Raw genomic sequence first — 112,547 nt, forward strand, 5'->3', positions numbered from 1 at the left:
GAGGAGGATGCGGACGTCCGCCTGGTACAGCTCGGGGACCGTACGCAGGGTGCCCTCGTGGTAGGCGGTGGCTTCCGGCACCATCAGCCCCCACTGGGTGGCCTTGATGTAGCGGGTCATCGGGATGTCGATCTCGACGAGCTGTGCGCCGAGTGCCTCCAACTGCCCGATGGCGCGCCGGACGGCGGCCTCCACCTCCGCGTCGACGTGGTCGAAGTAGTAGCTGCGCGGCAGGCCGACGCGCAGCCCCGTGAGGTCCGTGTCCGCGCCCGGCCGGTAGTCCACGGCGGGGGCGGCCAGCGAGGCGGGGTCGCGCGGGTCGTGCCCGGTGAGGGCGGTCAGGACCAGGGCCGCGTCCTCGACGGTTCGGGTGATCGGGCCGACGTGGTCCAGCGACCAGGACAGGGACGTGACGCCGTGGCGGGGGACGAGGCCGTAGGTCGGCTTGAGGCCGACGACCCCGTTGAGTGCGGCGGGCACGCGGATCGATCCGCCGGTGTCGGTGCCCAGGGCGAAGGTCGCCGTGCCCGAGGCGACGGCGACGGCGGACCCGCCGCTGGACCCGCCGGCGACCCTGCCGCGGTCCCAGGCGTTGCTGGTCTGCGGGGTGGTCAGGCCGTAGGCGAACTCGTGGGTGTGCGTCTTGCCGAGCAGGACCGCGCCGGCGGCCCTCAGGCGCGCGGCGACCGTGCTGTCGGCCTGCGCGCGGTGGTCGGCGCGGACCCGGGAGCTGGCCGTGGTGGCCGATCCGGCGACGTCGATCAGGTCCTTGAGTCCCATCGGGATGCCGTGCAGCGGCCCCCGGTAGTAGCCCTGAGCCGCTTCGCGCTCGGCCTCGCGCGCCGCCCGGCGCGCCCGCTCCGCGGTGACCGTGACATAGGCCTCGAGGTGCGGCTCCACCTGCTCGATGCGGTCGAGGACGGAGTCCACCAGCTCGACGGGGGACAGTCGCCGGGCCCCGATCGCCTCCGCGGCGGCGGCGAGGGACAGCTCATACGGCTGCATCGTGCTCCTCCTCTCCCGCGCGGTAGGCGCCGGCGGGCGGGGTGTCCCCGAAGTCCAGTTCCCGCAGGACCGCGACGACGGAGTGGATGTGGTTGGCGGTGGCCGCGACCGCGGCATGGCGGTCGTCGGGCAGTGGAAGACCGGCACGGGTGGCCCAGCGGGCGGCCTCGGGCGGTGTGAGTTCAGCGGAGGACATGGATGTTCTCTCCTGCGTCAGGGGTGGAGCGGTGGAGCACCCCACGCCAAAAGCTAACGGTTTGCTTTAGATCGACTGTAGGTTCTACGGTGACTTAAAGCAAACATGTTGCGTTTGCCGGGAAGGAGTCAGAGCGGCCCCGTTCCACCCCGCAGACGAGCACCTCCGCTGAAGAGAACAGCTGAAGAGAACAGAGGAAGCAACCGACCATGCAGACCTCCCCCGCCAGCTCCGTCCCCTCCTGGACCGTGGGCGACGTCACCGTCCACCGCGTCGACGAGATCCTCCTGCCGCCCGCGACCGGACCGTGGCTGCTGCCCGACGCCACCCCCGAGGTGGTGACCGGCCAGGACTGGCTGCACCCCCACTTCGCCGACCACGAAGGCATCCTGCACCTCGACAGCCACAGCTTCGCGTTGGTCGTGGACGGGCTGCGCGTACTCGTCGACACCGGCATCGGCAACGGCAAGGAGCGGGCCAACCCGGCCTGGCACAACCTGCGGACCGACTTCCTGGAGCGTCTCACCGCCGCCGGTTTCCCCCCGGACTCCGTCGACCTGGTGATCCTCACCCACCTGCACGCCGACCACGTCGGCTGGAACACGCGGGAGGCGAACGGCGAATGGATCCCCACCTTCCCCAACGCCCGCTACCTCACCTCCCGCACCGAGCGGGAGTTCTGGGCCGGGTACGACATGGAGGAAGCGCGCAAGCAGATGTTCCGCGACTCCGTGATCCCCCTCGAGCAGGCGGGGCTGCTGGACGCGATCGACGTCCCGGTCGAGGGCCTAGAGATCGCCCGGGGCCTGCGCCTGATCCCCACGCCCGGCCACACCCCCGGCCACATCGCCGTCGAACTGACCAGCCGGGGTGAGACGGCACTGATCACCGGCGACTGCGTCCACCACCCGGTCCAGCTCGCCCACCCGGCCATCGGCGCCTGCGTCGACATCGACCCGCGGCAGTCCGAGGCCACGCGCCGTAAGCTGCTCGGCTCCCTCGCCGACACCGGCGCCCTCCTCCTCGGCACCCACTTCGCGCCGCCCACCGCCGGCCGTGTGATCACGCATGGGGACGCCTACCGGCTGCAGCCCGTCCCCGCGGCCTGACCGGCTGCCCTTCGCTCCCGCGCGGCCACCCGCCAGGCCGGCGCCGCCGAGCTGACGGCGAACGCGGCCCGTTTCCCTACCGGGAGCCGGATGCGTCTCGTACCGGGCCGTCGATGCGGTAGCCGTGGCCAGGCACCGTCTCGATGACCGGGGGCTCGCCGAGCTTGGCGCGGAGTTTGCTGAGGGCCACCCGTACGGCGTTGGTGCGGTAGCTGGTGTGTTCCTCCCATACCTGCTCGATCAGGTCGTCGCCGCTGACGACCGCGCCCTCGGCGCGCATCAGCACTTCCAGTACTCCGAACTCCTTGCGGGAGAGCGCGAGGTGGCGGCCGTCCCGGAAGGCCTGGCGGCGGGCCGTGTCCAGGGTGATGCCCGCACGTTCGAGCACCGGGGGCAGGGCCGGGTGGGCGCGGCGGCCCAGTGCCAGCACCCGGGCCAGCAGTTCCTCATAGGCGAACGGCTTGGTGAGGTAGTCGTCCGCGCCCAGGTCCAGGCCGTCGACGCGGTCGCGTACGGAACCCGCGGCGGTGAGCATCAGCACCCTGGTCAACAGCCGCTGTTCGACGACGCTGCGGCAGACCTCGTCCCCGTGCACACCGGGCAGGTCACGGTCGAGAACGAGCACCTCGTAGTCTCCGAGGCGCAGCCGATCCAGCGCGTCCTGGCCGTTGTGGACCACGTCGACGGCCAGGGCGTCGCGCCGCAGCCCCTCGGCGATCATCTCCGCCAGGAATTCCTCGTCCTCCACGATCAGTACACGCATGTCATCAGGTGTACCTGAAGACGACCTTTCGGCGTTGTAAAGGTCTGCGCTCACAGCAGCGGGACGGCGATGCGTGCCGGTCCCGGCGCGGTCAGGTACCGGGTACCGGACGGAAAGGATCGGCTCTCGCCCGGATCGGGCGGAGCGTTCCGTGGTTCGCCGGGGCCTGTGGTGTCAGCCCAGGTGTGCGAGGAGTAGTTCGGTGAGGCGCCCGGGAGTGCGCAGTGGCAGGTAGTGGTCGGCGTCCTGGACGGTTTCGTGGCGTGCGTCGGGGATGTCCTCGGCGAGTCGCCGGGCGATCGTGCCGATCTCCGGGTGGTCCCGGTCGCCGTGGACGACCAGTGTCGGCACCTTGATCCGGTCCAGGCGGGAAACGGCATCCTGTTCCGGGTAGAGCGCGAGGGATTCGCAGGCGACCCGTCGTTCGGCGTTCTGGTCCACCATGGCCGTGATCAGTCCGCCGCCGGGGGCCTGGGCACCCATGGCTGCCCAGATGGACAGTTCCAGCTCCGCCAGCCGTGTGGTGTCACGATCGCGGCGTGCCTTCGCGTAGGCCGACAGCTCAGGGCTGTCCGGCCAGGTGTGGCCACTGACCGATGCCCCGATCAGCGCCAGGGCGCTGACCCGCTCGGGGTAGGCCAGCGCGAAGTCCAGTACTGCCTCGCCGCCCATGCTCAGCCCGGCCATCGCGGCGACGTCGAGGCCGAAGTGGTCGAGGACGGCGCGCAGGTCCTCGACGTCCCAGAAGGAGGAGGTCGAGGGTGCCGACCGTCCCAGGCCCCGGGCGTCGTAGCGGATCACCGTGTGATGCCGGGCCAGTTCAGGGAACACGGCGTCCCACAGCCGGCTGTCATGACCGGCGCCGTGCAACAGGACGACAGGAGTGCCGGCGCCGGCCCGCTCGGCCCACAAGTCGCTGCCGCCGGTGACCGGGACGCGGGTCTGATAGGTGTTCAACTGCTCGCTCCTGTCGATATGACGCTTCGGGCCGCCTTCGTCCGATCGTAGTCACGGTCGCTCCGCGCAACCGCCCAGGCCCTCCAGTGCGTTCAGGCCCGGCTTCTGACACGCCGGCACGGCCTTCCAGGTGCTCCCGGTCCTCGCCGACACCCTCCCCGTTATGGCAGGCCCGTCCTGCCTGGTCTGCGTGGTCCGCCGGGTCGCGAGGGCTCATGTATCTAAGCTTGTATCTATGGTGTTACGGTTGATCCATGGCCGACACCCCGCCCCCCGCCCGGATCCCGGCAGCGGACCGCGCGTACGAGCTGACCAAAGACCTCATCCTCAGCGGCCGGCTCCCCGGCGGAAGTCTGATCAGCGAAGGTGAGATCGCCGAGCGCACCTCGCTCAGTCGCACCCCGGTCCGTGAGGCCTTCCTGCGGCTGCAGGCCGAGGGACTGCTCCAGCTCTTCCCCAAGCGCGGGGCCGTCGTCGTACCGGTGGGGCCGGGAGAGGCCGAGGACGTCCTGGAACTGCGCGAGGCGCTCGAAAGCACCGCCGTACGCCGGATCACCCGCCGCGCGGAGCCCCTCACCGAGCTGCTGCGGCGCCTGTCCGAACTGATCGACCTCCAGCGCGAGCCCGCCCTCCGGGCCGACGTCGCGGCCTTCGCGGAAGCGGACGAGGCGTTCCACCGGGGCATCGTGACGGCCTCCGGCAACGCGCTCGCCGAACGGTTCTACGAAACGCTGCGCGACCGTCAGCGCCGCATGGCCGTGCAGCTGCTCCAGGTGCAGCCGGAGCGACTGGCCTCGCTGGTCGACGAACACACCGCGCTCGTGGAGCGCATCGCGGCCCGCGACGCCGAGGGATTCACCGGGGCCCTGCGAGCACACCTGGACGCCCACCGCACCGTGACCGGCCACTGATCCTTCCGCGACCCCCTCCGAAGCCGTCACCGACCCGCGTGAACACCCCGACGGACCGCCGGGACCACCATCCGACAAGGAGCAGCACCACCATGAGCACCACCCGGCGGCCGTCCGCCCGTCCTGCCGCGCCATCCGGCAGGGGGAGGCCGTGGCTGCCGGCGGCCGTCGCCATGCTCTGCTGCGGGTGGGGCGGCAACCAGTTCACCCCGCTGCTGCTGATGTACCGACACCTGGGCGGTTACTCGGAAGTCACCGTCGACGCCTTCCTGGCGGCCTACGTCCTCGGGCTCGTCCCCGGACTGCTGGTGGGCGGGGCGGCCTCGGACCGCTACGGTCGCCGTCCGCTGATGATCGCCGCAGTGGTGGCCTCGCTCGCCGCCAGTGGTGTCCTGTGCGGAGGGACCGTCGGCGAACTGCCCATCTACCTCGGACGCCTCCTCGCCGGCATAGCCGTCGGCATCGCGATGGCGGTCGGCACGAGCTGGGTGAAGGAGCTCTCCCAGGCCCCGTACGACCCGGCCGCCGACGCCGGTGCCGGGGCGCGGCGCGCCTCCCTCGCGCTGACCCTCGGCTTCGGTCTCGGCGCAGGTGCGGCCGGCACGCTCGCCCAGTGGGGCCCCTGGCCCATGGTCACCCCGTACCTCGCCCACATCCTGGTCACCGCACCCGCCCTGTTGCTGCTGCCGAGGGCCGTGGAGACACGCGCCCGCACCGTCGCCGTCCAGAGCCTGTGGGCGGACCTCAAGGTTCCCGCGGCCGGGCACCGCCGCTTCCTGCGCGTGATCCTCCCGATGGCTCCGTGGGTGTTCGGCTCGGCCGGCGTGGCCTACGCCGTGACCCCCCAGCTGGTCGGCGACCGGCTCGGCCACTGGTCCCTGGCCTACGCCACCTTGCTGACCGTCCTCACGCTCGGCACCGGTGCGCTGGTCCAGCCGTTCGCCAAGCGCCTGGACTCCCTCTCCTCGGCGCGCGGCGTCATCGTCTCCATGGTCCTGATGGCCTGCGGCATGGCCGTCTGCGTCGGCGACGCGGCCGTCCGCTCGCCGCTGCTCGGACTCGGCGGCGCGGTCTTCCTCGGAGCCGCCTACGGGATAGGGGTCGTCTCCGGCCTGATGGAGATCCAGCGCATGGTCACCCCGGACGACCTGGCCGGCATCACCGGTGTCTACTACGCCCTGTGCTACTCGGGATTCCTGCTGCCCGCCATCCTGGCGGCGCTCTCCTCGCTGGCCTCCTACACCGTGATGCTCACCGCCGTGACCGCCCTCGCACTCGCCAGCCTCGCCGTGATCTCCTTCTCCTCGCGCCGGACCGCTCCCGTCCTCGACACGGCCGCCGAACCGCGCACCGTCGAGGCGTCCGCCGCGTCCCGGGTCCCGGTGTAGCGCTGGTAGGCCGGTGGCGGGGAGGCCGGCTGCGACATCCATCAACCTCCCTTTGCCTCACGGTGGTTGATCAGCTGAGAGGACGAGGACTCGGGGTTGCCGACGCCGCGTCGGCCGGGAGGCGGGCCCGCGCACAGCCGGGAGAGCTCCCGGCTGTGCGCGTCCGTGGCTCCCGTCGTGATGGGCCTGCCTGCCGGTGCCACGCCTGTCGGGGGCGCCTTCATGGGTGCCGCGGGTGACGCGACTGCCCCGCCCGTTATTCCCCCGTCCGCCTTCTCGGTCGGCATGACATACCCCACAGATCAAGATGTACAACGTTCAACATATTTGCGGGTAGCGTCGATCTCGCTCCACCACAGTGGGGCGCCGTCCGGAGCCATCGATCTCCACGGCTCCGGGCCGATCAAGGAGGAAAGATCATGAATCAGTCCCTCGGACGACGGGCCGCCACCGCGGCCGGTCTGCTCGCCGCGACGCTCGGCGCGCTCCTGCTCGCGGGCGGTAGCGCCTCGGCCGCACAGGCCCCGGCCGCCCACCACGGCGCGGCCGTCTCCCCCTCCCCGGTCGCCTTCCAGGTCCGAGACCACCAGGGCGACCGCTACGACTGGTACAGCGACGGGTACGCCGGCCGCTACGACGGCTACCGCCTCTGGGAGCGCCAGGGCAGCTACTGGTACTCCAACGACCACGACCGGCGGTACCGCTACGACGGCCACCAGTTCTACCTCTGGGACAACGGCTGGCGGATCGTCGAGACCATCGACGTCTACGGGTTCAACCCGCACATCTTCCGCTGACCGGTGACGGCTCGGGGCGGGAACGCGCGGCAGCCGGCACACCGCGCGGCCCCGAGCCGCTCCGCTCACGCCGCAGCCTGGCCGGACATCGGCGTCCGGTCGGGCTGCGGCGCCCACGGCACGCGCACCCGCCATCACAGCGCCGCAACCGGTACAGAGGGTCACGGCGTGAACGGCTGCGCAGATCAAACGGAGTGGCCGGAGCCGCGCCTGTCGACCGGCGCCCGCCGGCCGGCAAGCCGACGGATACGACCTGGGCGCCGGGCTGTCGCGCCGGCCGCCGGGCAGCGACCGAGATCCCGCCCCGGGGCCAAGGACGCTTCCGTGCGGCGGCCTCGCTCGATCCCGGTACGGGTCACACCGCCGCAGCGGGCGGAGCAGTAGACGAAGCAGGAGCAGAGACGTGAGAGCCCCGGCCTTCGTGCCACATCAGACCGCCACCCCCCGGTGGCGGAACGTGCCGAGCCGTGCCCTGCGGCTGCCGCGCGCCTGGCGGCCGTCACTCCCGGGACAGCCGCCCACCGCCCTCACCCGCAGCGTGAAGGGGCTCGTCGCGGCCCTGTTCGCCTGGCAGGCCGCCTCGTGGTGGCTCCCCGGACAGCAGCAGTACCTCGCCGTGGCAACCGCCCTGGCCATGGTCAACGCCCCGACCATCTACCGATCGGTGACGCAGGCGCTGCGCAGCGTAGCCGCCAGGACCGCAGGCCTGTCGCTGGCGGTGTTCGTCATCTGGCTGCTCGGCCCGGCCGCGGGAAGCGTCGCCGCGATCCCCGCGATCGCGCTGGTCGCCGGCGGCCGTCCGGGCTCCGAAAGCCGCCTGCAGATCGCCTCGACAGCGGTGCTCACCCTGGCGGCGGCGACAGCCGTCCCCGTGGGCCACGTCGTCACACTGACCCTGGCAACCCTGACCGGAGCGGTCACGGGAATCGCGGTCAACGCCCTCATCCTCCCGCCGCTGCACCTCGACGCCTCCGACACCTCGGTACGCGAACTCGCCACGGCCATGGGGGAACTGCTCGGCGACATGGGCCGCGGACTGCGCGAGCGCCGGCACACCGACCGCGCCCACCTGTGGCTGGAGCAGGGCAGACACCTCGACGACCTGGTGGCCCAGGCGCAGGAGGACGTACGCCAGGGCCAGGAGAGCCTGCGCTGGAACACGCGGTGCTTCATCCACGGACAACGGAATCCGTCGGCCCACGGCGAGGTGCTGCGCGCCCTGCACCGGGTCTCCTTCCAGGTCCGGGGCATCGCACGGACACTGGCCGACAGCGTCGACGGCCGGTACGCCGGTCACGGCCTGAGCCGGCTCTTCCTCGACCGGTACGCGGCGACCCTGGAAGCGGCCGGAGACGCGATGAACTCGTTCGCCGCCCCCGGGCGGACCATCGGCTCCGACCCGGACAACGTGTGCGGGCCGCTGCGTCATGCGATCGACGACGCCACGACCTGGCACAGGACGATGACCGACGAGATCAGGCGCGGCACGCTGGCCGAACCGGGTGCCTGGCACGTCTACGGATCGCTGATGACCGACATCGAACGACTGCTCTTCGACCTGGAGCGCACCAACCCGCCAGGGCGGGGTGCCGGTCAGTGTGGAGCGCCCGGCTTGAGGACGACGGAGCCGTAGTGGTTGGCGAAGAAGTAGGAGTACGAGAACCCCTCGTCGATGTCGCCCGACTGGTTGCTCGTCATGGACATCAGCGCCGTCATGCGGGTGCCGTCGCCGGCGTAGGCGGTGAACAGCTGGTTGGGCGGCAGCCCCGTCGCACCGATGTCGACTTCATCGATGCCGGGCAGCGCCCGGATCAGCGCCGTACCGCTGCCGGAGGTGCCGTGGACCTCCAGGGGCAGGTTCCGCGTACGCATGCCCAGACCCTGCCGGCCCAGGTTCCGGGTCGTGGTGGCCGGAGCGCCGCGCGCCACGTACACCAGCGCCATCGGCGACTGGCCGATGTGAAGGGTCGTGATGACGGACATGGTCCTGGTGTCGATGACGTCGACCGCGTCGGAGTTCTGCAGGGCGACGTAGACCCTGGTGTTGTCGGGGCTCGGCCAGATGCCGTGGGATCCGTGACCGTTGTCGTGGATGGTCTTCACGAGTGCCGGCGCCCTCCCGTCACGCGACCGGCGGTAGACCAGGGTCTCGTTCAGCCCGCCCACGGTCTGGTAGGCGTAGTCGACCCCGCCGACCGTGACGAAGTTGGGGTGGTTGGTGCGCGGCCCGGTGCGCAGGACCGCCTCCACCCGGTAGGTGCCGGTGTTGAGCACGGCGGTGGTCCGGCCGTTGGTGGGCATACCCAGCCAGATCTCCCTGCCGTCGGGTGAGATCGCCTCGTCGGACGAGCCCCCGGCCTCCTCGGGGATGGGCACCCGCCTGACGATCCGCCGGGAAGCCACGTCGATCACGTCCAGCACCTGGGCGCGCAGGTGGTTGACGTAGGCGAGCCTGCCGTCCGGGCTGAAGACCACCTTCGACGGCGCGTCCTCGGTGTGGATCCGGTCGACCTCCCGGCCGGCCTGCCAGTCGATCACCGAGACGTAGTCCTCACCGCGGACCGCCACCCACAACCGGGTGCCGTCGGGGGAGAAGAACCCCTCGTGCGGCGCCCGGCCCACGTAGACGGTGCGCGCCACCTGGTTGGTGGCGGTGTCGATGACGTGCACGGCGTTGGTGGTCACGTCGATGACGTCCAGCCACCTGCCGTCCCGGGAGAAGCCCAGGCCGTGCACGTTGATCTCGCCGTCGTACATGGCCCCCAGCACATCCGCGCCGGGGGCCATCCGCGGCTGGCCGAGGGCGATGGTGCCCAGCACCGTGTTGGTCGCGGGATCGATGACGCTGACCGTGTTGGAGTCCTGATCGGCGGTGTACACCCGGTCGTTGCCCGAGATCGGCTGTGCTCCGGGAAGCGCCGGGGCCTGGAGCAACGTGCCTCGCACCGGATCGGAGGACGGAGCCGCCCGCTGCATCGGCGAGGGGCCGGGGACCGCGCCGACACCGGGCCTCGACGTCGCCACCGGACCCACTCCCGCCTCCCGCGTCGAGGCCGGCGAGCAGCCGGTGGCCGACGTCAGGATGTTCGCGGTCACGAACATCAGGACCAAGCCGAGTCTTGCGCGCAAGGTGCCCTCCTGGACTGGGGGAAGCGTACGGAGAGCGACGCCGTCGTCCGCGGGCCCGGTGGCCTTCCAGGGCGGTCGCTCGGGGCCCGCTACTTGTGGGGCTGTCGGGTTCTGCCGGAATCCCCGTTCGGGGACGGCAGGTTCTTCCCGGCCGCGCCGTGGGCCGCGCCGCGGCCGGCGGTGTCGTGGATCTCCGCGATGTAGCCGCCGGGGAACTCGACGATGGCGCTGTCGCGGTCGGTGGAGGAGTGCGGGCCCCACAGCACCTTCGCTCCCGCGGCCTTGGCCCTGTCGAGGTTCTCGCCGAGGCGCGCCACCCGGTATCCGGTGACCTCCCGTCCGAACGGGTAGGGCAGGTGGCCGTCGGTCACGGTGATGAGCGTGTCGCCGAACTCGGAGGAGGTCCTGATACGGCGGTAGGTGCCCCCGGGCATACCGATGCCGGCGGCGTCGGCGTGTGCGTCGTCGGAGGTGACGGTGCCGCCGGTGAACTTCAGGTAGGCGCACAGGAACGCGTCGAGGGTGTCGTTCGGGAGGTAGACCCTGTTCTCCGGCACGGTCGTCAGGGGCGGGTAGGACGGCGGGGTGGTGTGCCAGTAGATCTGGGTGTTGACGCCACCGGGGAACTGGATGACGGCGTCGCGGCCGATCGGGTCGGGGAACGGCGCGACGAGCAGGGACGCGCCGCTGTCCTTGGCCCTCTGGACGCCCTTGTCGAAGTCCTTCATGAGCCAGCCGGTGCGCTCCGTCCCGAACGGGTACGGGAGCGGGGTCTGGAAGTCGAACACCGACAGTGTGCCGACCGGTGAGAAGACGAGTTCCGACTCGGTCCGGCTGGGTGTGGGCGTGACGGTGGTGGTCGAGACGGCCGTGCTGGAACCGCCGAAGGTCGCCTTCCAACTCGCGCTGAAGGCAGGGACCTTGCCGTGTTCGACGTAGACATGGGTGGTGTCGTACTGGGGTCCGACGGCGAGGCGGGAGGCGGCGGGCCGCGGGCCGCACCCACTGAGCGGGACGTGCGCCGAGGAGGAGGCGGGAGTGGGGAGCACGGTGGCGGCCACCGTCGCGGGAACCAGGAACGCGATGACGCGGTACCTCATGGGAAGACACCCCTTCGAGTCGGGAGCCCAGCTCAGTGGTGCTGCACCCGGAGTTCGGCGGTGGCCGTGACAGAGGAAGACGGTGATCGGTCGCAGGGGAACCGCCCTCCGGCGGGCCGCCGCCCGTTCCGTTCCGTGAACCGCGCGGCTTCGATCACACATCTGGAGGCTAGATCAGCTCCCGACGGGCCGCGCATCCGTCGCGCAACCCCCGCGCCGGCGGCTCGCCCCGGGCGGACATCCCGGCTAGGAAGGGCTCAGCCGACGGCGGACACCACGGGAACCGTGCCCGGAACCGGCCCGCGGCGGCAGCGGTGGCGCCCCGCGCGCAGGCCGCCGTCACCCTTGCGGGCGCGGGCCGTCGGGGTGATCGCCGCACAGCCGGTGGGTCAGTACGGCGCGGCACCTCCTGTTCAGGAGCCAGGCCGCGATCACGGAACCCACCAGGGGTGCGAGGAGGTAGACCCACAGGAAGCCGAGCTGTCCGGAGACCACCGCGGGGCCGAACTGGCGCGCCGGGTTGACCGACCCGCCGGTGGTGGTGCCCAGCAGGGCGATGGCGGCCCCGATCAGGAACCCGACCAGCCAGGGAACGAGTGGCAAGAGCCTGGGAACCTGCAGGAAGTACCCGACGAGGTAGACGATGACGCCCATGGCGACGGTCTCCGCGACCGCCAGCTCGGCGGCCGACCAGCCCGGCCCGGGCTGCAACGCCGCGTCGACCACCGGAGGATCCTGAACCGCCCGTCCCCACACGGCGCGCGCCGCCAGCACCCCGAGCACCGACCCGAGCAGCTGCGCCACCGCGTAGGGGACGACGGCCGTGAGGGGGAACACACCGAAGCGCCACATGGCAAGCGAGATCGCGGGGTTGATGTGCCCTCCTGAGATCCGCCCCGGCCGGCTCAGGATCAGGCCGGTCAGCAGGAGGCCCACGCACACCCCGACGATCAGCAGCTGCAGATGGATCTGAGGGACGGCACGGGAGACGGGCGAGGGCCCCACGACCCAGCGCACGATCGTGGCGACTCCGAAGAGCAGCACGAGCGTCAGGAGGCCTTCCAGGGCGCTGTTTCTGGCGATCGTCGCGATCGTCGCCGTCGACGCGGCGGCGGCGGGGGCTGCGGAGGGCGCCTGGGGACCGGGTTGTGAGGGCTCGGGAGGCATGAACGGATCCTTCGTGGACGGGGCATGGCGAGCCGGAAGCGGCGCCCGGGCCGTCTTCAGGTACGGGTGCGGGCCCGTGCGGGGAGGTAGTGGGAGACCCGGAAGGTGTGTGCGGGCTCCAGCAGGGAGCGTGCCAGTTCCTCCTGTTCGTGGTCGTAGGCGGTGAGTCGCCCGCCGTGCTGGCGCAGGTGCTCGTCCCAGGAGGAGACGAGGAAGGTCTCCAGGTACCGGTCGGGGTCGGCGCCGTCGCGGTAGAGGTTCCAGTCCAGCGCGCCCGTGCGCAGGCGGGAGCGGCCGACGGGGCCCATGGCCTGGACGAAGGCGTCGGCGCGGTCGGCGGGGACGCGGTACTCGATGGTGACGAGAACGGGGCCCTCGGCCTCGGTGGGTTCCAGCACCATGGTGGGCGTCGCCCAGTGCAGTGACGGGGACCGGTCGAGGGTGGAGTCGGGTACCACCAGGCGCCATCCGACCAGTGAGCCGGCCGCCAGGACGACCGCGGAGACCAGCAGGGCCGCCTCCAGACCGACCATGTCGGCGATGGCACCCCAGACGGCGGAGCCGATGGCCATCGCGCCCTGGAAGGCGGTCAGATAGACGGCCAGGGCGCGGGCACGGACCCATTCCGGCGCGGTGACCTGCATCTGCGCGTTGAGTGTGGACAGGACACCGACCCAGGCGACACCGGCGAACAGCAGGACCACCCCGGCGGCCCAGGGCGTGCGCACCAGGGCGAGCAGGGCCAGGGCGGCGGCGAACAGCAGGCCACCGCCCGCGAGCGCGGTGTTGCTGGACCAGCGGCTGCGGACCTTCGGCAGGAACACCGCGCCCAGTACGGCCCCGACCCCGATCGCGCCGAGCAGCAGGCCGTAGCCGCCGGCGCCCAGGCCCAGCAACTGCCGGGCGGCGACCGGCAGTAGCGCCCACAGGGAGGCTGCTGCCGGGACGAACAGCAGCGTGCGGGCCAGCACCCGGCGGATACGGGGGGCGTTGCGTACGTAGCGGTAGCCCGCGTGCAGCGCCGGGACCATCTGCTCGGCGGGCATCGCCCGCGTCGCGGTGCGCCGGTGCCAGGCGGCCAGCGCGCCGATGGTGGCCAGGAAGGTGAGTGCGTTGACGGCGAAGACGGCGCCGGGGCCCAGCACGGCGACCACCAGGCCGCCGAGGGCCGGTCCGACGGCCCTGGCGAGGTTCATGTTGACGCCGCTGAGGGTGGCGGCGGCCGGGATCTGGGCGCGGGGCACCAGTTCGGGCTGGATGGCCTGCCAGGCGGGGTTCATCAGCGCGGTACCGCAGCCGAGCAGGAAGGTCAGCGACAGTACGCCGTAGGGGTTGATGTGGCCCAGGACGGTCAGGGCGGCGAGCAGCGCGGCGGCGGAGAGCATCATGACCTGGGCCCAGAGCAGCAGCCGGCGCCGGTCGACGATGTCGGCCAGGGCTCCGGCGGGGATGCCCAGCAGGAGGATCGGCAGGCTGGCCGCGGTCTGCACCAGGGCGACCAGCCCGGCGGATCCGGACTGCTGGGTGATCAGCCACTGGGCGCCGACCGTCTGCATCCACCCGCCGATGTTGGACACGAACTGCGCCAGCCACAGGGCGCGGAACACTGGCAGGGCCAGCGGCTGCCAGGTCGACCCGGTGGCCGTGCCGCCGGCTGTCGGTGCGTTCATACGGCCCGATCCCTTCTGGTGCGTTCCCGCCGGTGCGTCCGGGCACGGACAAAGGGGCCCGTCGCAACGGGCCCCCGGATCCTGCGAACGCGGTCACCTGACGGCGGCCGGTTCCTGGAACATCGAGTGTGCGTAGACCACGCCCTGCCCGTAGGCTCCGGCGTGCTGCTGCACGATGTCCATCACGGCCTCGTAGGTTTCGGTGCGGCTCCAGTCGCGCTGCCATTCGAGCAGGGTGGTCAGCCAGGTCGTCGGCACGATGCCGTGCTGCGTCATGCGCCGGATGGCGTTCTCATGGGCCGCCACGGAGACGCCGCCGCAGGCGTCGGTGGCGACGTAGACCTGGTAGCCCTGCTCGGTGGCGGACAGGGAGGCGAGCGCGATGCACACCTCGGTCCACAGGCCCGCCATCACGATCTTGGGACGGCCGGTGGCCTTGACGGCGTCGACCACTCTGGGGTCCTCCCAGCAGTTCATCGTGGTCCGGTCGATGGGCTTCTGGTCGGGGAAGGCGTCGGCGAGCGGGGCGAGCAGTGGACCGGAGAAGGTCTTTGCCGCGACGGTGGTCAGGACGACCGGGACGTCGAAGGCCTTGGCGGCCTTGGCCAGGCCCACAGCGGCGTTGATGATCTCACCGCGGTCGGCGCTGGTGGTGCCGAAGAACATCTGCGGCTGATGGTCCACCAGCACGAGGACGCTGTTCTGCGGGGTGAGGAGTGAGGAAGCGGGATCGGCCTTGGCGTTCCGGACATCGGCCATGGTGCAGCACCTCTCAACTGACGGTCCAAACAAGGAGGCTGACGATCGATCAGGAAATGAAGCAGGGGTCGGAGATGTCGGAGGTCCGCGAACCGTCGGCGGCACAGCCGCGGGCGAGGCGCCACTGGCGGTGCTCCTCGGACTGCGCGGCGGCCTCCACCACCGCCTGGGCCTGGCGCACTCCCGAGGGTGTGCTCGGCGGTGGGGTGCGGTGGTAGCCGCCGAAGTGGGCGACGGGGCTCCAGTCGGGGTGGACGTCGGGCGGGGGTGCGGCGAGGCCCTCGAACTCGCCGGCGGCGTACACGATCCGCCCGCCGACGACGGTCAGCAGCGACTCGATGTGGGAGATGTCGCCGGCGGGGACGGAGAAGAAGTCCTCGGAGAGCACCGCGAGGTCGCCGTAGTGGCCCTCCTTGAGCAGTCCCTTGATGTCACCCTCTCCGGTGAGCGCGGCGCCGGCCGCGGTGTACAGGCGCAGTGCCGTCGCGCGGTCGAGCCGGTTGTCCGGCGAGGCCAGCGGCCGGCCGCCGATGGTGCGCCCTCGCACCAACCACTCCAGGGACAGCCAGGGGTTGTAGCTGGAGACCCGGGTGGCGTCGGTGCCGGCGGCGACGAGGAGCCCGCGGTCCAGGGCCCGGCGGATGGGTGGGGCCTCGGCGGCCCGGGCGGCTCCGTAGCGGTCGAGGAAGGCGCTGCCCTGGAACATCATCCTGTTCTGGACGGACAGGGCTCCGCCCATCCGCGCGATGCGGTCCAGGCTGGCCTCGGAGACCGTCTCGGCGTGGTCGAAGAACCACGGGACGCCGCGGGGGAAGCCGCCGTCGGCGGCCACCTTGTCGAAGACGTCCAGATCGGCGCGGATGGTCTCCTCGTAGGTGGCGTGCAGGCGGAAGCCCCAGCCGTTGTCGAGCAGCAGGCGGACGGCGGCCTCCAGTTCGCCGTCGGCCCGCTGCGGGCGCAGCGGCCTCGGCTCGGTGAAGTTCTCGTAGTCCGAGGGGGACCAGACCAGGGTCTCGCCGGCGCCGTTCAGCCGCAGCCACTGGTCCCCGTCGCCCGGGTGGGACGTGGTCGTCCACCGCCGCAGGTCGTCCAGCTCCTGGCCCGGGGTCTGCGGGAACAGGTGGTAGGCGATGCGCAGGGTCAGCAGCCCCTGCTCGGCGAGCCGCATCACCGTCGCGTAGTTCTCGGGGAAGTTCTGGAAGCCGCCGCCCGCGTCGATGGCGCTGGTGAGGCCGAACCGGTTGAGCTCGTGCAGGAAGTGGCGGGTGGAGCCGAGCTGGTCCTCGGGGGCCAGCGTGGGGCCCTTGGCCAGTGTGGCGTACAGCAGGCCGGCGGCGGGGGCGGCCAGCAGCACACCGGTGGGTTCTCCCGCGTGGTCGCGGACGATCTGGCCGCCCGGGGGCGCCACGCTGTCCCTGGTGAAGCCGACCGCCCGCAGCGCCGCCCGGTTGAGCAGAGCCGACTGGTACAGGTGCAGGACGAAGACGGGCGTGTCCGGCGCGGCAGCGTTCAGCTCGGAGACCGTGGGCAGGCGGCGTTCGGCGAACTGCTCGCCGGTCCAGCCGCCCACCACCCGTACCCACTCGCCCGGTGGCGTGCGCTCGGCCTGCTCGTGCAGCATCCACAGGGCGGCGCGCAGCGAGGGGACCCCGTCCCAGCGCAGTTCCAGCAGGTAGTTCAGGCCGCCGCGGATGACGTGCAGATGGGAGTCGTTGAGCCCGGGGACGACCCGCCGGTTGAGCGCGTCGACCACCCGGGTACCGGGCCCCACGAAGGGCGCGGTGTCACGGTCGTCGCCGACCGCGGTGATGCGTCCGCCCCGAACGGCCAGGGCCGAGGCGGCGGGCCGGGCCGGGTCCCCGGTGTGGATACGGCCGTTGCGGATGACCAGGTCGGCCGCGTCGCGGGCCTCGGGGTCGGCAGTGATGCCATCGACCGGCATGATGTTGGTCATGTGCACTCCAGCGATGAGACGGTGGCGGGCACAAGGGCTGCCGCCTCGGCCGGTACACCGAGTGGAGGAGGCCGACCGGCGGCTGGCAGCCGCCGACCGGCACCGACCGCGCCAGACGGCCGACAACCCGAGCGGGGAAACGCTCACACGGACTGCGGTCAGCCCCGGGGCCGCCGGGGCGTGAACGGCCGGCACCGCCGCAGGGGCCCCTGTCAGGGCTCGGGGGTCGAGAGGAGAATCCCTTCCGACCCCGCGAACCGACAGGCGGCGAGGAACACATGTCCCTCTATGTGAGACTAGCCGGGGCCCGGGGAAAGGCCACTCGAGAGCATGCCTCGCCCCCGCCGGGCACCCGTCCACGGGCACCGCGCGAGGAGTCGGTGCGCCGACGCGCTCGATGCGCTCCGTGAACCGGGCTCGGGCTCGTAGAGCCCCTGGGGGAAGCCGCGCGGGGTGGTCGGTTTCGGCGGGTACGCCCGTGGCCCGGCCCCGACTCCAGGCGGTCCGGCTGCCCGCCGGGGTGTCAGGGGCGCAGGGCCCCGTGGCGGGCCGCGTACGCGGCCAAGCCGTCGGCCGTGGTGCCGGCCCAGCCCACGTACCCGTCCGGGCGGATCAGGAACAGGCCGGTGCCGTATGCCTCGTAGGCCGGGATGCGGACCACCGGGCAGGCGGTGCCCGGGAGTTCGGCGTCGGTGCCGACCGCCAGCAGGGTCCAGTGCGGGCCGCGGAAGGCGTCGAAGAGCCGCACGCCGCCCCGGCGGCCGTCCGGTGCGCGGTCCCCGGCCCGCAGGGCGCCCTCCGGCAGGTCCGGGCGGGTCTCCGCCGACAGCGACGACTCCCGGTAGCCGAGGCCGAGTTGCTGGGTCGCCCGGCCGCGGCGGACCTCGCCGTGGTGGACCCGGGTCGACAGGTCCAGCATGGCCGCGGCGTTGGGGCGGCGCTCCTCCTCGTAGGTGTCGAGCAGCTGCTCGGGGGCGGTGCCGCCGAGCACGGCGCCCAGCTTCCAGCCCAGGTTGTAGGCGTCCTGGATGCTGGTGTTGAGGCCCTGGGCGCCGGCGGGGGAGTGCACGTGCGCGGCGTCGCCGGCGAGGAAGACCCGGCCCGCGCGGAAGCGGTCCGCCAGGGCCGCCCGGGGCTGGAACCCGGAGGCCCACCGCACGGCGGCCACCTGCTCGGCGCGCAGGTGCGAGCGGGCGGTGACCGTCCTGCGGATGCCCTCCAGGGTGGGGTCGGCCGCCGTGCCCCGCGGGTACCGTGCGACGAGCTGGAACTCGTCGGTGCCGGGCAGCGGGCACAGGGCCAGCAGGCCGCCGATCGGCCCGCCACCGCCCGTCCCGTCGTCGGGGAAGACGTGCCAGTGGTCGCGGTCGAGACCACTCACCCGCACGTCCGCGACCAGCATCGGGTCCGGGTCCACCGTGTCCCCGGTCATCCCGATGCCCAGCAGCCGGCGGAGCGTCGAGCGGCCGCCGTCGGCGGCGACCGCGTACCGCGCCCGCACGGGGCCGCCGGCGGTGAACTCGGCGGTGACGCCGTCCTCGTCCTGGGTCAGGCCCACCAGCTCGCGGCCGAAGGCGACGGAGCCGCCGAGGGCGCGCAGCCGCTTGTGCAGCACCTGCTGGGTGCGCCACTGCGGCAGCATCAGCGTCTCGGTGTACGGCTCGGACTCCGAGGGTTCGGTCGGGTCGTACATGCGGCGCTCGCCCTGTGGCTCGCCGTCGCGCCAGAACAGGTTCGGCGGGTAGTGTCCGGCGCTCGCGCGGACCTCGGCCAGCACGCCGAGGTCGTCCAGGACCTCCAGGGTGCGGGGTTGCAGGCCCTTGCCGCGCGAGCCGGGGAACAGCGCCGGGCCGCGCTCGACGAGCAGCGCGGCCACACCGCGCCGGGCGAGGTCGACCGCGAGGGCGAGACCGGTGGGGCCGGCGCCGACGATCAGGACGTCGGTGTGCGAAGCGGTTGTCCGGGAGGTCACGAGCATCTCCTTAACGCTGTTAAGTAGCCGGTGTCCGAAGCCTGCACTTAACGGCGTTAAGCTGTCAACCGTGACCCCGCAGCGAACCCCCAAACTCGACCGCCGCCTCGTCGTCGACACCGCGCTCCGGCTCCTGAACGACGTCGGCCTGGACGGCCTCACCCTCCGCGCGATCGCCGCCGAACTGGACGTCAAGGCACCCGCGCTGTACTGGCACTTCAAGGACAAGCAGGCGCTGCTCGACGAGATGGCGACCGAGATGATGCGCCGTATGACCGCAGACCCCGCGCACATCCCGGCGGCGGGGGAGTGGCGGCAGACCTACCTCGCGACCATGCGCGGCCTGCGGACGGAACTGCTGCGCTACCGCGACGGCGCCAAGGTCTACAGCGGCGCGCGCTTCACCGACACCAGCTACGCGGCCGGCCTGGAAGCCTCCCTGCGCCTGCTCACCGAGGCCGGCTTCACCCCCCGGGCCGCGGCCCGGGCCTGGTACACCGGCTACAGCTACACGATCGGCTACACCATCGAGGAGCAGGCCATGGGCCCCAACCCCTTCGCCGGTGACGACGGCTACGACCTGGACGCCCGCGCCCAGCGCCTGGCCGCCCACCCCCTGGCCGCCGAAGCCGGGCGGGTGATGTTCCACGACTTCGACCAGGGCTACGAACAGGGCCTGGCCGCCGTCCTCGCCGGCATCGAGGCCACCCTGCTCGCCTGACCGCGCCCGAGCCCGGTTCCCGGGCATCCCGCCTCCGCCCTTCCTTCGGGTGGTTTACCCGCCCGATCCGCAGTGCCGGTGACCGGGCGGGCGGACGATCCGTCCGGGGCCGTGTCCCGCGGCCCGAGGAAGGGATGGGTGCACGTCGATGAGCGCTACGCGACGAGGAGTTCTGGGCGCGGCCCTGACGGCTCCGCTGCTGGCACAGTTCACCGGTACGGCCTCCGGCACCACCGCGGCCGGAACGCTGGGTACGGTCTCCGACGGCTGGGTGGAGGTCCGCTGGACCCCGAGGGCCCAGGAGCAGCTGGACCGGTTCCAGGCGGTGGTGGAGGCGGTGGCCCCGGCGCGGTTGGTGACGGACGCCCGGGGTACGGCGATCCGGTTCCCGGTACGGTCCGGTGCGGGTGATCCGTCGCCGGCGAAGCCGTCGAAGGCCCACGGCAACGGCCGGCTGGACGGCGGGATCGCGGTCAGCACGCCGAACGGCGACGTCCGGGTGACCGAGCTGGAGGGCGTCCTCCAGGACGGGCTGGCGTTCGGCAGGTGCGCGGTCAACGGCGTTGACATCGGGCACCGTTCGGTCTTCCGGCCCGGTGCGGACGAGGGCCTGCTGACGACGGAGAGCGTAGCGCTGGGCAGGCCGATGAAGGTCCGCCTCGCCGAGGTGCCGCTGCGCCCGACACCGGAGTTGGTGGAGACGTTCACCAACACCTTCGGCGGGCCCGCGTTCACGGTCGACACGGTGCTGGCGTATGTGACCGCCGAGGGTGTGTACACCCCGCCGACGTCGTGAGTGACGTGTCGGCCCGGACTGCTCAGCCGGTCCGGGCCGGGTCCACCGGGCGGGCGGGGGAGGGTAGGTTGCCGCCGAAGCGGCGCTCGCGGCCCGTGTAGGCGGCGACGGCCTCCCGCAGCCGGGCCAGGTCGAAGTCGGGCCAGGGAGTGGGGTCGAAGAGCAGTTCGGCGTAGGCGAGGTGCCAGGGCAGGAAGTTGCTGATCCGCTGCTCGCCGGAGGTGCGGATCAGCAGGTCGACATCGGGCAGTTCCGGTACGTACAGGTGGCGGGCGAGGTCGGCGGGGCCGATTTTCTCGGGGCGCAGCGTGCCCGCCGCAGCTTCGGCAGCCAGGGCGCGGGCGGCGGCCGCCAGCTCGTCGCGTCCGCCGTAGTCCAGGCAGAGCGTCAGTGTCAGGACGTCGTTGTTCGACGTCATGTTCTCCAGCAGGGCGATCGCGGAGGCGAGCGACGGGTCGATCCGGTCGCGCCGCCCGCACCAGCGCACCCGCACACCGAGGCCGTGCAGCCACTCGATGCCCCGGGCGATGCAGTCGGCCAGGGCATCGAACAGGGCCGCCAGCTCCTCGCGCGAGCGGTTCCAGTTCTCCGTGGAGAAGAGGTAGATGCTCAGGTGCCGGATGCCCAGCCGAAGCGCCGCGATGACCAGCCGCATCGCCGCCCGCTCGCCCGCGCGGTGGCCCTGGTCCACCGGAAGGCCGCGGGCCTCGGCCCAACGCCGGTTCCCGTCCAGGATCACCGCGACATGCCCGGGCACCGGCCCCGCCCCCGGCCAGGCCGGCCGACGGCACGGCGCCCCCGTCGACGTCAGCGGCGCGATACCTTCGGTCAGTACCCGGGCCCCCTGCAACGTGGCCTCGTCGAACTGGAGCTGAACCCCCAACAGCACGGCGTGCAGGAACGGCTGACACTCGCGAGCCACCATCCCCGCCACCGGCACCGCCTGCTCCAACAGCTCGTGCCAGCGCGCCAGTTGGATGCCAACCAGCTCCTCCAGCTCCTCCCGGCGCTCGCCCCGCGCCAGGTCGGCGAGGCCCAGGCCGAGCCCCCGCAGATCCTCGCGCGGCAGATAGCACCGGCCGTCGGCGAGATCGGCGGGCAGGTCCTCGAAGACGTCCACCAACTGGCACGCCTCGCCGAGCACCGATGCCAGCCGCAGTGCCTTCGGCCCCTCGGCGCCCAGCATCGGGGCCCACAGCTGCGCGATCGTGCCTGTGACCCCTCTGAGGTAGCGGCGCTGGTCCGCGAACGTCTCGAACACCGGCGGGGCCTGGGCCTCCGCCTCCATGGCATCGAGGTGCTCCGCGACGAGTGCGTGGTCCAGGTCCCAGCGCCGCACCGTGTCCACGAACGCCCGCCGCAGCCGATGGTCGCTGCGGCCGGACCGCAGATCCGCCATGGTGTCGGCCCGCCAGCGGGCGAACCGCCGCATCCGGTCCTTCGGCGCACCCCTGTCGGCGATCCGGTCGGTCCGCGATGCGAAGGCGTGCACGGTGTGGACGTACGGGCGAACCGCAGGGGGCAGCACGGCAGACCCCGTCCACACGTGCACCAGGTGCCGTCGCAGCTCGGCATCGCACGCCTCGTACGACTCGCGCAGCTCTGGCGAACCGGCGACCGCTCCGTCGCTCCCCACCACTCCCGGACCCCGCCCTTCGGCCGCTCACCCGAGCCGGGCGCGCGGCCCGGCAGTGCACCTCGGCCCGGTCGCACATGGCCGGGGGTGCCTTCACCGTCACTAACGACGCGCCGGCCCACCCGTGGCGGTCCCGGCGGCGGTTTCGGCGTGATCCGGCCGGGAGCTGGTCCAGGTGTGCACGCGCAGCCTCGACTCCGAGTCCGGGGGAGCCGTGTGAACGCGGATGCGGCCGAACTCCCGGGTGGGCTTGACCCGTTCTGACGGACATCCCGGTCACGGGACGAGTGCCGAGGCCGTCGTGGGTCGCCGGGGTGAACTCGGCTCTCCGGCGCGGCGCGAGACCGCTGCGCCGGGGGCGGGTTCGGACCCGCTCAAGCACGTAGGTGGATGTCCAGGCCGGCCGTGCCCGGGGTCTCGGTGCCGGGGAGGAGGCGCAGATCACGGTCGTAGTCGCCGCCGGTGAGGGTGCGGTAGGGAATGGGGGCGTCGGTGAAGAGGCGGTCGAGGCGGCTCGCGTAGGCGCGCTTGGCGGCTGCGAATCGGTCGGCGGGGACGTCGACCGAGCCGTGGACGGTGAACGGCTCCAGTGGTGCCATGCCGGTGAACCAGAACAGGCCGTGCTGGAGCGGGTGGAGGACGTCGGAGAGGCGGCCGTGGGCGCCGCGCTCCGAGAAGGCCGACTCGCGGGCGCCGATGGTGGTGGCGAGCAGGGCCCGGCGACCGGCCAGGGCGCCCTCGCTGTACGGCGGGGGGACGGACGGGCCGTGGGCGAACTCGAAGGTGAAGACCCGATCGATCCAGCCCTTGAGGATCGCGGGCACGGAGAACCACCACATCGGGAACTGCAGGATGACCGCGTCCGACCAGAGCAGCTTCTCCTGCTCAGTCGCGATGTCCGGGGAGAGCCGCCCGGCCCGGGTGGCCGCGCCCTGGGCAGGCAGGACCTCAAGGCGGCGGTCGGCGGGGTGGTCCGGGAAGTCGTCAGCGTCCAGTGCGGCCCGCCACTTCATCGCGTAGAGGTCGGACACCTGGACCTGGTGCCCGGCCGCGCTCAGGTGCTCGACGGCGAAGGAGGCGAGGGCGGAGGTGAGCGAGCGGGGCTCGGGGTGGGCGGTGACGAGGAGGATGTTCCGCGACTGCGGGGTAGTGGTCATGGGGAAAGGCTCGCTCGGGGGCGGGGCGGTAGCCAGAGCCCGGTGCTTCCGGTGGACCGCGAGTCCTGGTACTGCGAGGGCCACCCATGTCCGAAGCCCGATACTTGGGGCATGGACAGTGTGGAGACCAAAGCGCTCGGCGAGTTTCTGAAGGCCCGCCGGGGCCGGGTTGCGCCGGAGCGGGTCGGCATCGCTGCCGGTGGGCGCCGTCGGGTGCGCGGGCTGCGGCGCGAGGAACTGGCCCAGCTGGCCGGGATCAGCGTGGACTACTACGTACGGCTCGAACAAGGGCGAGCCACCCAGCCGTCTCCCGAGGTGCTCGACGCGCTCGCCCGGGCGCTCGACCTCGACCTGGCGGAGCACCGGCACCTGACCACGTTGGTCGGCGCCAGATGCGGCGCTGCCCCGACGGCCCGGGTGAGCCCGCTGCTCCGCCGCACCCTGGACGCGCTGGCCGACTCCCCGGCCTTCGCCACGGACTACCGCCTCGACGTGCTGGCGGCCAACCCGCTCGGCGCCGAACTGATCGGCGGGGTGGGCGAGTCGGGGCGGCGAGACCCGAACCAGGCCCGGTACCTCTTCCTCGACCCCGCCTCCCGCCTCGTTCACCCCGATTGGGAGGCCAGGGCGGCGGAGGTGGTCGGCCAACTGCGCGCCGCCACGGGCTGCTACCCGGCCGACCCGGCACTGACCTCGCTGATCGCCGAACTGTCCACGCTCAGCGAGAACTTCCGGAGGATCTGGGCCTCCGGTGAGGTGGTGATGTGCACACCAGGCCGCAAGCGGCTGCGGCACCCCGAAGCCGGGCTGCTCACCCTGGACTTCGAGGTGCTGCACGTGCCTGCCGCCCCCGGCGAGACGGGCCTGGTGGTGCACGTCTTCGGCGCGGAGGCAGGGAGCGCGGAGGCCGAGGCGCTGGCCCGGCTGGCCGCCCGGCTCGAGGGACGGCTGTAGGCCCGGCGGCACCAGGAGCAGGGGCTGCTCCAGCTTCAGCAGCTCGGGCATGCGCTGCACGCCTGGACCTGCAGGGTGCAACCCCGACCTGCGGGTTCACCGAAGAGGTGGACCGGGCAGCGGCCACAGACCGGGTGGGGTGGAGGGCCGGTGAGGGGAAGTCAGTCGCCGACGGTGTGGGGCAGTTCGGCCTCGTCGACCAGGGCGGCCGCGGCGTCCTCCGCTCCTCGGGCCTCGCCTGGTAGGGCTTGGTCAGGACTACCGAATATGCGGCAGAGCCGTTCTTTTTACAGACCCTCACGGGCCTAACGATCTTTCAGACACGCTCCGGCGATGGGACGTACTGTTCCAGGCTTCGCGCAGATATAAAGAGTTGACAAAGAAGTTGCCATGGATAGTCTCTTACCGCTGAGGGGGATCTTCGGGGGGATCATGGCTGGCAACGGACTATCCGTTTGCATGCACGCGGTTCATGGGTGCCCGCCCGAGAGCTCCAACCTGTTCGATGGCGACCACACGTCAGGGTGTGGTCACGAGGATGCGTGGAGGTCAGGTCAGGTGAAGTCGGCACTTCGCAGTCGAGTGTGGAGAGTGCTTGCCGTCGCGAGTGGATTCAGTCTCGCCCTGGGGATGGTGGCGCAGCCCGCCAGCGCGGACGGGCGCCTCCATGGGCCCTACCGGCTTATCAACCTGGGCACCCACAAGTGCCTCGAAGTGGCGGACTGGAGCACCAACAGCGGTGCCGCTGTGCGCCAGTGGGACTGCACCGGCGGAAGGAACCAGCAGTGGTACCTCAATGACCTCTACAGTCCGAGCTTCCCTGCGCTGGTCAACCTCAACAGCAGCAAGTGCGTGGACAGGCCAGGCGGGGCCCAGGACAACGGCGTGCAGCTGATCCAGTGGGACTGCCACTGGGGGAGCAACCAGCAGTGGCACCTTGCGTACCCCGACGGCGTCGGCCCCGTCACGGAGTTCGCCTCCGGCTCATACTCCATGGAGATCGGCGGCTACAGCGGCGCCAATGGCGCGCCGGCACAGCTGTGGCGCGCGAACGGTGGCGACAACCAGAAGTGGTACGTCGGGAGCTGAACTTAAAGGCCCCGCAAGCCCGCAGGAGCAGCCGGAAGGGCTCTACTGGGCTTTCGTCCCTTGTTTCCGACGTCAGGATCCGCGCCAGGTGGCGGAGGTTGCGGTTCTGCCAATGCAGAACAAACAGGAGCGGTGTGCTCACCCCCACTCCGGGGAGGGCCCACCGCTTCTTGCACTCCAGGAAGATGGGCGACGATTCCGGTCAGCACCCGATCGCGCGGCACAGGCGGCAGCACGCTGTCCTGCATACGACCAGTGATCCGCGCTTGGAGACACATCACCTTCGCGGACGGGCGCACCAGTTGCTCTCCCCGCCAGGGCCAGCCGGGGGCCGCGAGCATGCGCGGTCCGCCCGGCCAGCTCGGTCACGCCGGAACGGCAGACGCGGTGCGCTCCGGGTGGCCCGTGACCGCAGGGGAGTTTGGATCAACGACGTGCTCGGTATGCCCATCAGCCGACTCCGGGAGGACCGCCTCCTTCGGGAGGCCGAGGTCACCGGCGGCGACCCTCGCAGCATCTGCGACTTGTTCGGCCTGTTCGTCGGGGCGGCCCGGCGCCATACCGGCACCATCGACCACCCGGCCTGATCGAAACGAGCTACTGGAGTTGGCCCTGGAGCACTACGGGAGTGACCACTGACCGATTCCGGGTGCTCGGCGAGGGGACCGGTCCATCCCGCCCGGCCGGGCCACCCGGGAGACCACGCGATCGAGTGCGACGGACGTCCGGCCGACCGGATCGAGGAGTGCGACATCGACCGCGGCATGGATCGTCGGTGACGGGAAACGGAACGGGCCGTCACCGTGTTGTGGTGACGGCCCGTTCCGGACGGGTGGTCATGCGCTCAGGCCGGTCAGGGCCTGGCGGGCGCGCTGGGCAGCGCGCTCGGCGCGGTTCTTGAGGCGGACCGCGCGGACGAGGCGGTACTCCCTGGCCTCACGCAGGCGCTCGTCGATCGTCGCCCGGACTGCTTCGAGCTGGTAGGTCATGGTGTTCTCCCCCTGGGTTGAGTGATCCGTCGGCCGCCGTGACATCGGTCCCGGAGGTCGTCCTTCGCTTCAGATTGTACACCAGAAATCGCGCACTGCCTTTCAATTAGCCACACTGCTCGGGATGTTGCCTTCTGATCGAAGGAGGTGAGTGGCTGGCTCGACCCCGGCTCGGCGAGAGCGGAGAGCCGGTCCGTACCGCGGGCCGACGCGCCTGCTCTTCGTGTCGAGCAGCCGGGCGCCGAGCTTCAGCTGGGCGCCGTCCTCCAGCCTCTCCGGGGATGTGGGCGCGGCCTACCTTGAGGACTCCCCGGTCGCAGAAGGGACAGCGGGGGAGAGGGGCCGGTGGTCTCGGCCCGTCGGCGGGGCTTCCTGCTGTCAGGTGGGCGAGACGATCCGCCCGACGGTGGCGCCGATCAGTTCGCTGGGTACACCAGGGCCCAATGCGTCGGGGAGTGTGAGGTGTTCGACGGTCAGGCCGGTCGTGGCCAAGTAGAGGAGGACCACCGTTTCGTGGTCTCCGGGAAGGTCCTCAGCCGGGTGGCGGGTGATGTAGCCCAGCGGTCGACCGGCATCTCATCGGCGCACTGGCCGAAGTGCCGGGCGGTGGTGTAGATCGCCATCGCGACCAGTCCGCTGATCGTCCGGTCGCCCCAGAACGTCACACCAGGCCGGAGACGGCGTGCGCGGGGCCGCGGCGTCTGACGGGATGAGGTGTCCTGCGGTACCGCCGATCTCGAGGCCGTCCTCGCGGGCTTGACCACCGCGCCGTCGGAGTCCGCCAGAGCGGAGCAAGATCAGCCCGTTCGCACGCCGGTAGGGCACGAGGCAAGAGGCATGCCCGGGGATTCGACGGCAGCGGGTCGGGCGGGAGGGCTGTCAAACGCGGTCCGACCCCGAAGTGCGGGTCGTCGTGTCCCGCCCCACAGAGGAACACATCGACCCGCGCGGGCGTCGGTCACATCAGGCGCACTTCATGTCGGGGTTGGCCAGCGCCATGCCGCTGACCCTCTCCCCCTCCACGGTGAACTCGTACACCCAGCCCTGCTTGCCCGCCACGGGCGCCTGGTACTTGCCGTTCTTGGCGAGATCGAGGGCGCTGTACGCCTTCTTGAGCTCGTCCACGGTTGATCCCGCGCCGACGCCCTCAGCGGTGCGGGCACCACTCGGGGCGGCCAGCTCGCGCAGTCCGTCCGTGCCGAACGACACCCGGCCCGGGACCAGGAACGCCGCATCGCGCGATTCGCGTAGCTTCATCACCTCGGCATGGGCACTGGCCGCCTGCTCCATCAGCTTCGCGTCGGCCAGCGCGCGGTCGGCCGACTCCGCGGCGCGCTTGGCGAACTCCGCGGCCTCCTTCGCCGAGGCGTTCGACGGCAGGCTCTCCGGCTCGGCCGCCGTGTCCACCGTGTCCGCCTTCGCGTTCAGATCCTTCGACTTGGCATCAGCCGCTGCCTCGGCGGCCATCCGGGTCGCGTCCGGCGCGGGGCCGCCCTTGTAGGAGAAGTCGGTGCAGCCGCCCAGGAGCGACACCGGGGCCGTCTCCAGCGCGCCGGTCGCCAGCGCCGCGTCCTTCGCCATACCCGGCGTCAGCCCCCGGTATCCAGCCGGCCCGAACACCTCCGGGCTCTTCGCCGCTGACGCCCCCGCCTCGCTGCTCCCGCCGCCCGACGAGCAGGCCGCTGCGCCCGCGACGACCAGCGCGGCCGCCATTCCGACACCGAGTCCACGCCGGACACGACGGCCAGTGGCATGCGTTCCAAGTATCTGATTCATGCGATCCCCTTCGTTTCAAAGCCAACCTTAGCAATCTATTTGCATATCCTTTGGAGCGATCTGACTCGGTGACACCACTGCCCGTCATCAGCTCGGGTCGAGTCTCCAGACGGTCGGTTCAGGCGCTGGTCTGGATGTAACTCCGGTTTCATAGCAGGACTATGACGAACAGTCGGACTGTGGCCCAGGACATTGATGCCAGGTCAGGTGAAGGTGGTGGTGAGCTGTCACGTCACAGCCGCCGCGCCGTGATCCTTCGCCTGCATCCGCGCCCGGTCGCGGGCTGGCCTGCAGGTTCGCCGCTGCCACCGAGGTCGATGTCCGTTCGCCGCCAGTGCTTCTCGTGCCCGGCCGGTGGGATGGGTCCATGACTTCACAGGCAACTCTGAACGGCAGGATGGCACTGGTCACCGGCGGCAGCCGTGGGATCGGTGCGGCGACGGCACTGCGGCTGGCGCGGGAAGGTGCGGACGTGGCCGTCACGTACGTGCGTGGCAAGGAGGAGGCGGAGGACGTCGTACGGGCCGTCGAGGCGCTGGGGCGCCGGGCGGTGGCCCTGCGTGCGGACTCCGCGGACGCGCAGGAGGCGGCGGACGCGGTGGAGCGTGCGGCGGAGGCGCTCGGAGGCCTGGACATCCTGGTGAACAACGCCGCCGTTGGGCTGATCGCGCCGCTGGAGAGCGTGTCCGTCGCCGATGTCGACCGAGTCCTCGCGGTGAACGTGCGCGGGGTGTATCTGACGGCCCAGGCGGCCGCCGCACGTATGGAGCGCGGCGGCCGGATCATCACCGTCGGCAGTTGCCTGACCCAGCGCGTGCTGGGTCCCGGCTCCACCCTGTACGCGATGAGCAAGTCGGCTCTGGTCGGTCTGACGCGCGCGCTCGCGAGGGAGCTGGGCCCGCGCGGGATCACGGCGAACATCGTCCACCCGGGCCCGATCGACACCGACATGAATCCCGCGGACGGCCCCTTCGCGTCCGGCCAGGCGGCGATGACCGCTGTCGGCCGCTTCGGGACGGCCGAGGAGGTGGCGTCCGTGGTGGCGTATCTGTCAGGCCGGGAAGCGGCGTACGTGACGGGCGCGGAGTTCGCGGTCGACGGAGGGCACGCCGCCTGAACTGGCGTGGGGTACACCGGCGTCGTCAGGACGGTGTGCCCCACGCACGCGGGGAAGGCTCGATGCCCGCCTGCTCGCCGTCCGCCGACCGTGGCTGCGCGCAGTCTGCGACAGCGGCTTACCTCGAAGCCGTCCACGAAGAAGAAACCCGAGGCCAGCAGCCCTCGACCCCGCCGCAAAGGTTAAAGATCAAGCTGAGGGAGTGTTTCGCGGACTTCACGGAGACGCTCCGTGCACTGCCCCTGGAACTGTCGTCGGAGCTACGGCATCCGGACCTGCCCCACGCGTTCCTGCGCCGCGGGGTCGTCCCGTCCGAGGGCCTGAACCATTCCGATGGCTTCGGTGTAGATCGTCGGTCAGCGGACGGCATCAGCCCGGGAGGATCCGATGACGGGGGAGCGTGAATCCCGCGGACCGTACGTCCGGCGCTGTAGCCATGCCGAGGCTCTGCTTCCGGCTCCGGTCCCGGCTATGCGGTGCACCGCAGATCGGCCGCCGGGCGGTGCCCGGTCAGGAGGAACCGTGTGACCGCCTGGTCGCCGCAGGAGTCGCCGTTGGAGAGGTAGGAGCCGTGGCCGCCGTGGTCGACGGTGACCAGTCGGGCGCGGGCGCCGAGGGCCGTCCGCATGCGCAGGGCACCGAAGTAGGGCGTGGCCGGGTCGCGGAGATTCTGGAGCATCAGGATGTTGGACGGTCCATGTGAGGTGATGTGGACCGGCTTGTCGGTCGGCTCGGTGTGCCAGAAGGCGCAGGGCGTGATGTTCACCGGCTGCCCGGCGGTGAGCGGGTGCCGGACGCGGTCGGTGGCCACGTCGCGGGCGTAGCCGCTGACGTCGCGGGGCCAGCTCACGTCGTTGCACTGCGTCGCCGTGAAGACGGCGGTGTCCTGGTCCGGCATCGGTGTGGTGTATCCGGGGGGCAGGGCAGGTGTGGCCTCGGGGTTCTCGGCCGCCTTGATCAGCTGGGCCAGCCAGGGGAAGTCGGAGTCGCTGTAGGTGAGCGCCTGCTGGACGGCCTGGCGCAGGATGTTGCCGGTGAGCGGTCTGTGCGGTGTGGTGGTCGGCCGGGGCGCGCGGTCCAGCCGGTCGGCGAGGGCCAGCACCAACGGCCGTACGTCATCGGCGTGTTGGGCGAGCCTCAGCCCGTCGCGGTCGCGCGCGGGGTCGGCGGCCCAGCGGGCGAAGTCGGGGAACCGCTCGTCGGTGCCGGCCGCCGTGTCGGCGAGCCAGCCGCGTTCCACTCGCGCCGGGTCGGGGTCGTCGGTGCTGTCGAGCACCACCCGGTCGGTGTGCTCGGGGTGCTCCTGCGCGTAGGTGGCGGTGACGTATGTGCCGTAGGAGACCCCGTACATGGACAGCTTCGTGGTGCCGAGGGCCTGGCGGAGGTGCTCGATGTCGCGCACCTCGTTCGCCGTTGAGTAACTGCGCAGGATGGCGCCGCCGTTGCGGGCACAGGCGTCGGCGATGCGTTGGGCGCGGGCGACGCTGTCGCTGATGTCGCCACCGGGGCCGGGCCAGCTTCGGAGGTTCATCACGTCCCGGTCGTCCGCGCTCAGGTCGCAGCCGACTGCCGTGGAGCCACCCACCCCGCGCGGGTCGAGGCTGACCAGATCGTAGGCGCCGTGCAGGGCCTCGCGCATCGCGGGGCCCGTGTGGGCGAGTGCGTCGACGCCGGAACCGCCCGGGCCGCCGGGGACGACCAGCAGGGTGCCGCGCCGGGCGGCCGGGCGGTCGCCGGCCAGGCGGGTGACGCGCAGGGTGAGGCGGGCGCCGTCGGGCTTTCGGTAGTCCACGGGGACGGAGAGATCAGCGCACTGCTGGTCGGTGGGGCCGTTGGGCTGGGCGCACGGCTTCCAGGAGAGCGTCGTCGCTGACGCCGGAGCGGCGACGGCGAGGCACGTCGCGCTGAGTGAGAGGGCGCCCAGTACTACGGCGAGTCTGTGCTTCATCGTTGTCTCCGGGTTTCGAGGTGCGGGCTGCGGGCCGCGGGGTCGGCTTGGCTGCGTGGTCGGTGGTCGGTGGTCGGTGGGCCGTGTGCACGTGTACGAATGCGCCTGCGCAGCCGGTCGCCATCGGGGCCCTGGCCCGCGCCTGGGGAGCCCAAGGGCTGGGGCCTGTACCGGGGCGGCCGCACGGTGAAGGCGAGCCGGTCCGCCACCCGGGTACCGCTGCGACCGTCCCGGAAGTCATGGACGTCATTGCCGGTCATGAAGCCACCTTGGCCGCGGAGCTGGTCCGGCGGCCTCCCCCGCTGGTGGGTTCGCCCTCCCCCGTACGGGGGAGCCGCCGCTTCGGCCACACCGCACACGAAGCCCGCAGGGATCAACAAAAAAATCAGGTCAGAAAAAGGTGACAGGGTGTTGTCGCGGACAGCTGCGACCGTAGACGCATGACGATCACTGATGAGGACTGTCTCCCCGAAACCCTGGCATTCAACGAGCAGTTCGAGGCTGCCGCCGCGAGCCGTCCACCTCGCGGGCAAGCGCCGGATGCAACCGTGCTGGCGCTCCTGCGGCGCAACCGGCTCGGTGGTGACACGCCACCGGTGAGACTGCCGCAGGGCCAGGACCGCGTCGTGGCCGGCGGGGTGGGAGTCCGGGCGTTCGTGCCGGAGCACGTCGACGGCGTGTACCTGCACATACACGGCGGTGGCTGGGTGTTCGGCTCTGCGGACGGGCAGGACGAGAGGCTGTGGCGGCTTGCCGTGCAGACACGGCTGGCCGTGGTGAGCGTGGAGTACCGCCTGGCGCCGGAGCATCCGTTCCCCGCCGGACCCGACGACTGCGAAGCGGTCGCCCGGTGGCTGGTGGACCACGCCGCGGCCGAGTTCGGTACCCGACGGCTGCTGATCGGTGGCGAATCGGCCGGCGCCCACCTGAGTGTCCTGACACTGCTGCGCCTTCGCGACCGGCACGGCATCACCGGCGCGTTCCGGGCGGCCCAGCTGCTCTTCGGCCCGTACGACCTGTCGATGACACCGAGCCAGCGGCTGTTCGGCTCCAGGCGGCTGCTGAGCAATTCCGACTCGCTGCGGGGCAGTTACGAGCTCTTCACGCCGGGGATGGGGGCGGAGCAGCGCCGCGACCCGGAGGTCTCGCCGCTGTTCGCCGACCTGGCCGGCCTGCCGCCTGCCAGGATCGTCGTCGGTACCGAGGATCCGCTGCTGGACGACTCGCTCTTTCTGGCAGGACGGTGGCAGGCGGCAGGGGCGCCGGTACAGCTCGGTGTCGTCGCCGGCGCGATGCACGGCTTCACCCTGTTCCCGCTGACCATCACCGAGCGGGAACTGCGGCGTGAGCGGGACTTCCTGGCCGGCGCGTGACGGTAGCGTCGACCTCGTGAATCGCACTCCTCGGCTCTATGCACTGGTGGAAGAACTGCGCGCGGCGGCGCCGCGGTCGCGGACGGTCGCGGCGCTCGCCGCGCGGTTCGAGGTCAGCACACGCACGGTGCAGCGTGATCTGCAGGCACTGATGGAGGCCGGTGTCCCGGTACGCGCCACACCGGGGCGAGGCGGGGGCTGGTCGATCGACCCGGCGATGACTCTCCCTCCGATCCGTTTCACCGCCGACGAAGCCTCGGCGTTGGTCGCCGCGCTCGCCATGGCCGACGCCTCGGCCCCCTACGCCGGTGCGGCCCGCACGGCATCGCAGAAGATCGCGGCCTCGATGACGGGTCCCGCCTCGGTGGCGGCCCAGGAGCTCGCCGCACGGATCGTCGCACTGCCGGCCCGGACCGAGGAGTCGGTCCGGGCCGCAGTGGAACAGGCCCTCACCGACAGCACGGTGCTGCGGCTGTCCTATGTCGACGCGGCAGGACGGGAGAGCGACCGCGTGGTGGAACCGGCCGGACTGCTCACCGCCGAAGGAAGGTGGTACCTCATCGCCTGGTGCCGCACACGGCAGGCCGGTCGGGGCTTCCGGCTGGACCGGATCACAGCGGCGGCCTCGACCGGTGAGCAGGCGCCGCCCCGTGACCTGACCGGCCTGCTGCTCGGCTCGGCCGCCGCCGGTGCGGTACGGCCCACCGCGCTGGCTTCACTCACGCCTGCGCCATGAGGACCTGAGACACCACCAGCCCGGCGGGCGGCTCCGGCCACGGCATTGGCGCTCCATGGCGCCGAGCCGCGCCCCGGGGTCGGCCGCGCTGGTGGTCATGCGGAAGGCACCGGGTCCGTGCTCCCGGGAGCGGCTTCGTCAGGCACCGAGCGGCTGCCGGTAGACGAGATGGACCACGTTTTCGGGGTCGCTCCGCGTCCAGTCCACGTCCCAGCCGCGGCGCGCGGCGAGGGCGGCCACTCCTGCCGCGCCGATGCCGCGGTAGTAGCGCTTCTTGATGAAGGTGGTGGGCTCGGTCTCCTTGTGCTTGTACCGGTTGTCGCCGCGGGCGTTCTCGGCTCGGCGATCGCGTTCGTGGCGCAGCGCGACGGTGGTTCCGATCTCCAGGGCCCTGTCCGCCCAGACTTCCCAGTCCCGGGGGGTGCCGTGGCGCTCCAGCCGGTACTTGGCGGGGGTGAGGATGTGCCTGGTGCTGTTGCCCTCGGCCCAGGATTCCCCCACGGTGTAGAGCTGGCAGGCCTCGTAGACCACGATCCAGGGGAGGACGTACAGCCATTGCAGCCACAGCTGCAGGGTGAGCCCGACGACGGATCGCCGGGGGAGCGGGCCGGTGTTCAGGCCGGGCGGCGGCGGGGTGTGCCGGCCGCTCATCCGAAGGCCTCCGTGATCTTGGACTGGCTGGGCAGCGCGGCCGTGGCAGCGGCCTGCGGGGTGGTGCCGGGCTTGTTGTAGACGACGGTGTCGGCCATCTGCGCGAGCATGGTCACGTAGTCGGGGAAGTCGGCGACGGACGGTGTGCTGATCCGGCAGACGAGCAGGGTGTCGGCCAGGGGCACGGGGATGTGGACCTCGGCCTGGGCGAGTTCGAGCGAGGTCGGCTCGCCGGCCTGTTCGGTGAGGTCCACGATCATGCCGGAGATCGACACCACGGCCGGTCCGCAGGCGATGTCGGAGCGGAAGACCTCGTTGGCGGGGTCGGCGGAGAGGAGTTCCAGCAGGGCGGCGGCGGCGATCTCGGGGTCGGAGGTGTCCGCTTCCTCGGCCAGGATGACCAGGGTCGCCACGCTGACCCGGTCGTCGTCGGTGCCGAGCAGTGCGAAACCGGCGTAGACGGCGCCGTCCTCGGCGGCCTCCGCGGCGATCTCCTGGTACCAGCCGGCGACGGTGGTGCGCTGGAAGGCGGTTCCACCGGACCAGACCTCGGCAGCGATCTCCGCGATGTGCGCCTCGCGCTGGTCCTCGGGAAGGTCGACCCCCAGGGAGTGGAAGACGACCGGGACATCCCAGCGGATGTCCAGTTCGTCGTCGAGTACCGGCGCTGCGGCGGTGGCCTGGTCGGTCGTCATGAGGTCACTTCCTGGTAGAGCGTGGGCGCGTGCATGCCGAGACCGGTGCCCTTCATACCGATCTGGATGCCGCGTGACCACCAGGAGGAGGCGCTCAGGACTTCCTTCCCGGCCTTGTCCAGGGTCGTGACGGCACCGGGCAGGTTCCGCAGCGGGGTCTTGGTGAAGACCGGCGAGATGACCTTGCTGTGGAGGAGGCCGCCGGCCATGTGCGTGCTCTCGATGGCCTTGCCCGCCTCCGCCAGTTTCGCTCCGCCGGCCGCGAGGCCCTCGCCTGCTTTGATGGCTTTGACGCCCATGGTGACGCCCTTGATGCCCTTCGCCGCGCCGCCGAGGAACGGCACCACGCCGACCCCGTCGAGCGCGATCGTCGTCCAACTGACGTCAGCACCCCCGAGTTTCGCCAACCCGTGAGCGCCCAGCGCGATCCCCGACGCGCCGGCCGCCGCCACTCCGAGGGCGGCCGACAGCGGCGGGCACCACATCGTGGCCAGCGCCGCGATACCGAGGACTGCTGAGGCCGCCCCGGCGATGTCCCCGATCTTCTTCAGGACACCGGCGTGCTTGTGCGCCCAGTCCTTGATGCTCTTGCCGACCTTCTTGAAACCATCGGCGATCTTGCTCCAGGTGCCGATGTGCGGCGCGTTGTGGTTCGCCGAACGCAGCGCCTTGGCCGTCCGGTCCGCATCGTGCTGGTGGTGCGCGTGGAGTTCCTTGGCCTGCTTCACGATGTGGTGGAGCTCGTCCTCGATCGACGAGAGCTCCTGTGACGCGGCCTGCAGCTGCTGGTTCGCCGTAGCCAGGTTCTGCTGCGCCGTCCTGATGCGGCTCTCGGCTTCCGCCAGCTGCTGGTCGTCGGAGAAGCGGTAGCCGATCAGCTTGAAAGCGGGGTCGTCCGCGGCCGAGTTGTACTGGTCGGTGGCCGTGCTCCTGCGCGCCTCCGCCTCCTTCAGCCGCCGCTTGGCATCCTCGGCCTCCGCCTCGTAGCGCCTCGCGGTCTGCTGGTAGCCCACCAGCTGCTTGCTCCACGACGACAGCTGAGTGGAGGCGGATCTCAGCGCGTCCAGGCTGTCGTCCATGGTTTTGGGCAGCTCGCCGACGTTCCGCGCGAAGCCGTCCGCCGCCTTGCCCTCCCAGGCGCTGCCGCCGTGGCTGATGGACGTCAGCGTGTTGGATGCGCTCTCCAACGCGTTGGCGGCCGTGGTCAGTTGGGATACCAGGGCATCCACGCTCGCGGGTCGGCCGGGAGCGGGATCGAAGGTGAGAGCCGGGAAGTCGTGATCACTGCTCATGCCGCACCCGCCCCCTTGCCGAGAGCGTCGCGAATCGCTTGCTCCGTCCCCGTGTAGTCGTCCGCCGTCTCGCGCAGTTTCTCCTCGATCTGCCCGGTGCCGTCGGATATCAGCTTGATCGCGTCGTGCCAGCTGCTGTGGAACTCGTCGCATGCGTGGTCCAGCGACGAGCTGCCGGTGCTCTTCGGACCGATGTCGTGCATCGCTTTGAGCGCCGTGCGAAGGTCGTCCTGACTCTGGTGCAACTGCTGAAGCAGCCGATCGAGCTCGTTCACCTCAACGCGGAAGTAGTCCCCCAAGGCGCGATTCCTCCCCTCTGATCATGATGGTCGCCCCAGCCTAGAGGGTTGCTCCCTATGCCAACGGTCGTCCACGGCTCGCGATGACCGGCAGAGCAGCGCGGCGATGTACGCCCTGACCCTGCTGAAGGCCCCCGGTTCCCCGGGGGCCCGACCGACCCGGTCGGCACCCGGGTGTCACTGAGGGTAGGTCAATAATCGGTATAGCCAGCATAAAGGAGGGCCTATCATGATCACGTTCAAGATCTTCTCGAAGAAGTAGGTTTTCCTGATGAAGATGGCTCGGGTGTCCGCGATACTCACGGCGGTCGCACTCGCCCCCGCGGTTCTGCTCCCCTCGACGGCCTCCGCCGCCGAGAACCTCCAGCCCTCCGGCGCCTCGGCCCCTGACGCCGCCTCCGACACCGGATCGGGGGGAATCTCGGCCTCGGAGCAGCGGGACCGGGCTGAGGTGGAGCGGATCCTGGCCGACAAGGACAGTGGCCCTGGTGTGCGTGAGGCCGCTCAGAAGGCGCTTGAGGGTACTGCTCAGGACCTGCGTCACTTCCTTGAGGTCGAGCTGGAGGAGCAGCGCCAGACCGACAACCGGGTGCGGGTCTCCCAGGTCATCAGTGTCGGTGGTCCTGCGGTGCGGGAGGCCGGCAAGGCTGCCCTCAAGGGCTCTCCCCAGGATCTGGTGGACTTCCTCAGGGACGGTCAGTTCAAGGCTCGCGCCGAGGACGAGGACCGGGCTGAGGTGGAGCGGATCCTGGCCGACAAGGACAGCGGCCGTGGTGTGCGTGAGGCTGCTCAGAAGGCGCTTGACGGTACTGCTCAGGACCTGCGTCACTTCCTTGAGGTCGAGCTGGAGGAGCAGCGCCAGACCGACAACCGGGTGCGGGTCCTCCAGGTCATGAGTGTTGGTGGTCCCGCGGTGCGGGAGGCCGGCAAGGCTGCCCTCAAGGGCTCTCCCCAGGATCTGGTGGACTTCCTCAGGGACGGTCAGTTCAAGGCTCGCGCCGAGGACGAGGACCGGGCTGAGGTGGAGCGGATCCTGGCCGACAAGGACAGCGGCCGTGGTGTGCGTGAGGCTGCTCAGAAGGCGCTTGACGGTACTGCTCAGGACCTGCGTCACTTCCTTGAGGTCGAGCTGGAGGAGCAGCGCCAGACCGACAACCGGGTCCGGCTCGTGCAGATCGTCAGTGTCGGCGGTCCCGCGGTGCGGAAGGCCGGCAAGGCCGCACTGAACGGCTCCTACCAGGACGTCCTGGACTTCCTGAAGGAGGGCCAGTTCACGGCCCGCGCGGAGGACGAGGCGAACGAGGCGGCCGGTCGGCAGCCGTCGGGGGACAAGGGCACCGACGGCCAGGACGGGACGAACGGCGCGGGCAGCACGGCCTCGGAAGGCGGAGTGACGCCCGCGTCCGACCACACCGGGACCAGCGCCGCCGACGCGACCACCGCCACCACCGGCATCGACCGGCTTGCCTTCACCGGTGGCGGGGACGGCCTCGGCTGGGAGGTCGGCGGCTCCGCGGCCGTCCTCGCCGCCGGTGCGGGCCTGGTCGTCGCGGCTCGCCGCCGGGGCTCCGCCGAGAGCTGACACCCGTTCAGAGCGGAACCGTTCGGCCGGAGTGCGTTCCGCCCGTCCGCCTCCACTGGTGGTGAACCCGCTGTGCCGTCGCGTGCCGGCACAGCGGGTTCGTGTGTGGGCAGGATCCCAGCAGGCAGGTGCAGCAAGGAGGTTGATGGTGCGGTGAAGAACGGGCATCGCGTGCGAAGAGGCGGGTTCCGGGCCGCCCGTTGTGGCCCCGACCCCGTCCCCGCACCGCCGTCCCGGCCGTCCCGGCCACCCCGGCTACCCCGGCTACCCCGGCCGGGACGGTCCGTCAGCGTCGCCGCTTCGGGCGGGGGAGGGGCGGCCTCGGCCGTGTCTGCGCCTGGGTTCACCACCCCTTGATGCCTCCACGCGCCGTCTACCGCCGCACCGCGGGTGTGCACCAGGATGGGCGCCGGTCCTGTCCCCGCACGAAGGAGGAGACCAGTGATGGGTGACCACTCCAAGCCGGCGCCGGATCCCGGCACCGGAAGCCCGCCTCCGGGCAACGCCGACGGTCAGGTCCCGCCCCCGCCGCCCTCGGACGGGAAGCACAAGAAGTGACGCCTGACCTGGGCGACCTGCGTGCGCGGCTCGACGCCGCGATGGAGCGGCGCGGCGCCTGGCCCGATCGCTCGCCCTGGCTGCGCCCGGCCATGGCAGCACTGCCGCGCGACCGGTTCGCGCCCGACGTGCTGTGGCGGTGGGACGGCACCGGCTACGTGCCGATCCACCGGGACACCGATCCGGACGGCTGGGCGGGGGAACTGTTCGCCGACCAGGACGCGGCTGCGGTCACCCAGGTCACCGCGGGTCTGCCCTCCTCCAGCCTCTCCGCGCCGGCTGTGGTCGCCGACATGCTGGACAGCCTGCTCATCGACCCGGGGCACCAGGTGTGGGACGTGGGCACCGGGCAGGGCTGGTCGGCCGCGCTGGCCGCCTGGCGGGCCGGCCCCGGCCGAGTGGTCTCCACCGAACTCGACGAAGACCTCGCCGACTTCGCCCGCGCCCGGCTGCGGGCCGCCGGCGTCCGCGCCACGGTCGTCGCCGCCAACGCCACCAGCGCCCAGCCGCCCGGCGGCGACCAGGTCGACCGGATTCACGCCACCTACGCCGTCGAGACGGTGCCGTTCGGCTGGGTCGAGGCGACCAGGCCCGGAGGCCGGATCGTCTATCCCTGGGGCCGACTCGGGCACGTCGCCCTCACCGTCGCCGCGGACGGGCGCAGCGCCTCGGGATGGGTGCAAGGACTGGGGATGTTCATGGCCGACCGCAGTGCACCGGCGCCGCGGGCCGCGTCGGGCTGGAGCGGGTACGCGGCAGTGCGCGGCACCGACGAGCCCGAGACCGAGCGGACCGTGGCGCGCGACCTCCTGCCCTTGAGCGAGAACTGGGATCTGAAGTTCGGCCTACGGGTGGCCGTCCCACGCGCGCAGGTCGTCACCGGCACCGGCCAGTGGGGCACCTGTGCGTGGATCCACGACGGCGACCGCTCCTGGGCCGCACTGTCCGCCCAGCACGACGGTACGGCGCTGCTCCACCAGGGCGGACCTCGGCGTCTCGGCGACCGACTACTGGCCGCCTGGGACCAATGGAACGAACTGGGCCGGCCTTCACGCTACGACTACGGCATCACCGTCACCCGGACCGAACAGTGGGCCTGGCTGCAGGACGCCGAGGCCGGGCCCCGCTGGCCGATCACCCCGCCGCTCGCAGCTCCCGCCGGCCAATGACCGACGCACGCCGCCGAAACCGCAAGGCGCGCGGCTTGCCGGTGTGTCGGTGCCGAGCGGGCCGGCCGCCGACCCGTCGCGGTCGTCTCCGGCCTCCGTTCGCCGACTTCCCGACCGGCCATGGCCGTTGGGCCGTCGCGCACGCCGTGCCGGGTCGTGGAGCGCGCGTTCGCCCACCTGCACTGGTTGCGCCGCCCGCGGATCCGCCGGGGAGATCCGCGGCGATATCCACGGAGGTCAGCGCGTGACGGAACGTGCGAGGCGGAAGCCCACGTCCTCGACCTGGAAGCTCGGGTGGCTGCGCCGACGCGCGGAGGCCCGGCAGCTCCAGTGCTCGTCGAACCAGCCGCCGCCACGCAGCACCCGGTAGGTGCCGTAGACCTCCGCGTCGTAGACGTCCCAGCACCAGTCCCAGACATTGCCGAGCATGTCGTAAAGGCCCCACGGGTTGGGCCGTTTGCCGCCCACGTCGTGGATTCGCTCGTGTGAGTTGTCGCGGTACCAGGCGATCTCGTCGAGCGGCCCGTAATGCGGTCCGGTCGTACCGGCGCGGCAGGCGTGCTCCCACTCGGCTTCGGTCGGCAGTCGGTACCCGTCGGCGGACGTGTCCCACTCGACGCCCTCACCGTCGTCACGGAGCTGGTAGACGGGCGCCAACCCGTCCTGTAGGGACCGGGCGTTGCAGAACCGGACGGCGTCCCACCAGGAAACGCCTTCGACGGGCAACCGGTCCCCTCGGGCGGCGCTCGGCCGTCGGCCGGTGGTCTGCGCGTAGAGCGCCTGAGTCACCGGGAACGCCGCGAGCTGATAGGGCGCGACCTCGACCCCCCAGCTGCGCTGCGTCCGCCGGTCCGACAGGACGACCTGCCCAGGCGGGATAGCGATCATCTCGTTCAATGTGCTTGCGTCCATGGGCAGGAGATCCTACCGGCAGCCGTCCTGGACAACCGCGCGCTCGGCTGTGCCGACCGCGCACGGCAGCCGATGCTCGCTCATGGCCACACCCGCCGGTGCGATCGCCGGATGCGGGCCGCTTCGCGCTCTTGAAGTGAACACCACGTCAACTTGACGATGAATAAAGCAACTTGATATCAGCGACGAATCCGATGAGTGTCCCGAGCCGGCGAACCCCGACCACCTGCCACCGAAGGTCGATGGACGCGGCTCGCCGCCGTTGAAGACGGACCGGTCGGGTCGGGCTGCGCAGTAGGTTGTGACGATGACCGGATCCCTGCCGCCCGGCGGCGTTGTGCTCGATGCGGAAGAACTGGATGCCCGATGGGCGGACCCATGGCGGCCGGAACAGGTCGCGGAGCGGTTGGGCGGGATCAGAGCGCCTTGGTGCGTCGCAGCAGGTTGGGCGCTGGATCTGTTCCGCGGAAGGCAGTCGCGGCCGCACGGGGATCTGGAGATCGCGGTGCCCGCGGCGGGATTCGCTGAGATCCGGGACCGCTTCCCTGGGTACGTGTTTGACGCGGTGGGTTCTGGGCGGGTCTGGCCGGCGGCGGGAGTCGAGGAGCTGGCGGCCACGCACCAGACCTGGCTGCGGGATCCGGCAAGCGGTCAGTTCCTGTTCGACGTCTTCCGCGAGCCGCACGAGGGCGGGGTCTGGGTCTACCGGAGAGACGAGAGTCTTCGACTGTCGTACGACGCGATCATCGAGTGGACGGCGGACGGAATCCCTTATCTGGCACCGGAGTTGGTGCTGCTGTTCAAAGCGAAGGCGGTACGGCCCAAGGATCAGGCGGACTTCGACGGTGTGCAGCCGCTGCTGAGCCGGGCGCGACGGGACGTCCTCAGCGGGTGGCTGGAGCGCGTTCACCCCGGCCATCCGTGGCTGGCGGTGCTGGCGGGGTAGCGGTGCCCGGCGTCGGCCGGTCTTCGGAGGCAGAAACCCGCTGAGCGCTCGCCGACCCCGACAGCCGCGCGATCCGGCGTGGGGCAACCACCACGACGTGGGCGGCGCGATGCTTCGGTGTCCTCTCCACCCGGAGATGGAGCCGAACGGGTGGAGGGCCACCGTAGCGATGTCCACCCCCGCTCCGAGGCTGACGGTGCGACAGTTTTCGTACCGTCAATCCATGACCGGACTTCTGCGCCGTACGGCCGCGACCGGCGGCACACTGCTGTCGACCGCGCTCCTGCTGGCCGCCCTGACCCCGCCTGCCGCCGCGGCCCCGTCCGCCGGGCTCTCCTGGGGAGCCTGCCCGTCGCCGACCCCGAACGCCAACGGCACACCGTTCCCGCGTGATCCGCGCGAGCAGTGTGCCAGCCTGCGAGTTCCACGCGACTACCGACGCCCGGAGTCCGGCACCATCACCCTGGAGATCTCCCGGATCCGCACCGCTGATCCGGCGCACCGGCGCGGTGACCTCGTGGTGGTGCCGGGCGGGCCGGGCGGCTCGGGGCTCGACTACCCGGGGGAGGCGGCCTCGCTGCTGCCGCCCGCCGTGCTCCGTTCCTACGACCTGATCGGCTTCGACGAGCGCGGCGTGGGCAACAGCACTCCGGTGCGCTGCGACCTGTCGGCTGCCGACCGCGCGGCCCAGCTCAACTACCCCTTCCCGGCCCCCGACGGCTCGATCACCGACAACCTCGCCTATGCCAAGCGGGTGGCCGACAGTTGTGCGGCCGCGAGCGGCGACTATCTGGCCGACATCACCACCGCCAACTCGGCCCGCGACCTGGACCGGATCCGCGCCGCGCTGGGCGTCCGCCGGATCTCCTACCTGGGCACCTCGTACGCCACCTACCTCGGCCAGGTCTACACGAGCCTCTTCCCCGCCCGCACCGACCGGGTGGTGCTGGACAGCACGGTGGCCCCGGGAGGCGAGCAGCAGGCGATCGGACTGTTCAGCGAAGGCGCCGCGGACACCTTCCCGGCACTGGCCGAGTACCTTGCCGGCCACGACGGAACCCTGCACCTCGGCGCCACCCCCGAGGCCGTCCGAGCCACCTACCTCCGGCTGGCCACGGAACTCGACCGCGCGCCGCTGACCCTCGCCGACGGCCGTACGCTCACCGGCGTCGCCCTGCGCGCCATCACCTACACCTCCCTGACCAACCCGCGCTACTACCCGTTGGCCGCCGCCGTCTGGGAGTTGGCCGCCACCCGTGCCACGGCACTGCCACCGGGCAGTTCCTTCGGCGGCTCGATCCCGCTGGTGATCCCGGACAACTTCGTCGCCGCACAGGACGCGGTGATCTGTGACGACTCGGCCTGGCCACGCGATCCGGCCCACTACGCGGCACGCACCGCCGCCGACCGGGAGCGCTACCCGCTCACCGACGGCATGTCCGGAAACGTCTGGCCGTGCGCCTTCTGGCACTACCGCCCGCACGAGCCGCAGGTGCGCCCGAACCCCGCCGGGCCGCGCAACATCCTGATGCTGCAGAACCTCCGCGACCCCTCCACCCCGTACTCCGGCGCCCGGCAGACCCTGGACGCCTTCGGCCACCGGGCCGCCATGGTGACCATCGACGCGGCCGGCCACGGCGTGGACTTCAGCGATCCTCGCGTCAGCGGCCCGTTCACCACCTTCCTGCTCACCGGCCGCCTGCCCGGCTGACGCGGTGGCGCCTGTCGGCGTGCGCCTGTCGGCGTGCGCCCGTCGGCGTGCGCCCGTTGGCGTGCGCTCGTCGGCGTGCGCCGAGCGGACCTGCGAACGAGTGAAAGCAGCCCACGGAGACCCCGCGACCGGATCCCCGCCACACCAGGCCCGGCGCTCGAACCCACCTGGCAAACGGCCAGGATCTACCGGCAAAGGACACGGGGTGCGGCGTCGTCGAGTGCGGCGGGCAGGTGTCCCGCCTCAGCGAGGTTCACCGTCGTGTCTCGCGCAGCGTGAGAATGTACGTCGCAGTGAGCGCAACGGCACGGTCTTCGTCATGTGACAGATCTGCGAGGGCACGTGACGTCGTGATCCCCGGGACGTCCGCGAGCGCCTGGGTCAGCCGTCGACGTGCAGACGGTCCAACGGTGCCGTGGGCGAGGCAGTCGACGAGCCCGGTAGCGATCTGATCCGCCAACGGGGGATCACTCGCCAGCGCGCTCAGTGCATCGGCTGCGTCGGCGTCGTTCACCTCCTCGACGATCATGTCGATGAGTGTTGGTACCGCGTCGGCTGCTCCACGTGCCCCGAGCGCCAGAGCCGCGTACCTGCGGACCACGACGTCGGGGTTGGCGAGGGCGTCCTGCAGCAGTGCGGTCGCCTCACCGTTCGGAATCTCGGCGATGGACTGGACGGCACGTTTCCTCACCTCGGCCGCAGCTGAGCCGAGGCCCTCCGCCAGCAGTGCCAGCCCGTCCTCGCCCGATTGCACCAGAGCCCAACGAAGGGCTCCGGCGACGTTCGGGTCCGACTCGCTCAGGACGGCCTCGACCAGTGCTTCCACCGGTACGGAAACCTCCTCGCCCGCGGACAGGGCCGCGCGCTGCCGCGTCCCCGCGCTCTTCGACTCCAAGGCCTGGAGGAGCGCGACGGTCTGGAGGACATCCTCCCAGCCGACGGGTTCCGCGGCACCGATCCGACGGAGTCGCGTGAGCAGCTCCGTCTCCGCTGCGATGCGGTCCCGCGTCTGGCGGATGAGGTCGTCGACGAGCTCCACGGGCGCGAAGCCGGGGTCATCGAGCGCGCGCCCGACGTCGCGCAGCGACAGCCCCAGTGACCGCAGACTCTCGATGTGGAAGATCCGCCGGATGTCCTCGCCGGAGTACTCCCGATAGCCGGAATCGGTACGACCGGTCGGCCGCACCAGGCCGAGCGACTCGTAGTGCCTGAGCATGCGGGCGCTGACCCCCGACCGTCGCGCGACATCACCGATCAACACTGCCTACTGCCCCTCCTGGTCGGCCCCGCCGAGGACTGCGATGCGCTTCGCCTCCTCGACGGCGAACTCGAATCCGGCACTCGGGTCGTGCCACAGCCGTTCCGTGGCGATCGCGTGTGCCCGCACGCGAGGGTCGAGATCCGTCGTCGCGGCGGCCAGTGCCGGCAACATCACCTCCCCGAGTGCGATCAGCGCCCGGCTGAGGCTCAGCTGCGTCTCCCGTTCGCCGCGCCCGAGCTGTGCCGCCAAGGCTACGGCCAACTCGTGTTCCCCACCTTCGGGTACGAGCACGACCGCTGCCCGCCAGGCACTCCGGGCCACCTCGTCGTCGGCGTCGGACAGCAGCGCCGGTGTGATCGCCGGCCACGCTTGCCGATCCCCGATCTTGGACAGCGTGTGCAACGCCTGGCTCCGCGCCTGCGCACGCTCCGAGCGGACTTCGTCGAGAAGTACCGGGACCGTCATCGATGCCGCGTGGCGGGTGAGTGCCCACGTCAGCATTTCGCGCACGTAGAACTCGGGTTCGATCGCGCATCGCTCGATGAGCTTGCCGACGAACCCCGGGTCCGGGGTCGTGCCGACCGCCAGCGCCGCCTGCAGCCGGACCGACGAGCTGTTGTCCTCCAGCGCCTGGAGAGCTCGCCTCGTGTTCGTGTCCTCTTTCCGCATGGTCATCAGGACCACCTCCTCGGCCACAGTGAAGGCCTTGTCACTGTGTCAAGGTCAAGCGGAGCCAGGCCGAGCTGTCTGAAGCCGGTGAGGTGCTCGAGTCGCTCGTCTCCGTCCCGAAGCCTGCGAGCCAGGTCGGCGCTGGTGGGCCGGACCGGCTGGTGGCAGGGGCGGCGGGTGACCTGGGGTCGGCGGACCGCGTCGCAACAGGCGGTCAACAACGGTACTTCGGAGCGTTGAAAGGTCCTGTGTGCGGCCCAGTCCCTCACGGAACACCCGACCCCAGGTCCACGGCGCTGGCCGTGACGACGCTGTATGGCGCCGTTCCGGGACCCGGGTCGCGGTTCAGGGAGCGACGGGCTTGTAGATGAAGCCGGTCAGCGGTGCGAGGACCTTCCAGTCGAGCGTTTCGTAGAGCGCTCGGCCTTGGACGGTCGCGCCCAGGATGCCGGTAGCCGCACCGTTCTCGATGGCCGCGTTGGTGAGTGTGCCCATCACGACCGTCCCGAGGCCGAGGCGCTGGTGAGCCTTCTCGGTGACGATCTGGTCGAAGACGCAGGCGGCACCTGTCAGGCCGATCTGACCGCGCGCGGCGAGTTCCCCGTCGGCGGCCAGAATGCGCACGCTTATGACATCGTCGGCGGTCTCGGCGGTGGCTGTGTAACCGTCGGGCGCGCGCACGACGGACGGGCGCAGGTCGACGGCCATCAGGAAGCCTGGATCGGTCGGTTCCCACTCGGGCGGGAACCACGGCTCCATGACGTCCGGTTCCAGAAAGGCCTTGATCCAGGTGGCCGGTTCGGTGATCGCGCCGACGAGCCCGCGGGCGGTCTCGACATCGGCGTCGAGCAGGACGTGACGGACCGTCTGGGTCGGCAGCCCGACCTGGATGCTCAGCCCCCACGGCACGTCCACCGGCTTCGGTACCCGCCGGGAGACGGTCCATCCGTCGACCCACGAGCGCGCGAGCTCCAACATTCAGACACCCCTCCAAGTAATGACTGAGATCCGAGTACGGATGTTACACAAGCGTGGTGAAAGCCATCGACGGATCGCTAGGGTGGACCGGTGGACAGCCAGATGGATCAGAGTTCGCCGCAGGGCTCCGGGGATGCCGCCGCATGGCCCGTCCCGACCAATGTCGTGGGCCTGTCCCCGACGTTCACCGACCCGCTGTGGCGGATATCGGTCCGCCTGAACCCGGTGGAGGTGGACCTGCTGCGTACCGAACCGCTACGGCGTCTGCACTTCGTCGCCCACGGCGGCGCCTCGACGATCAGCACCCTGCAGTCGTACTCCAGACTCGAGCACACCCTCGGTGTCCTCGCGCTGGTCGCGCACTTCCGTCCGGAGGACGAACTGCTAAGGGTCGCGGCTCTGTTGCACGACATCGGCCACCTGCCACTGAGCCACACCCTCGAAGGCATTGCCGGCCTCGACCATCACGCCATCGGCCTGCACCTGCTGCGGACCGACCCGATCCATCCCGTGTTGGAGAAGCACGGGATCAGTACTGAGGCCGTCGCCGCCGCACTCGGCGGACAGCCGCCCTCGCCACTCACCAGCCGCTCCGGCCTGCTGAATCTCGACCATCTCGATTCCTACGTACGCAGTGGGCGGGCCGCCGGGCGTCTCGACGCCGATCCGGCCGTCATGCTGGGCCGGCTCGACCTCAGGGACTCCGCGGTGTCAGCCGACCGCGAGACCGCCGCAGCACTCGTCGGCCTGATCTGCGCGGAAGCACGGCTGCACACCTCGTGGGACAACGTGGGTCCGGTCTCGGTGGTCCGACGACTGGCCTGCCGACTACTCGACACCACGACCCTCACTCCGTCCCGGCTCGCCAGGATGGCCGATCCGCTGCTGTGGTCCGCCTTCGACTCCTGCACCGTCACGCGAGCGGAGAGCACCATGATCCGGTACGAGCCGCACCGGCTGAAGGTCATGGCCGGATGTGCCCCTGGGGATCGTTCCGGTTGGGACTTCGCACTGCGCAAGATCTACAGCTCCGCACCGCTGGTGGAGGGGCAGCGGATCGAGGTGTCCTCGCCCGAGCTGGCGGCTCGGTTGGACGCTCTGAGGTCGTTGCCCACCGAGTTCCGCGTCTGGTGGAGCTGAGCGTCGGACTCAACGGACAACGTCCGCACCAACAGGAAGCTGACCGACCCGCAGACCGTGCTGCTGGACGCCCTGCTCGCCGCCGCCGGCATCGGCTCCTTGTCACTGCTGATCCAGACCCCCTAGGGACCGCATCTCGAATCCCGCCGCGCTCTCAGGTGAAACCCTTACGCCGCTGAGGGGACGTCAAATCGCCTGGGGGAGGCCTACGGTCCTAGCCATGACCGGAATTCGTCGTACTGCCGTGGCCGTGGCGTTCCTGCTCGCCCTGCCGATGTCCGTCGTCGCCGCTCCCGCGCTGGCCGCGCCCGCCACCTCTGTCGCAGCCACCGCGCCTGCCCCGCCCACCGTGCCGGCGGGCGTCCACGTCGATCTCCCGCGCCCGACCGGACCGTACGCGGTCGGCCGGGAGATCCTGCACCTCGTCGACCAGGACCGGCCCGACCCGTGGGTCCCGTCGGCGGGCCCGCGCCAGCTGATGGTGTCGATGTACTACCCCGCCAAGGAGGGGACGGGCGGTCCGGCCCCGTACATGACCCCTGAGGCCGCCCGCCTCATGCTGGACACGAAGTTGCCCGGCAACACCATCCCCACCGAGGTGGTCACCGGCGCCCGGACGTGGGCCAGGACCGACGCGCTCCCGCGGCACGGCCGGTTCCCGCTGGTAGTGCTCTCTCCCGGCTTCACCATGCCGCGCACCGAACTGACCAGCCTCGCCGAGGACTTGACCAGTCGTGGGTACGTCGTCGCGCTCGTCGACCACACCTACGAGAACACCGGGACGACCTTTCCCGACGGGCAGACGCTCACCTGCGTCGAATGCGGCAAGCTGAAGACCGAGGAGGACTGGGCGGCCCTGAACGAGAGCCGGGCGAAGGACGTCTCCTTCGTCATCGACCAGCTGACCGCTCATCGGCACCCGGCCTGGCGCTACGCCCGCATGATCGACCGTGACCGGATCGGCATGGCCGGGCACTCGGTCGGCGGCTCCGCGACCGTCCCGGCCCTGCTCACCGACGACCGGATCCGGGCCGGGGTGAACCTGGACGGCACCATGGACTTCCCGGTGCCCGCCACCGGACTCAAGGGCAAGCCGTTCCTGATGATCGGCCACCCGCTGGGCGACGGCCAGGAGGATCCCAGCTGGACGGAGAGCTGGGCCAACCTCGACGGCTGGAAGCGCTGGCTGACCGTCGCCGGCTCCAACCACGGCACATTCACCGACAATCCGCTGTTCTTCGAGAAGCTCGGCCTTCCCGAGCCTCCCGGCACCACGATCGGCGCCGAGCGCGGGGTGCAGCTCACCCGGGAGTACGTGGCGGCCTTCTTCGATCTGCAGCTGAAGGGGATCGACCAGCCGATCCTCGACGGGCCGACCCCCGAGAACCCGGAGATCAGCTTCCACCCGTAGTCGTCGCTGTTGCTCGTCACCGTGCGAGGTCGTCGGCATGATGCCCGGCGACCTCGTCGGCGTTGCGGCGGCCGACCCCGGGGCGTGGCCCGTTCCCGGTGGTGTCGCGGTGTGGTTCCGGCGGTTGGCAGCAGGCGGCGCGGCGCGGACCTCGCCGCCTGGTCCCCGGGGCCCGCCATGGCCGTCCCCGATCCGGACCGGCGAAGGGCCGGCTACCGGGCTGCCCTCGGCGGGCGCTCGCCCGGTGAGCCAGCCGCTCTGCCGCTACTCCGCGGAGAGCGCCAGGATCTCCTCTTCGGGAAGCTCGACGTACGCCTCCCCCTCCACCTCGATCTCCGATCCGGAGAACCTGTTGAAGAGGATCCTCTCGCCGACCTTGACGTCCAGCGGGTGCAGCTTGCCGCTCTCCAGCGACCGGCCGGGCCCCACCGCGACCACCTCGCCCTTCCACGTCTCCGGGTCCTGCTGGGTCGGCTCCCCGATCGGCTTGACGATCAGATGATCGTCCTGTGGGTGGAAGTCGGGCATGACATCGTCCTCTCGTGTAGGCGCCTGCGGCGCGCCGGGGCCGCCCCCACACCTCGATTCTGCCGGGGTTTGCGATTCCCGCACGGCATGGGTCGGAGCTTTCGGCCTCATGGGGGGCGAATTCGCATGGTCGTCGAAGCGCCGCCGGCCTCGTTCCGCCAGGGAGCGGCTTCGTCCGCTGCCGCCGTACGGTGGTCCGGCGACGGGGCGTCACCGAGGACCCCCTGAGGCGGAGCCACTGCTCGCGCGCGCCACGGACCCGGCCGACGCCGACGACTGCGCTCGGAAGGCGGCCGTGGGCCTGCTGGACCTGGGTAGGTCCCACCCTGGTGGGGTGTTCCGGACGGTTCTGAGGCGGCCTTGGAGCCCCACAAACCGGAGGTGCTCGGTGACGCGGAGGCGGTGCCCGGGTGGCGATCGACGACTTCCGCTCACGGGCGCTGGAGGATGCCTGCCGGGGCAGCGGCTCTGTCACCGGCGCGGCAACGGGCGGCGCACGCCGAGGCCGGGTGCGGCGTCGCGGTCGGACGTGCGGCACCCGGCGTTCAGGCGGCAGTGGTTCGTGACGGGAGTCAGGCTGCGGGAGCTTCTGCCGGAGAGCGGGCTCGATTCGGCGTCCGGGCCAGTCGGTGATCGCCGCCGCGGACGGTGTTCTCCACCTGCGAGATGCTCCGCCTCCTCGTCCGCCGGGCAGCCGACGAAACCGCTGTCGGACGTCCTTGAGGCCTGGCGGCAGCCTGACTGACAGCGGTTTCGTCGGTGGGCGCACGGCTGTGGTGTGGCCGAGCGGACGGAGCGCCGGTACGGCGAGGCCGTCGAGCGCCCGGCTGCGCTGGTACCGGAGGTGCGGTCGCCGCTACCCCGGGGCCGCGCGAGCCCACCTCGGCCGAACCGGCCTACGGATCCTGGACCGCCACCATCCGGCCGAGTACGGCGGTGCCGTCAGGGCCGGTGGGTTGGAGGTTCGGCGGCTGTCACCGGAAGGCCGATTTGATGGGATGAGAGACGAGGCGTGCCATCCCGGCCTGCCACCCGAGGGCTTCGCCCCAGGGGAAAGCGGGGCGAAGCCTGCGGAGGGCGGGGCGGCCATCGGTCGTGACCGATGGCCGCTGGTGGCGGAAGCGGCGCTTCGTCAGCGGGGCTTCTTGAAGCCCAGAGTCGTCGCGTCCTTCAGGGTGTAGATGGTGCCGTCCGTGTCCTTGCTGAAGTCGCCGACCTTGGCGGCCGCGGGCGGCGTGTAACGCTCGGGCAGCTGCTGCTTCTTGATCACGGTGCTCTCCAATGCATCTAGGTCGAAGCCTGGCATGGCGTCACACCATTGAGCCGGTTGTCCTTCGAAGTGTCCATTCGGATAAACCAACTTCGGCCATTGAGGGCGAACTTTTCCCGGATGCATGTGGACCCTACACGAAGCATCGCCCGATCGGTTTCGAATTGATATCAGGCGTGGCGATCATTGGTTCGAGCAAGGATGATCTAAGGCGAGCGAAAAATCTTAGACTATGCATATGATATGCATCACATTGACTTAGTCATAACGTTGTTGAAATGGCGTGATCCGGGCGAGGTTGATTTTATCCAGTTGTGCGATCTTCCCTGGTGGTGCACGTTCTGTGGTGCCGTTGGGGTTCTGGAGCCGAGCCGCCGACCGGTCGACCTCCTGACGTCGGCCTCTTGGCGGGGACGCCGTACGGCACCGGGGCCAGTGCGTGTGCGGCGTGCGTGGTCGAGTGGTCGAAACGGCGGTGGCGCGGACGCCGCCGTGATACCTGGGGGTGAGGCGGGTGCAGTCGCTCAACGACCACCTTGTGGTCTTTCCGGACTCCCCGGGCGGTGCATGGGCCCACCGTCAGGTCGGCAGCCGTGCATTGCAGATGGTGACCCATGCATCCGGCCGGCCGTGGCTGGCCGGCTCGTGGGCACCGGGGGACATGGTGGTGTCCGCGGCGGGCCCGGTGCGAGTGGCGGTGTTCGGCTTGAGCCCGGTCACGCCGGGGCGGCTTGAGTCGTTGGTCTCATCGGTGCGCGACCTGTCGGATCTGGACGGGCTGGCCCGCCGCCTTCCCGGTAACGCACACGTGGTGGCCTCGATCGATGGGCAGGTGCGGTTCCAAGGCACCGTCAGCGGGACGCGTTGCGTCTTCACCGCCCGTCTCGGCGATGTGCCGATCGCCGGCGACCGGGCCGACGTGCTGGCCGAAGCGATCGGTGCGGAGCCCGACGAGGACCTGGTCGCAGCGGGTGTGACGTACGGGATGCTCTTCACGCCGCTGAGCGAGCGCAGCTGGTGGCGCGGCGTGCACCAGGTGGCCGCGGACTCCTGTCTCGTGATCCCCGGCGACGGCGCCGCCCGGTCGGTGCGCTGGTGGCAACCGCCGGAGCCGACCCTCCCTCTGCCGCAGGGGGCGGCCGGGGTGCGCGAGAGGCTGCTGGAGGCCGTGGCGCATCGGCAACCCCACCAGGGCAGGCTGTCCGCCGACCTGTCAGGCGGCATGGACTCCACATCGCTGTGCTTTCTGGCCGCCGAACACAGCCCCGACCTGTTGACCTTCTGCTGGACGGGCGGCAGCGCGATCAACGACGACCCGCTGTACGCCGGACAGGCCGCACGCCTGCTGACGAGTGCCGAGCACCTGACCGTGCCGGACACCGACGCTCCACCGGTGTTCGCCCCGCCGTACTGGTCGGTCGACACGGAGGCCCCGCGGGCTGCCACCCGGGGGATGAACGCGATCCGGTTCGGGATCCGGCACTTGGTCGAGCACGGTGCCACCCGGCATCTGGCCGGGCACGGGGCGGATGAGCTGTTCACCGGCGGCGCCGCCTACCTGCGCACGCTCTTCCGCCGTCGGCCGGTGACCGCCTGGCGGCAGTTGCGTGCCCACCGGGCGCTGCACTGCTGGCCGCTGGCGCCCAGCCTGGCCGCGTTGCTGCGCGGGGGAGACCTCGGCGACTGGTGGCGGCGGTGCGCCGATGACCTCGCCCGTACCACGCCGCTGCCCCGGTCACCGAACCTCGGCTGGGGGGAACGGCTCCCGGCGACACCGTGGGCGACCGGGGACGCGGTGAAGGCCACACAGACGGTCTTCCGCGGCGTGGCGGATCAGGTCGTCCCCCTCGCGCGGGACCGGGGACAGCATGAGGCCCTCACCGCGCTGCGCAGCGCGGGCCCGGTGCTTCGACTGCTCTGCCGTGAGTACGCCGCCGAGGGGCTCTCCCTGGAACTGCCGTACCTGGACGACCGGGTGGTCGAGGCCGTGTTGTCCACCCTTCCCCATGAGCGCTACAGCCCCTGGCGGTACAAGCCGGTGCTGTCGGAGGCGATGCGCGGCCTCGTGCCCGACGTGATCCTGAACCGGATCACCAAGGGCGACTGTGAGGAGCCCGTCGACCGCGCCTTGCAGGAACACGTCCCCGACCTGTTGGAGCTGTTCGCGGACTCGCTGCTGGCACGCCGCGGCCTGATCGACGTGGGCAGGTTGCGGACCACGTTGATCACGCCGCCGCGAACCGGGGACGTCTGGTCCGCCCAGCTGGAGGCGACGATCGGCGCCGAGCTGTGGCTGCGGGAGATCGCGGCCCGTCCAGCCGTCCCAGCGGTACTCGCCGGCCCTGCCCGCGGCGGCGCTGGTCATCCGCGCAGTGTGCCCGACCTTGAGGAGACACCGTGACCAGTCCGCCCTGCGCGCTACAGCCCCGTACCCGGCTGCCCCTGCACCGGCGCCTGCTGCCGCTGGCCGCCGTGGCCGTCGCCCGGCCGCTGGCCAAACTGCCGCCCGGGTATCTGCGTGCCGTACTCGGGGTGCTGCGCACCGGCGCCGGTCCGGGCACTGCCGCCCAGGCGTCGGCGGCCCGCACCGCGGTCGTCGCGGTCAGCCTGCGTTGCGCCGTCCACAACTGTCTGCAACGGTCGATCGCCACGGCCGTGCTGTGCCGGTTCAAGGGCGTGTGGCCCACGTGGCAGGCCGGTGTGCGTACGACGCCGTTCGCCGCCCACGCCTGGGTCGAGGCCGAAGGCCGGGTGATTGACGAGCCGTATCCCGACGGCTACTTCCGGCCCCTGCTCACCGTCGCCCCCAAGCATCCGATGCGTACGACCTGAGAGCCGACCGGCTCCACGACCCCGCCCGGAGGGCCGAATGACGCTCCGCCTGACCGCCCACACCGTGTCCACCGATACGGACGACGGCGCTGTGCTGTTGAGCCAGCGCACCGGACACTACTGGCAGCTCAACCAGACCGGCGCCTACGCACTGCGACGTCTCCTGGACGGCTGCACCCTGGATCAGGTAGCCGAAGAGTTCGCATCCCACTTCGACATCGCACCGGCCCAAGCGCACCTGGACCTCGCGGCGATGACCGAGCAACTCCAGTCGTCCGGGCTGGTGGAGGCGGGCTGACCCCGGGCCCGGCCCGCAGTGCCCCGCACGATGCCGGTCGGTCCGCCCCGAGCACGCCCGTCGTGACGGCTCGGGGCGGCGGGCCCGAAATGGAGCTGCGTTTACGATGGTTCGGCAGTTGTGGACCTTGACCCGAGGGCGGCGGCGCGCTTTGGCTGCCGCTCTGTTCCTCACTCTGATCGCTGCCGCCGTGGGTGTCGTGCAACCGTTGGCGGCCAGGGGAGTGGTTGACGCGCTCACCGCACATCGGCCGCTGCTTCTCCCCGTCACCGTCCTCGTCCTGTTGCTGCTGGCCCAGGCGCTCGTCGGTGCTTTCGCTGTCTTCCTGATGGAGCGCACGGGCGAGCGGTTCGTCCTGGGCATGCGTACCGGGCTGATCTCGCATCTGCTGCGGGTCCACATGCAGGCCTTCGACCGACTGCGCGTCGGTGACCTCATGGCGCGCGCCTCGACGGATGTGGTCGTCCTGCGTGAGGCGCTGACGCATGCCTCCGTCCAGATCGCCGTCAACCTGTGCGTCGCCCTGGGGAGCGTCGTCGCCATGTTCGTGATGGACCCGGTCCTGATGCTGCTCGTTCTGGGAGTCCTGCTGGTGTGCGGCGTCGTGATCAACAGGCTGTCGGCCGAGGTCGGCCGTTCGTCGACGGAACTGCAGACCGCGGTCGGAGCGATCTCGGCCGGACTGGAGCGAGCGTTGTCGGCTCTGCGTACCGTCCGGGCCAACCGCGCTGAACGCCGAGAGATCGACCATCTCGGCACGCTGGCCCACCGCGCCTACGACGCCGCGGTGCGCAGCGCCCGGCTTACGGCGGTGATCGCCCCCACCGCTCAGATGGCCATCAACGCCGCTTTCGTCCTGGTTTTGCTGGTCGGTGCGGCCCGTGTCGACCAGGGGGCCCTCTCGCTGGGCGGCCTCGTGGCGATGCTGCTGTACGCCACCCAACTTACCGGTCCGGTCACCGAGTTGATGGACGGTATCGCGTCGGTGAACAGGGCCAAAGGCGCCATGGAACGCGTCCAGGAGGTCTACGCGCTTCCCATCGAGGGCGGCACCACGGAAGGCGGCAGCACCGTCGGGACCAGTCGGAGCACACCGTTGCGGCAGTCGGCCCAGAGCCCACCCTCGGCTCCTTCGCTGGAGATTCGTGATCTGCGGTTCGGCTACAGCCCTGACGCACCGGTCCTTCGTGGACTGTCACTCACTGTTCCTCCGCACGCGCTCGTGGCCTTGGTCGGCCCGTCCGGCGCCGGCAAGTCGACCACCTTCGCACTGATCAGCCGGTTCTACGAGCCGTGGAGCGGCAGTATCCGTATCGACGGGCGGCCCGCCACCGATCTCGGCCTCGAGGAGTGGCGTTCACACATCGGCTGGGTCGAACAGGACTGCCCGATCCTGCACGGCACCCTGCGGGACAACCTCTCCTACGCGGCCCCGGATGTCAGCGACGACAGGCTGTGGGAGGTCCTCGACCTCGTCAACCTCACGGAGAAGGTGCACCGCCTGTCGGCCGGGCTCGACACCGAGGTCGGTGAGCGCGGGGCACGCCTGTCCAGTGGCGAACGCCAGAGAGTCGCCATCGCCCGTGCGGTGCTGGCCCGCCCCCGCCTGCTGCTGATGGACGAACCCACCGCCCACCTCGACCCCGCCAACGAGGCTGCCCTGACGGTCAACCTGCACAGCCTTCGGAAGGAGTGCGCCCTGCTCGTCATCGCCCATCGGATGTCCACCATCGAGGCGGCGGACAGTGTCGTCATGCTCTCGCACGGCACGGCTTCCGCCACGGGAACGTACGCCGAGCTCCTCGACACCCACCCCGGATTCCAGCAACTCAGTGGACACCGGTAGACGGCGAACTGCGGTTCCGGCGCCGGCTCATGGGGTCTGCTCGTGTCCGGTGAGCATGTTGATCAGGCTGTGGGGCGCGGCGAACTCCTCACCCTCCTTGAGGACGGGAAACATTCAGGAGTGTTCACACAGACGATGCTGTTGGCGATCTTCACCCAGCGAAGATCGCCAACAGCGTGCCGGCCGTGAGGCAGAGTCGGGTGACACTCTCAGGTGGTCACATGGTCCGCCGGACAGAACCGGGGGACGTTATCCGACCTCGGTGGGACGCGGGGCGAGGCCGACCGGGCAGATCACGGGCGTGCCGTGGACCGGGTCGGTGAGGATCGCGCTCTCCACCCCGTACAGCTCGCGCACCAGGTCGGGGGTGACGATGTCGCGGGGCGCGCCCTGGGCCGCCACTCTGCCGTCGCGCATGGCGATCATGTGGTCGGCGTAGCGGCAGGCGGTTGTGAGGTCGTGCAGGACGAGGACGACGGTGCGGCCGCGTTCGGTCAGGCCGCGCACCATCTCCAGCACCTCCAGGGCGTGGCCCATGTCCAGTGCCGAGGTGGGTTCGTCCAGCATGAGGATGTCGGTGTCCTGAGCGACGGCCATCGCGATCCAGGCACGCTGGCGCTGGCCGCCGGAGAGGGTGTCCAGCGGACGGTCGGCCAGGTCGTGCAGGTCGGCGGCGGAGAGAGCGTGGTCCACCGCCTCGGCGTCGGCGGTGGACCACTGACGCAGCAGGCCCTGGTGCGGCTGGCGTCCGTAGCGGACGAGGTCGCGCACGGTCAACCCGTCCGGGGCGGTGGCGGATTGCGGCAGCAGACCGATGATCCGGGCTATCACGCGGGTGGACAGCGAGGTGAGCGGCTTGCCGTCGAGCAGGACCGCGCCGGAGCGGGGGGCGATGGTGCGGGCCAGGCCGCCGAGCAGGGTGGATTTGCCGCAGCCGTTGGGTCCGACGATGACGGTCACCTGCCGGGCGGGCAGCTCGATGTCGAGTTCGCGTACCACGATGGTGCGGTCGTGGCCGAGGGTGAGCGCACTGGTCTCCAGCCGGTGGGCCGTGTCGGCGGCGGTATCGGCGGGGGCGGTGCGGGTGGTCATGCGGTCCTCCGGGGACGGGTGGTGAGCAGCAGCCACAACAGGTACGGGCCGCCCACGACGGCGGTGACCAGACCGGCCGGCACTTCCAGCGGCGACAGGACGGTGCGGCCGATCAGATCGGCGAGCAGGGTGAAGGCGGCTCCGGCGGCGGCCGAGGTGAGGACGGGTACGGAGCGCGGTCCGGCGATGCGGCGGGCAGCCTCGGGGGCGGCGAGCGCGATCATGCCGAGCGGTCCGGCGACGGCCACGGCCAGGCCGGCGCAGACCACGGCGACGATGAGGACGGCGATGCGCAGGCCCCGGACCCGTACGCCCAGCCCGGTGGCGACGGCGTCGGAGAAGCGGAGCAGGGACAGGCGACGGCCGAGCAGCATGCCGGCGGGCAGGCAGACCAGGAGGCCGATCTGCAGGGTGGCGACGGCGTCGGTGTCGCGGCCGTTGAGGGTGCCCACCGTCCAGGCGTAGGCGGCGTTGGCGGAGTCGATGGCGGCGCGGGAGAGCATGAGGTTGGTCACGGCGCCGAAGACGGCGCCGATGCCGAGACCGACCACGAGGAAGCGGTAGCCGTTGCGGCCGGCTCCGCCGCCGAGGGCGAAGGCGAGTGCGGCCGCGGTGGCGGCACCTGTGAGGGCGGCGGCGGAGGGCAGCAGCTGGGTGGCGGTGCCGGTGACGGAGGCGACGGCGAAGGCGGTGGCGCCGTCGTTGAAGCCGACGGTGTCCGGGGTGGCCAGCCGGTTCTGGGCGAGGGTCTGCATCAGGCAGCCCGCGATGCCGAGGGCGGCGCCGACGGCCAGTCCGGCCTCGGCGCGGGGCAGTCGCAGCCTCTCCACCAGCAGGACGTCACGGGGCGTGCCGCTGCCGAAGGCCGCGCGCAGGGCGTCGACCGGATTGAGGTTCGTCTCGCCGACGGCCAGGAAGACGGCGGTCACGGCGACGGCGACGGCCAGCAGCGCGGTGCAACCGAGCAGGGGACGGACGGGGATGAGGACCGAACGGCTGCCCAGGGCGAGCAGCCGGGTGCCGGGCGGTACGGGGAGGGCGGTCGGCCGAGGCGCCGCCGGAGCAGTGGGCGTCTTCACAGCGAAGGCATTCTGTGCGAGCGGACGACGGCGACCAGGACGGGGGCGCCGCACAGGGCGGTCATCACGCCGAGGGGCATCTCGTAGGGGCGGGCGACCAGGCGGGAGACCACGTCGGCGAAGAGGACGACGGCCGGCCCAAGCAAGGCGGATACCACAAGAAGGCGGCGCAGGTCCGGGCCGACCAGCGCGCGGGCGGCGAAAGGCACGACCAGGCCGACGAAGGAGACCGGGCCGGCGATGGCGGTGGCGGCACCGACCAGCAGGGCCACGGCGGTCACGGCGATGGCGCGGGCCCGCCGGGGTCTGTGCCCGAGGCCGGTGGCGACGTCGTCGCCGAGGCTGAGGGCGGTCAGGGCCGGGCCGGAGGCCAGGGCCAGGAGCAGACCGAGCACCAGGACCGGCAGGACGGAGAGGAGTTGGTCGGTGCCGCGGCCGGAGACCGAGCCGATGGTCCAGAAGCGGATCTCGTCGGCGGCCCGGGCGTCGGCCAGCAGCAGGACGGAGGACGCGGCGTTCATCAGCCCGCTCAGGGCCGCACCGGCGAGGACGAGCCGTACGGGGTCGTCGCCCGCGCCGCGCAGCCGGGCGGCGCCCAGAGCGAGCAGGCAGCCGGCGGCGGCGCCGAGGACGGCGACGTACGGGCCGACGCCGGCGGCGCTCGCGCCCAGCACGATGGCGACGACGACGGCGAAGGAGGCTCCGGTGCTGACGCCGAGAAGCCCGGGCTCGGCCAGCGGATTGCGGGCGGCGGCCTGCAGTACGGCGCCCGCGACACCGAGGGCGAGGCCGACGGCGAGGGCCACGGCGGTACGGGGGACTCGCAGGTGGAACACGGTGAACCGGGAGTCGGAGTCGCCGTCACCGAGCAGGGTGGCGAAGGCCCGTGACGGCCCCACATCGCCCGCGCCGAGTAGCAGGCTCGCCAGCACAGCGGCCAGCAGTATCGCGCCGGCGGGCAGCACACCGCGCAGCAGTAGTGATCGGAACGTCACACCGGGCCTTTCCATCAGGGCCTCAACTATGGTTAGGCTAACCTCAGAAATTGCTTCGTCCGTAAACTACCATTGCTCGGAGAATGCTCATGCTTGGCACCCGCTTTACCAGGACTCTGCTCGGTGCGGCCGTGGTCGGCGCCCTCTCGCTGGGCCTGACGGCGTGTGGCTCCTCGGGGTCCGGCGACTCTGCGGGTGGCAGCGACGCTTCGTCCTCCTCCGCCGCGAAGGGCGGCAAGCGCAAGCTCGACACCGCGTTCGGCGCGGTGGAGGTCCCGGCCGAGCCCAAGCGGATCATCGCGCTCGGCGACACCGCGCTGGACACCGCGCTGTCGCTCGGCATCACCCCGGTGGGCACCAGCTCCAGCCGTGGCGGCACCACCGCGCCCGCCTACCTGAAGGCCGACGGCATCCCGCTGGTGGCCACGGTCAAGGAGCCCAACATCGAAGCCATCCTGAAGACCAACCCGGACCTGATCCTGACGTCCTCGGGGGTGGAGAAGTCCCGGTACGACCAGCTCTCGGCGGTGGCGCCGACCGTCGTGCCCAAGTCCGGCGACTGGCGGTCGGTGCTCGGTGTGTACGGCGAGGCGCTGGGCCACAAGGACGACCTGACCACCAAGCTCGACGCCCTGGACAAGCGGGCCGCGAAGGCGGGTGAGGGGAAGAACGGCTCGGCGGTGGTGATGCGCTGGATGCCCAACGGGCCGATCGTGATGAACACGACGAACATGCCGGGCGAGATGCTGAAGAAGGCCGGTGCCGCCACGCTGCCGATCGCGGACGGCCTGGGCGCGCAGCCGCACTCCGACCCGCTGTCGCTGGAGAACCTCAACAAGGCCGACGCGGACCGGGTGTTCGTCGCCACCCTGAACGCGGAGGGCGAGAAGGCCCTGGAAACCGCCCGCAAGCAGGAGGCGTTCACCCGGCTGAAGGCGGTCGGGACCAATCAGCTCATGGGCGTTGACGGTCAGGTGTGGAGCAGCAGCTCCGGCCCGATCGCGGCGGAGAAGGTCGTCGAGGACATCGAGAAGGCCTTCGGCGCGAAGTAGCCGCAGGCGCAAGCCGGTTCTGCGCGCCTGTACTCGGCATCGCCGGTATCAGGGGCGCAGAACCGGGAGAACCCGGTGGCCGGATTCTCGGCGCTCGCGGCCTGGCGAGGACGTCTACGGGGGCGACGGCGAGCGACGCCCCATGACCCGTCTCAAGCCGGCAGAGCTTCCTCAAGCCGCGTCAGCTCCTCCGTAGTCAGCTCGAGGTCCGCGGCCTTGGCGGAGTCGGTGATGGAGGCCGGGCGGCTGGCTCCCGGTACCGGGATCACTGCCGGGGAGCGGGCGAGCAGCCAAGCCAGGGCGATCTGCTGGGGGCTGACGCCGCGGTCGTCCGCGATGCGGTGGAAGGCGGTGCCGACGGAGGTGGAACCGGAGGGGCCGTCGAGGGAACTGCGCGAGATTCCGCCCAGCGGGCTCCAGGGCAGAAAGGCCAGACCCAGCCGCGTGCTCAGCTGCAGCTCCGCCTCGCTGTCGCGGACGGCCGGCGAGTACCGGTTCTGCACGGAGACGAGTCCGTCGCCGAGGATCGCATGTGCTTCGCGGATCTGGGCGGTGGTGACGTTGGAGATCCCGGCGGCACGGATCGTGCCGGCGTCGAGCAGCTCGCGCAGCGCGCCGACGGAGTCCGCCCAGGGCACGGCGGGGTCCGGCTTGTGCAGCTGGTAGAGGCCGATCGCGTCGACGTCCAGGCGCTTGGCGGAGGCCTCGGCGGCCTGCCTGAGATGTTCCGGAGTGGCGGTGACGGTCCAGCCGCCGTCGCCGGGTCGGCCGCGGCCGCCCTTGGTGGCGACCAGGATGCCGGAGGTGTCGCCGCCGTAGCGGGCCAGGGCACGGGCGATCAGCAGCTCGTTGTGGCCGACCTCGCCGGCGTGCCAGTGGTAGCTGTCGGCGGTGTCGATGAGGGTGACACCCGCGTCGAGGGCGGCGTGGATGGTGGCGACGGCCCGCGTCTCGTTCGGACGGTGCTCGATGGACAGTGGCATGGCGCCCAGGCCGATGGCGCTGACGGTGGTGTCCGCGATGGTGCGGTACTGCATGGTGGTCTGTTCCTCAGGCGGTGGGTGACGGCTGGGCGGTGAGGGCTTCGGCGACGGCGCCGGGCAGCCAGTCGGTGGTACGGGAGAAGAGGAAGCCCAGCTCCTTGGCGCGGGCGTTGCTCATGGCGTAGTGGCGGTCGAAGGAGAACGGGGAAGCCTCCTCGCCCGCCTGGACGGTCCGGTAGACGGGCTCCCGGCCGGCCTGCGCGGCGATGACCGCGGCGAGGCCGTGTACGTCGAGCGGGCCGTCGGAACAGGCGTTGAGCGGGCCGGTGAAGTCGGCCGTGGCTGCCCACAGCAGCAGATCCGCCAGTTCCTCGTGGTGGATGAACACCGTGGGCAGCGCCTTCGCGTGCACAGTGATCTCCTCGCCCCGGGTGATGCGCTCGGCGTAGTGCGCGAGCCGGCCGGTGAACTCCTGCGGGCCGCCGCCCAGCACATGCGCGCTGCGCACCGAGGCGAACTCGAAGCCGCCGGCGCGGGTGAAGACGGCCTCCGCCTGACGCTTGCCCTCGGCGTAGTGCGCCTCCAGGTACAGGTCGTCGTGCCAGGGAAGGTCCGTGTCCGCCAGCCAGGTGGCCGGATCCACGATCTCCTCCGGTACCGGCGTGCCCGGCGGGACAGCCGACAGCGCGGCGGTCAGCGGGTCGTAGACCTCGATCGTGGACGTCATGACGTAGCGCCGGGTGCGGCCGGCGAAGGCGCGGGCGGCTACAGCGGCCTGCACGGGGGTGTAGCAGACCTGATCGACAATCACGTCGAAGGTGCGGGAACCGAGCGCGGCCGTCAGGGCGGCCTCGTCATCGCGGTCGACGACGAGGTGCCCGACACCGGCGGGCGGCGGGGTGGAGCCGCGGTTGACCACGGTGACCTGATGGCCCGCCGCTTGCAGACGCTTCACCAGGAGCTTTCCAAAGTACCGGCTTCCGCCGATGACGCAGATCTCTTGCATGCCCCCCATCCTGGAGATCTATCGTCATCAGCAGAAGTGTCGGCTTACTGGAAACGCATTAAGGCAAACTGTTGATCGATATGCAGCGGCTCCGCATCCTGCGGGCGGTGGCGGAGCACGGTAGCTTCAACCGGGCGGCCACTGCCCTGCACCTCACCCCCTCGGCCGTCTCCCAGCACGTGGCCGCCCTGGAGCGCAGCCTCGGCGCCCAGGTCGTCGCCCGCAGCACCCGCGGCGTCACCCTCACCCAGGCCGGCCAGATCATGGTCGGCGCCGCCGAATCGGTCGCCGCCGAGCTCGAACACGCGAAACAGCAGGTCGACCAGCTCAGTACAGGCCGTCTACAGCTCACCGTCGCCACCTTCACCAGCGGCGGCCGCCTCCTGCTGCCCGGCGCCCTCACCCGGTTGATGGCAGCCCACCCCCGTACCGTGCTCCACCTCAGGGAGGGCGAGCCCGAGAACACCCTGCCGCTCGTCCGCCAGGGCGCCGTCGACGTCGCGCTCGCCTACCACTTCGACGGCCCACTGCCGGTCGGGCCGACCCCCGGCTCCAGCCTGGAGTGGACCCCACTCCTGGAAGACCCCCTGCACGTCGTCCTGCCGGAGGGGCACCGGCTTGCCGGCAGCGACGTGCTCGACCTCGCCGAGCTGGCAGCCGAGCCCTGGGTGCTCGGCTGCCTGAAGGCCGAGGCATACCTGCGCCGCTACGCCGAGCGCGCAGGCTTCGCCCCGGAGGTGCGCGGCACCACCACCGACTACTTCTTCGCCCGCTCGCTCGTCGCCGCGGGCATGGGAATCTCCCTGGTCCCCTCCATCGCGCTCGCCCCGGAGATCCCCGGCCTCCGCACCGTCCCGGTCAAGCCGCCGGGGCCAGTCCGGCACATCGGTGTCGCCGCGATCAGCCGTAGCGACCGGCCCCACGTCACGACGCTCATCCAAGCCCTTCGTGAGCAGGCGCTGCAGCAGCACTCCCAACGGCGGTCACCGGACTGAGGACCCGGTCCGTCCCGGTCACTGCCGCAACCAGCACTCGCCCGGCCTTCCCTCACGCCTGATGGCCCCGACGGCCCGTCAGGCGTGGCTCGGTGCCGGCTCCGGCTCGGAGGGAAGCGCCGCCGCGCGGCGGGGGAGCAGCAGCGGGGTCGCCAGCAGGAGCACGCCGGCCAGGCCGATGGCCGTACGCGGGCCGAGCAGGCCGCCCAGTACACCCCAGAGGGCCGTGAGGAGCGCGGTCGAGGCCTTGGTCGTCACCGCCCAGGCGGACAGCGTGCGGGTGACCCGGTCGGTCGCGGTGCGCTCGATGCGATAGGTGGCGTAGACGGGGTTGAAGACCCCGCAGCAGAAGATGAGCCCGAGCTCGACTCCCATCACCAGCAGCAGCCCCTCGGTGCCCGGCCCGAGGAAGGTCAGGCCGACGGGCCACAGCGCGCGCAGCGCCCCGGTCACGACCAGGACCCGGTGCTGCCCGAACCGGGTGACGAGCGGCCGGGCCAGCCGCGAACCGAGCAATCCGCCGATCGAGGGCGCGGCGAAGGCGAGGCCGTACTCCCACGGCGCGAAGCCGAACCGGCCGAGCATCAGGACGGCCAGCAGCGGCTCGGCGGCCATCACCAGGCCGTTGAACAAGGCGGTGTTGAAGAACAGCGGACGCAGCGTCGCGTCGGCGAGGATGTACCGCCAACCGTCGAGCAGGTCCCCGGCCCGCATGCGCGCGGCCTTCTGGTGCTCGGGCCGCGGCTCGTGCCCGCCCGTCGCGCGGATGCCCAGGGCCGAGAGCAGATAGCTGACCGCGTCGGCCACCACCGTCGCCACCGGACCGAGGAGCCCGATCGCCGCGCCGCCCAGCGGCGGTCCGATGATCGTGGTCGTCCAGGCCGTGGACTCGAACCGGGCGTTGGCGACGAGCAGGTCCTCGGCCGGCAGCAGCGTCTTCAGGTACGCGCCGGAGGCGGCGCGGAAGGTGATGTCGGCCGCCGCGACGACGACCGAGACCAGCAGGAGCTGAAGGAAGGTGAGCACGCCGAGCGCGAACGCGGTGGGGATCGTCAGCAGCGCCGCGAACCGCACCAGGTCCATCGCGATCAGCACCGGCCGCTTGCGGCGGAACTCCACCCACGGGCCGAGCGGCACCGCCACCGCCGCGCCCACCGCGGCCCCCACGGAGGAGAGCGCGGCGACCTCGGCCGGTCCGGCGTGCAGCACCTGGACGGCGATCAGCGGGAACGCGCCGAAGGCGAGCCACGTGCCGAGCGCACTGGTCCCGTACGCTCCCCAGAACCACCCGAACCGCCGCCCCAGCCGATGCCCGGGCAGATGTCCCAGCCGGTGCCCGCTCCTCATACCCGACGCCCCTCGCCACTCATCCGTACAACCGATCCGCGAACGGAAGCATCAAAGCGAGCAGCACACCCGGGGATCAAACAACCACAGGACCCCCGGCCACAACCAACGGTTGTTCCCCTAAGGTGTCGGCATGGACCTCGACACCGTCCGGACCTTCGTCGCCGCCGCCGACGCGGGGCAGTTCCAGGAAGCCGCCGCCGAGCTGGCGGTCACCCAGCAGGCCGTCTCCAAACGCATCGCCGCGCTGGAGCGCAACCTCGGCGTGCGGCTGTTCACCCGTACCGCGCGCGGCGTCGGACTCACCATCGACGGGCAGGCGTTCCTGCCCCACGCGCGCGAGCTGCTGCGCGTCGCCGAGCGTGCGGCCGCTTCCGTGCGGACCGGCCGCCGTCCGCTGCGCGTCGACGTGATCGCCTCGCGGGTCGCGGCGTCGGGCCTGATGCGCGGCTTCCACCGCGCGCACCCCGAGATCGAGCTCGACGTGGTAATGCTGTTCGACGTCGAGACGGCCGTCGCCGCCATTCGGTCCGGTGCGATCGACGCGTCCTTCCGCGCCGTCGCCGCGCCCGGCCGGCCCCTTCCCGAGGACATCGAGTCCGTCCGGGTGCTCGACGAGCCGCTCCAGCTCCTCACCGGCCCCGCCCACGCGCTTGCGGGCGCCCGGTCGGTGACCCTCGCTCAGCTCGTCGGGCACCGGATCTGGATGCCCGGCATCGTCCCCGGTACCGAGTGGGCCGCCTACTACGACGACCTCGTCGCCGAGTTCGGTCTCACCATCGAGGCGACCGGCCCCAACTTCGGCTCCGACGCGCTCATCGACACCGTCGCCGACACCCCGGCCCTGGCCACCTTCATGGGCGAGCGGACCCTCCCCCAGCTACCGCTGGGAGGTGCCGCCGACGTCTGGCCCGCCGGCCACGGCCTGCGCCGCATCCCGGTGACCGACCCGACGCCCGTCTACCCGCACTCGCTCCTGTGGCACCGCGACAACCCCCACCCGGCGCTGGCCACCCTCCGCTCCCACCTCGCCGCCACAGCGGCCGGCCACGACGCCGCCGGGACCTGGGCGCCGGACTGGGTGATTCCGCGCTGAACGCCGCCGCGCCCGCGATCACCGTGGCCTCACCGACGGACGGTGGGTCGGGGACGGGCCATCGGCACACTTCGGCTCCCCTCCGTCCGGCCTCAGCCGCCTCGACGGTGGTCAGGGCTGTGAACCGCCGCTCCGGCTCGCCGGACGCGCCGGGGCTCGATCGGCGTTGACGCCCGGGCCGGTCGGTTCCCGCGGCCGCCCGCCCGCCGGTCGTCGTCAGCGGTTCGGCTCCCGGCGCATGCACCAGGTGCGCGGCCCGTTGTCGGGGAGCCGGATGTCCGCGGTGACGGTGAAGCCGAGCCGCTCGTAGAACCTCACGTTCCTCTCGCTCGACGTCTCCAGGAAGACCGGGTACCCCGCGTGGTCGGCGGCGTCCAGGCCGGGTCGGAGCACCGCGCTGCCGAGGCCCCTGCCCTGGGACGCCGGATTCACCCCGACGGTGGCCAGGAACCATACGGGCTCCTCGGGGCGGTGCGGTTCCAGCGCCCGTTCGGCCGACTCGTACGCCGCCGCGCGGTCACCCGCGAGCTCTCCGACCAGCGGACCGGCCTCGGCGAAGCCGGGGGAGGCGTCCCGGTCCGGGGTCGTCCAGACCGCGACGGCGCTCGCGTCGTCGGTGACCCAGACACGACCGTAGGCCATGCCGACACGGGTCAGGAAGAGCTCCTGGAGCCGCCGGACCCGCTCCTCGTGGCCGTCCGCCGAGACCACGTGGCGTGTGAAGGGGTAGTCGGCGAACGCCCGCGCGAGAGTCCGCACGGCGGCTGCCTCGTCCTCGGGCGTCGCGGGGCGTACATGCCGCTCAACGGCCATGGGTCCTCCGTAAGGTGTTAGGCGGCCATCTTCCGTTCGCAGGGGAACGACCAAGATCGCCGACGAGTTCCCCGGCCATGGGGAGGCGCGTCATGCTGCCCGCCATCGGGACGGGCAGGCCGGCACCGAGAGTCCGTGAGCGGATCGCCCGGTGCACATACCTGAATCTGCGGCACACACTCGGTCCGGCTGAACGGCCGGGCCGTGGTCAGAGCCCCGTCGCGGCCTCGAGGAATGCCTCGAGCTCGGTGGGGATGTCGGGTCCGCTGGGCTGGTAGATCAGCTCGGTCACGCCTGCTTCGGCGACCTCGGCAAGACGCTTCCGAACCTCTTCGCGGGTTCCCGTGAACGTCGTGCGCGGAACCGCCTCCCAGCTTCCGGCGTGCCAGGCGGCGCGGTCGGCCTCGTTCAGCCCGACCAAGTGCTGTTCGTGGACGGCCAGGTGGATGTCACGCGGATCGGTGCGTTCGATCGACTTCAGCCACTGCTCGCCACCGGGCAGGCTGCGCACGTCTTGGCCGGCTTCGTGAAGGAAGTGGTAGGCCAGCGCGTTCCCCGGGCCCGCCGCGGCCATGACGTGCGGCGAGTTGAGCGCTTCGCCCTCGGCCAGTACCGTGCCGTGAACGGTCAGCGCCGCCCAGGAGAAGTCCCGGGCGCCCGACGTTTCCTCATTGACGGAGAAGAGCCCGTCGCCCAGCTCACGGGCGATGGCGAGCCCCTTGGGCCCCGTGGCCGAGATGGCGACCGGGATGTCGATCGGGCGCTCGGGGGCATGGCCGGACGGATGCATCATGCGGAGGCGGGCGCCTTGCCATTCCACGGTCTCTCCCGCGAGCAGGCCTTTGAACGCGGTGATGTACTCACGGAGATATGCCCACGTGGCGGGCTTGGCTCCCATGGCGCGTGCGCTGGTGAAACCGGTTCCGAAGGCGACGGCGGCCCTTCCCGGGGCGAGGGCGGCCAGACCGGCGGCCCCGGCCGCGTTGACCATGGGGTGGCGGAGAGTCGGTACCAGCACTCCTGGCCCCAGGCCGATGCGCTCGGTGCGTTCCGCGGCGAGAGCCAGCAGCATCCACACGTCGGGGCTCTGGTGGGGAGTGTCGTAGAGCCACGCACGCTCGTAGCCGAGCCGTTCGGCGACAGCGATGTGGGCGGGTGCGTCCAAGGAGGAGGCAAAGGCACTGGAGATCTTCACGGTACTCCTCTGATGATGTGCGGCCTGATCGACGACGTTGGTCGGCCGTGGTGGTCAGCGGTCCTCGGGGAAGTCGTTTCCGTACATCGGCAGGCCGCTCACGGACTTCTCCCTGGAGACTTCCTCCTCGATCACGTCCCAGTGCTCGGCCAGGACGCCGTCCTCCATGCGGACGAAGTCGACGGCGATCCAGGGGGCGGGCTCCCCGTGTCCCGTGAAGCGCCCGCGCACCATGACCATGTCCCCTTCCGCCAGGATCAGTTCGGTCTCGTGGTGCAGCTCCGGGAGGTTCTTGACCAGGGTGAACAGGCCCTCGCGGCCGGGCGGGATGTGGGCGCTGTGCTGGATGTAGTCGGGAGACCAGAACCGCTGTGCGGAGGCGAAGTCCCGCTTGTTGAAGAGGGTCTCGAAAGCCTCGCTGACGATGGCCTTGTTCTTGTCTTCGATGGCGCTCATGGAAGTGGTCACCTTCTGTCGAATGGCGGCGGAAATCTGCTCGAACTCCCCGGTATGTGGGAGGACTTCAGCCGGTCGGGTCACGCGGCCGACCAGCCGTCGTTCGGAGATCACGTGCAGTGCGGAGCAGCGGCTTTGATCACGCCTTGTTCTGCTGGGCATCACCTCGTCGAAGCACCCTGAGGTCAGGTTTTGAGCACCAGGTCCGCAACGCTCCGGGGGGAGTGACCAGAGCCGAACCCCGTGCGTTCCCGGTTCGGGACCAGGATCGGCCAACGACGGCACCCGTGTCCCTCACGTGAATGGGTGAGGGGGGCGCCGGGCGGATGTCGCCGGGCAGGCCGTTCGGCGCGGCCGGCACACGGCAGCACCCGGGCGGGTGAAAACGTACATCGCTCGCCTTCCGTGCCGCATCGACAGCGGGGCCACACCCAGTTCGCTTCGCCGACTCGATTCCGAGCATGGCAACGATGTGACGTGCGGACCACCGGGCACCGGTCGCTCGGTCGTCGCACCGGCTGGTCGGAGCCCCCAGCGTCTCGGGTCCGGCTTCGCCGCCACCGCTGGCGGGAATATCGTCCGGACGCGGTATTGTTGAACGGTCAACAACCTTCGAGGAGGGCTTCCGATGGCATCCGTACTCGACATCCGCCGCGCCGACGAGCGCTTCCACACCCGCGCCGGCTGGCTCGACTCCCGGCACTCCTTCTCGTTCTCGCGGCACTGGGATCCGGCCAACACCCACTTCGGGCTGCTGCTGGTCTCCAACGACGACGTGGTGGCGCCGGGTACCGGCTTCGACACCCACCCGCACCGCGACATGGAGATCGTCACCTGGGTGCTCGACGGCGCCCTGGTCCACCAGGACTCCGAGGGGCACAACGGCGTGATCTATCCGGGGCTGGCCCAGCGGATGAGCGCCGGCACCGGGATCCTGCACAGCGAGAAGAACGACTCCTGGACGCTCACCGGCGAGCCCGAGCACCGCACGCCGGTGCACTTCCTGCAGATGTGGACCATTCCCGACACCGCCGGCATCCAGCCCGGCTACGAGCAGCTCGACATCAACGACGAACTCGCCGGCGGCGGCTGGGTCACCCTGGCCTCCGGCATGCCCGAGCACGCCAGTCGGCGCGCCATCGCCATCCGGCAGAAGCACGCCGCCCTGCACGTCGCCCGGATCCGGCCCGGCGAGACCCTGGAGCTGCCCACCGCGCCGTTCGCCCACCTGTTCATCGCGCGGGGCAGCGCCGAACTCGAAGGGGGCGGCCTGCTGGGCACCGGCGACGCAGCCCGGATCACCGGCTCGGACGGCCGCAGGCTCACCGCCGGCCCTGACGGCAGCGAGGCCCTGGTGTGGGAGATGACGGCGGCCGTGACGGTGAGCTGACCCCGGGCTTTCCCGGCGTGTCCCGGTTCGACACCGAGTGCGGCGCCCGGATCCGGGCGCCGCACGGCATGCGGCCTGGACTGGTCCCGCCCGGTGCCGGTGCGGGTGGCCGGCCCGCGCCTGGCTGGCCGGTGCCGTGCCAGGGGGCCCTTGCTCCTGGTTCCTGTGGCTGAGTGCCTCATCCGGCGAGTGGGGGCCTGCGTCGGTGCCTCGAAGCGTCAGATCCGCCCGCCGAAGCGGGCGCGCACTGTCGTCGCGGCTTGGGTGAGGAAGGCGTTGAGGCGTTCGGGGACCGACCCGAGAGAGGCCCACCATTGCAGGTCGGCGGTGGTCATGGCGTGGAGGCGGTCGAGGCAGGTGTCGCCGGGGAGGAAGCCATGGGCGAAGACGGTGAGCTCACAGCCGGTGACGAACACCACCTGCGCACCGCTCCGTCGCAGCCTCTCCGCGCGCTGCGCGCAGTCGGCGAAGAACGGCAGGATCCGGCCCGGGGGAAGGACGGCCGGGAACGGTGAGAACCACACTTCGAGGCCCGCGTCGGCTGCGTGCCGCGCGGCGATGCTCAGCCGATCGGCGTCGCGGCCGGAGAAACGCACGGCGTCGTAGCGCAGGTCACCGGCGATCGCCGTCATGTCGTGCCGGACCTGCTCGGGGTCGAAGGTCTTTCGGGTGAGGAGGTGGCCGGGGAAGGTCCCGGTGTCGTAGTTGATGCCCCGTGCGCGCACGTCAGTGTGGGGGAGCCGCGGAAGCTCCCGGACGGCGGGGTCGCGGCGGGTGGATCAGTGGAAGGCGGGCAGCGCGGCGAAGTGCGTGTTCGCCGCCGTGACGAAGTCCGGGGCCATCGTCAGGCTCAGTGCCGGGTCGCCGGCCAGCGCGACGGCCTGGTCGTCGGTCAGCGGGGTGACCCCCTGGGGGTTGGTCGCGCCGTTCCACTCCAGCCGGCTGCCGAGGCTGACCTGGACCCCAGTGCCGTCGGAGTGCAGGACCACCACCGAGGTGTCCTGGACGCCGTTGCCGGGGTGCGAGAGGTACACGTCCTCGCCCCGTGCGTTCGTGAAGCATTGATCCGTTCGCTGGTCACCCGGGCGGTCGGTGGAGGTGTCACAGCCGCGCCTGTCGCCCGTGCCGTCGAACAGGAGCACCCGGACCATCCCGAGGCCCTTCTCGGTCCGCACGTAGAACTCGGCGCTCGGGTTCTGGTTGTCGGCGGTGTCGACCGGGTTACCGGCGTAGTGCTCGGTCTTCGTGCCCTGGGGCAGCGCGTTGAGCGCGGCCTGCAGTAAGGCGGCGGGTGTGGCCGGCACGGTGGCGGGCGGCGCGCCGGCTGGGGCGCTGCCTTTCGAGGCTGTGGCCGCACCGGGCCCGGTGGGCGTGGCGGTGGTGCCCGGCAGGCCGCCGACCAGTGCGGCGACCGCCGTCAGGGCGACGGCCGAGCCGGCGACGGCGCCGACGGTGCGAATTCGCCGGGCCCGCCGCCCGTGACGGATGGCGGCGCCGACCAGGTCGCCCAGCGGGGGAGGGTCGCTGTCGGACAGTTCCTCACTCAGGGTGGAACGGAACTCGTTCATCTGATCCAGTCCTCGTAGAAGTCAACCGCACACCGGCCGTGCGGAGCCGCTCGGTGCCGGGGCCCTGACCTCACAGACGGTCCGGCCCCCGGGTTCGGTCGCACCGCTCGCACAGCCGCACGGGCGGTAGGCGTGCGCCGTCTGGCCACATCAGGCGTCGGGGCGGGCCGGAAGCTGTACCAGGCCCACTCGGTCAGGCTTCCGAGCAGCGCCAGGAGCGCCAACAGGAGTATCAGAAAACCATGTTGTGCGGAGCTCAGCCCGGACAGCCTTCCCCTGGAAAGGGCAGGCTCTACGTCAGGCCGTCGGCCCGTCCAGCCCGCCCGGCTGCGGGACGCCGAGACATCCCCGGTCGTCGAGGACCTGGTGGGCGGGGCGAGGCGGGCCGGGTCGATCATCTCCCGGCAGGGGTCAGCAGCGGTGGGAACGTCCTGACGGGCCGCCACGTTGCCCTGGGGCCCGTCTACGTCGCCATCCCTGGGAGCATCGTGCCCGAGACCACGTCCGTCACCCCCGTCGTTCTTGCCTCACTCCCGGCCCTGAGCGCGCAGGCCGAGCGCCTGATCGAGTTGGGAGTGCACGAGATCGCCGGGCTCTCCGCCGCCGAGTTCCGTGCCTTCGCCGCGGCCGCCGAGGCCTCTGCGGGCGGTGACGGCGCCCTGCTTGCCGTTCACCCGCACCAAGCTCCCGCCTCCGCCCTCGCGCCGCTGCTGAGCCGCGACGGCAAGGCGGGATTCGTCGTCACCGACATGCCCGACGTAGACCTCTTCGCCCCGCTCGACACGCTCGCGCTGCCCGACGCCCCGCTCGACACGCTCGCGCTGCCCGACGCCCCGCTCTACCTCCTCACCGGCCTCAACCGCGGTGACCAGATGGCCAACTGGAGCCCGAACGAGGCGCTGCCCGCCCTCGTCGAGCAGGGCCGCACCCCGCTGCTGCTGACCGAGGGCATCCACTGGGTGATGCAGCAACCCTCCGTCCTGGAGCGCAACCACTGCTTCATGACCATCGGCTCCCGGCTGCGCAAGACCAACGGCACCCTTGACGCCCGCACCCCGGCGATCTGGATCAGCAACGGCACCGGGCGGGACGGCCGCGAGCGCCGCAACGCCCCCAAGGTGGGCTGGTGTTGGGCGGGCAACCGGCACACCTGGCTGGGATTCGCCTCCGCCGCGCACCGCCTGGTCCAGGGATCGTGAACAGTCGTGATCACGTGGCGGGCCGGACGACGGGGAACTCGTCGACGGCACCGCGCTGATCGCCGAGGCCGGCGCGTACGGACCTGGAGGCCGTGCGCGCCACGGGCCCCGGCCTGACGGATCCGGGAGCGATGGTCCACCACACGCGGGCTGGTCGGCCCGGCGGTCGGATCAGCGGCCCGGAAAGGATTCGGCCGTACCGTTTCCGGACGGGGGCGGGGTGTAGTCGCGGGTGTGGACGAGATCGTGGGTGAGCCGGGTGAAGGCGCGGGTGGCGGCGCTGTGGTAGGCGCCCTCACGGTGCAGGAGGGTGACGGTACGGGTGGGCAGGGGAGGGTCGAGGGGGACGGGGGTGAGGTGGGGGTGGTCGTGGGTGATGGCGTCGGGCAGGACGGTGGCCAGAGGGGTGCGCCGGACGATCTCGGTGAGGGCCTGGATGGAGTTGGCCTCGACCGTGATGCGGGGGGCGATGCGGTGGTCCGCGAAGTAGGCGTCGATGTAGCCGCGGGTGGCGAAGTCGCCGCTGAGCAGCGCCAGTTGTTCCTCCTGAAGAGCGTGGACGGGTAGGGGATCAGGCATCGCCCGGGTGTGCCGGGTGCCGGTGACGAGGCTGAGGGTTTCGGTGAACAGCGGGACGGCGGTGATACCGGGCGGGTGGGGGCCGGCGAAGGCGATGCCGAGGTCGAGGTCGTCGGCGAGCAGGGCCGCTTCGATGCGGTCCTGGGTCATCTCCGCCAGGGTCAGGCTGATGCCGGGGTGGCGGGTGTGCAGTTCGGCGGTGAGCGGGCCGATGAGGTAGGCGGTGAAGGTGGGGGTGACGCCCAGGCGCAGGTGGCCGCGGGAGAGGTCGTGGACGTCGTGGACGGCGCGTTCGGCGGCGGCCAGGTCGCGTAGTGCGCGCCGGGCGTGGTCGGTGTAGACGGCGCCGGCGTCGGTGAGCCGTACGGTGCGGCCGGTGCGGTCCAGCAGCTGCACACCCAGGGTTCGCTCCAATTGCTTGATCTGCTGGGAGAGCGTGGGCTGGGAGATATGCAGGTCTTCGGCGGCGCGGGTGAAGTTGCCGTGTTCGGCGACGGCGAGCAGGTAGCGCAGGTGACGTAGTTCGAGAACGGCCATGGAAGCAACTATAGATATGAGCAATAGCTTCCATGGTCAACAGCTCTTGGACACTATATGCACAGGTCATGCATGGTGGATCTCACCAGCCCGCAGGGGCCGGTCACCACCGAAGGGAGTGACCCATGCAGGACCTCACCAAGGGCGTCGCCCGTTTCCAGCGGGACGTCTTCCCGGCCAAGGCGCAGCTCTTCGCCCACCTGGCCACGCATCACACGCCGCACACGCTGTTCATCAGCTGCTCCGACGCCCGCGTCGTCCCCGAGCTGATCACCGGCACCGAGCCGGGTGACCTGTTCGTCATCCGCACCGCCGGCAACCTGGTGCCCGCCTACACCCCCGAAGCCGACGGGGTGGCCGCGAGCATCGAGTACGCCGTCGCCGCACTGGGCGTGAAGGACATCGTCGTCTGCGGCCACTCCGCGTGCGGCGCGATGACCGCCCTCGCCGAGGGCCACGACCTCGGCGGGGCCCCGGCGGTCGCCGCCTGGCTGCGGCACGCGGACGCCTCCCAGGCCCGTACCACCACCGCCGGTGACGTTTCCGCCCTGGTGCGGCAGAACGTACTCGCGCAGCTGGCGAACCTGGCCACCCACCCCTCGGTCGCCCGCGCCCTGGCACAGGGCAAGGTCGCCCTGCACGGCTGGGTCTTCGACATCGCCACCGGCCGCGTCGAGGAACTGTCCACCGCCATCCCCGCGCTCGCGGCCTGACCCCACCTGCCGGATCCGGTTCCCCGTCCGCGACAGCGTGCCGGGAGCCCCGTACCCACCACTTCGCCCTCTGTCCGTGAAGTGGTCCACCCAAGAGAAAGAGGACGTACCGATCATGGTGCACGCCCAGTTCGACCCCACCGCCCGCGAGGCCCTCGCCACCGCCGCCGTCGAGGCCAAGATCCGTAAGAACCTCTCCTGGAAGCAGATCGCCGACGCCTCCGGCCTGTCGGTGGCCTTCACCACCGCCGCCGTCCTCGGTCAGCACCCGCTGCCGGAGGACGCCGCCAAGGCCGTCGCCGAGCTGCTGGGCCTGGACGAGGACGCGGCGATGCTGCTGCAGACCATCCCCACCCGCGGCTCGATCCCCGGCGGCATCCCGACCGACCCGACCATCTACCGCTTCTACGAGATGCTCCAGGTCTACGGCACCACCCTCAAGGCCCTGGTCCACGAGGAGTTCGGCGACGGCATCATCTCCGCGATCAACTTCAAGCTCGACGTGAAGAAGGTCGCCGACCCCGAGGGCGGCGAGCGCGCCGTCATCACCCTCGACGGCAAGTACCTGCCGACCAAGCCCTTCTGATCCGAGCCCTTCTGACCTGACGCCAAGGCCGCGTCACAGACCGGGCAGCGTAGCGGGGCGGGCCGGAACCAGCCTTCCGGCCCGCCCCGGTTCCCGGCGAGACGGCCCCGTACCCCCCTTCCACCTCCGGAGGACTTCCATGGACTTCGTCCAGCGCACCATCGACATCGCCCGACAGAACGTCGCCGAGGGCGGCCGCCCGTTCGCGACCGTCATCGTCAAGGACGGCGAGATCCTCGCCGAGAGCCCGAACGAGGTCGCCCAGACCGGTGACCCCACCGCCCACGCGGAGATCCTCGCCATCCGCGAGGCCTGCGTGAAGCTGGGCACCGAGCACCTGACCGGCGCCACCATCTACGTGCTGGCCCACCCGTGCCCGATGTGCCTGGGCTCGCTCTACTACTGCTCCCCGGACGAGGTCGTCTTCCTCACCACCCGCGACGCCTACGAGCCCCACTACGTGGACGACCGCAAGTACTTCGAACTCGCCACCTTCTACGACGAGTTCGCCAAGCCCTGGCAGGAGCGCCGACTGCCCATGCGCTACGAGCCGCGCGAGGACGCCGTCGAGGTGTACCGGTTCTGGCAGGAGCGCAACGGCGGCGAGCGTCGTGTCGCCGGTGTCCCCACCGCCTGATGACCCAGGTGATCGAAAAGGTGGCCTGGATCCACCTGGATGCGGGCCGGCTCCTGACCGCCCGCACCCACGGCCGCGACCGGTTCTACCTGCCCGGCGGCAAGCCCGAACCAGGCGAAACCATCGAGCAGACCCTGCTCCGCGAGGTTCGCGAGGAACTCGGCGTCACCCTGGACGCCTCCACCATCACCCCCTTCCTGACGGTGGAGGCCCCGGCCGACGGCAAACCCGCCGGGACGACCGTGCGCACGGTGTGCTGCACCGCCACGCCCACCGGCGCCCCCGGCCCGTGCTCGGAGATCGCCGAGATCGCCTACCTCACCCACGGCGACCGCCCCCGTGCCAGCGCCACCACCCGCGAAGTGCTCGACCGCCTCGCCGCCACCGGCCGGCTCCTGCGCTGGTGAACCCCGGCGGCGCACCGCCCCGGCGCCTTGGCGCACACCTTCCGGCCCGGGGTCGGTGCGCCGCCACTGTCCTCCGTGTGCTCCCACAATCAGTCCCGAACCGTTCTGCCCCAAGGTGGTGTCGTGTCCGAGCTGTCCCCAAGGCAGCGGCTGCTGGTCCTCGCCGTGTGCTGCTCGGCACTGTTCCTCTCGCGGCCGTACGTCGTGGCCTTCGACCGCGGCCCCGAGTGCGGAGTGCGTCACCTCCAGATCACGCGGACCGCCGGCCAGTGGCTTGCCCCGGCTTCGCTGCCGGCCCCGGCCCCGGGAGGACTGGGGAGGTGCCGCGCCTGCGGCGGCCGGGTGCGTCTGGTTGCCCGATCGGGCGGGGTCGATTGGGTCGGTGTGCGGTCCGTGAGGAAGACCGCGGCAAGGCCGGTAGGGGCGGACCGGACCGTTGGGATAGGACGATTTCGTGTTGGCACGATCGCCGTATAAGGTGGTCTCACCGACGCGGGGTGGAGCAGCTCGGTAGCTCGCTGGGCTCATAACCCAGAGGTCGCAGGTTCAAATCCTGTCCCCGCTACGATGAGGGCCGGGGCTGGCGCATGAGTGCGCCGGCCCCGGCCCTGTTCGTTGGTCGACTGGCGGCGCGAGCAGGCCTGCGTCGGGGGCGAGATGACCGTTCGGCAGATTGCCGCCCGAGTGCGAAGGCCCTCGCCAGTAGCAGCCCTTGGACCGTGAAACCGCCGTTGCCCGGTCAGGTCGGGCCGGGGTCCACGGTGTTGGGTCCGGTTCGCGGGCCCCGGGGGGGTGCGGAGCAGCCGCTGCCGTCGGGGTGCGAGTGGCACCCGAGCGCTGATGGCGGTGGAGCCGCGCGGGGTGAGCACTCAGAGCCGGAGCGCAGGGTCTGTTCAGGCCAGCCGGGCTGTCGCAAGTTGTGGTTCACGGCCGAATACGCCGGATCGAGCATCGTCGAAGCCGAATCCCCACACGCCGCCGCGACGTCCCGGCCCGCAGAAGTCACCGACCTGATACTGGAGGCCACCAGCTCGGTCTCGCCGTCCACCGACCCACTCTGATTGGAAACGCGACGATGACCTCATCGAACTTCGCCACCTACCTCGAGCGCAACAAGCAGTTCGCCGCCACCGACGCCAAGACCCATGTCCCCGAGGTCCCGTTCGTCCCGTTCAAGCAGGTGTACCTGATCACCTGCATCGACCCGAGAGTGGAGCCCGCGGCGATCGTGGGCGTACAGCTCGGCGAGGCGATCGTGGCCCGCAACGTCGGGGGCCGCATCACCCCCTCCATGGTCCACGATCTGACATGGATCTGCCATCTTCATGAGAACAAGACCCCCGACGCCGACTGGTTCGAGGTGGCGATCATCCACCACACCGACTGCGGCTCCGGACTGTTCGCCGATGCCGAACTGCGCCGCACCTACGCCGAACGCGGCGGCTATGACGAGGAGACCGCCGCCGCCATGGCGGTGCTCGACCCGTCCGCCACCGTGCGTACCGATGTCGAGTTGCTGCGCCGGGCCCCCGAACTGGCCGGCAGTATCGGCAAGTTCAAGATTGGCGGCTACGCCTACGACCTCAAGACCGGCGTGCTCACCACCGTCGTCGACCCGAACTGACCCGGTATCGCACCGGACCCCGCCGCAGCGCCAGGTGATCCGGCGGACCGCCTGGACGACCTGGACCCCCGGCATCACCTGGCGCGGCAGCCGGGACGGCGCGGCGGAGGCCGTCGACGCTCTGCGTGTCGGCCGGCTCCACGGCAAGGCAGTGCTGATCTTCGACGCCTGAGGTGCCCAGCCGTCTCCGGTCGGATCCGTGCGGTGGGACGGGCCCGTCCGGGGTGGGCTGCTACCGGAAGTCCTCCGCGTGGTCCCGCACCCATGAGCGGAAGCTGCGTGCCGGGCACCTGAGCACCTGCTGCACCGTGTCCGTCACCCGCTCCGGCTTGTGCGTGAACGACTCCCAGGCCCGTAGTCGGGACTCCACGAATGCCCCAGGGTGCGACGGAACCGGGTGCCCATCGCGTTGGATAGGTATGGACCGCACAACAACCACCGTTCCAGGGCCGCTGGACTTCCGGGAGTTCGTTGCGGCGAGGGGGCGGCACCTGGTCAGGACGGCGTACCTGCTGACCGGTGGCGATGCGCATCTCGCCGAGGACCTCGCCCAGGAGGCCCTCGGGCGCGTCTTCCTGAAGTGGCGCCGGATCTCCCGGATGGAGAATCCCACCGGGTATGCGCAGACCGTCCTGGTCAACACCTTCCTGTCGTACCGGCGCCGGCGCAGCAGCGCCGAGCACGTCACCGACACGTTCGCGGACGCCGCCGCCCACGACCCCGACCCGGCGCTGCGGGTGACCCTGCTGGGGGCGCTCGGTGAGCTGCCGGCGAAGGACCGGGCGGTGCTGGTGCTCCGCTTCTGGGAGGACCGCAGCGTCGAGGAGACCGCGTCCGCCCTGAACCTGAACCCGGGTGCCGTCCGCTCGCGCAGCAGCCGGGCGCTGGCGCGGATGCGCGAGGCACTCGGGTCCGACTCCCTTTCCGCCCTGAGGAGCTGAACGATGACGTACGAGGAGGAGTTCGCGTCGGCGCTGCGCGCGATCGCCGACCGGGCGCCCGAGCCGCCGGGCGAGACGCTCGCGCTGGCCTCGGAGCGCCGTGGGCGCAGGCGCCGGCTGCGCAGGCGGGCGGTGGTGACGGGGGCGGTCGCGGTGGTGGTGCTTGCGGGTGTCACGGTGAGCACGCTGCCGGGGCGGGCGGGCGGCCAGGGGCCGGCCGGCGGCATGAGCCCGGAGATCACCGGCCGTTTCATGACCGACACCTTCAAGGCGCTGCTGCCCGCGGGCAGGGTCACCGTCGATGCCGGGTACGGGGCAGGGGACCGCGGCGCCGGTCAGGGCCCGCTCGCCGTCCTGGAGTTCGACGACGGCCAGGGGGCGGCCCAGCTGGATCTGTCCGCCGAGCGGGTCGGCGTGCCGATCACCGCGGCGACCCAGGGCACCCAGTGCATCGGCTCGGTGGACTACCCGACCGAGCTGTGCAACCGCGTGGTCCGGTCCGACGGATCGATCCTGATGGTCCAGAAGTTCCTTCCGCGGGCCCCGGACTGGACCCGGCGATGGTGGGTGGTCTATACCGCTCCGGACGGGCGGCAGGTACAGGTGAACGAGCTCGCGCGGGGCTCGGCGGAGCGGCCCGCACGGCAGGTCCTGCCGGTCAGCACGCAGTGGCTGACCGACGTGGTCGCCAGCAGCGTGTGGGATCCGGTGTTCGGGGCGGTCACCCAGGCGACCGCCTCACCGCCGGCGCCGGGCACCGTGGCCGACCCCCCGGCGGCGGCCGAGCTCCGAACGGCACTGCGGGGCCTGCTGCCGGCCGGCGCGCAGGCGCGGGACGCCGGGGCCGCCGACGTACCCGGCTCCACCCTCCTCTCGGTCACCCTCGCGGACCGCACCAGCAACGTCGGGATCGACGTCATGCCCGGCTCGGAGAGCGGGGACCCGGAGCGCCGGACCGCGTTCACCAAGGACGTCGACCCCGCATCGGTGGTCCGCAGCGAGGACGGGACACTCACGGTCGCCCGGACGTACGGCGCGAGCAAGAGCGCTGCGGAGCCGGTCGTGCAGTGGGTCGTCGAGGCGCTGCGGCCCGACGGCACTCTGGTGGCGGTGTCCGAGTGGAACGGCACCGACCCGGCCGCCCCTGTTCCGGGTACGCCCGCACTGACCGTCGACCAGCTTCGGGCCATCGCGTTCGGCGCGCGCTGGAGCGGCTGATCGGCGTGAGAACGGCCGGGCGGGTTGACGATCCTTCCCGCGTACCGGCCGAACCCGCCGTTTCGATGAACTGACGCGTGATCGACCCCCGGTGCGAGGACAGGTCTCAGACGGCCGTCAGGCCGCTCCTGTCCAGCCCAGCCGCCGTGTCGCCTGGACACGGCGGCTACGGGCGGGTTGAGGCGGACCTGGAGCCGCTGCCGTTCCCACACCCCGCACACAGGGGCAGCCAGGCCCCGGCAGCCTCGCAAGGCGGTCGAGAACCCGCCCGGGCGATCCGCGGCTTCCAAGCCGAGTACTACCCGGCATGCGTGACCCGCCGCGCCTGGCGGCCGTGAAGTAGCCTCGCCGTGTCCTCCGGACCGCTCGTGTGCCCGTCGCTCGGGACCGTGCCGCTGAGGCCGCGTGGGCGGGTGCGTTGACCTGGGGTTCCGGTCAACCCTCGGGATCGCTGACGAGCAGACGATGGATCTTCTCCGCTTCCGCACGGCGGCCGAGTCGGGCGAGCAGCTCCGCCTGTAGCTGCATGGTGTGTCGCAGGTGGTCGGTGAACGCCGCGGGGAGTCGGTCGGCCAGCTGGAGGTAGATGGCGGCGGCGCTGTCGGCCGAGCGCAGGGCACCGCGCAAGTCGCGGCCCCAGACCAGACGTACGGCTGCTGAGGCGAGCAACGTGCGGGCGAGTCCGGCGGAGTGGACGGCGGGGTCGGCCTGGGCCAGGCGTCGGTGGAGTGCTGCCGACCGCTCCAGGGCGGTGACGGCCTTCCGGAACCGTCGTAGTTCCGCCAGGTCGGCGCCGAGGTTGTGGAGCGTCATCGCGAGGTCGGGCTCGTACGCGGCCGGGTTGGCGCGGGCGAGGCGCCGCCAGATCCGGAGCGCCTCCTCGGTCGTGGTCAGCGCCTCCTGGTGCCGGCCCACCTCCGTCAGACGGTTGCCGAGATTGTCCAGCGAGCGGGCGAGGTCGGGCTCGTACGCGACCGGATCGGTCAGGGCCAGGCGCCGGTAGAGGGCTGCCGACTGCTCCCCGGCGGCCAGCGCCTCCTGATGCCGTCCCACCTCCGACAGATGGCAGCCGAGGTTGGTCAGCGACATCGCGAGGTCCGGCTCGTACGCGGCCGGGTTGGCGTCCGCCAGGCGCCGCCGGATCCCGACCGCCTCCCCGGTGGCGGCCAGGGCCTCCTCATCCCGTCCCATATCTCCCAGACAGCGGCCCGCATTGTTCAGCGAGGCAGCGAACTCGGGCTCGTACCTTGCCGGGTTGGCCCGGGCCAGGCGCCGCCAGATCTCCACCGCCTCCTCGGCGGCGGCCAGGGCGTCCTGGTGCCGTCCCAGCTCCGGCAGGAGGCGGCCGAGGTTGGTCAGCGACGTCGCGAGATCGAGCTCGTGGGCGGCCGGGTTGGCCCGGGCCAGGCGCCGCCAGATCTCCATGGCTTGCTCGCTCGCGGCCGACGCCTCCGCGCGTCGGCCCTGCATCGCCAGGCAGAGGGTGAGGTTGCCGAGCGAGGTGGCGAGCTCGTACTCGTACCGGGCCTGGTCGGTCTCGGTCAGGTGCCGCCGGATCTCCACCGCGCGTTCCACGGTGGCCAGCGCCTCCTCCCCCCGCCCCAGGCGCGCGAGGCCGGTGCTGAGGTTGTTCAGCGAGGTGGCGTAGTCGTCCAGGAAAGCCGCCGGATTGGCCTGGGCCAGGCGCCGCCAGATCTCCGTGGCCCGCTCGGCGGCGGCCACTGCGGCGTCATGGCGGCCCGCCTCGCCCAGGCGGATTCCCAGGTTCACCAGTGCTGGGGCGAGGCTGCCCTCGTGGGCCGCGGGGTCGGCCTGAGCGAGCCCCCGGCAGATCTCCACCGTCTCCTCGGCGACGGTCAGTGCCTCTGCCCGCCGTCCCACGTCCGCCAGGCTGTTGCCGAGTACGGAGAGGGCGTTGGCGAGCAGGTGCCGGTAGCCGGCCGGGTCGGCCTCGGCCAGGTGCCGGTAGATCGCCACTGCCTGTTCGGAGGCGGCCAGGGCGCGCGAGTGGAGGCCCGCGTAGGACTGGCGCACCGCGAGGGTGGTGTACAGGCCGGCGTGCCGTGCGGGATCGTCCGTGGCCGCGAGGAGGTGGGCGGCGAGGCGGGCGGTCAGGGCCGCGATGCCCGGGCTGAGGTCGGTGTGCCGATCAGGCGGGAAGCGCGCTTCGACGGCCTCCAGGACGGTCGGGTCGATGGTGGGGATGCCGGCGAGTGCGGTGAGGGCGGCGCTTCCGGCGGCGATGGCGAGTCCTGGGTCCTGGCGCAGCAGCGGGTACAGGCAGGCCGGGCCGAGATGCGGCCAGCGTTCGGCCGCGGCGGCCAGGAAGGTGACGGTACGCGGCGTCCAGGGCGCGGGTGTGCGGTCGGCGGCCCGGTCCAGCAGGAGGTCCACCGTGGGCGTCGCCCAGTGCTGGGCGGGATAGTCGGCGGTGTGGCCGGGGACGGTCAGCGCCAGGAAGTCCTCGGCGAGGCGGTCCGGGTAGAGGGGCGCCAGGACGGTGTCGGGGGCGGAGCCGGCCGGGGGATAGCAGGCGGCGTGGTCGGTGAGGATCTGCGCGGCGGGGTCGAGCCGGAGCGTCCCGAGCACGGCGGTGCCGTCCGGCCGGGTGAGCGTGCCGGTGAGAGCGGCGGTGAACACCGTCCGGTTCATCGTCTCGGGTGGGGTGGTGAATGTCCGTCCGGCGGGATCGAGTTCATGGGCCGGGTCGCCGTAGAGGTTCTGCCAGTGCAGGTGCTCCCGGTCCAGCAGATAGATCGTCAGGTTCGCCATGTCGCCGGGCGGTCGGCGACCGGTGACGTAGGCGTCGACCGCGACCAGCGCGGCGGTGTGCACCGCGAGGGTCAGGCCGAACTCGGGGGCGTCCAACGGTCCCGGAGGGCTGACGGCGGCCGCGGAGGTGCCGTAGTGGGCGGCGAAGCTGTCGCGGGCCGCGGCGAACATCGCCGCGCGGGCCTGCCGCGCCGTCCCCTCGCCGCCGGGCAGCGGCGCCAGCAGCTGGGTCGAGGTGGCGGCCTGGTGGTTGGCCAGTGCGCCGCGTACGGCCGGCCAGAGGTCGGCGCTGCGGCCCAGCAGGAGCACCCGGGTCCGCACGGCGGTCTGGTGCAGCAGGGCGTTGCTGAACAGCGCCGTCAGATGGCTGGGCGGCCACCGGTCCGCGTAGTCGACGATCAGCAGCAGACCGGTGGCACCGGTCAGGCGCAGGTCCTGACTGCCCGGGGGCGGCAGGACGGTACCCGGCCCGTGGGTGGCGGTGACGACCTTCCACCCGTCCGCCAGCGAGGCGTGCGCGAACTCGGCCGAAAGCCGGGACTTGCCCTGGCCGCCGGGTGCGTGCAGCCAGCGCACGGCCAGCCGCGGGCCCTCGTCGCGCCAGGTCCGCAGCCCGGCGAGCTCCTCCGCCCGGCCGGTGAACGGCACTACGGCGAAGCGGGCGTTGAGCATCCGGCTGGGCAGCTGCCGCAGATACCCCGGATCCGCCTGCGGTGCCGGACGCCAGGTCTCCAACACGTACAGCGGCGGCCCGTCGCCGAAGACGTTGATGTCGCCACCGATCACCCCGTACGCGAAGCCGCTCTCCGCTCGCACCTCCTGATGGACGCTCACGGGATCCGGAGGCTGACCGGGCACCGACGCACCGGACGTCTGCGGATCGGACGTCACAGGGGCTCGTCGGTGGGCGCCGGCCCGGTGTGATGGTGGACGTGCACGCTGCTGCCCGGCCCGAGTGCGCCGTAGGCCGAGCCGCCGTCGCGCGCGGTGACGTGCTGGACCCACTGCTGCCGGACCGGCGGAAGCTGCTGCTGGAGCTCCCGGATCAGGGCCAGCAGACCGTCCTCGGTGTCCGGCAGCTCGCGCAGCAGGTCCACCAGATCCGCCTGCCAGCGCGCGATCTCACCCTCCCGGACCGCGGCGGCCTCTCCGGCGCTCGTTATTCGGGCGGCACTGCGCTCCAGTTGGGCCTCGACGTCCTGCCGGGAGTCGCCGCGGCGGTGGAACAGGGCGGCGGTCCTGGCCCGGGCCGACTCCCAGGCGCTGGTCGCCATCGCCGCCACGACGGTGGTCGCGCCGGTCATGGCCAGGCTCACCAGCGGTTCCACGTCGGGCATCGTGCCTCCTCGATCTGGTCCTGAGCTGTCCGGTCGGGTGGGGAGTGTGCCTGCACATCATGCCCGCCGCTCCCGCCGAATGTGGCGAAACGGCGAAGACGAACGGCCGGTGAGGCCGCGTTGGTGTCGGTCCAGGCTCCGGCCGGCCGGCCGGGCGGGGTCGGTCACGGTCGCGCCGGGGCGCGGGGTGGCCAGGCGGTAGTAGCGCTCCCGCTCGCTCTCGGGAACGCCGGGGGGCGGCTGGCCGGGCACCGCGATCAGCCCGTCCTCGCCCGCGGCCGCGACGCCGGTGAGCCGGGACGTCGCCCGCTCCCTGCACGCCACCGGAGCCCCCGGGTTCGCCAGGCTCGCCGAACCCGGCGTCACCTACTTCGAGTTGCCCACCGGCCACTTCCCCATGCTCACGACCCCGGCTGCCCTCACCGATGCGCTCGTGCGCGCGGCCGCGGGCGAGGGGGCGGGCCTCTACGACTGACAGTGCGCCAAGCGGCGGCGCCTGCCGTAGGCGATGGTGGGCGGTGGGAAGTCGGCGAGGCCGACTTCCCACTCACGGTGAGGTTCAGGCGGCGCTTGCCCGGGAATTCGTCGTCTTCCTCGATGAGCAGGCGGGGTCACCCGTTCACCCGGGCGTCATCGGCTTCGAGCGGGAGGACCCGCGGATGCCGCCCCCGGGCCTACCAGGCCGTGCCCCGGGGCTTCCAGCTGCCCGATCACGTCGATTCCGCCCCGTGTCGAGAACCTCGTCAGACGGTGTCGGCGGCATTCTCCTGTTGCAGTCCCAAGTAGGTCCAGCGCACGCCTCGCCGACCATGCGGGTCTTCACGTTCGCTGTGGTGCACAACGCTCAGACCATGGCCCCGGGCGAGCTCGATCGTCTCGTGCGCCGAAACGTTGAACATCCGTCGTCCGGCCGGGACGGGGCCGTGCCGCAGGGAGAGGATCACGCGCCCCTCGGAGGCGAGCATGTCGGCGATGCTCTCCATCGCCAACGCCCGCTGCATTTCGTCCAGATGCATCCACACGGCCGTCAGAAGGATCAGGTTGAACCGTTGGCTGCGACTGCGAAGCATCCTCATTTCGGGCAGCGAGTCATCGACCCATTCGATGTCCCGGTCGTCATGGATCCGCTGGCCCAGGGCACGAAGTTCCGCGGTGGGCTCAGCGGCGATGACCACGTGCCCCTGACCGGCCAGCGCGGCGGCATCGCGGCCACTGCCTGCCCCGATGTCGAGGATCGCGCTGGGCTGAGACGGGAACAGGTGCAGTACGTCGCGGTGGACGTCGGCGAAGGAGACGCTCTCGTACTGCTCGACGAGTGTGTCTGCGGCTTCGCCGTAGCCGGCGGTACTGGCAAGAGGCGTCGGGTCAATCACTCGTACAGATTAGCGAGCGGGCCACGAAGGCCGGATCCGCAGGCATTCGGACAGTTCCAATACCCGACTCCACGGGCAACTTGGGGGGAGCTGTTCGATGTTCACGAGAGGTGGCAGCAGCACCCGTTCACGTCCGCGGCTCGCTCCGTCAGCGGGGATCGGCCGGCCATCCGAGGGCGCGGAAGACCGCGACGGGGTCGAGGTAGTCCTGCCTCCTCCTCGCGGCCGCTGGAGATCTCCCTCTGGTGGGGGAGCGCTTTCGTTCGTCCGGCCGGTTCAGGGCGGGATCAGCGATCTCAGAGTGGAGCCATGACATCAGAGACCCGGGAGAGTACGGCGGCCTCCGCCAGGCAGCCCACCACGCGTCCGCGCAAGCGGGCGGCGCTGGAGGCGGACGCGCCCGGCAACCGGCTGCGGTGGGCCGTTCCGGTGACCCAGGCCGCAGCGGCCTGCTACGCGGCGCCGCAGATTTGGTGGTCGCTCGGCCACGCTCCGTCGTTCGGTCGGTTCGGTACCGATCTGCTGGTGGTCCCGCGCTGGGGGGTCGTGGTCCTGTGTGTGGTGGCGGTGGGGCTCGCGCACGGACTGCGGACGGCCGCCGGGCCCAACCGTGGCCTGTTGGGGGCGTCCTGGGCGGTGAGCGGTGTACTGCTCGTCTCCTGCCCGCTGCTGCTGCTCGACGTGGTCGGCACCCTGATCCCCGGGCTGCGGATCCCACACAACCTGCCCGGTGCGCTGAGCCGCGCGGCCTGCTTCGCGGTGGCCGCCCTGCTGTTCGGCTGTGCCACCGCGTACCGGCGCGGCCGTTGGGGCGACTGCCCACGCTGCAGCCGCACCGGGGAGGCGCAGCCGGCTGAGCCGGCGCGGCCCCCGCGCTGGGCCTGGTGGGGGGCCTACGGCGCGGTCGCGTCCTGCTGGCTGAGGATCGCCGCCCAGTACGGTCTGGGCTGGGTCGGTCCGGGACACCTCGATTTGGCCGAGGGGGCGTCCCTTGCGGTGTTCGACGCGGGTTTCGTCATAGCGGGCACGCTGCTGCCGCTGTCCCTGGTACACGGCTGGGGCCGGGCCTTCCCCCGTTGGGTGCCGCTGCTGGCCCGGCGCCGGGTGCCGCGCCGGCTGCTGCTGCCGCCGGCAGCCGGGATCTCCGTCGGGCTGCTGGTGTACTTCGGTGTGGGCATCGGCCAGTTGGTCGGGGAGACGATCCACTCCAGGCCGCAGCCGGGCTCACTGCCGCTGTCGTTCCTGTGGGTGGCGATGCCCGCGTACTGGCTGTGGGGACTGGGGCTCGGCGCGGCTGCGGTGTCGTACCACCGGCGGACCCGCCGTCCCTGCCGAGTGTGCGGACGCTGAGCCGAGCCTGTTCGGTGCCCGGTGTTCTTCGTCGCTCTGACCCCGGCCCGACCGGCACGGTAGGCCACTGGGGGCAGCGCGGAACTGACTGGGAAGGTGTCCTGCGCCAGCTGGAGGAGGCCTCCCGTGCGGGTGGCCGCGGTGGACGCACGGGTAGGGGCCCAGGCGTGGCCGGCTTTCGCGAGCTGCTCCATCGAGGCGCAGCGGGCGCCGGCGGCCGTGCAGTCGGATGCCGCAGCCACCCGGCCGCGCTGCCGTTCTGGGACGGCGACCTGAAGGTCGCCGGGCAAGGTGGTGCCCCGCATCCACGTTGGCCTGGCCCGGGGTTGGGGTCAGGGGGGTGATGCCGGTGGTCCGGGCGGGAAGGCCGAGGGTGAGGACGGCCAGGATTCGATGGAGGCCGTCGGTGACGCTGTATCGGGTGTTGTCGCTGAACTCGGTGATGTCGGGGAGGAGTTGGTGTCGTTCGGTGCCGGGTTCGCGGTCGTAGGCTGTGGTGTCGGGCATGAAGGTCGTGGTGTGGAGGTTCGGAGCCGGCTGTCGAGGCCGGGCGCGACTGACCTGTGGAAGCGAAGTCGGGACGGTCGTCGCGTCGTTGCCGCTGCGGGTCATCTGAGGTCTCTGTCCGGCGGGTGTGCGATAGGTTGCCCGCCATGACTGAGCTTGGGCCCGTTGCGTGGCCACCTGCCCCGATCAGGACCGAGCGGATCGTGCTCCGCGAGTCCGGGGCCCTGACATGACCTGCTCCGGGTCGGATATGTTCACGATCGGCTGTGCAACATAGGGGAGTTGACATGATCGACCCGGACGAATACGAGGCGACGGCCACGAAGGCCGGCCTGGGGGAAGCGGTCGCGGTGCACCCGCGGTACCGGCCGGTGACGCTGGCGATGCAGGCATGGATCGGCGGTGCGGCCCTGGCCATCGGCATGGGCGCCGGTGTGGCCGTCGGCACGTGGTGGCCCCTGGCGGTGGCCGTCGTCGTGATGATCGCGGCCGGGATCGCGTACGGGCGGCTGGCACCCGTCCAGGGCACGCAGGCCGTGCTGGTCTACCAGGGCGGTCTGCTCCTCGCCGCCCAGGCCGGGCCCGACCGCACCGTCCGCTGGGACGACATCAGGGCCACCGAGTACACCCCGGAGAGCTACCGGGACGAGCGACTGGGCGCCGGCCAGACCCGGACCACCCGCACCTACGAGCAGGGCGTGATCTGGATCGCGGGGGGCGCCGGACCGATCACCCTGCTGCACGTGCGGCGGATGGCCCGGCTGTTCGAGGAGATCGACAACCGGATCATCCCGGCCATCCTGGTCGACCTGAACGAGACGCTGCGCGCCGAGGGAAGCGTCCGGTTCGATCGGGGCCGGCTCGCCGTCACGCCCGCCGGGCTGGTCCACACGCCGCCGTACGGGCAGGGCGGGGAGTTCGCGTGGTCGCAGGTGCGGTCCGTGAAGGCCTCGGGCCACGGCGAGCTGGAGATCAGGGTGGTGACGGGTCAACCGCCGATCAGACTACGGCTGTTGAACGCCCGGGCGGCCGTGGAGTTCATCGAGGAGCTGCGCTCGGCGGCCGGCAGCGGTCAGGCTTGAGAACGGCGGCCGGAGCTGCCGCGCCTGATCCGGTGGGCGCGTGAGGCTGCTCCTCGCTCACCCGCTGCCGGGCCGCTTCCGGATCACCGCTCCACGGGGACGGCGACGCCGGGTAGGCGCGCCGCCCGTACCGCTCATGCCAAGCGCTCGGAGCGAGGGCGATGCCGGGGCGGTCAGACTCCTGCGGCGCGGCGCGGCGCCGGCGGTGGTGGTCGACGGTGACGGCGGCAAGGAGTGGCCCCCAGGCGACCAGGGGCAGGTAGAGGAATCCGGCGATGGTGTTGCCGAGAGGGGTCATGTCCGGGTGGGGGAAGACCCACCAGAGGGCGAACTGGGTCAGGCCCAGGGTCAGCGCCCCTGCGCCGAGGCCTGCCGCCGCGGTGATCGCGCGCGGGTTCGGCCGGCGCCCGCCGGCGAGGGGGACCCACCGCGGCAGCACCTCGCCCCACGGCCGGACCAGCCCGAGCGTGAGCAGCGCCAGGAGCTCTCCGGCCATGCTGAGCCCGACGACGTACACCGCGCCCCAGCCGGTGAAGCCCATCGCCTCGTAGCCGGCCTGGGTGTACCTGGCGGCGAAACCGGCCGCCAGCAGCAGGCGCCAGATCCCGGACGGCAGGGTGACCAGCGCGGCGGCATGGGCGGCACGGACGGCCCAGCGGGGCGGGAGCGGAAGAGCGGGGTCGAGTCGGGCGGCAGTCATGGGCACTATCGTCCCGGCGTGTCCGCGCCCCGGCGTCGTCCCTGAGGGCCGGCCTCGAACCCGGCTTCGGAAGGAGATCCGTACCGCCGTCTCCCCCGCGCGGGGGAGGGCTGTCCTCCTTCGCCGTTCACAGGAGCATCGATGAGGACGCGCGACCCCGTCACCCCGTTCGGCTCTACCTTCCCACGCGCGTCCACCTGTAGACCGACAGCCGGCCGCCCGCGCGCCGTCGAGTCGAGGGCCCGACCCTTGAACCTGACGTTCAACGTCCGGCTAAGCCTCCGGGCAGCTCCGAAGGAGCTCGGCGAAGGCCTCACCGGCGGAACCGGAGGGGAAGATCCGCAGCGCCGTGTCGCAGCTCGATGTGCTGATCACGTAGTGCTCGGCGAGGTGGGAGAAGTCGTCCCAGGGCTCCCAGACGTGGGCGCGCAGCAGGATCCGGCCGCAGCGGGTGCAGCCGATCCACGGCACCAGCACCAGGTCGGCGAGCTCCGACTCGCTCCAGCCCGTCACCACCTCGACCTCGTCGCCGTCACCATCGAGCAGTCGCACCGTGGCGGGCGCGCCGTCGCCCAGGCAGCGCAGGATGCCGGGCGTGAGCCGCTCGCGCTCGCCCCACTCCTCGGCGAGTACGGAGATCTGCGCCCGGTCCGCCCCGCTGATCGGGACCTGGCGGGCGAGCAGGCCCTCCACCAGCAGGCCGAGCCCGCACTCCTGTTCCCCGATCTCCCAGCAGTCCTTGACCTCCTTCGAGGCGGGTTCCGGAAGGAGATCGGCGATCCGGTGCCAGAGGGCGGTGTTGTCATCCATAGAGCGGACTCTAACGCCCCCGCTGATGTCTCCAGCAGGCAAGGGCCCGCGTTCGGACCGGGCCATGCTTGGTAGGGGTGGTGGTCGGTTTCGGCGGTGGGCGTCTTTGCCGCGAGGCGGGCGACCGCACGGAGCCGGCCGGCCGCGTCAGCAGTAGCCGGTGTGGAGGAAGCCGCGTTGGGAGGCCGTGCCCAGGCAGGTCGAGGGGGATGTCGACGTGGCTCGGGAGGGCAGCGAAGGGAACGTTGAGGAGGATGAACTCCCTCCGGTGTACCTGTCGCGCACGGACTGCTGATCGGCGGGCCACGGCGGCTTGGCGCCCAGGCCGAGCACGTCGGTGGCGATGCCCCCGCTTGCGGCCCGGGCTCCTCTTGCCGGGCCGCAGCTCGCGCCGGGCCCGCCCGCTGCGCGCGTCAGGGGCGGGCGGCTGAGGCCCCGCCGGGCAGCTGGACGGTGACGGTCAGTCCGCCGCCGGGACGCGGCACGGCGCCGGCCTTCCCGCCGTGGGCGCCGGCGATCGCGGAAACGATGGACAGTCCCAGGCCGTGGCCGCGCACCGGGGCCCGGCCGCCGCCGTCCGCGTCCCGCTCCGCCGGGGCCACCCGGCCCCCGGCCCGGTAGAAGGGCTCGAAGAGCCGGTCGACCGTCTCCGGGTCGACGGCGGGCCCGGTGTTGGAGACCGTGACCACGGCTCCCAGCCGCCCGTCGCCGGACAGCCGCACCACCACCCGGCCGCCGGGGACGTTGTGGGTGAGGGCGTTCTCCAGCAGGTTGCCCACCAACTGCCGCAGCAGCACCGGATCCGCCTCGATCCACAGCGGCCCGACGCCCTGCCGCCCGTCGGGCCCGGCCCCGCCCTCGACGCGTACGCCCCGTTCCTGCGCCACTGTGCCCACCGCCGCGACCGCCTCCGCCACCAGCGCGGCCAGGTCCGTGCGCTGCCGCTCCAGCGGCGTGTGCTCCGTCTCGGCCAGCCGCAGGAGGGAGCGCACGATGCCGATGCTGCGCTCGTTGGCCTCGGTCAGCATCGGGGCCAGCTCGCGCACCCCCTCCTCGCCGGGGCTCGCCGAGAGCACCTGCAGCACGGTGCGGGTCGTGGTCAGCGGAGTGAGCAGCTCGTGGGAGGCGTTCGCGGCGAAGCGGCGCTGCGCCCCGAAGGCCCGCTCCAGGCGGACGGTCATGGTGTCGAAGCTGTCCGCCAGCGAGTGCAGCTCGTCGTCGGGCCCGCGGGCGTCGATCCGGTGCCCGAGATCGCCCTCGGCCACCCGCGAGGCTGCCTCGTCCAACGCCCGCAGCGGCGCCAGCAGACGACGTGTCAGGAACCACCCGGCGACCGTGCCGGAGACCGCCACCAGGCCAAGCCCGGCGGCGCAGCTGGTCAGCACGGCGGACTGGACGTCGGTGAGGGTGCTCACCTTGGAGATGTGTTGCGGTTCCCCGTGGGTCGGCTGGATCGGTGTGCCCGTGCTGGGCGTCGACGGTAGCGGGGAGGCGGGGGTGGAATTCTCCCAGTGCACCGTTCCATCGGGAACGACCACCGTGGTCTGGTAGGAGGGGAGGTAGTGCATCCCCGCTACCAGAACCAGGGCCATCAGCCCTGCCGCGGCCAGCAGCAGCGCCCCGAACCCGGCGAAGAGCCGGCCCCTGATCCCGAGGAGGCTGGGGCCCGGGCGCCTCATGGTGCCTGCAGATAGTAGCCGGCACCGACGGCGGTGTGGAGCAGTGGCGGATCGCCCAGCTTGCGCCGCAGCGCGTGGACCACCAGGCGTACCGCGTTGTCCCCGGCATCCGAGTCCAGGCTCCACGCCTTGTCCAGCAGGTCGCCCAGGGAGAGCACCCCGCCGTCGGCGCGCAGCAGCAGCTCCAGCACCGCGGACTCCTTCGGGGTCAGCGCGATCGTGCGGCCCGCCCTGGTGACGCGGCGGCGGTGGGTGTCGAAGCGCAGGTCGGCCAGGGCCAGCTCGGGCGGGTAGGCCATCGGGGCGCGCCGGTACAGCGCCCGCAGCCGGGCCACCAGCTCGTCGAAGTCGAAGGGCTTGGCCAGGTAGTCGTCGGCGCCCAGCCCCAGGCCCTCGATCCGGTCGCCGGTGGTCCCGGCCGCAGTCAGCATCAGCACCCGCACCCCGGAGCCCTCGGCGACGATGCGGCGGCAGACCTCGTCCCCGTGCACGACCGGCAGGTCCCGGTCCAGCACCACGGCGTCGTAGTCGTAGACCCGCAGCCGCTCCAGCGCCACCGCGCCGTCCGGGGCCAGGTCCACGGCGATGGCCTCGCGCCGCAGCCCGATCTCCAGGGCACGGGCGAGCGGGCGTTCGTCCTCGACGATCAGTACACGCATGCCTCGACGGTAACCCGGCCGCCGGACCCGACCGCCGAGCAAAGACCGTCCACAGACGGCCGCTCCTAGCGTGAACGCGTGAACATGAACCCTTTCAAACGCGCCTGGTGGCGCCTGATCGCACATCCGGGCAAGACGGCGCTGATGGTGCTGATACTCACCGTGATCTGCACGCTGGTGCTGTCGGGTCTGCTGGTCCAGTCGGCCGTGTCGAGAGCCACGGAGGATGCCAAACGCCAGGTCGGCGCGGTGGCGACGATGAAATGGGACCTCAACGCCGCCATCAACAGCGGCGCGGTCGACGTCGGTCCCAAGGGCGGACAGTTCGGCCTCGAGACCGGGAACCTGGATCGGCGGAAGCTGGACCAGATGGCCCGCATGCCCGGCGTGCAGAGCTACAACTACCTCGTCGACAACACCGGGGCCAACCCCACGAGCGGCATCCCCCTGTACCGCGCGGTGCCGCCCCCCGCCGACTCCAGCGGCGCCAACAGCGTCATGACGGACTTCTTCAGCGTCAACGGTGTGCTGGACTCCTCGCAGCTGTCCGCCTTCCGCAGCGGGGACTCCTCGATCGTCTCCGGGCACGGCCTGAGTGAGAAGTCCAGCGGCAACCAGATCCTGGTCGAGCAGCGGCTCGCGAACGCCGACCACCTCAAGGTCGGCGACAAGGTCAAGCTGAAGGTCAACGCGCTCGACAGTGGTGACCTGGGCAAGGAGATCGAGTTCACGATCGTCGGCGTCTACAGGAGCGGCACGGCCTCCTCCAGCAGCTACGTGCCGCCGATGTCCGACCCGGGCAACCTGATCTACACCACCCTCGACGGTGCCGCCGCCCTCAACAGCCAGAAGGTCGGCGCCGGTGGCGCGCCGGTCAAGCAAGCCACCTTCAACCTCACCGGCCCGGACCAGTTGGCCGCGCTCAACGCCGCCGCCAAGAAGGCCGGTTTCGACCCGAAGCTCTTTCCGATCACCCTCAACGACACCCAGTACCAGGCCATGGTCGGCCCCATCGACAAGACCGCCGACTTCGCCACCCTCACCGTCTGGCTGGTCTCCGTCGCCGGTCTGGGCATCGTCGCCCTGCTGGTGGCTGCCCAGGTGCGCGATCGCAGGCGGGAGCTGGGCATCCTGATGGCGATGGGGGAGCGCAAGCCGCGGCTGCTGGGGCAGCAGCTCGCCGAGGTCGTGGCCTGCGCACTGCTGGCCGTCGGCCTGTCCACCGCCGTCAGCCCCTTCCTCTCCCAGGCCCTCGGCAGCTCGCTGCTCTCCGACCAGGTCAGCTCCGCACAGCAGAACGCGCGGCAACAGGAGAAGAACAACCCCGGCCAGCTGGCCGGCGCCGGGGGCTCACCCGTCGACGGCACCGGCATCAAGCCGATCTCGAAGCTGGAGGTCAGTCTCGGCGCCGGGGACATCGCGGGCGTGGGCGCCGCGGGCCTGGGCATCGCCGCGCTGGCGGTGGTCGCCCCCGGCCTGAGCCTGATGCGCCTGCAGCCCAACGAGATCCTCACCAAGGGAGAGTGACATGACCAGCCCCGAGAAGCCCGCGGGCGGCGCGCTGCTGCGTTTCGACAACGTCAGCTTCGGCTACCCCTACCGCGGTAAGACGCGGTACATCCTGCGCCAGGTGGACCTGGAGCTGGAGGCAGGGCGGATGTACGCGGTGGTCGGGCCCTCCGGCAGCGGTAAGACCACCTTCCTGTCCCTGGCCGCGGGCCTCAGCTCCCCTCAGTCGGGCCGGGTCTGCTACGACGGCCAGGACGTGGCGAGGATCGGCCTGGAACGCTACCGCAACCGGCACGTCGCCACCGTGTTCCAGTCCTTCAACCTGCTGCCCTACATGACGGCGGTACAGAACATCACCTCCGCCATGGAGATCACCGGGGTGCGCGGGGTGGACCGCCGCAAGCGCGCCGAGGAACTGCTGGAGCGTCTGGGCATCGACGAGGAGGACCGCCACCGCCGGACCCTGCAGCTCTCCGGTGGCCAGCAGCAGCGCGTCGCCATCGCCCGGGCCCTGGCCTGCGAGGTGCGGCTGCTCTGTGCGGACGAGCCCACCGGATCGCTCGACGAGGACACCGCGCGCGGCATCGTGGAGATCTTCCAGGAGCTCGCCCACGGGCAGGGCTGCTGTGTGGTCCTGGTCACCCACGCCCGCGAGGTGGCCCGTGCCTGCGACCAGGTCCTGGAGCTGCGGCGCGGCCGGTTGCAGACCGCCGGCTGAGTAGGGCCGGGACCGGCGTGGTGGCCGTTGCTCCGTCTCCAGCGCCCGCCGCTTGAAGTGAAGTGGGCCGCCGACGAGGTGCCCGTGGCTCGGGTCCTTTGCCGCTGAGCCGGTGCAGCACCTCGGCGAGATGCCCCGCACTGCCTGATCGGGCGCACCTCCGAGGAACCCGGAGCGGCGGCCCACCGGCCTGGTGGGCCGGTGAGAACGCCGGTGAGAGACGGCATCGGGCCAGGCCGGGGGCCGGTGGGAAGCGGGGCGGCCGCGTCGTTGGGGTGGCCGCGCGGTTTGATCAGGCGCCGACCCAGTAGTACTTGCTGCGGATGCCGGTCGAACCGTCGCCTTGGGCGAAAAGGTGGAAACTCTGGTTCGTGGTGCCGGCGTAGGGCCGGCCGGTCACCGCGCCCGTACTGGACATGTCCAGGACCAGGCCGTTGTGTGCGCCGCGGATACCGACGGAGCCGTCGGACTGGTTGACGACTGTGAAGTACTGATCGCTCGAGGTGCTGGTGGGCTGCACGGTTACCGTGCCGTTGGCGGCCATGCTCAGGACCAGGCCGCTGTACACGTTTTCGACCCTGTAGGTGATGCCGCCGGCGCCAGGCCCGCCAACCTGAATTGGAAGCTCTGGCTCTGAACGACCTGGTACGCAGGGGGCGGTCGGCGTAGTCCATCGCGATCATGCCGGTGGTCTTCCCCGCGGCGACGCCGTTGAGCAGGCTGAGCGTGTAGGGGTTCAACTGCTGGGCGTGTCCCCACAGTTTCAAGGGTCGCGGATGAGAGGGCAGGTCATGCAGTGGCCGCCGCCGCGGCCGCGGCCGAGTTCCGCGCCGACGATGGTGATGACCTCCACCCCTGCTTTGCGCAGCAGGGTGTTGGTCTGGGTGTTGCGGTCGTAGGTGAACACGACCCCCGGCTCGATGGCGACGGCGTTGTTGCCGCTGTCCCACTGCTGGCGCTCGGAGGCGTAGACGTCACCACCGGTCTCGATCACGCGCGGCTTCTGCAGCCCCAGCGCCTTGGCCACCACCGCCACGAAGGTGTGTGAACCCTCGTCGACGATCTCGACACCGGGGACTTCGTCGCTCGGGCGCAGGGAGAAGGTGTGGACCGCGTCCATGATGGTCGGGAAGAGTGTGACGATGTCGCGGTCGGCGAAGGTGAAGACGGTGTCGAGGTGCATCGCCGACCGGAGCTTGGGCATGCCGGCGACGATGACGTGCTCGGCGGCGCCGTTGCGGAACAGGGCCGCGGCGACCTGGGTGATGGCCTGGCGGGAGGTGCGTTCGCTCATGCCCATGAGTACGACGCCGTTGCCGACCGGCATGATGTCGCCGCCTTCGAAGGTGGCCTGTCCCCAGTCCTGTTCGGGGTCCCCCCACCATAGGGTGGATCCGGTGAAGTCCGGATGGAACTGGTAGACGGCCTTCATGAGCAGTGTCTCGTCGTGGCGGGCCGGCCAGTAGAGGGGGTTGAGGGTGAGGCCGGAGTAGAGTCAGCAGGTCGTGTCCCGGGTGTAGAGGGTGTTGGGCAGCGGTGGCATCAGGTACTCACGGGCCCCGGTCGCCTCGCGGGCCAGTGCGACGTACGGTGAGCGGAACTCGTCGGGCAGGTCGGAGGTGGCCAGGCCCCCGATCAGGAGATCCGCCAGGGCGCGTGGTTCCAGGGACTCCAGGTAGGCCCGGGTGCCGTCGATCAGGCTGATACCGACCTGGTTCGCGATGATCTTCCGGTCGAGGAGCCACTCCCTGGCCTGGGGGATCGCCACGGTCTGAGCGAGTAGGTCGTGCAGTTCCACGACGTCCACGCCCCGGGTGCGGAGCTTGTTCACGAAGTCGGCGTGGTCGCGCTGTGCGTTCTCCACCCACATCACGTCGTCGAACAGCAGGTCGTCCGCGTTGGTCGGGGTGAGTCTGCGGTGGGCGAGCCCCGGCGCGCAGACCAGGACCTTTCGCAGCTTGCCGACTTCCGAATGGACGCCGAGTGCGGTCGAGGCCGTGCTGTCTTGGCTTGGCATGGTGAACCTTTCCTGGGAGTTCGACGCCGACGGTCCGGGCGGACGGGTGGTCAGACGCTGATCCAGCCGGCCGCCAGCGCGATCACACCGAGGACCGCGCCGGTCACCGATACGGCGAAGATGACGAGTTCGGCGGGTGAGAACACCCGTCTGCCCTGCTCTCTTCGGGCCATGACGAACAGGATCGTGGCCGGCGCGTAGATGATGAAGGACACCAGGACGTACTTCAGACCTGCCGCATAGAGCAGGAATGCCGTATAGACCGTGGCGAGCACGCTGATCACGAGGTCACGCTTGGTGCCGGGTAGGGCGGCCGTGTCCTTCGGCTTAAGGATCTTCACGGCGTACGCGGCGGCGAGCAGGAACGGGATCAGGCTCAGCGCGCTGGTCAGGTCGAGAGCGAAGTTGAACGCGTCCTCGGAGAACAGCGTGATGATCAGCATGGCCTGGGTGAGGACGGTGGTCATCACCAGTGCCGGCACCGGGACGTCCACGGCGCTGGAGCGGCGCAGGAACCTGGGCATGTCGTCGTCCTTGGCGGCGACGAACAGCACCTCGGCCGCCATCAGCGTCCACGCCAGATAGGCGCCGAGCACGGAGACGATCAGGCCTGCACTGACGAACACCTTCCCCCAGGTGCCCACCGCGTGCTCCAGCACGCCGGCCATCGAGGGCTGCCGGAGCTGGGCGATCTCGCTCATCGGCAGGATGCCGTAGGACACGATGGTGACCGAGGCGAAGACCGCGAACACGCTCAGGAAGCCGAGCACCGTGGCGCGTCCGACGTCCTCGCGGCGCTTGGCGTGCCGGGAGTAGACGCTGGCGCCCTCGACGCCCAGGAACACGAACACGGTGGCCAGCATGGTGCCCCTGACCTGGTGGAACAGCGAGCCGGCATAGTCGGCGCCGCGGAAGTTCTGGGCGAAGACGTCCGGTTTGAGGACGAACAGCGCCAGGACGACGAACACCAGGATCGGGACGATTTTGGCGACGGTCACGATCCGGTTGATCGCCGCAGCCTCCTTGGTGCCCCGTCGGATGAGGAAGAAGAACGACCACAGTCCCACCGTGGACAGGACCACCGCGAGTGCGGTGTCTCCTTCTCCGAGCGCGGGAGCGACGGCGCCGATCGTGGACATGATCAAGACCCAGTAGGTCACGTTGCCGACGCACGCGCTGGCCCAGTAGCCGAAGGCGGAGAAGAAACCGAGGTACTCCCCGAAGCCCGCCTTGGCATAGGCGTACACACCGGCGTTGAGGTCGGGCTTGCGGACGGCGAGAGTCTGGAAGACCAGGGCGAGCATCAGCATGCCGGTGCCGGCGATCACCCATGCGATCAGCGCACCGGCGACTCCGGTCTCCTCGGCGAAGCGGCGCGGCAGTGAGAAGACCCCGGCGCCCACCATCGAGCCGACGACCATCGAGGTCAACGTCAGCAACGTCAACTTGGCAGCCGGCGCCGATCCGGCACCGGTCGTGTTGGCCGCATCTTCTCTGGACATGTGTCGTCAATCCGGATCGTCGGCTGCGCCGGGCGCGGCTCGGCCGGCCCGGCGTGGTGAGGTGGTGCGGTACTTCACTTCAGGGGCCTGGTGCCGCCGTAGGGCTGCATGGCGGCGGCGAACTTGTCCTCGGTGATCTTCGAGGCCATGATCACCACGGCGGATCTGCCGGGGCCGAGCAGATCGTGGACCTGGTTGCGGAACTGGTCGTTGATGCCGGTTTTGCTGAGCTTGCCGATCAGGCCGCCCATCGCTCCGCCGAGGAGCAGGCCGAGGCCGGGCACCAGGAAGAGCAGGCCGAAGACGGCACCCCAGAGGGCTCCGCTTGCGGCGGACACGCCGACGATCTTGGAGGGGGTGTCGACGTGGGTCTCGCCCTTCTCGTCGACGTGGACCACGGCGAGGCCGGCAAGGTTGACGATGAAGTCGCCCTGCAGTTTCTGTACCTGCTGGTAGGCCTGGGTGGCCTGGGTCGGACCGTCGTAGCCGATGACGATCAGTTCAGACATTCCTACCTCCGGACGGTCGGGGGGAGTAGGGGCGTTCAGTCGCCGTAACGCAGGACGGCGGCGCAGCCGTCGTCGGCGTGGACATCGGGCAGCAGTTCGCTGAAGGCGGCGCCGGTCATGGTGGCGGCGTTCAGCAGCAACTGCGCAGCGGGGGCTTCGAAGGCGTCCGCGGTGTGCTCGCCGAGGGCCTCGCGGGCGCTGGCCACCAGCCGCGGGTCGACGTGGGTACCCCATTTGAGCGGGTCCGCGCCGCGGTCGGCGGTGAGCAGGAGGGTGTGCACGCTGCTGTTGGCGAAGGCCTCCGACACGGCGGGGATGCCGTGCACGGCCCGCCCTTGGCCGAGTGCTTCGCGGTAGCCGTTCATCGCCTGCTCGTGGCTTCGGCGCGAGGCGTCGGCGAGTGCCTGGTCGACGGCCTGCCGCAGCGCGGTGAGGGCGTCCCCTCCCGCGCGCCCGCCGGGCACGTCCACGAGTTCGGCCTCGAGCCGGTGGGGGGCGAGTTGTTCGCGCAGCACGCCGAGGGCCTTCGGGTCCCCGCCGACGAAGATCAGGCGGGCGCCGACCGCCTCGACGGCTTCGGCGATCTCGGCGGCGACCCCTGCGGCGTTGTCGGTCCACACGTTGCGGGTCCGCCGGTGGTAGGAGGCCATCGACGGGCCGCCCGCCCGGACCCGGGTGATGTGCAGCGTGCTGCCGTCGTAGGTGCGGCTGGTGACGGGGTCGAAGGCGCCTGCCGGGTAGGCGTCGATGTCGCCGCCCTCGCGGTCGAGGGCGACCATCACGTAAGGCAGCTGGTGGTCGAGGTCGAGCACGGTCTCCAGCGGGTCGGCGAGGGGGCCCGTCACGACCCGGTTGCGCGCCGGCGGTTCGGAGAGCGTGAAGGCGGCGAGCAGCTTGCCGTCGGAGACGAAGAGCGACTCGCCCTGCGGGCCGACGAGGTGGGGCGAGCCGCCCGCGGCGTCGTCGAGCGTTCGGAGGGTGGAGTCGTCTACACCGTGGTGTTCCAGGTCGCGGCGCAGATCGCGCCAGGTGACCTCTAGGCGCTTGTCCGAGTCCTGGTCGGTCCGGCTCGTGTCCAGGTGCACCGACACGACCGGACTTGCGACCTCGAACAGGGGGCGGAGCAGTCCGAGATCCATCGGAAGCTCCAGCGGTGATGGGCGGACCCCACCCATTCTCGTCGCAGATACGACAAATCGGACAGCTGTCGAGCTGTTGGGGTGCGAGCCGTCTGCACGGCTCTCCGTCTGCCGTCCTCGCGTGGCGAGCGCTCGGTGAAGCTCCTGCTGCAGACCAGCACCATGCTGGTCGAGGCCGAGAAGGCCCGGTGGGCTCAGGCGATCACCGCCCGCCTCGGGAACCGGGAGGTGGCCCGGGCCGGCCGCCGCGGCGACATTGAGGCGGCGGACGGCACGGTCCGGGAGCTGGAGACACCGCCGCTGGTGCGGGATCCGATCACCGGCAAGCAGGCCACGCACCCGCTGATCCGGTGGCTGCTGTGCGGGGTGGCCGAGCACGGCTCAGGAGCTGCGTGTCTTCGATCGGGGCGGCGGGCTGGTATCGGTCGACTGGCGCCACCCGTGGCACAACTACGCGCTCCTGACCCGCCCGCTGATCGACCTGGGACGGTCGGCGGCCGTCGATCGCCACGTCCTCCTCGACGTCGGCTTCGACGGCTTCTCGCGCAACCGGGCCGAGGGGTCCTGTACAGCATGCACACCCGGCTCAACCACGTCAGGACCGGAACACCCCTTGCTCCTGTCCGGGACCCCTGGGGGCCGTCGCACCCCGCCGGTGCTGGTCCCAGACCCCGGCCAGGTGGCCGATCCGGTGGAGCGGGAGGCTGTATGTCGTGGCCTTCGACCGCGGCTGCGAGTGCGGCGTGCGCGGCCTCCAGATCACCCGCTGCGCCGACCGGTTCGCTCACCCCGGCGAAGCCGCCCGCGCCGTCCCCGGAGCCGTGGATGCGCCGCCACCCGCCGCGCGTTCTCCGCCACCAGCCCGGACGAGAACACCGTGCTGTTCGCCGACACTCGCGGATCCGTCAACGGCAGCCTGCACCGCCGCGATCCGAGACAGGACACCGTTCCGGCCGAGCTGCCCACTGCACCCTTCGAGGAACTCCCAAAACCTCACTCGCTGAGGGGACTTGGTGGTTGAATCTCAGCGCCGGGGGGCGATCGGTTGTCATGGAGGGGGATCGTCGTGCACGAGGCAGGGGCTCGGCGGCAGGAACTGGTCACGTTTGCCGCCCGACAGGCCGTGGGCGTGGTGGCGCCGGAGGAGTTGGTGTTCTTCGAGCCGCTGGCCGCGCAGTTCGCCAGGCGCGGCGAGCTGCCGCGCGAGCGACGCTATGCGGACGGGGTCATCGGGTCGGGGTGGGACACCGCGGTGATGCTTATCAGTCCGGTGGCGCTGGCGTTGGCGAATTCGCTGTACAACCGGCTGCTGGACAACGTCAGCGACGAGGTCCTCAAGCGCGGTGGGCATGGCCTGCTGCATGCCTGGCGCAGGCTTCGTCGAACCGGGCGTACGGTGCCGGGTCTGACCAACGGGTCCGAAGTGCGAGCTTCGGCGGCGGGCGACACCGGGCTGCGAGAGCAACTGCTCTCCCAGGCCGAAGGACTGGGAGTCGCGGCGGAGAAGGCGCAGGCGCTGGTGGACGCGCTGCTGACGGCGGTCGAGGACGGCCCCCCGCCGCAGGGCGCACCGGAGAGCGACGACACCGGGATCGCCTGAGATGGCGCGTCCGGCCGAGGGTCCGTTCAGCGCTCCGTCCAGCACGACCCTGCGGTTTGCCTCGCTGGTCCTGCTGGCGGCCGCCGTCACCGCGACGTGGTGGGGGACGCTAGTCGACCTCTGGCACCCGACTGACGGGCTCCCCGAAGCCCGGTGCGAGGTGTACAGCGGCTACTACACGCAGATGGGCCCCTCGGCCTGGCTCTCGCCGCAGGACGAGGTCAAGTACCAGCACTACCAGCACTGCGCGGCGGGTGTGGCGCTTCCCAACATCCTGTCGGTGGCCGGTGTGCTGGGGGTGCTGGCGCTGGTGACGCTGCTGCTGTTCGCGCTCCATCCCTGGTGGCACGGGCGCCGTCGGCGGCTGGTGCCGATCGAGGAACTGCCTTCGCCCGATTCCACGGCCCTGCGCGAGGAGTTGCGGGAGCTGGTGGGCCTGGCGGGGCTGTCCCGTGCGCCGCGTTTCCTCCTCGACCCGGCCAACCTCCGCCCCGCCGGGCAGGCGTTCGGTGGCCTCGGCCGGCGCCGGGTCTCACTGAGCGTCGGACTCGTGGCGCAACGACGCCACGCCCCCGAGAAGTTCCGGGCCGTGGTGGCCCACGAGCTGGCCCACGTCCGCAACGGCGATGTGACCGTCACCTATCTGACGCTCGCGGTCTGGCGGGCGTTCGTCCTGGTGACCGTCCTCCCGGTCCTGGCCGCCCTGGCGGATCCGCTCCTGGAGACCACCCAGCCGCTGCGCAACCCGCTGCGCGGCTCGCGGCACCTGTTGCTCTCCCAGTTCATCGAACTGGGCTGGTTCTTCCTCGTCCTGATCGCGCTGGGCTACGTCCTGCGCGTCTCGGTGCTGCGGGCGCGGGAGGGCTACGCCGACGCCCGGGCCGCACAGTGGACCGGCCCGGCGGCCTTGCGTGGGGTCTTCGCGGTGTCGGCCGAGCGGGACGGCACCCGCTGGTGGCACACCCACCCGCGGCTTCTGACCCGGGTGCGGTTGCTGGAGCGGCCCGAAGGGCTGCTGCGGCCTGGTTTCTGGGAGACCTTCACGGCCGCGTTCGTGGTCCAGATCGCCGGCGACTACGCGCGCCAGGCGAAGGACAACTGGAACGCTCCCACCGGGTCCTTCGCCTATCAGGGAACCTACGATGCCGCCACGGCGCTGACGGCCCTGGTGGTGGTCGTGGTCGCCTGGCGGGGCGCGGCGTTCATCCGCTCGGGTGCAGGTGGCCGCGGCGTGTACACGCGCGCGGGCCTCGGTCTCGGACTCGGTCTGGCCTCGGCCTACGGCCTCAGCGCCCTGCGCATGTACGGGGTGCTGCGGAACGGCCCCGGCTCGGAGGGGTCGTTCACCGCGGCCGGTCTCGGGCAGGACCTGATCATCGTCACCCTCATGCTGACGGCCGTTCTGGTGCTGTGCCACTGGGCGGGACACTGCTGGCAGCTGGTCGCCACCGCGAGCCGGCGACGTCGGGTGCTGGCCGCTGCCGTCATGCTGCTGGTGGGATGGGCGTGCCTGCGCTGGTGGAACGACTACAACTACGAGTTGCCGCCGCTCGGGCCGACCCTGTCCGCGGACACGACGGTGTGGCGGCACTTCGTGTCGCAGGCACACGGGACCGGGCTGGACCTGGCCGTCGTCGAGGCCGTACTGGCTCCCTTCATCCTGGCGGCGCTGATCGGGCGGGTGACCGTCTTCGCCGCCCCGCTGCTGTGGCTCCTCCCCCTGCTCGTGGGAGCGGCCCGGCGCGAGGCCATTCGTTCCGCGGCCCGCATCGGGGCCATCGCGGCGTCGATGTGGCTGGTGCTCGACATCGGCCTGCGGATCCTGGCACACCTGACAGCTCCTCCTGCGGTCCGGGCAACAGGCGGATACGCGGTGGTGTTCCTCTGCTGGGAGATCGCTGCCGTCCTGGCCGTCCAGGCGGGCGCCGCCGTCCTGCTCGGCTCCCGGCGAACGCGGATGATGCCGGCCCTGTTCGCCACCACCCTCACCAGCCTGCTGTGCTGCCTCCTCCTGTGGGGTGAACACCGGACCGATGCCTGCCTGCCCGGTCTCGGGCTCTCGGCCGGCGGCTGCCCCGGCCCCGGCGACGTCTTCGTCGCCTTCGAGGCCCTGCGCGCCGTCGGTATCCTCGGGTTCGTGCTGACCATGGCCGGCGTCCTGCTCGGCCGCAGACTGCGCCGACGGCCCAAGCCGCGTCCCGCGGCCGTCGGCCTGCCGGGCACTGCGGCGCGGCTGGGGCTGGTGGCCGTGGCCGGGATGTTCGTAGCGGTGGCCGTCTGGCCGACGCTACACCTGTGGCCGGACGCCCGGCACCCGCGGGTCGACCTCGTGGGCACAGCACTGGGCCTCGCACCGGCGACGCACTACAGCCCGGAGGAAATCGGGAAGGTAAGCTACCGGGACTGGCTGCAGGGCGGCGGGCAGTCGCAGCTTGCCGGCTCCCACACCGCGTTCTTCCGCTACGCCCAGCAGCTGGAGCCGTCGTTGCTGAAGCAGCTGCAGCCGTCGTTGGTAAAGCAGAACCTTGACTGGCTCGCCATCGCCCGGGACCCGCAGCTGCGGAAGAGCTGCCAGGACCTGGCCACCGCAGTCGGACAAGCCCGCGCGTTCCCGGCACCACCGTGGGACACGGCCAGCGCATCCTGGAGCTCCTACCTGCAGCAACTGGCGGCCTCCGCCGACAACTGCACGGCGGCAGCCACCGCTGCGGACTCCCAGGCCGCGCAAGCCGACCTCTACGCCTCCTGGGTGTCTACGACTCAGCAGGTCAACGCCCTGCTGGAGGACGAGACAGCGGCCATGAACCCGCTGCGGTGACCCGCCGCCGCCATGGCTGCTCAGAGTCCCCCCGGACCTGGCCGTCCGCTGCGCTACCGCCAGCGCCGCCGACCTCGTGTGACTGCGCGCCGTAGATGGACAGAGTCTTCCCGTTACTTGGCCAGCCCGCCCTGGTCGCCTATGACGAGGGCAGGCCGCCGGGGCACCGCGGTCATCGCGGCCGCGTACGCCTTGCAGGTCCGGTCTGTGTGCTTGCGGCTGCGTGACCTGTCTCATGAGGGTGTGCCACACCTCCGCGCTGGTGCCGCGCTGCTCCAACTCGGCCAGGCGGGCGGCGCCGGCCTCCACGGTCATCGGTATCCGCCGACCATCGGGTGGACGTCGGCGATGGACTGGAGGCGCGGGTCCGCTGCCGGGCGGCCTGCTCACCGGGTGTCGGCCAATACGAACAGCAGCGAGGGTGCGGGCGGGTGGTGTAGCAGCTGGCGGCGGTGCCGGTGGTGACTGCGGCGGGGGCGCTCCGCCACGTCAGGATCACTCTGTGGTGCGGCCTTTCACGGGGCGGTCTTGGGGGCCGTGTGGCGGTCGAGGATGCCTTCGATGATCCTCATGAGCCGCTCACTCGTGTGCTCGATGCTTCCGTTCTGGGTGCTCACCTGGGCTCCTTCAAGGGCGAAGGTGATCTCCGCGGCCGCCTCGTCCGGGTCGGGCAGCCCGGCCCGGGCGCACAGCTCGGTGAGGCGGCGCGCCTGGCCGGCCTTGTGGGCTTCGATCAGCTGCCGCGCCGGGTGGGTGCGGTCGGGCAGTTCCGCGATGGAGTTGATGAACGGACAACCCCGGTGGGAAATCTCGGAAAGTCCGTCGGCGATGAACCGGGCCATCCCCAGGATCTGCGCCCGGGGCTCGTCGGGGTGCGCGTCCTCCAGCTGGTCGAACGCGGCGGTGTAGTCGGCTGCGACGATGCGGAGCCATTCCTCGACCAGCGCGTCCTTGGTCGCGAAGTGGCGGTACAGCGCCATCTTGGTGGTCTCGGCCCGGCTGGCGATCGCCTGGACACCCACCGCCTTGATCCCCTCGCGCGAGAAGAGCTCCTCCGCCGCGTCAAGGATCCGCTCCCGGGGCGGCAACTTGGCCACCCTGCCCTGCCTGCTGACTCTCTCCACGCTCGCCATGCGGCCCCTCATCGGTCCGGTGGGGCGTTGCGCCACCCTGGCCGCAATGTTACGTTACCGACCAGTCTCGTGTGATACCGATCGGTCTCTTGAGATACCTATCGGTACCGATTCTCCTGAATGGGCGGAAGTGAAGCTCTCCGAGTACGTGAACTACGACGGTGTCGGCCTGGCCGGACTGGTGGCTCGCGGCCAAGTGACTGCCGCGGAACTCGCCTCGACCGCCCAGCTGGCGTCCGACCTGGTGAATCCGCAGATCAACGCCGTTGTCGAGACCTGGCCCGCACAGGACACGCCGGCTCCGGGCAGTACGCCACTGGCGGGGGTGCCCTTCCTGATCAAGGACATCGCCGTCGCGATGGCCGGCAAGCGGGTGGAGCTGGGCAGCCGTATCGCCGCGGGAAACGTCGCCGGAGCCGACTCATCGCTCATGGCGCGCTTCCGTCGCGCCGGGCTGGTGACGCTCGGGCGTACGGCGACTCCGGAGTTCGCATACAGCACCACCACGGAAGGCGTCCTGTACGGCGCCACCCGTAACCCCTGGGACCCGACCCGTAGCCCTGGCGGCTCCAGCGGCGGCTCGGGAGCCGCCGTCGCCGCGGGCATCGTCCCGATCGCGCATGCCACCGACGCAGCGGGCTCCATCCGTGTCCCCGCCGCCAGCAACGGTCTGTTCGGACTGAAGCCGACCCGCGGTCGGATCTCCCTGGGCCCCGACGCGGACGAGGTCTTCAACGGGCTCGCCGTCCACGGCGTCCTCAGCCGCTCGGTACGCGACAGCGCCGCGCTGCTGGACCTCGTCCATGGCCCCGAGGCCGGTGACCCCTATTCCGCCCGGCGGCCGGAGCGGCCCTATGCGCAGGAGGTCACCCGCTCCCCGGGTAGCCTGAGGATCGGCCTCCTCACGCGGCCCTGGGGCGGTCGGGTCGTCGACGGCACCGTCGTCGACGCCACACTCCGCTCCGCACGACTCGCCGAGTCCCTGGGGCACCGGGTGGAAGAGGTCCAGGTCGACCTCGGCGTCAGCTGGGAGGAATTCACCCTGGCCAATGCCCGCATCTGGAGCACCAATCTGGTGACGTGGATCGACGGCTTCGCCGCGGCCTTCGGGCGACCCGTCGGCTCCACCACCGTCGAACCCGAGATGCTGGCCAGTTACGCCTACGGACAGCAGGTCAGCGGGGCCGAGTTCGTCCACGCGCTCACGATGCGCAACAGCGTCGCGCGCGCGATCGGCCGGTACTTCACCGACTACGACCTGCTGCTCACCCCGACCCTGCCCGAACTGCCCGTCCCCTTGGGCACGTATGCCGAGTGTGCCGAGGGCGCCGACGGTCTCGGCTGGGTCAGGCAGGTCTTCCACCGCTCGCCCTTCACCGCCGCGTTCAATGTCGCGGGCACCCCCGCCATGTCCGTACCCCTGGAGACCGACCCCGCCACCGGACTCCCCATCGGCATCCAGTTCGCCGCGGGATACGGACGCGAGGACGTCCTCTTCCGTCTCGCCGGACAACTGGAACAGGCTGCTCCCTGGGCGCAGCGGACCCCCGCCGTGTGGGCGGGCAGTCACCACAACTGAATGCCGACGATGCCTCATCGCCGTACGCGTGCGTGAGTCCAGCCATCTGCCTCCCCGGGCCGATCCGAAACGAGCGTGTCGGAAAGTTCGTGCGAGTCCGTGATCCGGGAGGCTGGCCGAGGCCTGGCTCAGGGCCTTGGCCGGCTGGAACGGACGGGGCATGGGCGGGAAGGAAGAACCGGTCGTCAAGCCGGTCGATGAGCGGTTGACGGACGAGGACGTCGAGCGGTTGATGGACCGCGCCGACGCTTCGGGGGCGGCTTTGCTGGGTGAGGGTGCCGCCACGAGTGCCGGGACGGCGGTCGCCGTCGCTGTGCCGGCGTTTCTCGATCGCGGCCGCGTAGGGCACGACCAGCTCTTCGAGCAGAGCGTGCAGGGCTTCGCGGGTCATGCCGGTCGGCGCCGGGCTGGTGAGCGCATGGCGACTTGGCTCCATCAGGTGCTGGTCCGGGTCGGCCTGGGTGATGAAGGCGCACAGGTCCTGGGCTCGGGTGAAGTAGTGGGCCACGGTCGGCGTGATGGTGATCTTGTGTTCGCCCGGAAGCTGCCGAGCGGCCTTGAGGGCTTGCCCGATGGTGACCGGATTGATTGAGAGCAGGTCGCGGCGCACCTTCTGCGGGCAGACCTGTCGCACGTCGACCACGGTGACCAGGACTTCGTCCTCGGGCCCCCGTTGCGGATGCCGCCGGCAACGAACCGCGGCTGTCACGCAACCCCGACGACGCCCGCCGGGAGAATGCGGGAGGAACTGCGCCTGGGGGACGGGGATGGCCACAAGCTCCAGTGCCTGACCGCCGCCAACTGCCGCGAAGCCGCCACTTTCCTCCCGGCCGGGGCGAAGTTCGCCGCGTTGCGCCAGGTCATGAGCGGGGTGTCGGTCACGTGCTTCGGTGGTGGTGTCCATCGGTGCCTGCCGTTTCGCTGAGGTGACACCGTGTCAGGGACGGTGTCAGTGCGGTGGCTGTCCTGTGTCAGGACGGCAGGGGATCGTCAACGCATCGGAAACAACGAGCGAGCACAGGAGAGCATCATGCAGAAGTTCGACACTCCCACCCCGATCTCCGCCGTCCTGGCCGTCCCCGCCGGACGCATCCAGTTCATCGCCGCCGACCGCGCCGACACCACGGTCGAGATCCTGCCCGCCGACCCCTCCAAGAGCCGCGACGTCCAGACCGCCGAGCAGACCACCGTCGCCTACACCGACGGCGTCCTGCGGATCCACACCCCCGAACCCAAGAACGCGCTCCTCGGCAACGGATCCGTGGAGGTCACCGTCCAGCTGCCCGCCGGCTCCCGCATCGAGACCAGGGCCGCCGCCTGCGAGCTGCGCGGCGTCGGCCGCCTGGGCGAGGTCGTCTTCGAAGGCGCGTACCGCCGGATCACGATCGACGAGGCCGCGAGCGTCCGCCTCACGGCGACCGACGGCGACGTCGAGGTCGGCCGCCTCACCGGCCCCGCCCAGATCAGCACGGCACGTGGCGACATCCGGATCACCGAGGCCGTACGCGGCACGGTCCAGCTCCGCACCCAGTCCGGCGACATCACCATCGGCGCCGCCACCGGAGTCTCGGCCGCCCTGGACGCCGGCACCGCCCACGGCCGCATCAACAACGCCCTCAGGAACGACGGCACCACCGAACTCGACATCCACGCCACCACCTCCCACGGCGACATCACCGCCCGCAGCCTCTGACCCGCCCCCGCCAGAGGAGCACCCCTCCAACGACCGGCCATCGGGCGAACGGGCCGTGCACGTCCTACGGCGACACGACCGTCTGAGGTGCCCTCAGGATTTACGGGCGGGTGCAACCCGGACCCTGACCACCACGGGTCCACCGGGCCGAACTCGCGAACGCCATGGATGCCGCGCCCGGCGGGCGCCTCGCACGGCCAACCCGGCACAGCCACCGCCCTGGACGCGCTCGCCCGCTCACGCCCTCGCCGGCCGGCACGACCTCATCGCTGCCCCAGGCAGCCGGAACCTCACCGCGACAACCGCGCACACAACCTTCAAGGAGCACAGTCATGTCCCTCGCACTCACCGGGCACGATCGCCCGGAGCTGCAGAAGGCCATCGAGGAGATCGTCGATTCCGGTTTCGCCGGGGTGCAACTGCGCGTGAACGATGAGCGGGGCGAGTGGGTCGGCAGCGCCGGGGTGCGCAAGCTGGGCGAGAGCGCCAAGCCGCCGTGCAACGGGCGGTTCCGGATAGGCAGCACCACCAAGACCTTCACCGCGACCGTGGTGCTGCAACTGGTGGCCGAGGGCAGGGTCGGGCTGGACAGCCCGGCGGATGACTACCTGCCCCGGTTCGGGCTGGACCGGCGGATCACGGTGCGGATGCTGCTGCAGCACACCAGCGGGCTGTTCAACTTCACCGGCGAGTACTACGACGACGGGACGGTCGCGCCGGGGATCCCCTGGCAGGGCCAGGAGTACGTGGACAACCAGTTCCACACCTACCAGCCGGAGGAACTGGTACGGCTGGCGTTGTCCAAGCCGGCGCGGTTTGAGCCGGGGACGGACTGGAGCTACTCCAACACCAACTACGTGCTGGCCAAGTTGCTGATCGAGCAGGTCACCGGCCGCTCGTTGGCCGAGGAGATGCAGCGGCTGATCCTGCAGCCCCTGGGACTGTCGGGCACCGTGGTGCCGGGCGCCTCGCCGGAGATCCCCGAGCCGCACGCTCACGGCTACTACCGGTACGAGCACGCCGGCCAGTGGAAGGTGGTCGACGTCACCCGCTTCAACGTCTCCTGGATCTCCGCCGCCGGCGACATGATCTCGACCACCGAGGACCTCCACACGTTCTTCTCCGCGCTGATGAGCGGCAAGCTCCTGCCGGCCTCGCTGCTGGCCGAGATGCGCACGCCGCACCCCAAACTCGGCTACGGCCTGGGGCTGTTCGTGGAGGAGACGGACGGCGGCACCATCTTCAACCACAACGGCGGCTTTTTCGGGTGGGCGGCGCTGATGTACAGCACCCCCGACGGCAGGAAGACCCTGACCGCCTCGCTGACCACCGGGGACGCCGAGCTCGACTTCGCTGCCACGGCCGAGGCGTTCCAGAAGGCGCAGCACAGGCTCGTCAGGGAGGTGTTCCGCAGCGGGCAGGCCGAGCCGGCCCAGTCGGCTCAGTAGAGGGGCCGGGCAGCGCGAACCGGGCGGTGAGCTGCTCGCCTGCCCCCTGGGGGCCGGCCGGGCGTCGGGGACGATCGCCGCGATGGCCGCCCCCCGGGGTAGTGAGGTGTCAGGTCTTCGCGCGGCGGGCCTGGGGGAGGGGCACGAAACTCCGCCAGGCCCTCGGTGTGGGGCCGGCTCAGTGGCTTCTGGGTCTGCTTGATCCCGGCGGTGCCGCTGTGCGGCTGGTGGAACTGCTCGGCCGGTACCAGGACCGCCGTGCTCACCTGCTCCACCGACTCGCGCAGCGCACGGGTCAGCCGCCGTGCCCCGGTCTCGCGCCCCGGGATGGCCGACCCCTGGTGTCGCCGCTCGCCCACACCCTCCCTCTGCCTGCCTGCCGGACACTGCCCGAACCGGCCGCCGGGCGGGCTGTAGGGCCCGGTTTCACCGGGGCCGGTGGGTCGGTGGTGCTGGGGTCAACGTGTTTCGGCGTCGGCGGCTTCCGTCCGAGTCCACACCGCGTGCAGCTCCTCCCCGGAGCGGTCGGCGAAGGTGGGAGCGAGGGCGGCCAGCAGCCGTTCGGCCTGCTCCTCGGCGGTGCCGACGTGCGGGTTCTCCTTGCGGAACTCGTCCCACTCGACGGACTCCAGTGACTCCGCCATGTCCTCGGGGCTGACCGGGCGGGTGGCCCACCAGCCGTCGTCGACACCCTCGAAGACGTCGCGCAGCAGCTCGTAGCGGAGCGGCACGGACTCGGCGAGCAGCACCGCGTCGTACAGGTCCTTGCCCTGGGCGAAACCGTCGGTGACCAGCCAGAGGATCTTCCAGGCGAGCGAGAGCTCGCGGTCAGCGGTGAGCAGGTCCGTGGTGCGCGGGTCGGCGGGGCCGCCGGCGCGGGCGAGAGGGGGGACGGCGGTGCGCACGGGCGGCGCGAGAAGTGGCTCGGTGAAGACGAAGTCGAGCTGCACGGTGCCGCCGGGGGTGCCGTCGGCCGTCCAGGGCAGGACCAGGCGGCGGCCGGGGACGCGGTCGTACGTCCAGATCTCGTCGTGGACGGCGCCCGCGGCGTGCAGCCGGACGCCCGAAGGTGACGGGTCGTCCGCGCCGAGCCGTTCAGCGGCCTCGGCGAGGCCGCCGAGCATCGCGTCCGTGCGCGGGTCCGCCAGTTCCCAGTCGGCGGGGATGACGACGAAGTCGAGATCGCCGGGCTCGCGGGCGGCCTTGCCGTACCAGGCGGTGAGCAGCACCGAGCCGCGCAGCACCAGGTGGTCGGCCCAGGGCGAGGCGGCGACGGCGGCGAGCGCGGTGTCCAGCGCCTTGCGGCGCGCGTCGTACCAGCGGGCGCCGACGGCCGGGTCGTCGAACGCGGGGTCGCCGGCGCGCATCGCTTTCACGTAGCCGAGCAGCGACGGGTCGAACACTGCACGCTGCACGGCCCGTTCGTCGGCCACCGGGTAGAGCGAGCGGGGGAGGTCGAGGTTTCTGCGTTCCTCGTCGGTCGGCCGGCGGTCCGGCACGCGCAGGGCGGCATCCCACGGTCCGTAGCCCAGGGTGTTCCAGTTGCCGGTCATCGGTGCGGCCTTTCGTCGAGCCAGCCGGCGTCGAGCTCCTCGGCGGTGTCGAGCACCGCGAACTCCCGCTCGACGGACTGGATGTGGTGGGCGGACAGATCATCCAGCAGGCGGGCGAGGCGATGGCCGGCGGTGACCGAGCCGACCAGGCGGCAGCGCTGGGTGACGAAGTGTTCGCGGCAGCCGTCGGGCCGGACCCGGCGGGCGTTGCGCGAGAGGTGGGCGTCGTGTCGTTCGGCGACGGCGGCCAGCTCGGCGGCGGGCTCGCCGTCGAGCAGCAGTTTCACGTGGTGCTCGAAGTAGTACGAGGGGCCGAGGGCTTGCGCCTCGTCGTCGGTGGCGGGCACCCCGTCCGTCCACGGCGCGGCCTCGATCTTGGTGCGGAGCACGTCGAAGCCGGCCGCGCCCGCGGTGGCGGCCGTCCGCCCCGCGAGGGCGGCGGCCTCGGCGAGCGTGCCCGCGGCGGCGAGGGTGAGCATCGGCTGCCGCGGGACGGCCCCGCGGGACAGCTCGATGTCGACGACCTTCAGGCCGCGCGCGGCGGCCCAGGCGCCGAGCTCGGCGGCCTTGCGTGGCGCGACGGTCAGGTGGATCTCGAAGTCGCCTCGGAAAGCGGGCGGATGGGTGACGTGCACCGGGGCATGATGTCAGGCGGTGCCGACAACCCGGTCCGCGGTGCCGGTTCCACCGCCGCCACAACACCCCGTCGACCACCTGCCGGTTTGTTGGGGTGGCTCAGCTCCTCCTCCGGGATGACGGCGGCGAGGCGCGAATCGTCGTCATGGGCGAGGAAGATCCGAACGTCCCCACCGACGATGGGATCGTGGCAGATCATGCGGACCTCGCCCGGCGGACCGCCGAGGAGCTGGCCCTGCGCGGTGGCGCGGCGGCCGTCGCGGTGGTGACGGCCGATCGGATCGAGTCGGCTGCCGCGGGCGGCGCCGGGCCCGCGACGGTGTTCGAGATCGGTTCGGTGACCAAGGTGTTCACCGCCCTTGCCCTGGCCCGTCTGGTGGTGTCCGGCACCGTGGCCCTGGACGAGCCGTTGGCCGACGTGCTGGGCGCCGCCGTGCCCGCCCGCGGCCGAGCGTTGATCACACTCCGGCAGCTGGCCATGCACACCTCGGGCCTGCCGCGGCTGCCGCGAGGAATGCTGTGGACTTCGCTTCTGCGTGGCGCCACGGACGACCCCTATGCCCGGTGCACTGCCGACCGGCTGCTCGCGCGTCTGCCCCGCACCCGGCTCTCCGCCGCTCCCGGCCAACGGTTCCGCTACTCCAACCTGGGCGCGGGGCTGCTCGGCCTGGCCCTGGCCCGCCGGTCTTCGACCGACTACGCGACCCTGGTGGATCGCCAACTCGTCCGGCCTCTCGGGCTGACCCGCACCGGCCCGGACGTCCCCGGCCTGGCCCAGGGCCACGACCGACACGGGCGGCCCGCCCCGCCGTGGAACCTGGCCGACCTGGCCGGTGCCGGCGGCCTGAGGGCCACCGCCACCGATCTCGCCCGATTCGTGCGCGCCCACCTCCGCCCGGACACCACTGACCTGGCAGCGGCGATCCGGCTCGCCCGCTGCGAGGAACGGCATGTCGCCGAAGGGCGTTGGGTCCACCTGGGGTGGTTCGAGCAGCGGCACCCGGACCCGTCGAGGCCGGCCAGGTTCTGGCACAACGGCGGCACCGGCGGATCCGCCTCCTTCGTTGCGTTCACCCCCGATCTGGGCGTAGGAGTCGTCGTCCTCTCGGCGATCGCATGCTCCGTCGACGGCCCGGCCCTGGAGCTTCTGCGCAGCGCTGAGATTTCGAGCTGACCGCGCCGATCGGGGACCGCTCCCGATCGGCGCGTCGCAAGGGGGGAGCCCGGCGGCGAAGCGGTCGTCCGGCGCCGGACGGCTCGGGCCCGACGGTCCGTCCGCTACGGACGTGCTACCCGGCGGCCGGGGGCGCGCTACCGCCGGCGCGCCCGTTCCACCCCCGCGGGCCGGCCGACCACGTCTACTGGTGGGCGGTTGCCCTGGCTCCCGGCCAGGTGGCAGATCCGGCGGAGCGGGAGCGGGAGCGGGAGCGGGTGCCGGTGCGGCTGCTCGGCTACCAGGTCCAGGTCCTCACCGGCCGCCCGGGCCTGGCGGGCCGTCCCCGACCTGAGGCCTACCTCTTCAGGGGGAGAAGCCGTGGCAGGGATCGGGTGCGGACGGTACCTGGGGCGGAGGACTGATTCCGGAGCGAGCTGACAGGGTGTCATGCGGTGGGGCGGACGCCGACAGGGCGCCGCCCGTTCGGAAGGGCGGGGCACATGACGGGGAACAGCGGAATTCGGTCGGACCGCGGCACGCCGG

At 71.4% G+C, this 112,547-nt stretch carries 100 protein-coding genes, 1 tRNA gene and 3 pseudogenes (1 of these 104 only partly in view); 49 read left to right on the top strand and 55 right to left on the bottom strand.

Annotated features, from left to right (window positions below):
• Both ACSMTC_RS38610 and ACSMTC_RS38615 read right to left on the bottom strand, forming a co-directional pair.
• Positions 1-1,005, bottom strand: the 5' portion of a protein-coding gene (locus ACSMTC_RS38610) for an amidase (protein ID WP_436564426.1). Its footprint begins 387 nt before the window's first position; the window shows 1,005 of its 1,392 coding nt (coding positions 1-1,005); the start codon lies at positions 1,003-1,005; the stop codon falls past the left edge of the window.
• Entirely contained in the window at positions 992-1,201 is a 210-nt protein-coding gene (locus ACSMTC_RS38615; RefSeq protein WP_436564427.1) for a hypothetical protein, read from the bottom strand. The genes ACSMTC_RS38610 and ACSMTC_RS38615 overlap by 14 nt, the downstream gene beginning before the upstream one ends.
• A 209-nt stretch (positions 1,202-1,410) precedes the next feature.
• On the opposite strand from ACSMTC_RS38615, the gene ACSMTC_RS38620 reads away from it, so the two are divergent.
• Positions 1,411-2,310, top strand: coding sequence for an MBL fold metallo-hydrolase (locus tag ACSMTC_RS38620; protein ID WP_436564428.1), 900 nt, complete (start codon positions 1,411-1,413; stop codon positions 2,308-2,310).
• A gap of 76 nt (positions 2,311-2,386) precedes the next feature.
• Here ACSMTC_RS38620 and ACSMTC_RS38625 read toward each other — a convergent pair whose 3' ends face one another.
• Together ACSMTC_RS38625 and ACSMTC_RS38630 are read right to left on the bottom strand one after the other, a co-directional pair.
• Positions 2,387-3,073 (bottom strand): response regulator transcription factor, encoded by a 687-nt coding sequence (locus ACSMTC_RS38625; protein ID WP_436564429.1) that lies wholly within the window; start codon positions 3,071-3,073, stop codon positions 2,387-2,389.
• Between the two features lie 174 nt (positions 3,074-3,247).
• Positions 3,248-4,030, bottom strand: a complete 783-nt coding sequence (locus ACSMTC_RS38630; RefSeq protein WP_436564430.1) for an alpha/beta fold hydrolase — start codon at positions 4,028-4,030, stop codon at positions 3,248-3,250.
• Between the two features lie 254 nt (positions 4,031-4,284).
• Here ACSMTC_RS38630 and ACSMTC_RS38635 point away from each other — a divergent pair, with 254 nt between their 5' ends.
• From ACSMTC_RS38635 to ACSMTC_RS38650, 4 genes are all read left to right on the top strand, one after another.
• Complete coding sequence (locus ACSMTC_RS38635) at positions 4,285-4,941, top strand: GntR family transcriptional regulator (RefSeq protein ID WP_436564431.1); 657 nt, start codon at positions 4,285-4,287, stop codon at positions 4,939-4,941.
• A gap of 92 nt (positions 4,942-5,033) precedes the next feature.
• A complete protein-coding gene (locus ACSMTC_RS38640) occupies positions 5,034-6,329 on the top strand; it encodes an MFS transporter (RefSeq protein WP_436564432.1) in 1,296 nt (431 codons plus the stop codon).
• A 419-nt stretch (positions 6,330-6,748) separates the two neighbouring features.
• Complete coding sequence (locus tag ACSMTC_RS38645) at positions 6,749-7,126, top strand: hypothetical protein (RefSeq protein ID WP_436564433.1); 378 nt, start codon at positions 6,749-6,751, stop codon at positions 7,124-7,126.
• Between the two features lie 457 nt (positions 7,127-7,583).
• A complete protein-coding gene (locus tag ACSMTC_RS38650) occupies positions 7,584-8,759 on the top strand; it encodes an FUSC family protein (protein ID WP_436564434.1) in 1,176 nt (391 codons plus the stop codon).
• Here ACSMTC_RS38650 and ACSMTC_RS38655 read toward each other — a convergent pair.
• From ACSMTC_RS38655 to ACSMTC_RS38685, 7 genes are all read right to left on the bottom strand, one after another.
• Positions 8,720-10,255 carry a YncE family protein gene (locus tag ACSMTC_RS38655; RefSeq protein ID WP_436564435.1) on the bottom strand — a complete coding sequence of 512 codons (1,536 nt, stop codon included), beginning with the start codon at positions 10,253-10,255 and terminating at the stop codon, positions 8,720-8,722. The two genes, ACSMTC_RS38650 and ACSMTC_RS38655, sit on opposite strands and share 40 nt — an antisense overlap.
• A gap of 89 nt (positions 10,256-10,344) precedes the next feature.
• The gene (locus ACSMTC_RS38660) at positions 10,345-11,355 is read right to left on the bottom strand and encodes a glyoxalase (protein ID WP_436564436.1); all 1,011 of its coding nucleotides are present in this window, start codon (positions 11,353-11,355) and stop codon (positions 10,345-10,347) included.
• Positions 11,356-11,694: 339 nt separating this feature from the next.
• Positions 11,695-12,522: an MIP/aquaporin family protein gene (locus ACSMTC_RS38665; protein ID WP_436564437.1), complete on the bottom strand. Its 828-nt coding sequence runs from the start codon at positions 12,520-12,522 to the stop codon at positions 11,695-11,697.
• A gap of 56 nt (positions 12,523-12,578) precedes the next feature.
• On the bottom strand, positions 12,579-14,192 hold the full coding sequence (locus ACSMTC_RS38670; protein WP_436564438.1) for an MFS transporter: 1,614 nt from the start codon (positions 14,190-14,192) through the stop codon (positions 12,579-12,581).
• A gap of 93 nt (positions 14,193-14,285) precedes the next feature.
• Positions 14,286-14,951 (bottom strand): hydrolase, encoded by a 666-nt coding sequence (locus ACSMTC_RS38675; RefSeq protein ID WP_436564439.1) that lies wholly within the window; start codon positions 14,949-14,951, stop codon positions 14,286-14,288.
• A 49-nt stretch (positions 14,952-15,000) separates the two neighbouring features.
• Positions 15,001-16,905: an amidohydrolase gene (locus ACSMTC_RS38680; protein WP_436564440.1), complete on the bottom strand. Its 1,905-nt coding sequence runs from the start codon at positions 16,903-16,905 to the stop codon at positions 15,001-15,003.
• 523 nt (positions 16,906-17,428) lie between these two features.
• The gene (locus ACSMTC_RS38685) at positions 17,429-18,883 is read right to left on the bottom strand and encodes an FAD-dependent monooxygenase (protein WP_436564441.1); all 1,455 of its coding nucleotides are present in this window, start codon (positions 18,881-18,883) and stop codon (positions 17,429-17,431) included.
• Between the two features lie 64 nt (positions 18,884-18,947).
• Here ACSMTC_RS38685 and ACSMTC_RS38690 point away from each other — a divergent pair, with 64 nt between their 5' ends.
• Complete coding sequence (locus ACSMTC_RS38690) at positions 18,948-19,598, top strand: TetR/AcrR family transcriptional regulator C-terminal domain-containing protein (protein ID WP_436564442.1); 651 nt, start codon at positions 18,948-18,950, stop codon at positions 19,596-19,598.
• 148 nt (positions 19,599-19,746) lie between these two features.
• A complete protein-coding gene (locus ACSMTC_RS38695) occupies positions 19,747-20,394 on the top strand; it encodes a hypothetical protein (protein WP_436564443.1) in 648 nt (215 codons plus the stop codon).
• A 22-nt stretch (positions 20,395-20,416) separates the two neighbouring features.
• Here the strand turns inward: ACSMTC_RS38695 and uppS are convergent, their stop codons facing one another.
• Together uppS and ACSMTC_RS38705 are read right to left on the bottom strand one after the other, a co-directional pair.
• Positions 20,417-22,030, bottom strand: coding sequence for a polyprenyl diphosphate synthase (gene uppS, locus ACSMTC_RS38700; protein WP_436564444.1), 1,614 nt, complete (start codon positions 22,028-22,030; stop codon positions 20,417-20,419).
• A gap of 374 nt (positions 22,031-22,404) precedes the next feature.
• Positions 22,405-23,187, bottom strand: a complete 783-nt coding sequence (locus ACSMTC_RS38705; RefSeq protein WP_436564445.1) for an NAD(P)H-dependent oxidoreductase — start codon at positions 23,185-23,187, stop codon at positions 22,405-22,407.
• Between the two features lie 111 nt (positions 23,188-23,298).
• On the opposite strand from ACSMTC_RS38705, the gene ACSMTC_RS38710 reads away from it, so the two are divergent.
• The 3 genes from ACSMTC_RS38710 (at position 23,299) to ACSMTC_RS38720 (ending at position 25,817) form a co-directional block, all read left to right on the top strand.
• The gene (locus tag ACSMTC_RS38710; RefSeq protein ID WP_436564446.1) at positions 23,299-24,141 is read left to right on the top strand and encodes a helix-turn-helix domain-containing protein; all 843 of its coding nucleotides are present in this window, start codon (positions 23,299-23,301) and stop codon (positions 24,139-24,141) included.
• Between the two features lie 582 nt (positions 24,142-24,723).
• A complete protein-coding gene (locus ACSMTC_RS38715; RefSeq protein ID WP_436564447.1) occupies positions 24,724-25,230 on the top strand; it encodes an RICIN domain-containing protein in 507 nt (168 codons plus the stop codon).
• Positions 25,231-25,673: 443 nt separating this feature from the next.
• Positions 25,674-25,817, top strand: a complete 144-nt coding sequence (locus ACSMTC_RS38720) for a hypothetical protein (RefSeq protein ID WP_436564448.1) — start codon at positions 25,674-25,676, stop codon at positions 25,815-25,817.
• A gap of 249 nt (positions 25,818-26,066) precedes the next feature.
• Here ACSMTC_RS38720 and ACSMTC_RS38725 read toward each other — a convergent pair whose 3' ends face one another.
• The 3 genes from ACSMTC_RS38725 to ACSMTC_RS38735 form a co-directional block, all read right to left on the bottom strand.
• A complete protein-coding gene (locus ACSMTC_RS38725; protein WP_436564449.1) occupies positions 26,067-26,219 on the bottom strand; it encodes a hypothetical protein in 153 nt (50 codons plus the stop codon).
• Between the two features lie 473 nt (positions 26,220-26,692).
• Positions 26,693-26,884 (bottom strand): hypothetical protein, encoded by a 192-nt coding sequence (locus ACSMTC_RS38730; protein WP_436564450.1) that lies wholly within the window; start codon positions 26,882-26,884, stop codon positions 26,693-26,695.
• 298 nt (positions 26,885-27,182) lie between these two features.
• Positions 27,183-27,995 (bottom strand): hypothetical protein, encoded by an 813-nt coding sequence (locus ACSMTC_RS38735; protein WP_436564451.1) that lies wholly within the window; start codon positions 27,993-27,995, stop codon positions 27,183-27,185.
• Between the two features lie 367 nt (positions 27,996-28,362).
• On the opposite strand from ACSMTC_RS38735, the gene ACSMTC_RS38740 reads away from it, so the two are divergent.
• A complete protein-coding gene (locus tag ACSMTC_RS38740) occupies positions 28,363-29,112 on the top strand; it encodes an SDR family oxidoreductase (protein ID WP_436564452.1) in 750 nt (249 codons plus the stop codon).
• A gap of 469 nt (positions 29,113-29,581) precedes the next feature.
• On the opposite strand, the gene ACSMTC_RS38745 is transcribed toward ACSMTC_RS38740, so the two are convergent.
• Positions 29,582-31,060, bottom strand: coding sequence for an alpha/beta hydrolase (locus tag ACSMTC_RS38745; protein WP_436564453.1), 1,479 nt, complete (start codon positions 31,058-31,060; stop codon positions 29,582-29,584).
• A gap of 440 nt (positions 31,061-31,500) precedes the next feature.
• Between ACSMTC_RS38745 and ACSMTC_RS38750 the strand changes: the two genes are divergently transcribed.
• Together ACSMTC_RS38750 and ACSMTC_RS38755 are read left to right on the top strand one after the other, a co-directional pair.
• Entirely contained in the window at positions 31,501-32,433 is a 933-nt protein-coding gene (locus tag ACSMTC_RS38750) for an alpha/beta hydrolase (RefSeq protein WP_436564454.1), read from the top strand.
• A 16-nt stretch (positions 32,434-32,449) separates the two neighbouring features.
• Positions 32,450-33,169 carry a helix-turn-helix transcriptional regulator gene (locus tag ACSMTC_RS38755; protein ID WP_436564455.1) on the top strand — a complete coding sequence of 240 codons (720 nt, stop codon included), beginning with the start codon at positions 32,450-32,452 and terminating at the stop codon, positions 33,167-33,169.
• A gap of 138 nt (positions 33,170-33,307) precedes the next feature.
• Here the strand turns inward: ACSMTC_RS38755 and ACSMTC_RS38760 are convergent, their stop codons facing one another.
• The 4 genes from ACSMTC_RS38760 to ACSMTC_RS38775 are packed head-to-tail and all read right to left on the bottom strand — an operon-like array spanning position 33,308 to position 36,106.
• Positions 33,308-33,820: a hypothetical protein gene (locus ACSMTC_RS38760; protein WP_436564456.1), complete on the bottom strand. Its 513-nt coding sequence runs from the start codon at positions 33,818-33,820 to the stop codon at positions 33,308-33,310.
• On the bottom strand, positions 33,817-34,515 hold the full coding sequence (locus ACSMTC_RS38765) for a hypothetical protein (protein ID WP_436564457.1): 699 nt from the start codon (positions 34,513-34,515) through the stop codon (positions 33,817-33,819). The genes ACSMTC_RS38760 and ACSMTC_RS38765 overlap by 4 nt, the downstream gene beginning before the upstream one ends.
• Positions 34,512-35,807, bottom strand: a complete 1,296-nt coding sequence (locus ACSMTC_RS38770) for a WXG100 family type VII secretion target (RefSeq protein WP_436564458.1) — start codon at positions 35,805-35,807, stop codon at positions 34,512-34,514. Before ACSMTC_RS38770 ends, ACSMTC_RS38765 begins: the two co-directional genes overlap by 4 nt.
• Positions 35,804-36,106, bottom strand: coding sequence for a WXG100 family type VII secretion target (locus ACSMTC_RS38775; RefSeq protein ID WP_436564459.1), 303 nt, complete (start codon positions 36,104-36,106; stop codon positions 35,804-35,806). The genes ACSMTC_RS38770 and ACSMTC_RS38775 overlap by 4 nt, the downstream gene beginning before the upstream one ends.
• 286 nt (positions 36,107-36,392) lie before the next feature.
• Here ACSMTC_RS38775 and ACSMTC_RS38780 point away from each other — a divergent pair, with 286 nt between their 5' ends.
• Complete coding sequence (locus ACSMTC_RS38780; RefSeq protein WP_436564460.1) at positions 36,393-37,688, top strand: ALF repeat-containing protein; 1,296 nt, start codon at positions 36,393-36,395, stop codon at positions 37,686-37,688.
• 554 nt (positions 37,689-38,242) lie between these two features.
• Positions 38,243-39,415, top strand: coding sequence for a protein-L-isoaspartate O-methyltransferase family protein (locus tag ACSMTC_RS38785; protein ID WP_436564461.1), 1,173 nt, complete (start codon positions 38,243-38,245; stop codon positions 39,413-39,415).
• A 237-nt stretch (positions 39,416-39,652) separates the two neighbouring features.
• Here ACSMTC_RS38785 and ACSMTC_RS38790 read toward each other — a convergent pair whose 3' ends face one another.
• Positions 39,653-40,327, bottom strand: coding sequence for a formylglycine-generating enzyme family protein (locus tag ACSMTC_RS38790; protein ID WP_436564462.1), 675 nt, complete (start codon positions 40,325-40,327; stop codon positions 39,653-39,655).
• A gap of 307 nt (positions 40,328-40,634) precedes the next feature.
• Between ACSMTC_RS38790 and ACSMTC_RS38795 the strand changes: the two genes are divergently transcribed.
• A complete protein-coding gene (locus ACSMTC_RS38795) occupies positions 40,635-41,273 on the top strand; it encodes a nucleotidyltransferase domain-containing protein (protein WP_436564463.1) in 639 nt (212 codons plus the stop codon).
• Positions 41,274-41,496: 223 nt separating this feature from the next.
• Entirely contained in the window at positions 41,497-42,984 is a 1,488-nt protein-coding gene (locus tag ACSMTC_RS38800; protein WP_436564464.1) for an alpha/beta fold hydrolase, read from the top strand.
• A 253-nt stretch (positions 42,985-43,237) separates the two neighbouring features.
• Here ACSMTC_RS38800 and ACSMTC_RS38805 read toward each other — a convergent pair whose 3' ends face one another.
• The 3 genes from ACSMTC_RS38805 to ACSMTC_RS38815 form a co-directional block, all read right to left on the bottom strand.
• Complete coding sequence (locus tag ACSMTC_RS38805) at positions 43,238-44,245, bottom strand: HEAT repeat domain-containing protein (protein ID WP_436564465.1); 1,008 nt, start codon at positions 44,243-44,245, stop codon at positions 43,238-43,240.
• 3 nt (positions 44,246-44,248) lie between these two features.
• Positions 44,249-44,920 (bottom strand): HEAT repeat domain-containing protein, encoded by a 672-nt coding sequence (locus tag ACSMTC_RS38810; RefSeq protein WP_436564920.1) that lies wholly within the window; start codon positions 44,918-44,920, stop codon positions 44,249-44,251.
• A 339-nt stretch (positions 44,921-45,259) separates the two neighbouring features.
• A complete protein-coding gene (locus ACSMTC_RS38815; RefSeq protein WP_436564466.1) occupies positions 45,260-45,829 on the bottom strand; it encodes a GNAT family N-acetyltransferase in 570 nt (189 codons plus the stop codon).
• Between the two features lie 153 nt (positions 45,830-45,982).
• Here ACSMTC_RS38815 and ACSMTC_RS38820 point away from each other — a divergent pair, with 153 nt between their 5' ends.
• Positions 45,983-47,032, top strand: coding sequence for an HD domain-containing protein (locus ACSMTC_RS38820; protein WP_436564467.1), 1,050 nt, complete (start codon positions 45,983-45,985; stop codon positions 47,030-47,032).
• 220 nt (positions 47,033-47,252) lie between these two features.
• Positions 47,253-48,443 (top strand): alpha/beta hydrolase family protein, encoded by a 1,191-nt coding sequence (locus tag ACSMTC_RS38825; RefSeq protein WP_436564468.1) that lies wholly within the window; start codon positions 47,253-47,255, stop codon positions 48,441-48,443.
• Positions 48,444-48,707: 264 nt separating this feature from the next.
• Here ACSMTC_RS38825 and ACSMTC_RS38830 read toward each other — a convergent pair whose 3' ends face one another.
• Both ACSMTC_RS38830 and ACSMTC_RS38835 read right to left on the bottom strand, forming a co-directional pair.
• On the bottom strand, positions 48,708-48,971 hold the full coding sequence (locus ACSMTC_RS38830) for a co-chaperone GroES (protein ID WP_436564469.1): 264 nt from the start codon (positions 48,969-48,971) through the stop codon (positions 48,708-48,710).
• Between the two features lie 1,132 nt (positions 48,972-50,103).
• A complete protein-coding gene (locus tag ACSMTC_RS38835) occupies positions 50,104-50,277 on the bottom strand; it encodes a hypothetical protein (RefSeq protein WP_436564470.1) in 174 nt (57 codons plus the stop codon).
• A gap of 715 nt (positions 50,278-50,992) precedes the next feature.
• On the opposite strand from ACSMTC_RS38835, the gene ACSMTC_RS38840 reads away from it, so the two are divergent.
• The 4 genes from ACSMTC_RS38840 to ACSMTC_RS38855 all read left to right on the top strand — a co-directional run bounded on the left by ACSMTC_RS38840 (position 50,993) and on the right by ACSMTC_RS38855 (position 55,217).
• Positions 50,993-52,642 (top strand): asparagine synthase-related protein, encoded by a 1,650-nt coding sequence (locus ACSMTC_RS38840; RefSeq protein WP_436564471.1) that lies wholly within the window; start codon positions 50,993-50,995, stop codon positions 52,640-52,642.
• The gene (locus ACSMTC_RS38845) at positions 52,639-53,073 is read left to right on the top strand and encodes a lasso peptide biosynthesis B2 protein (protein ID WP_436564472.1); all 435 of its coding nucleotides are present in this window, start codon (positions 52,639-52,641) and stop codon (positions 53,071-53,073) included. The genes ACSMTC_RS38840 and ACSMTC_RS38845 overlap by 4 nt, the downstream gene beginning before the upstream one ends.
• A 37-nt stretch (positions 53,074-53,110) precedes the next feature.
• Positions 53,111-53,371, top strand: coding sequence for a lasso peptide biosynthesis PqqD family chaperone (locus ACSMTC_RS38850; RefSeq protein WP_436564473.1), 261 nt, complete (start codon positions 53,111-53,113; stop codon positions 53,369-53,371).
• A gap of 106 nt (positions 53,372-53,477) precedes the next feature.
• Positions 53,478-55,217, top strand: coding sequence for an ABC transporter ATP-binding protein (locus ACSMTC_RS38855; RefSeq protein WP_436564474.1), 1,740 nt, complete (start codon positions 53,478-53,480; stop codon positions 55,215-55,217).
• A gap of 249 nt (positions 55,218-55,466) precedes the next feature.
• Here the strand turns inward: ACSMTC_RS38855 and ACSMTC_RS38860 are convergent, their stop codons facing one another.
• The 3 genes from ACSMTC_RS38860 to ACSMTC_RS38870 are packed head-to-tail and all read right to left on the bottom strand — an operon-like array spanning position 55,467 to position 58,383.
• Positions 55,467-56,309: an ABC transporter ATP-binding protein gene (locus tag ACSMTC_RS38860; protein ID WP_436564475.1), complete on the bottom strand. Its 843-nt coding sequence runs from the start codon at positions 56,307-56,309 to the stop codon at positions 55,467-55,469.
• The gene (locus ACSMTC_RS38865) at positions 56,306-57,388 is read right to left on the bottom strand and encodes a FecCD family ABC transporter permease (protein WP_436564476.1); all 1,083 of its coding nucleotides are present in this window, start codon (positions 57,386-57,388) and stop codon (positions 56,306-56,308) included. The genes ACSMTC_RS38860 and ACSMTC_RS38865 overlap by 4 nt, the downstream gene beginning before the upstream one ends.
• On the bottom strand, positions 57,385-58,383 hold the full coding sequence (locus ACSMTC_RS38870) for a FecCD family ABC transporter permease (RefSeq protein ID WP_436564477.1): 999 nt from the start codon (positions 58,381-58,383) through the stop codon (positions 57,385-57,387). Before ACSMTC_RS38870 ends, ACSMTC_RS38865 begins: the two co-directional genes overlap by 4 nt.
• A gap of 83 nt (positions 58,384-58,466) precedes the next feature.
• Between ACSMTC_RS38870 and ACSMTC_RS38875 the strand changes: the two genes are divergently transcribed.
• The gene (locus ACSMTC_RS38875; RefSeq protein ID WP_436564478.1) at positions 58,467-59,435 is read left to right on the top strand and encodes an ABC transporter substrate-binding protein; all 969 of its coding nucleotides are present in this window, start codon (positions 58,467-58,469) and stop codon (positions 59,433-59,435) included.
• Positions 59,436-59,587: 152 nt separating this feature from the next.
• On the opposite strand, the gene ACSMTC_RS38880 is transcribed toward ACSMTC_RS38875, so the two are convergent.
• Together ACSMTC_RS38880 and ACSMTC_RS38885 are read right to left on the bottom strand one after the other, a co-directional pair.
• Positions 59,588-60,472 carry an aldo/keto reductase gene (locus tag ACSMTC_RS38880; protein ID WP_436564479.1) on the bottom strand — a complete coding sequence of 295 codons (885 nt, stop codon included), beginning with the start codon at positions 60,470-60,472 and terminating at the stop codon, positions 59,588-59,590.
• 13 nt (positions 60,473-60,485) lie between these two features.
• Positions 60,486-61,424: an NAD-dependent epimerase/dehydratase family protein gene (locus ACSMTC_RS38885; protein ID WP_436564480.1), complete on the bottom strand. Its 939-nt coding sequence runs from the start codon at positions 61,422-61,424 to the stop codon at positions 60,486-60,488.
• An 80-nt stretch (positions 61,425-61,504) separates the two neighbouring features.
• On the opposite strand from ACSMTC_RS38885, the gene ACSMTC_RS38890 reads away from it, so the two are divergent.
• A complete protein-coding gene (locus ACSMTC_RS38890) occupies positions 61,505-62,419 on the top strand; it encodes a LysR family transcriptional regulator (RefSeq protein ID WP_436564481.1) in 915 nt (304 codons plus the stop codon).
• 78 nt (positions 62,420-62,497) lie between these two features.
• Here the strand turns inward: ACSMTC_RS38890 and ACSMTC_RS38895 are convergent, their stop codons facing one another.
• The gene (locus tag ACSMTC_RS38895) at positions 62,498-63,766 is read right to left on the bottom strand and encodes an MFS transporter (protein ID WP_436564482.1); all 1,269 of its coding nucleotides are present in this window, start codon (positions 63,764-63,766) and stop codon (positions 62,498-62,500) included.
• Positions 63,767-63,899: 133 nt separating this feature from the next.
• On the opposite strand from ACSMTC_RS38895, the gene ACSMTC_RS38900 reads away from it, so the two are divergent.
• Positions 63,900-64,862, top strand: a complete 963-nt coding sequence (locus tag ACSMTC_RS38900) for a LysR family transcriptional regulator (protein WP_436564483.1) — start codon at positions 63,900-63,902, stop codon at positions 64,860-64,862.
• 216 nt (positions 64,863-65,078) lie between these two features.
• Here the strand turns inward: ACSMTC_RS38900 and ACSMTC_RS38905 are convergent, their stop codons facing one another.
• The 3 genes from ACSMTC_RS38905 to ACSMTC_RS38915 form a co-directional block, all read right to left on the bottom strand.
• Positions 65,079-65,675, bottom strand: coding sequence for a GNAT family N-acetyltransferase (locus tag ACSMTC_RS38905; RefSeq protein WP_436564484.1), 597 nt, complete (start codon positions 65,673-65,675; stop codon positions 65,079-65,081).
• Positions 65,676-65,883: 208 nt separating this feature from the next.
• Entirely contained in the window at positions 65,884-66,870 is a 987-nt protein-coding gene (locus ACSMTC_RS38910; RefSeq protein WP_436564485.1) for an LLM class flavin-dependent oxidoreductase, read from the bottom strand.
• Positions 66,871-66,924: 54 nt separating this feature from the next.
• Entirely contained in the window at positions 66,925-67,326 is a 402-nt protein-coding gene (locus tag ACSMTC_RS38915) for a nuclear transport factor 2 family protein (protein WP_436564486.1), read from the bottom strand.
• A gap of 628 nt (positions 67,327-67,954) precedes the next feature.
• Between ACSMTC_RS38915 and ACSMTC_RS38920 the strand changes: the two genes are divergently transcribed.
• Entirely contained in the window at positions 67,955-68,716 is a 762-nt protein-coding gene (locus ACSMTC_RS38920; protein WP_436564487.1) for a pirin family protein, read from the top strand.
• Between the two features lie 218 nt (positions 68,717-68,934).
• On the opposite strand, the gene ACSMTC_RS38925 is transcribed toward ACSMTC_RS38920, so the two are convergent.
• Positions 68,935-69,441: a hypothetical protein gene (locus tag ACSMTC_RS38925; RefSeq protein WP_436564488.1), complete on the bottom strand. Its 507-nt coding sequence runs from the start codon at positions 69,439-69,441 to the stop codon at positions 68,935-68,937.
• 54 nt (positions 69,442-69,495) lie between these two features.
• Entirely contained in the window at positions 69,496-70,284 is a 789-nt protein-coding gene (locus ACSMTC_RS38930) for a hypothetical protein (RefSeq protein ID WP_436564489.1), read from the bottom strand.
• 488 nt (positions 70,285-70,772) lie between these two features.
• On the opposite strand from ACSMTC_RS38930, the gene ACSMTC_RS38935 reads away from it, so the two are divergent.
• On the top strand, positions 70,773-71,483 hold the full coding sequence (locus ACSMTC_RS38935; protein WP_436564490.1) for a DUF5701 family protein: 711 nt from the start codon (positions 70,773-70,775) through the stop codon (positions 71,481-71,483).
• Positions 71,484-71,654: 171 nt separating this feature from the next.
• Here ACSMTC_RS38935 and cynR read toward each other — a convergent pair whose 3' ends face one another.
• On the bottom strand, positions 71,655-72,599 hold the full coding sequence (gene cynR, locus ACSMTC_RS38940) for a transcriptional regulator CynR (RefSeq protein ID WP_436564491.1): 945 nt from the start codon (positions 72,597-72,599) through the stop codon (positions 71,655-71,657).
• 125 nt (positions 72,600-72,724) lie between these two features.
• Between cynR and ACSMTC_RS38945 the strand changes: the two genes are divergently transcribed.
• The 9 genes from ACSMTC_RS38945 (at position 72,725) to ACSMTC_RS38985 (ending at position 78,725) form a co-directional block, all read left to right on the top strand.
• Positions 72,725-73,312 carry a carbonic anhydrase gene (locus tag ACSMTC_RS38945; RefSeq protein WP_436564492.1) on the top strand — a complete coding sequence of 196 codons (588 nt, stop codon included), beginning with the start codon at positions 72,725-72,727 and terminating at the stop codon, positions 73,310-73,312.
• Positions 73,313-73,427: 115 nt separating this feature from the next.
• Entirely contained in the window at positions 73,428-73,898 is a 471-nt protein-coding gene (gene cynS / locus ACSMTC_RS38950) for a cyanase (RefSeq protein WP_436564493.1), read from the top strand.
• A gap of 139 nt (positions 73,899-74,037) precedes the next feature.
• Positions 74,038-74,535 carry a nucleoside deaminase gene (locus ACSMTC_RS38955; protein WP_436564494.1) on the top strand — a complete coding sequence of 166 codons (498 nt, stop codon included), beginning with the start codon at positions 74,038-74,040 and terminating at the stop codon, positions 74,533-74,535.
• Positions 74,535-74,942, top strand: coding sequence for an NUDIX hydrolase (locus ACSMTC_RS38960; RefSeq protein WP_436564495.1), 408 nt, complete (start codon positions 74,535-74,537; stop codon positions 74,940-74,942). The genes ACSMTC_RS38955 and ACSMTC_RS38960 overlap by 1 nt, the downstream gene beginning before the upstream one ends.
• A 491-nt stretch (positions 74,943-75,433) precedes the next feature.
• Positions 75,434-75,507 (top strand) — tRNA-Met (locus ACSMTC_RS38965).
• Positions 75,508-76,017: 510 nt separating this feature from the next.
• Entirely contained in the window at positions 76,018-76,566 is a 549-nt protein-coding gene (locus ACSMTC_RS38970) for a carbonic anhydrase (RefSeq protein ID WP_436564496.1), read from the top strand.
• Between the two features lie 34 nt (positions 76,567-76,600).
• Complete coding sequence (locus tag ACSMTC_RS38975) at positions 76,601-76,738, top strand: hypothetical protein (RefSeq protein WP_436564497.1); 138 nt, start codon at positions 76,601-76,603, stop codon at positions 76,736-76,738.
• 247 nt (positions 76,739-76,985) lie between these two features.
• Positions 76,986-77,507, top strand: coding sequence for a SigE family RNA polymerase sigma factor (locus tag ACSMTC_RS38980; protein ID WP_436564498.1), 522 nt, complete (start codon positions 76,986-76,988; stop codon positions 77,505-77,507).
• A 3-nt stretch (positions 77,508-77,510) separates the two neighbouring features.
• Positions 77,511-78,725, top strand: coding sequence for a hypothetical protein (locus ACSMTC_RS38985; protein ID WP_436564499.1), 1,215 nt, complete (start codon positions 77,511-77,513; stop codon positions 78,723-78,725).
• Positions 78,726-79,160: 435 nt separating this feature from the next.
• On the opposite strand, the gene ACSMTC_RS38990 is transcribed toward ACSMTC_RS38985, so the two are convergent.
• Together ACSMTC_RS38990 and ACSMTC_RS38995 are read right to left on the bottom strand one after the other, a co-directional pair.
• The gene (locus ACSMTC_RS38990; RefSeq protein WP_436564500.1) at positions 79,161-82,331 is read right to left on the bottom strand and encodes a tetratricopeptide repeat protein; all 3,171 of its coding nucleotides are present in this window, start codon (positions 82,329-82,331) and stop codon (positions 79,161-79,163) included.
• Positions 82,332-82,384: 53 nt separating this feature from the next.
• Positions 82,385-82,834: a hypothetical protein gene (locus ACSMTC_RS38995; RefSeq protein ID WP_436564501.1), complete on the bottom strand. Its 450-nt coding sequence runs from the start codon at positions 82,832-82,834 to the stop codon at positions 82,385-82,387.
• A gap of 289 nt (positions 82,835-83,123) precedes the next feature.
• Here ACSMTC_RS38995 and ACSMTC_RS39000 point away from each other — a divergent pair, with 289 nt between their 5' ends.
• Complete coding sequence (locus tag ACSMTC_RS39000; RefSeq protein WP_436564502.1) at positions 83,124-83,309, top strand: hypothetical protein; 186 nt, start codon at positions 83,124-83,126, stop codon at positions 83,307-83,309.
• Positions 83,310-83,577: 268 nt separating this feature from the next.
• On the opposite strand, the gene ACSMTC_RS39005 is transcribed toward ACSMTC_RS39000, so the two are convergent.
• Positions 83,578-84,207: a class I SAM-dependent methyltransferase gene (locus ACSMTC_RS39005; protein WP_436564503.1), complete on the bottom strand. Its 630-nt coding sequence runs from the start codon at positions 84,205-84,207 to the stop codon at positions 83,578-83,580.
• A gap of 309 nt (positions 84,208-84,516) precedes the next feature.
• On the opposite strand from ACSMTC_RS39005, the gene ACSMTC_RS39010 reads away from it, so the two are divergent.
• The 3 genes and pseudogenes from ACSMTC_RS39010 (at position 84,517) to ACSMTC_RS39020 (ending at position 87,146) form a co-directional block, all read left to right on the top strand.
• The gene (locus tag ACSMTC_RS39010) at positions 84,517-85,557 is read left to right on the top strand and encodes a hypothetical protein (RefSeq protein WP_436564504.1); all 1,041 of its coding nucleotides are present in this window, start codon (positions 84,517-84,519) and stop codon (positions 85,555-85,557) included.
• Between the two features lie 653 nt (positions 85,558-86,210).
• Positions 86,211-86,288 (top strand): annotated as a pseudogene (locus tag ACSMTC_RS39015) (GNAT family N-acetyltransferase); the annotation flags it as partial.
• Between the two features lie 63 nt (positions 86,289-86,351).
• On the top strand, positions 86,352-87,146 hold the full coding sequence (locus ACSMTC_RS39020) for a hypothetical protein (protein ID WP_436564505.1): 795 nt from the start codon (positions 86,352-86,354) through the stop codon (positions 87,144-87,146).
• Here ACSMTC_RS39020 and ACSMTC_RS39025 read toward each other — a convergent pair.
• The 4 genes from ACSMTC_RS39025 to ACSMTC_RS39040 form a co-directional block, all read right to left on the bottom strand.
• The gene (locus tag ACSMTC_RS39025; protein ID WP_436564506.1) at positions 87,103-87,846 is read right to left on the bottom strand and encodes a hypothetical protein; all 744 of its coding nucleotides are present in this window, start codon (positions 87,844-87,846) and stop codon (positions 87,103-87,105) included. The genes ACSMTC_RS39020 and ACSMTC_RS39025 overlap by 44 nt on opposite strands.
• 273 nt (positions 87,847-88,119) lie before the next feature.
• Complete coding sequence (locus ACSMTC_RS39030; protein WP_436564507.1) at positions 88,120-88,656, bottom strand: hypothetical protein; 537 nt, start codon at positions 88,654-88,656, stop codon at positions 88,120-88,122.
• A 413-nt stretch (positions 88,657-89,069) separates the two neighbouring features.
• Positions 89,070-90,335 (bottom strand): sensor histidine kinase, encoded by a 1,266-nt coding sequence (locus ACSMTC_RS39035; RefSeq protein ID WP_436564508.1) that lies wholly within the window; start codon positions 90,333-90,335, stop codon positions 89,070-89,072.
• Complete coding sequence (locus ACSMTC_RS39040) at positions 90,332-90,994, bottom strand: response regulator transcription factor (RefSeq protein ID WP_436564509.1); 663 nt, start codon at positions 90,992-90,994, stop codon at positions 90,332-90,334. The genes ACSMTC_RS39035 and ACSMTC_RS39040 overlap by 4 nt, the downstream gene beginning before the upstream one ends.
• 84 nt (positions 90,995-91,078) lie before the next feature.
• Between ACSMTC_RS39040 and ACSMTC_RS39045 the strand changes: the two genes are divergently transcribed.
• Both ACSMTC_RS39045 and ACSMTC_RS39050 read left to right on the top strand, forming a co-directional pair.
• Complete coding sequence (locus ACSMTC_RS39045) at positions 91,079-92,521, top strand: FtsX-like permease family protein (RefSeq protein ID WP_436564921.1); 1,443 nt, start codon at positions 91,079-91,081, stop codon at positions 92,519-92,521.
• Between the two features lies 1 nt (position 92,522).
• Entirely contained in the window at positions 92,523-93,221 is a 699-nt protein-coding gene (locus ACSMTC_RS39050; RefSeq protein WP_436564510.1) for an ABC transporter ATP-binding protein, read from the top strand.
• 292 nt (positions 93,222-93,513) lie between these two features.
• On the opposite strand, the gene ACSMTC_RS39055 is transcribed toward ACSMTC_RS39050, so the two are convergent.
• From ACSMTC_RS39055 to ACSMTC_RS39075, 5 genes and pseudogenes are all read right to left on the bottom strand, one after another.
• Positions 93,514-93,840, bottom strand: a complete 327-nt coding sequence (locus ACSMTC_RS39055; RefSeq protein WP_436564922.1) for an RICIN domain-containing protein — start codon at positions 93,838-93,840, stop codon at positions 93,514-93,516.
• 144 nt (positions 93,841-93,984) lie between these two features.
• Positions 93,985-95,238, bottom strand: a pseudogene (locus ACSMTC_RS39060) (arginine deiminase).
• Between the two features lie 50 nt (positions 95,239-95,288).
• Positions 95,289-96,740, bottom strand: a complete 1,452-nt coding sequence (locus ACSMTC_RS39065) for a basic amino acid/polyamine antiporter (RefSeq protein ID WP_436564511.1) — start codon at positions 96,738-96,740, stop codon at positions 95,289-95,291.
• 74 nt (positions 96,741-96,814) lie between these two features.
• Positions 96,815-97,249 (bottom strand): DUF1269 domain-containing protein, encoded by a 435-nt coding sequence (locus ACSMTC_RS39070; protein WP_436564512.1) that lies wholly within the window; start codon positions 97,247-97,249, stop codon positions 96,815-96,817.
• A 35-nt stretch (positions 97,250-97,284) separates the two neighbouring features.
• Positions 97,285-98,388, bottom strand: coding sequence for a baeRF2 domain-containing protein (locus tag ACSMTC_RS39075; protein ID WP_436564513.1), 1,104 nt, complete (start codon positions 98,386-98,388; stop codon positions 97,285-97,287).
• 1,066 nt (positions 98,389-99,454) lie between these two features.
• On the opposite strand from ACSMTC_RS39075, the gene ACSMTC_RS39080 reads away from it, so the two are divergent.
• Positions 99,455-99,988 carry a hypothetical protein gene (locus ACSMTC_RS39080; protein WP_436564514.1) on the top strand — a complete coding sequence of 178 codons (534 nt, stop codon included), beginning with the start codon at positions 99,455-99,457 and terminating at the stop codon, positions 99,986-99,988.
• A 1-nt stretch (position 99,989) separates the two neighbouring features.
• Positions 99,990-102,806, top strand: a complete 2,817-nt coding sequence (locus ACSMTC_RS39085; protein WP_436564515.1) for a M48 family metalloprotease — start codon at positions 99,990-99,992, stop codon at positions 102,804-102,806.
• A 515-nt stretch (positions 102,807-103,321) separates the two neighbouring features.
• Here the strand turns inward: ACSMTC_RS39085 and ACSMTC_RS39090 are convergent.
• Positions 103,322-103,939, bottom strand: coding sequence for a TetR/AcrR family transcriptional regulator (locus ACSMTC_RS39090; RefSeq protein ID WP_436564516.1), 618 nt, complete (start codon positions 103,937-103,939; stop codon positions 103,322-103,324).
• 130 nt (positions 103,940-104,069) lie between these two features.
• Between ACSMTC_RS39090 and ACSMTC_RS39095 the strand changes: the two genes are divergently transcribed.
• Positions 104,070-105,518, top strand: a complete 1,449-nt coding sequence (locus tag ACSMTC_RS39095) for an amidase (protein WP_436564517.1) — start codon at positions 104,070-104,072, stop codon at positions 105,516-105,518.
• Between the two features lie 262 nt (positions 105,519-105,780).
• Here the strand turns inward: ACSMTC_RS39095 and ACSMTC_RS39100 are convergent.
• Positions 105,781-106,248, bottom strand: a pseudogene (locus ACSMTC_RS39100) (ISAzo13 family transposase); the annotation flags it as partial.
• Positions 106,249-106,548: 300 nt separating this feature from the next.
• On the opposite strand from ACSMTC_RS39100, the gene ACSMTC_RS39105 reads away from it, so the two are divergent.
• Together ACSMTC_RS39105 and ACSMTC_RS39110 are read left to right on the top strand one after the other, a co-directional pair.
• Positions 106,549-107,211: a DUF4097 family beta strand repeat-containing protein gene (locus ACSMTC_RS39105; RefSeq protein WP_436564518.1), complete on the top strand. Its 663-nt coding sequence runs from the start codon at positions 106,549-106,551 to the stop codon at positions 107,209-107,211.
• A 332-nt stretch (positions 107,212-107,543) separates the two neighbouring features.
• Positions 107,544-108,659: a serine hydrolase domain-containing protein gene (locus ACSMTC_RS39110; protein WP_436564519.1), complete on the top strand. Its 1,116-nt coding sequence runs from the start codon at positions 107,544-107,546 to the stop codon at positions 108,657-108,659.
• Positions 108,660-109,117: 458 nt separating this feature from the next.
• Here ACSMTC_RS39110 and ACSMTC_RS39115 read toward each other — a convergent pair whose 3' ends face one another.
• Together ACSMTC_RS39115 and ACSMTC_RS39120 are read right to left on the bottom strand one after the other, a co-directional pair.
• Complete coding sequence (locus ACSMTC_RS39115; RefSeq protein ID WP_436564520.1) at positions 109,118-110,212, bottom strand: nucleotidyl transferase AbiEii/AbiGii toxin family protein; 1,095 nt, start codon at positions 110,210-110,212, stop codon at positions 109,118-109,120.
• Complete coding sequence (locus ACSMTC_RS39120; protein ID WP_436564521.1) at positions 110,209-110,847, bottom strand: hypothetical protein; 639 nt, start codon at positions 110,845-110,847, stop codon at positions 110,209-110,211. The genes ACSMTC_RS39115 and ACSMTC_RS39120 overlap by 4 nt, the downstream gene beginning before the upstream one ends.
• Positions 110,848-111,035: 188 nt before the next feature.
• On the opposite strand from ACSMTC_RS39120, the gene ACSMTC_RS39125 reads away from it, so the two are divergent.
• Entirely contained in the window at positions 111,036-112,022 is a 987-nt protein-coding gene (locus ACSMTC_RS39125) for a serine hydrolase domain-containing protein (RefSeq protein WP_436564522.1), read from the top strand.
• Positions 112,023-112,547: the final 525 nt, after the last annotated feature.

The organism is Kitasatospora sp. HPM-01-4, from assembly GCF_051374625.1.
GTDB lineage: Bacteria > Actinomycetota > Actinomycetes > Streptomycetales > Streptomycetaceae > Kitasatospora.

Excerpts from the sequence above, each read along its gene's own strand:
- ACSMTC_RS38615 (WP_436564427.1), bottom strand. The coding sequence starts at position 1,201 with ATGTCCTCCGCTGAACTCACACCGCCCGAGGCCGCCCGCTGGGCCACC.
- ACSMTC_RS38620 (WP_436564428.1), top strand. The coding sequence starts at position 1,411 with ATGCAGACCTCCCCCGCCAGCTCCGTCCCCTCCTGGACCGTGGGCGAC.
- ACSMTC_RS38625 (WP_436564429.1), bottom strand. The coding sequence starts at position 3,073 with ATGCGTGTACTGATCGTGGAGGACGAGGAATTCCTGGCGGAGATGATC.
- ACSMTC_RS38635 (WP_436564431.1), top strand. The coding sequence starts at position 4,285 with ATGGCCGACACCCCGCCCCCCGCCCGGATCCCGGCAGCGGACCGCGCG.
- ACSMTC_RS38640 (WP_436564432.1), top strand. The coding sequence starts at position 5,034 with ATGAGCACCACCCGGCGGCCGTCCGCCCGTCCTGCCGCGCCATCCGGC.
- ACSMTC_RS38645 (WP_436564433.1), top strand. The coding sequence starts at position 6,749 with ATGAATCAGTCCCTCGGACGACGGGCCGCCACCGCGGCCGGTCTGCTC.
- ACSMTC_RS38660 (WP_436564436.1), bottom strand. The coding sequence starts at position 11,355 with ATGAGGTACCGCGTCATCGCGTTCCTGGTTCCCGCGACGGTGGCCGCC.
- ACSMTC_RS38665 (WP_436564437.1), bottom strand. The coding sequence starts at position 12,522 with ATGCCTCCCGAGCCCTCACAACCCGGTCCCCAGGCGCCCTCCGCAGCC.
- ACSMTC_RS38670 (WP_436564438.1), bottom strand. The coding sequence starts at position 14,192 with ATGAACGCACCGACAGCCGGCGGCACGGCCACCGGGTCGACCTGGCAG.
- ACSMTC_RS38675 (WP_436564439.1), bottom strand. The coding sequence starts at position 14,951 with ATGGCCGATGTCCGGAACGCCAAGGCCGATCCCGCTTCCTCACTCCTC.
- ACSMTC_RS38680 (WP_436564440.1), bottom strand. The coding sequence starts at position 16,905 with ATGACCAACATCATGCCGGTCGATGGCATCACTGCCGACCCCGAGGCC.
- ACSMTC_RS38685 (WP_436564441.1), bottom strand. The coding sequence starts at position 18,883 with ATGCTCGTGACCTCCCGGACAACCGCTTCGCACACCGACGTCCTGATC.
- ACSMTC_RS38695 (WP_436564443.1), top strand. The coding sequence starts at position 19,747 with ATGAGCGCTACGCGACGAGGAGTTCTGGGCGCGGCCCTGACGGCTCCG.
- ACSMTC_RS38705 (WP_436564445.1), bottom strand. The coding sequence starts at position 23,187 with ATGACCACTACCCCGCAGTCGCGGAACATCCTCCTCGTCACCGCCCAC.
- ACSMTC_RS38710 (WP_436564446.1), top strand. The coding sequence starts at position 23,299 with ATGGACAGTGTGGAGACCAAAGCGCTCGGCGAGTTTCTGAAGGCCCGC.
- ACSMTC_RS38720 (WP_436564448.1), top strand. The coding sequence starts at position 25,674 with ATGCCCATCAGCCGACTCCGGGAGGACCGCCTCCTTCGGGAGGCCGAG.
- ACSMTC_RS38725 (WP_436564449.1), bottom strand. The coding sequence starts at position 26,219 with ATGACCTACCAGCTCGAAGCAGTCCGGGCGACGATCGACGAGCGCCTG.
- ACSMTC_RS38735 (WP_436564451.1), bottom strand. The coding sequence starts at position 27,995 with ATGAATCAGATACTTGGAACGCATGCCACTGGCCGTCGTGTCCGGCGT.
- ACSMTC_RS38740 (WP_436564452.1), top strand. The coding sequence starts at position 28,363 with ATGACTTCACAGGCAACTCTGAACGGCAGGATGGCACTGGTCACCGGC.
- ACSMTC_RS38745 (WP_436564453.1), bottom strand. The coding sequence starts at position 31,060 with ATGAAGCACAGACTCGCCGTAGTACTGGGCGCCCTCTCACTCAGCGCG.
- ACSMTC_RS38750 (WP_436564454.1), top strand. The coding sequence starts at position 31,501 with ATGACGATCACTGATGAGGACTGTCTCCCCGAAACCCTGGCATTCAAC.
- ACSMTC_RS38760 (WP_436564456.1), bottom strand. The coding sequence starts at position 33,820 with ATGAGCGGCCGGCACACCCCGCCGCCGCCCGGCCTGAACACCGGCCCG.
- ACSMTC_RS38765 (WP_436564457.1), bottom strand. The coding sequence starts at position 34,515 with ATGACGACCGACCAGGCCACCGCCGCAGCGCCGGTACTCGACGACGAA.
- ACSMTC_RS38770 (WP_436564458.1), bottom strand. The coding sequence starts at position 35,807 with ATGAGCAGTGATCACGACTTCCCGGCTCTCACCTTCGATCCCGCTCCC.
- ACSMTC_RS38790 (WP_436564462.1), bottom strand. The coding sequence starts at position 40,327 with ATGGACGCAAGCACATTGAACGAGATGATCGCTATCCCGCCTGGGCAG.
- ACSMTC_RS38795 (WP_436564463.1), top strand. The coding sequence starts at position 40,635 with ATGACCGGATCCCTGCCGCCCGGCGGCGTTGTGCTCGATGCGGAAGAA.
- ACSMTC_RS38800 (WP_436564464.1), top strand. The coding sequence starts at position 41,497 with ATGACCGGACTTCTGCGCCGTACGGCCGCGACCGGCGGCACACTGCTG.
- ACSMTC_RS38810 (WP_436564920.1), bottom strand. The coding sequence starts at position 44,920 with ATGACCATGCGGAAAGAGGACACGAACACGAGGCGAGCTCTCCAGGCG.
- ACSMTC_RS38825 (WP_436564468.1), top strand. The coding sequence starts at position 47,253 with ATGACCGGAATTCGTCGTACTGCCGTGGCCGTGGCGTTCCTGCTCGCC.
- ACSMTC_RS38830 (WP_436564469.1), bottom strand. The coding sequence starts at position 48,971 with ATGCCCGACTTCCACCCACAGGACGATCATCTGATCGTCAAGCCGATC.
- ACSMTC_RS38835 (WP_436564470.1), bottom strand. The coding sequence starts at position 50,277 with ATGCCAGGCTTCGACCTAGATGCATTGGAGAGCACCGTGATCAAGAAG.
- ACSMTC_RS38850 (WP_436564473.1), top strand. The coding sequence starts at position 53,111 with ATGACGCTCCGCCTGACCGCCCACACCGTGTCCACCGATACGGACGAC.
- ACSMTC_RS38855 (WP_436564474.1), top strand. The coding sequence starts at position 53,478 with ATGGTTCGGCAGTTGTGGACCTTGACCCGAGGGCGGCGGCGCGCTTTG.
- ACSMTC_RS38860 (WP_436564475.1), bottom strand. The coding sequence starts at position 56,309 with ATGACCACCCGCACCGCCCCCGCCGATACCGCCGCCGACACGGCCCAC.
- ACSMTC_RS38875 (WP_436564478.1), top strand. The coding sequence starts at position 58,467 with ATGCTCATGCTTGGCACCCGCTTTACCAGGACTCTGCTCGGTGCGGCC.
- ACSMTC_RS38880 (WP_436564479.1), bottom strand. The coding sequence starts at position 60,472 with ATGCAGTACCGCACCATCGCGGACACCACCGTCAGCGCCATCGGCCTG.
- ACSMTC_RS38885 (WP_436564480.1), bottom strand. The coding sequence starts at position 61,424 with ATGCAAGAGATCTGCGTCATCGGCGGAAGCCGGTACTTTGGAAAGCTC.
- ACSMTC_RS38890 (WP_436564481.1), top strand. The coding sequence starts at position 61,505 with ATGCAGCGGCTCCGCATCCTGCGGGCGGTGGCGGAGCACGGTAGCTTC.
- ACSMTC_RS38895 (WP_436564482.1), bottom strand. The coding sequence starts at position 63,766 with ATGAGGAGCGGGCACCGGCTGGGACATCTGCCCGGGCATCGGCTGGGG.
- ACSMTC_RS38900 (WP_436564483.1), top strand. The coding sequence starts at position 63,900 with ATGGACCTCGACACCGTCCGGACCTTCGTCGCCGCCGCCGACGCGGGG.
- ACSMTC_RS38905 (WP_436564484.1), bottom strand. The coding sequence starts at position 65,675 with ATGGCCGTTGAGCGGCATGTACGCCCCGCGACGCCCGAGGACGAGGCA.
- ACSMTC_RS38915 (WP_436564486.1), bottom strand. The coding sequence starts at position 67,326 with ATGAGCGCCATCGAAGACAAGAACAAGGCCATCGTCAGCGAGGCTTTC.
- ACSMTC_RS38920 (WP_436564487.1), top strand. The coding sequence starts at position 67,955 with ATGGCATCCGTACTCGACATCCGCCGCGCCGACGAGCGCTTCCACACC.
- ACSMTC_RS38930 (WP_436564489.1), bottom strand. The coding sequence starts at position 70,284 with ATGAACGAGTTCCGTTCCACCCTGAGTGAGGAACTGTCCGACAGCGAC.
- cynR (WP_436564491.1), bottom strand. The coding sequence starts at position 72,599 with ATGGCCGTTCTCGAACTACGTCACCTGCGCTACCTGCTCGCCGTCGCC.
- ACSMTC_RS38945 (WP_436564492.1), top strand. The coding sequence starts at position 72,725 with ATGCAGGACCTCACCAAGGGCGTCGCCCGTTTCCAGCGGGACGTCTTC.
- cynS (WP_436564493.1), top strand. The coding sequence starts at position 73,428 with ATGGTGCACGCCCAGTTCGACCCCACCGCCCGCGAGGCCCTCGCCACC.
- ACSMTC_RS38955 (WP_436564494.1), top strand. The coding sequence starts at position 74,038 with ATGGACTTCGTCCAGCGCACCATCGACATCGCCCGACAGAACGTCGCC.
- ACSMTC_RS38960 (WP_436564495.1), top strand. The coding sequence starts at position 74,535 with ATGACCCAGGTGATCGAAAAGGTGGCCTGGATCCACCTGGATGCGGGC.
- ACSMTC_RS38970 (WP_436564496.1), top strand. The coding sequence starts at position 76,018 with ATGACCTCATCGAACTTCGCCACCTACCTCGAGCGCAACAAGCAGTTC.
- ACSMTC_RS38980 (WP_436564498.1), top strand. The coding sequence starts at position 76,986 with ATGGACCGCACAACAACCACCGTTCCAGGGCCGCTGGACTTCCGGGAG.
- ACSMTC_RS38985 (WP_436564499.1), top strand. The coding sequence starts at position 77,511 with ATGACGTACGAGGAGGAGTTCGCGTCGGCGCTGCGCGCGATCGCCGAC.
- ACSMTC_RS38995 (WP_436564501.1), bottom strand. The coding sequence starts at position 82,834 with ATGCCCGACGTGGAACCGCTGGTGAGCCTGGCCATGACCGGCGCGACC.
- ACSMTC_RS39010 (WP_436564504.1), top strand. The coding sequence starts at position 84,517 with ATGACATCAGAGACCCGGGAGAGTACGGCGGCCTCCGCCAGGCAGCCC.
- ACSMTC_RS39020 (WP_436564505.1), top strand. The coding sequence starts at position 86,352 with ATGATCGACCCGGACGAATACGAGGCGACGGCCACGAAGGCCGGCCTG.
- ACSMTC_RS39025 (WP_436564506.1), bottom strand. The coding sequence starts at position 87,846 with ATGACTGCCGCCCGACTCGACCCCGCTCTTCCGCTCCCGCCCCGCTGG.
- ACSMTC_RS39030 (WP_436564507.1), bottom strand. The coding sequence starts at position 88,656 with ATGGATGACAACACCGCCCTCTGGCACCGGATCGCCGATCTCCTTCCG.
- ACSMTC_RS39035 (WP_436564508.1), bottom strand. The coding sequence starts at position 90,335 with ATGAGGCGCCCGGGCCCCAGCCTCCTCGGGATCAGGGGCCGGCTCTTC.
- ACSMTC_RS39040 (WP_436564509.1), bottom strand. The coding sequence starts at position 90,994 with ATGCGTGTACTGATCGTCGAGGACGAACGCCCGCTCGCCCGTGCCCTG.
- ACSMTC_RS39045 (WP_436564921.1), top strand. The coding sequence starts at position 91,079 with ATGAACCCTTTCAAACGCGCCTGGTGGCGCCTGATCGCACATCCGGGC.
- ACSMTC_RS39050 (WP_436564510.1), top strand. The coding sequence starts at position 92,523 with ATGACCAGCCCCGAGAAGCCCGCGGGCGGCGCGCTGCTGCGTTTCGAC.
- ACSMTC_RS39065 (WP_436564511.1), bottom strand. The coding sequence starts at position 96,740 with ATGTCCAGAGAAGATGCGGCCAACACGACCGGTGCCGGATCGGCGCCG.
- ACSMTC_RS39070 (WP_436564512.1), bottom strand. The coding sequence starts at position 97,249 with ATGTCTGAACTGATCGTCATCGGCTACGACGGTCCGACCCAGGCCACC.
- ACSMTC_RS39075 (WP_436564513.1), bottom strand. The coding sequence starts at position 98,388 with ATGGATCTCGGACTGCTCCGCCCCCTGTTCGAGGTCGCAAGTCCGGTC.
- ACSMTC_RS39085 (WP_436564515.1), top strand. The coding sequence starts at position 99,990 with ATGGCGCGTCCGGCCGAGGGTCCGTTCAGCGCTCCGTCCAGCACGACC.
- ACSMTC_RS39090 (WP_436564516.1), bottom strand. The coding sequence starts at position 103,939 with ATGGCGAGCGTGGAGAGAGTCAGCAGGCAGGGCAGGGTGGCCAAGTTG.
- ACSMTC_RS39105 (WP_436564518.1), top strand. The coding sequence starts at position 106,549 with ATGCAGAAGTTCGACACTCCCACCCCGATCTCCGCCGTCCTGGCCGTC.
- ACSMTC_RS39110 (WP_436564519.1), top strand. The coding sequence starts at position 107,544 with ATGTCCCTCGCACTCACCGGGCACGATCGCCCGGAGCTGCAGAAGGCC.
- ACSMTC_RS39115 (WP_436564520.1), bottom strand. The coding sequence starts at position 110,212 with ATGACCGGCAACTGGAACACCCTGGGCTACGGACCGTGGGATGCCGCC.